Source organism: Micromonospora sp. NBC_00858 (assembly GCF_045207365.1).
Taxonomy (GTDB): domain Bacteria; phylum Actinomycetota; class Actinomycetes; order Mycobacteriales; family Micromonosporaceae; genus Micromonospora.
Map to the genome: position 1 here is coordinate 6521148 of NZ_CP108828.1, position 115343 is coordinate 6636490.

Consider the following 115343-nt stretch of genomic DNA (forward strand, 5'->3'; position numbering starts at 1 on the left):
CCTGGTGCTTGGCGTGACCGCCCTCATGGTGCTCGGCGTCCTGCTGCTGCAGGTTGGCTCGGGTCTGACCGCCGAGCAGACCTCTGCGGTGGCGGTCAGCGTCGTGTTCGCGCTGGTCGTGGCCGCGCCCCGGGGCGTGGTCAAGCTTTCGCGGCTGCGCGGTCCACAGCTGCCCAAGACGGGCGAGGACATGTCGTACGACATCGAACCAGCGCTAGCCGACGAGGTGAAGGGGCAGGCCAATGATGCCGATACGTACCTCACCGTGGTCATGCTCTCCGCCGCGGTCCTAGTCCCGGTGCTCTTTTGGTTCACCATGAGGGTGCCGGGCTGGGCAGGTTGGACGCTTGTGTTCGTGCTCGCCAGTGCAATCCTGTTGCGCGCCCGTACCTTCTTCGGAATCTGGCAGCGGGTCAGCCTGACGGTCGCCGGTACTGTCGGCTACCTCATGGTGGTCATGAAGCTTTCTGACATGCTGCCATCGGCCTGGCGGTACGCCCTCCTCGGCGGCCTGTTGGCGCTGCTGGTGCCGTTGGTGCTCGCCGCGTTGCGTCCGTGGCCGCAGCGGCTGCTGCCGTTCTGGGAGTACTCGGCGACGTTCTTCGACGTGGCGACCGCGGTGGCCGTACTGCCGGTGCTGGCGCAGGTCGTCGGGCTCTACGCCTGGGCCCGTGGACTGTTCGGGTAGGCGGCGGTGCAGACCCAACGGGATCATGTCCATGCCCATCAGTTCATGATGGGTCGGCTCAGCTCCGCCCTGGTGCAGGGCGATCCGACGAGCGCCGAGATTCCCGGCCGCCGGGCCCAGACCGGCCTGATCGTCGGCATCATCCTGGCCGTTCTGGCCGCGGGCGGATTCGCGGTGTACGGCTGGATCGTCCCCGGGGGCAGCAAGGCGTTTCAGCGGGCCGGGGTCATCCTGGTGGAGAAAGAGACCGGGAACAGGTACGTCTATCTGAACGGAGTGTTGCATCCGACCCCAGATCTGACCTCAGCCATGCTGATCCAGGGCACGGCAGCCAAGGTCAAGCTGATTTCTCGCAACTCGCTGAGGGACGTCCCCCGTGGCCCGGCGCTCGGCATCGCCCATGCGCCACAGGCGGTGTCGCCCGAGTCGCTGGTGCACGGACCGTGGCTGGTCTGTCTGCCCGGCTCGGTGATCGACGAACCGGGTACCTCGCTGGGCGTCACCCTCGACCCTGGCACCACGGCTACGCCGCTGCCGGCCGATCGGTTCAGCGTGGTGTCGACCAGCATGGGAACGCCGTACCTGCTGGCCCACGGCAGGAAGTACCGGATCGACGACGACGTGGTCCTGGTGGCGCTGGGCGCGGCCAACGTCCGTCTGGTACCGGCACCCCAGACGTGGCTCGACTGGCTGCCGGACGGCGAGGTCCTCGCGCCCGCGAAGATCGACGGTGCGGGTGACCCCGGCCCGCCGATCGGCGGCGCGGCGCACCCGGTCGGCACGCTCTTCCGCCAGCGCCCAGGCAGCGGCGACGAGCAGTTGTTCGTGCTGCGCAAGGACGGGCTGGCACCGTTGGACCGGACGGAGTTCCTCCTCGCTGACGCCAGGGACAAGGGGGTGCCGGTCGAGTTGGAAGCGGCGGGCGTGGTCGAGGCCCCGAAGTCCGCCGACCGGTCCCTGACCTCCCGGCTGCCAGATCTGACCGGCCTGCGTCATCTGGACGTGGGTGACGCCGTGTTGTGCCTACGCCAGCAGCCGGTCTCGGCCAACGCGTTCGCCAGCGCGGTGGCGTTCGTGCCCCGTGCACAGTCGGGAGTGGACAGCGTGGGCCGGACATCCGTGCTCACCAAGCCGGGTGCCGGCATGGCCGTCGTCGCGCTGCCGCAGGAGTCGCAGACCGTGCCGCAGGTCTCGTTCATCTCCGACCGGGGCACCGCGTTCACGCTGGCGGACACGCAGACGGTCGCCGCCCTCAAGCTCGACAAGGTCCGTCCCACGCCGTTCCCGAAGAGTCTGCTGGCGGCGCTGCCACAGGGACCCGCGCTGAGCAGAGCGGCCGTCACGGGCCTGGCAGGAGGGTAGGCAGGTCATGTCATACGGCATCAGGGGCATGCTGCGCGGTGGCAGAGGTGGGTCCGACGGGGTCGCCCAGCACACCGTGGGTAACGCGCTCGTACTACACATCGAGGACGAGATCAGCGCGGAGGCGCAGTCGCTGGCGCTCTCCGTCATCGAGGACACCAAGAACGACGTGGTCGTACTCGACCTCGGTACGGGCCTGCGGATTGGTTCGTGGGAGTCGATGGTGGGGGTGTTGCCCCGTCGCCGTCGCGGGATTCGCCTGGTCGCCTGCGGTCAGCACCGCAATGCCGCCGCGATGGCTGGGCAGTGGTTGTCGGAACGGCTGAAGAGGACCGTCATCGCGCCCGACGGCGATCTCGTTCGCGGCTCTGCGGGCACCCTGTTCGTGCACTCGACCACGGGCAGCGGTTGGGTGCGCTTCCGTCCCGGCAAGCCGCCGACCTGGGACGCCAAGCGCTATCCTGCGCCGCGGTGGGACAAAGCCGCCACCGAACGACGGGCGTCCAGCTCGACCGGTGAGGTCGAGCCGCTGCCGAGCGGCGTCTGGATCCACGACGTCCGCGATCCGGAGACGATCGGCGCGCACCGCAGGCGGCTGGTCGCCGAGGTGCCCTGCCAGCCGGAGACGATGACCGTCCTGCTCGGCTGCCCGGGCACCGAGCCGCTGTCGCTGGACGATGTGGTCCGGTTCTGGCGTGACCTGGACCCGGACAGTCGCGCCCGTACTCGCTTCGTCCAGTACGGCGACATCCGGATGCCCGAGGACGAGCCGTTCGGCCAAGCCCTCGCCGACCTGCTCGAAACCGGCATCGTCTGCTACACCGGCGTGCCGGTGGGCAGCCCGCACAGGTACGAGATCCGCACCGTACGCCAGGACGGTGCGCTGGGGTGGGCCCCGTTCGCCCTGGAACTCGGCTATCTACCGCGGGCGCACCCGAACTCGAAGGCCCGCCGCCCGGTGGTGCTGAGCCACCGGGCGCCGCTGGGCTGGACGGAGGAGATCGCCCCGCGGGTGTACTGGTACGCACCGGACGCGGTCATTGAGGTCGTTCAGGCGGGCCTCTGGGTGCGTTCGGCCGAGGAACCGGTGAACGCCGAGCGGGTCCGAGCCGCCGTGCTCGATCCCGAGAGCAACACGCTCATCTTCGATGACACGGTGGACACGCGGGCCGACCGAATGCGGGAGCTGGCCCGGGACCTGAATGCGCGGCTCGACCAGCGCGCCGGCATCGGTGGTCTGTTCCAGGCCTCCGCCTTCCTCCCCGGGACGGCCCGTCCGGGCCGGGCACAGGCCTCGGTGGACATCGAGCCGGCCGCCGTCCCGTCCGGTCCGCCGAATGTCTCGGCCCACGAACCGCCGGTGGCGCGGATGATGGAGTCGATGGTGATCGGCGAGATCGCCGCTCTGTACCCGGTCCCGGCGGGCCGGCCCGAGGAACGGGCTCGGGACGTGGCCAGCCAGGCGTTCCCGCAGACCCGCCCGGCCGAGGCGACGCCGGATGTCGCGCGGTTCCAGGGCCGGGCCAGGGTGCCGGAACCGGTCGAGCCGCCAGTGGAGTCGGCCACGGCGCCGTTCACGGTCGTGAAGGAGTCGGCCACGGCGGCGTTCACGGTCGCCGACGCGCCCGCGCCCCCGGAGCCGGCGCGGGTTCAGGTCGATATCCCGGAACCGGTCCGGATTTCGGTGGCCGAGCCGACGCAGGCACATTCGTTGCCCGACATGTCCGTTCTCAGCCCAGGGGTGGAGGCACCGGCCAGACCAGTTGACCGCCAGGCTGTCACCGAGGCCCCACTGCCGCCACCGGCCAGCGTGCCGCCACCGGCCGCCCGGTCCCAGACCGCCGACGGGGCCAGGGGCGAGAAGTCGGTACGGATCCAGCCCGTGCCCACGTCCGGGGCGAGCGCCCTGCTACCCAAGCGTGCGTTGGACGAGGAACGGGGTTGGCTACGCCGAACCCTGAGCCGGGAGTTCGACGCCATGGCCAGCTCCGTGATGCGGATCATGTCCGAACACCCTGGATTGCAGGGTGGGTCGCTGGCTGCGGACGACGTGCTCGCCGACTCGGTGGCCGTCCGGCTCTATCTCTCCCGCCGTGGCGAGGGCGTCGACGCGGGGCTGCGGTCGGGCAAGAACGGCCCGCACGTGCCGCTTGCCCGGTGCGCGGTCTCCGGCCTGTCCCGGCTGCCGTCGATCCGGGGCACGACCGTCTACCGGATGTCGCCCGGCGAGCCGGAATGGGAGCTCTACGCCAACCGCCGGTTGGTGACCGCCTGGAGCTTCGTCAACGCACTGAGCGGGCCGTGTTCCGACCAGGAGGGCGACACCGACGTGCTGATCTGGTCGATGACCGGTCGGCGTACGGGGCTGCTGGAGCCGGAGAACGAGGAGAGAGTTACCGACCGGGTGGTCTTCCTGCCCGGTACCAGCTTCAAGATCCTGGAGACCCGCCGCCCGTCCGGCACCGAACGCGGGGCGATCCTGCTGCGGGAGATCGGCACCAACGAGATCGACGACAGTGGCCGGGTCGATTCGAATCGGGTGTCCCTGGACGAGCTGGCGGTGACGTCGCTGGGGCGCAGCGTCGAGCGCTGGGCCGGGGCCGAGGAACGACGGCGGATCGGACCGGCCTCGGGCGCGCGCTTCACCGTCCTGCCCGGCCTGGAGCGAAAGGGATGACCCGGCGATGAGTCAGGTTCTCGTGGTGGGCGGTGGTCGGCCCGGTGCCTTCTCTACGATCGGCGCGGCCCTCGCCCGGGCCCAGGCCGGCGCGACCATCGCCGTCCATCCGGGGCGCTACGCCGAAAAGCTGTTGGTCGGTGGTCGCGTCACGATCAGCGCTGTGGCCGGCGGGCCGGTGGAGGTGCACGTCGAGGAGGGCAGCGTCCTCGTGGTGCACGGTGAGGGTGCCCAGTTGCGCGGCATCACGCTGTCCAGCGCGGACCCCAAGCTGGCTGCGGTCGACGTGTACGCCGGCGAACTCGCTCTCGACGACTGCCGGATCACCGGTGCGTCATGGGTGACCGTCCTGGCCCGGTTGCAGGGGTCGACGGCGTTGCGCGGTTGCGACGTGCGTAGCCCTGCTGGGGCGGGCCTCGTGGTCATGTCCACCGGTTCGAGCACGGTCGAGGACACGATCGTCCGAGATGCTGGCACGTCCGGCATCGTGGTCGGCGACAAGAGTTCACTGATCCTGCGTCGGAGCACCATTCGTGACACCGTCGCCAACAGCATCTGTGTCAGCGGCGACGCCCGCTTCACCATGGAGAATTGCGAGATCAGTGGTGCGGGCAAGCCGGCCCTGGTGCTGGAGGAGCGCGCCTGGGCCCGGATAAGCGGGTCGATCGTACGGGACAGCGCGAACGTGGACGTCTTCGTCCGTGGCGAGGTCGACGTCGTGGTGACGGACTCCGAGTTCTCCGGCGCGGCTCTGCAGGCGGTGCACATCGCCGACGGTGCCCGACCCGAGTTCAAGGGCTGTACCTTCACCTCGGTCGGGCACACCGCCGCGCAGGTCACGGCCAAGGCCCGACCGACGTTCACCGACTGCACCTTCGCTGACTCGCCCGTGGGGATCAACGTCGACGGCGAGTCGGCACCATGGTTCGTCGGGGTGACCGTGCGCGGCACGAAGGACAATGTCGCGGTGTTCGGCGGATCTGCCACCGCCGTCGTGCAGCGACTGCGCACCACGATCGAGCACGGTGCCGGTCTCCTGGTCAGGGAGGGCGCGATGCTCGACGCCGCCGAACTGTCCGTCGACGCCGGGAATGCCGTCGCGCTGCAGTTGACCGGGGGTGCCCGCGGCCGGATCCGCGACGCTCGGCTCAGCGGCACGGCGAACTCGCTGCTCACCATCGACGATGGTTCGGCCCTGGAACTGCGCTCGGTCATGTTGCGTGGCGCCGGGCTGTGGGTTGGGAGTTCCTGTGACCTGAAAATGCGTGACGGCGAGATCGTCGAGGCGTCCGGTGACGGCGTCACGGTCACCGCTGGTGGTGTGTTCGCCGCCGCGCAGACTCGGATCCGGGCCACCCACGGCAACGGTGTACGGCTCGACCCGGGCAGCCGTGCCGAGCTCACCGACTGTGAGGTGCTGGACAGCGGTGCCGTCGGCGTCGACGTCGCCACGATCGAGCCGGTCTCGTTGTTGCGGTGTGTGGTGCAGGACAGCGGCGGTGAGGATCTGCACCGGGGCAACGGCGCGCAGTTGACGGTCGAGGCGTTGACCACGGGCCGTCGCCAGCAGGCCCCGTCGGGGGTGCCGTCGTATGCCGCTGAGCAGCCGACCGCCGAGCAGCCGGCTGATCCGGACGAGGCGGCCACGACCAAGGCGGGGGATGAGCTCAGTGGCCCGCTGCGCGAGCTGAACGGCCTGGTCGGTCTGCGGGGCGTCAAACACGAGGTGACCGGCCTCATCAACCTGATCAAGATGTCGCAGGTACGTCAGCGGATGGGCCTGCCGATGCCGCCGATGAGCCGGCACCTGGTCTTCGCCGGGCCGCCCGGTACGGGTAAGACGACGGTCGCGCGGCTCTACGGTGCCGTCCTGGCCGAGTTGGGCATCCTCGACAAGGGACACATGATCGAGGCGGCCCGGGCGGACCTCGTCGGCCAGTACATCGGTTCGACGGCGATCAAGACGACCGAGCTGGTGCAGAAGGCGATCGGTGGGGTGCTCTTCATCGACGAGGCGTACACGCTGTCGGCGGGTTCGGGAGGGTCCGGGCCGGACTTCGGCCAGGAGGCCATCGACGCCCTTATGAAGATCATGGAGGATCAGCGGGACGAACTGGTCGTCATCGTTGCCGGGTACTCGGAGCTGATGGAGAAGTTCCTCGAGTCGAACCCCGGTCTGGCGTCCCGCTTCACCCGCACCATCGAGTTCCCGAACTATTCGGTGGCCGAGCTGGTCACCATCACCCTGAATCTGTGCCGCAAGCATTACTACGAGCTGACCGACGATGCGATCGACGCGCTGACGACCTACTACGAGCGCATTCCCAAGAACGCTACGTTCGGCAATGGTCGTGTTGCCCGCAAGTTGTTCGAAGCCATGATCAATAATCAGGCGTCGCGCCTGGCGATGGCACCGCCCAGCAAGGACACCGAACTCAACCGGCTGACCGCAGCAGACCTCGCGCCAGAATTCGTCCTGCTCGAGGAGCTGCCCGTCGAGCAGACCGCGCGGCCCGACGCGGTCACCGACCCCACTGGAGCGATCAACGAAACCCGCAGCTGGAGCCGCATCGGCGAGCTGGTGGGTGCCACGCCGGTCCGCGAGGCGATCGGCGCGACCCTGCTGCAGATGTGCGAGCTGCGCAACCGGCGACGGGCATACGGCAAGCACGGCAACGTGCTGCTTGCCGGTTCGCCCGGCAGCGGGCGCAGCGAGTTCGCCCGGCTGTACGCCGCCGGACTGTCCGAGCTGGACCTCGTGCGGGTCGGGCAGGTTGTGCGAGCCGACACCGATCAGGAGCTGGCTCCGCAATGGCCAGGGCAGGCACACAGTCTGGTTCGCGGTGCGCTGAGGGACGCCGTCGGCGGCGTGCTCGTCATCGGCTACACCGACGACGGCACCGGCAGCGGGCCCGAGATCGTCGAGTCACTGATCGCGCAGACCCGGACTGGCCTGGGCGATCCGATCCTGGTCCTGATCGGTGAGGAGAACGAACTGGTGAAGCTGCGTCGCGCCGTGCCGGCGGTCTCTGACGTCTTCGGCCAGCAATGGACGGTACCCGAGTACGGTGCCCAGGAACTGGCCGAGATCGTCGTACGGCACCTGCTGCGCCATGGCCACGAGCTTCCGCCCGAGGTCCGTACGGCGATCGGCGACCTGGCAGGAGATCTGCCGGCACGCACCGTCCGGGCCGCGCACCTGCTCGCCATGGCCCTGGCCCGCACCGCCGCCTCGCCGACCCTGGCCCTCGCCGACCTGCACGGCTTCCTCACCCATACCGCGGCCGGTCCTGCTCCGGCTCGGAACTCCGGCGGACTCGCCGCAGTCGGTTGACCCCGCTCACGTTCAGGAGGACCTCATGCAATCCGCCGTTCCCGCACAGCCCGACTTCCAGGAGTTCCTGCAGAACGCGCAAGCCTTCCAGGACCGGATGCGCAACGCCCAGACCGAGCTGGAACGCGCCATCGTGACCGGCCGCTCCGACGACGGCACCGTGACCGTGCTCGTCAGCGGCCTGGGCAAGCTCCAGGCCGTACAGGTCGATCCGCAGGTCTTCGACGAGCGGGACGTCCAGCGGCTACAGAACGCGATCGCGGAGGCGGTGCGGTCGGCGGGTGCCACGGCCTCGCGGCTGGCCGCGCAGAAGATGGGCCCGGTCGAGATCAACCTCTATTGACCGCGATCGGCGGCGTAGGGACCGGGTCGACCCCGAATTCGGCGAGCCGGCGTCGCGTACGGCGTAGATCCCAGCGTGCCCCCAGGGCCGTGTAGATCTCGGCTGCCTCGGCACCGTGCCGGGCCGCCTCGTGGGGCCGGCGCCCCGCCGCCAGTAGCACGGCCGCATCCTCCAGCGCGGCGGCCAGCTCGGGTACCCGGCCGGCCAGGCGGTAGTGCGCCGCCGCCTCAAGTGCCGGCTCGGGGACACCGGAGGTCAACGCCCGGCAGCGGGCAGCCGCCGCCCACGCTCGGGCTGGCCGGACCTCCTTCGCCGCCTCGTCGAGGATGATCGCCGAAGCACGCCGGGCCACGTCGTCACGACCCACCTCCAGCGCGAGCCGCAGCACGTCGGGCAGCCACTGGTGGCGCAGCATCATCGGCGCGTACTCGGGGGTGAGCAGCGGCGCGAGCTGTTCGAGCGCGTCGCCCTCGCCTCCGCGCATCTCGCTGACGAGGGCTCGGGCGACGAGGAGGAAGTCGGAGTTCTCGCGTTCTGCGCCGGTCGCCGGCAGTGTGTTCGCCGCGTCCAAGTGGGCGGCGGCGAGGTCCCGGTCGTCGCGCCGCGCAGCAATCAGCGCCGCCACGCCCCGCAGCAGCATCGCCATGGCGGACGGTTCGCGCATGCCGAGGTAGGTGATGACGGGCTCGTCGTCGGTGACCGCGCTGACCTCGGCGACCGCGTCGTCCCATCGGCCCAGCCAGTAGCGCTGCACAGCGGAGGCGACCTGCAGGCTGGCGGGCAGGCGGTGCCGGATGGCGAAGAGAGCGGCCTTACGTAGGGTGCGCTCCGCCTCTTCCATCCGGTCCAGGTTCTGCAGGGCGAACATGCGGTTGTCGAGCAGGTCGAGGTACATGCCGGCGAACGACAGCCGGTCCGGCATGGCGTCGATCGCGCGGTCGACGTAGTCGAGCGCCCGCTCATGATCGCGCCGGATCGAGTTGGTCAGCCAACGGGTCTGCAGGGTGAAAGCGGCGTCGTACGGTCGACCCACCGCGATCGCCTCGTCGTACATCTTCTGCGCCGTGTGGTCGGCCCGGTCCAGGTCGTCGAGGCCGCCGCGCCGGAACCTGGACAGCAGCACCCAGTGCCGGGTACGCCACAGATCCGGCACCCGCGGGTCGTAAACCGCATCCGTCAGCAGGTCGATCGCGCCGGCCGCGTCACCGCGCCGGTGCCGCATGACGGCGAGTAGTTGGCGCATCTCGGCGCGGTCGGCGGGGTCGGTGGTGATGGCCAGCGCCTCCCGGGCCTTCTCCTCCGGGTGGCGCTCGTACCGGAAGTCGAGCTTGACCAGCGCGACCAGCAGCGTCTCCCGCTGGGATCGGGACGGCAGATCGGTGGCGAGCACCTGCCGCAGGAGTTCGCTGGCGATGCCCGGGACCTGCTTGACGGCCTCCGCATGCCGGGTGACCAGCCAGTCGACCACCCAGGCATCGATCACCAGCCGTTCTGCGGCGAGCTGCTTGGCGACTCGGGGGACCGGGCTGCCCCCATGATCCAGCACCTCGGCGGTGTGCCGGTGCAGGCTGGCCCGGACCGACGCCGGGACGCTCTCGTACAGGACCTTCCGCAGGAACGGATGGCGGAACGCCAGGCCGGTGCCGGTATCGACGATGATGTTGGCCTTTAGCACCTCCTCGATGTTCGCCGCGAGATCGAGCGGCGAGCGTCCGGTGACGGCGACGATGTCGTCGATCGCGAACTCGGTACCGAGCATCGCGGCGAGGCGCAGCATCTCCTGGGTGCCCTCGGACAGCACGTCGACCGTGGACCGGATGATTCCGAGCAGGAATTTCTGCGCCTCGAAGCGGACGAAGGCGTCGATGTCGGCGCGACCGTCGGAGATCCGTACGACGCTGCGGCGTAGCAGATCCGAGGTCAGCTCGCGGGCGTAGAGCGGATTGCCGGCGGCGAGCGGCACGATGCGGGCCAGGTTCGGCCCGATGGGTGCGCCGACGAGCGTGCTGATGAGCTCCTCGATCGCCGTCGGGGCGAGCCCTTGCAGCGTCAGGACATGTCCCTGCCGCGCCTGCACGGCACGCCGTAGCCCGGTCAGCTCCCGGCAGTCGGTCTCGGCTCGGGCGGCGAAGACGAGCAGGAGCGGCAGTCGCCGGGTCGCGGCCACCAGACGTTTCCAGAGGTGCACGCTCACCTCGCTGGTCGACTGCAGATTGTCGACCAGCAGGACGAGGGGAGCGACGGCGCAGACGGATCGGACGTACGCGAGCAGCCGGTAGGCCGCGACGTCCGCTTCGTCCGCATCGGTGGGCAACTCCGCCGTGAACGCGGCGTGTCGCGGAACGTCGGATGTCGGCTCCACCCCGAGGGTGCGCCAGATCCGCAGTAGCGCGGGGCTCTCCCACCGGTCGGCGGTCCCCCAGGCGAGCTGGCAGCCCTGGGTGGCGGCGGCGGCGCCCACCGCGGTGAGCAGCTCGCTCTTGCCAATGCCGGGTTCGCCCTCGATCCAGACCGTGGAGCCCGCCCCGGCGGAGACGGCGTGCACGAGCCGTTGCAGCCGGGCCAGTTCGGCGGAGCGGCCGAGAAGTCGGCGGGCGACCGGTTCGTCCCGGACGGCCTGGGTGTCGATGGCCGGTGCGATCGACACGGTGGGCTGCGGGAGTAGCCCAGGCGGAGGCTCGACCGAGTCTTCGACTATCCGGCGATGTAGGTCGAGCAGGGTCGGACCGGGTGTGATGTCGAGCTCGGCGTCGAGGACGCGTTGCGCCTCCCGGAAGACCTCCAGCGCTTCCCGCCGGCGTCCGGCGCGGTGCAGGGCCAGCATCAGCAACTCGTGCAGGGGCTCGTGCAGCGGATGGTCGCGGACGAGGCCGCTGAGCTCGGCCACGAGGTCGTCGTAGCCGAGTTCCATCATGATCCGGGCACGCTGCTCGATGGCGGCGAGGCGACGTTCCGTCAGATAAGCACGCTCCAGGTCGAAGTGGTGGCCGTGCAGTCCCGCGTACGCGTCGCCGCACCACAGCCGCAGCGCCTTGTCCAGAGCGGCTGCCGCGCTGGTCAGGTCACCAGCGGCCTGCAGGTCCGTGGCCCCGGTGCACAACTGCCGGAAGCGGTCGCTGTCCAGTTCGCCGGGTGCCAGGCGCAGGGTGTAGCCGGAGCGGCCGGAGATGAGCATCTTCTCCGCATCGCCGCTGCGGTCCGGGTCGAGGCACCGTCGCAGCCCGGAGACATAGGTGTAGACGCTGCCGGCGGCGGTGGCCGGCGGCGTCGTCCCCCATACCGCGGCGATCAGGTCGGCGTGGCTGACCAGGCGGTTGGCGCTGATGGCCAGCGCCGCGAACACGGCGCGCTGCCGGGCTGGTCCCAGGTTGAGCTCGTGCTCGTCGATCCAGGCACGTACTGGGCCGAGAACTGATACCCGGAGCCGCTTCACGAGATTTGCCACGTGTCCTCCGAGGTGTGGGTTCAAGCGATCCCGGCTGTGGAGTCGCCGCGACCGTCCGGCAGCTTCGGCCGAATCTCGTCGAGCAACCCCCGGAACCGGGTCAGCCAGCGATCGGGGGCGCGGTGCCCACTCAGCACCGTGCGGACCACCTCGGCCGCCGCCGCGGACTGCTCAAGGCGGACACGGGTCACGGCGACGATCCAGCCCATCTCGGCCGCCAGCACCACGTCATCGGTTCGATTGGCGACCCAGCCTGCCTCCGCGATCGCGTTGCGGTTGCTCCGGAACAACAGCCGAGCGAGCCATGCGGTAAGGGTGATGCGCCTGCCGTGATCGAGGTTGTACTCCGCCCGGGCGCGCTGCAGCACCGCGACGGCCAGGCCCGGGGCCCGCACTCCCAGTTCCTCGACGTGCTGGTCGAGCCAGTGGCCCGGCCATCCGTCCAGGGGCGCCGGACCGGCGAGCAGTTGCGCCACCACCCGCTCCGGCGCGCTCCCGGCGGTAGCGATCTTCTCGGCGAACGAGCGGTGCAGCATGACCCGTAGAGTGGCCGGCGTTCCCTCGCGTAGCACCCGACCGACGATCGGATGCCGAAGGGTCAGCCGCTGCCCGGTGTCCGCCAGCAGGCCGGCATCCCGGGCCGATGCCAGGGTATGCAGGAGGTCCTCGACCGGACGGCCGGTGACCGCCGCGACCTCGTGGATCGTGCACCCGGCGCGTCCGTCGCCTGTGGTGGGACCGGCGTCGAGAAAGGCAACGGCACGTAGCACCTGGCGGGTTTCCTCGGCGAACGGGTCGAGCCGCTCACCCACTGCGGCCACGATCTCCGCCGGCGGGCCGCCCGTGGCCTCCGGCCCCGGCCAGGGCGTCGCGGCGAGCCGGCGAAGATAGTAGGGACTGCCCCCGGCAGCGGTGATCAACCGATGCAGCGTCCGCGGATCGGGGGGCTCGGGGGCCACCATCCGGACCAGCGTTGCTGCCTCGGCCGGGGACAGCCCGTACAGCTGGACCTCGTGGGGGTGCATGCCGCGCAGCGCGTCCAGCCGGTGATCACCCGCAGCCGGCCGGCTGGCGCCGATGAGTAACAGCGGCAGGTCGCCGGTGAGCCGGTGCAGCGCAGCCCAGATCCGCAGCGTGTCGTCGTCGGCGGACTCCAGGTCGTCGAGGACGAGGATCAGCGGCCCATCGGCGGCGGCCCGGCGGACAATGGAGACGACCCGGTGCTCGGTGTCGCTGTTCGCACCGGCCCGCGCCGCACCAACCACCGCGAGGAGCTGCTCGACCAGGTCCTGGTCCTGGTCGGCGAACGCGGACTCCAGGCATTCGAGCAACACCCCGAGTGAAATATGTCGGGCCAACTCGTCGCCTACGCCCCAGCCGAGCCGGTAGCCGGTCGGCGCGGCATTGCGCAGGGCGGTGGTGAGCAGCGTGGACTTGCCCATGCCCGGCGTGCCCTTGAGCCAGATGCCCTCGCCGCGGCCGGCCCGCACGTCGGCGACAGCCTTGCGGAGCAGGCGTAGTTCGGCATCGCGACCGACGAACGCCGGCGAGATCCGACGGGGGCTGGGCGGCGGCGAGACCTGCCTGCCGGTCGAGACGATGCGGCTGTGCAGCGCCCGGAGAGCGGCACCAGGCTCCGTGCCGGTCCGCTCCCGCAGTAGGGTGCTGATCCGCTCGTACACGGTCAGTGCCTCGGACCGGCGGCCGGCGGCCTGCAACGCGGTCATCAGCAAGGCGTGCGAGTTTTCTCGCGCCGGGTACGTCTCCACGAGCGTGCGAAGTTCGGCGATGGCCTCGTCGTGGCGACTCAGCTCGATGAGCGTCCCGGCGCGCCGCTCCTCGGTGGCGATGCGCAGCTCGGTGAGGCGTAGGCGCTGTGCCTCCGCGTACGGCCCCGGCACTCCCTGGAGTGCCTCACCCCGCCACATCCCGAGGGCTTGGGTGAGCACGAAAAGCTCCGCCTGGCGATCACCATCGGCGCGATGCCGCCGGCTCTTGTCGCGTAGCGCGTCGAAGCGGTACACGTCCACCGTGCACTCGGGGAGGTACAGGCCGTAGTTGCCGCTGTGGGAGGTCAGGCGTTGCCCGGCCGCCCACCGCCCACGGGCGGGCTCGAGCATCTGTCGCAGCTCGGAGACGTAGGTGTAGACATTGCCCCTTGCGCTGTGGGGCGGCTTTTCGCCCCAGACGGCGGCGATGAGTCGTTCCCGGGAGACGGCGTGGTTCGCTTGCAGAGCGAGGACGCTGAAGACAGCGCCACGGCGTGCCGAGCCCACCGCCAGCTCAACTCCGTTGTGCCGGACGCTGACGGGGCCGAGGAAACGGATGTCCAGGTCGTCGGGTTCTGCCACCATGGCGTCCTCCACCTCGTACTCCAGCGCCTCCACTCGGGCGGTGATACGCCAGCGCACGCAAGCGGCGCGGTGCACGCTTGCGTGCAGCCAGCCGAACGGCGAGGCCGGCACCCACCTCAGCCGGCGTCCCTATGCCGGTCAGGCCAGTTGAGCGTCGACAAGGATGGGCACCGCGAGAGCCTTGGAGATCGGGCAGCCCAGTTTCGTGGTTTGGACGTGCTCGGTGAACTTGCTCGCTTCAAGGCCGGGCGCATCCACGGTCACGGTCAGCGTGATGCCGGTGACTGCAGGTCCGTCGCCGAGCGTCACGGCAGCCGAGGTGAGCACGGACAGCACCGGCGTCCCGGCCTCGGAGATCACATTGGCCAGGAACATCGCGAAACAGGATGCGTGGGCGGCACCCAGGAGCTCCTCAGGGTGACAACCCTTGCTGTCCTGGAAGCGGGATGCGAATGTGTACGGAGCGTGTAGGAAGCCTGAGCCCACCTCCACCTCTCCAATGCCATCGGAAAGGCTGTCGCACCAAACGGCGTTCGCTACGCAAGTTGTCATACGCGGATCTTGTCGCAAACGGATGCTCACCCAGCACTCCAGTCTTTACCATGTCCTATCCACATCTAGTCAGTTGTCGTTGACGTTGTGAATGAATGTGGTTACTGTTCGCTGATTTGAGGCCGGCGATGCACGGGCTTGGCGTGTGACTTTCTCACCGCAGGGGACGTATCAATAGCAAGAGTTGTTGTGAATGCCAAGTGCCCACGGTCGGCATCCGTTTGGTGCCGTCCGGGAGGCCGCGTCCGGGCGTGACCTTTTTCTCACCCGGCACCGTGGCGTAACCGTTCGGCCACGGTCCGCTTCGAATCTGTCAGTCTTCACGGCGCGGTTCGGTGAATGAAGGTGGCATGAAGATTTTCTGAAGGGCCCTTCCGGAGACTGTCGCGGCCGATTCCAGAACCCGGAGGATGTCGTGAATCAGGTTCGAGTCGCTCTACAGGCGACGGACCCGCTCAGCCAGGCCGGTCTCGCCAGCTATCTCCGGTCGCGTTCCGAGGTCGTAATGCTGCGCTCCGACGATCGTGCCGAGGCGGAGGTGCTCGTTGTCGCCGTCGAGCGCCTGGCTGCCGACGTCATCACGATGTTGCGCCGCTGGGCGGCCGAGATCGCGGTGCCGGTCGTGCTCGTCACTACTGAGATCAATGAGAGTGAGCTGCTCGCTGCGGTCGAGTGCCGCGTCGTGGCGGTTCTGCCCCGGCTGACCGTGACCGCCGACCGGCTCGTGTACAGCGTGCTTGCGGCCGCCGCCGGCGGCGGGGTAATGCCGCCCCACCTCGTCGGCGAACTGCTCAAGCACATTGAGCAACTTCAGCGTGAGGTGTTGAGCCCGAACGGTCTGAGCGCCTCCGGGCTTACTCCGCGCGAAATCGACGTGCTGCGCCTGATGGCGGACGGCCACGACACCAACGAGATCGCTGGCAAACTGTGCTACTCCGAACGCACGGTGAAGAACGTGATCTACGGTGTCACCCACCGGCTGAAGCTGCGCAACCGCCCGCACGCCGTGGCGTACGCGCTCCGCTCTGGAATGATCTGAGGAAGTGTCTGGATGCTGTCCTATCGGTGGCGGCCTGACCATGTCGCGCCGTGCCTGGGTGTCGCACTCCTCGGCTGGATTCTCCCAGGGGAACGCCGACCTGGTTACCGATCGATCGTCTCGGCAGGCTGAACTCATGCCGAATTGCTCGGCGTGAGTCACCTTCCGTCATATCGGACGATCATCGGAAAGCGAAGGAACACCATGTCCAAGGAAAACCCGCGAAGCCCCGAGCTCCTCGAGTCCGTGTTGAAGGCGACCGGTTCCGCTCCTCAGCCGTTGCTGCTCTCCGGCGGGACGGTCTTCACCCGGAACCCTCTTATGGGTGACTGGGAGACGGCAGACGTCCTGCTCGGCGGTTCGGTCATCGTCGGCGTCGGCCCCGGCCTGCTCACCGCCGCCGCCGATGACGACATGCTCGTCATCGACTGCACGGGGTGTGTGGTCATGCCCTCACGACCGGATTTCGCCGCACCCGCGAGTACCGGTAACGGCACCCTCACCTGCGGGAACGTCGCCGACATCGTAGTGATGCGGATGGCTGACGGGCAGGACACGTCCAGCGGGCCGGTCATCAACCGCCCTAACCACCTGGACATCCTCCTCTCCGAGGGCCAGGTGCAGGTGTGGGACGGGCGCCCGGTCGACGCCGAGTCAGTCGAGCGGACCGAGGCGACGGTCGAGTCCGACAGTGCACACCCGTATGCCGGCATGTGGATCGACGACACCGGCTTCCTGCACCAGGAGTTGCTGCCGGAAGGCCGCTACGACGAGACCCGGGATGGGCGTCCACACGCCTTCGAGGGCCGCTACTGGATCAACGGCGACCGCATCGAGTACCTCGACGACCTGGGCTTCTGGGCGTTCGGGGAGTTCCGGAACGGCATCCTCTACCACGCCCAATACCGGCTGACTCGAGGCTGACCCTTGTCCGCCGCCCGGTGGCTCACGACGCCACCGGGCGGCGCTGCCACGCGAGCACGAGGGCGGGCGGCGGCCGATGAGGCCGGTGCGCGCCAGCACAGGCGGCATGTCCCGGCCGTGTCCGCGACCAGCAGCGCGCCGTCGGAGGGCGGAAGAAAGGTCGTCAGCAGCGGCGTCCTTCGTCACATCCCCTATAGGGAACTCAACCGATGCGGGCCCCGACCAGGACGCCCGAAGATCTTTCCGACACATCCATACGGAAGGAATCCCCATGAACATCAACGGCCAGCGTGACCCCCTCGGCCCGTCAGCTCTGGTTGTGGCGCTGTACGGCAGATTGACCGACGGTGACGTGGCGGGTCTGCTGGAGGGCCTCGACCGCGACATCGAGTGGGTCGTGCCGGACGGGCTGCACTACGGGGGCGTCTATCGCGGCCGGGAGTCGGTGCTGGCGAATGTGTTCGCCCGCTTCGAAACCGAGTGGGTCGGCTTCGCGGTGCAGCCCGACGAGATCTTCGAGGCCGGCGACGTCGTGATCGCCCTAGGGCACTACCGGGCCTCCAACCGGGCCACCGGCCGGCCGATGACGTCGCGGTTCGCCCACGTCTGGCGGTTGCGCGACGGGGTGCCGGTGCGCTTCGAGACCATCCTGGACACCCACGCCATGGTACGGACCATGGCCGCCGAACATTCATGAGGCATCTTCGCGTCATGTCGGGCGTTCCTTCCTCGCTGCAGGCTCGGTTGGCGGATCGCCTCCGCGCGTCCCGTGCTCGAGGTTTTGTCGGTCGCGAAACGTACCGGGCCGAATTCCAGGCCGCCCTGGCTGGCGAGCCCGGCGCATACGCGGTGTGTTTCCTGTACGGGCCCGGTGGCATCGGCAAGTCGTCGCTGCTACAGCGGTTCAAGGACACAGCCGAGGAAGCCACTCGCACTGTTATCGACATCGACGGCCGGGCAGTGGAGCCGTCGCCTACTCAATCGTTCGCGGTGGCGGAGGCGGCGTACGTCGATGACCGGGCAGTGGTGTTGATTGACGCGTTCGACGAGTGCAAGGGTCTGGAAGAGTGGTTGCGGGACCGCTTCCTTCCACAGGTCAGGACCGGCGTCGTGGTGGTCGCCGTCGGCCGGAAGCCTCCGGCGGCGAGCTGGACCTCCGATATGGCGTGGACGGGCACACTGCGAGTGGTGCGGCTCGATGGTCTCAGCCTCGAGGAGTCTGCCGCGTTACTCGATACCCGCGGGGTGAAGCCGGAAGTTCGGCACAGTGCCGCCGCCTTCGCCAGCGGGAACCCGTTGGCCCTGAGCCTCGTGGCGGACGCCGCCGCCCGTACCGGCGCCTCCGGCGCGGACTGGAGACCCCCGCCGGACGTCATCGCGCCGTTGGTCAGTCAGCTGGTGGGAGATGTGCCGACGGAAAGCCATCGGGTTGCCTTGACCGTGCTGGCCCAGTCGCGGGTGACTACCGAAGGGCTGCTGCAGACGGTGCTGGGCACGCCGGACGCGGCCGAGATGTTCGACTGGCTGACAAGGCAGCCGTATGTCGAACTGAGTCGGCGCGGGATATTTCCGCACGACACCGTCCGCAGAGTGTTGGAAGCCGACCTGCAATGGCGAAATCGTCAGCGCTACGCCGAAATCTACGATCGGATCTGGCCGTACCTGCTCGAAGCAGGCCGGGTCGCCGGCGATCCTGACGTGCTGCCCGCGATGCAGGATCTCGCCCATCTCTTGTTGAGCGAGATGGAGGACCGCTACTTCCGCGAGGCCCGCCATGAGATGCGGGTGTACGAGGCGCCCATGGACCCGGCGGACCGCGATGAGATTCTTGCCATGGCCGCTCGGACCGAGGGGGCGGAGTCCGCCGCCATTCTCGAATTCTGGCTGCGGCGACAGCCCGGATGCGTCCGCCTCTATCGTTCCGCGGAATGCGGTGATCTTGTCGGGTTCATGGCGTGGGTCGAGCTTCGCGCCGGTGACCGGGAGGCGCTCGAACTTGACCCGGTCGCAGCTGCTGCCTGGGCCCATGCTGCCGAGGCCGGCGGGCTGCGTGCCGACGAACACATCGGCATCCAGCGGTATCTCGTTCACCCCGCTGCGTACCACCTCGTATCGACGCCGATGCACCTCATGCAACTACGTACCATGGCGCACTGGGTACGAGCGGAGGGCATGGCGTGGTCGTACATCGTGGTGTCCAACCCCGATTACTGGCGTCCACTCATGGACCACCTACAACACCGGCCGGTCCCGCAGCGGCCTCGGCTCGGCGGCGTGGAGTATGCGTTGTTCGGCCGCAACTGGGAGCATGTCCCCCTGGAATGCTGGTTCGCAGGTCGCCACAGCACGTCACCCACCCCCTCGCCTGTCGATGCGGCAATCAAACTGTCGCGGGCCGAATTCGACACCGCTGTGCGGCAGGCGCTCGGCAGTTGGCGAAGTGCCTCGGAACTGGCTGCCAACCCGCTCGTCCGGACCAGACTGATCCGATACGTACTCGATCACCGGGGCGGCGAGGCGGAAGTCGCCGTGGCATTGCGCGGTGTGCTCGATGAGGCCGTCAAGACACTGCGCCAAGACCCGCGCACGGTCAAGATGTATCGGGCCGTTGCCGCCACCTACCTCGATGGGTTGCCGACCCAGCAGGCTGCCGCCCGCCGGTTGAACCTGCCGTTCTCGACCTATCGCCGGCACCTGACCCGTGGTCTCGCCCTTACCTGCGAGATCCTGTGGCAGCAGGAGTTGAAGCCACGCCGACTGTCGGGGCCGGAAGGGCGGGACGTCCCGGCTTTTCCGGACAGGTGAACCGGGGATGGCGGTGACGGACCGTGGCGCGACGGCAACGGATGCGCGCACCGGCACCGACGGCGACCCGATGGAGTGAGAACCGCATCGGATACCGCAGAGCATCAAGTGGCATGGCAGATGAGCAGGGGCCGGTCTGACTATTGACTGTCCGACCGTTCATCACGAATTTGGAGCTACTGCCCATGCCTGTTCGCAATTCATCGGCTCAGTGGAAGGGCGACCTGGCCCACGGAACCGGCACCATGACGTTGGCGTCGAAGGCCTACTCCGGCCCGTACTCGTTCACCTCCCGCTTCGAGGAGGGCACCGGAACGAACCCCGAGGAACTCATCGCCGCCGCGCACGCGGGATGCTTCTCCATGGCGTTCTCGCACATGCTGGCCGAAGCCGGCTACACGCCGACGTCAGTGGAAACCACGGCGTCGGTGCACATCGACCCGGCCGACGGGGGTTTTGCCATCAGCCGGATCACGCTGTCGGCCAAGGCCACCGTCCCGGGCATCGACAACGCGCAGTTCGAGAAGATCGCGGAGACGGCGAAGGTCAACTGCCCGGTGTCGCAGGCGCTCGCCGCCGTCGACATCACTCTCTCCGCGAAGCTGGTCTAGGCGGATGGCCGGAGACCGCGGCGGTCGTCCCGCCGTGGTCTCCCGGCCTGGCGGCCTTGCCGGGTGGCGCCGGGGTGCGGTGCACCCAGGTTCGGCGCGGCCTTGTTGCGGCCGGTTCAAGCGCTGAGGCTGGCTGGCCTCTGACAACCCGCATCTCGGAGGTACCGTGCCGCCCATGCAAACAATCCGGGTCGCGGAGGTGCTGGCGACAGTTTCGCTCACCACGGACGTCGCGGCCGGCATGTCGTTCGAGAAAGGGCTGCAGACCTGTACCGTCGCGACCCGCCTCGCCCGGTTGGCGGGCGGCGACGACCGGCACGTCCGGGTGGTGTTCGAGACCGCGTTACTGCGGTCGATCGGGTGTACGTCGTACGCGCCCGAGTTGGCCGCCCTCTTCGGTGACGATGTCGCCTTGCAAGCCGTGCTCAAACGCGTCGACGTCGCCGATGAAGCCGTGCTGGACGGGCTGACCAGAGATTTCGGGAACTGGGCCGGGCCTGACGCGGCGCGGCTGGCCCGCACCTTCCTCGAGGTGTTTCCCAATGTGGGCGTGCAGGCGATGCGGCACGGTTGTGAGACCAGCCGGGACCTTGGACCACGGCTCGGTGTGCTGCCCGAATCGGTCGCGGCGTTGGACGACGTGTACGAACGCTGGGACGGCCGGGGAATCCCTGAGGGCCGGAGCGGTGCGGACCTGTCGCCGGCTGCCCGTACCGTGCATGTGGCCGAGCAGGCGGTCCTCGCCTATGCCGTCGGAGGAGTCGGCGGCGCGGTCGCCGAGGTGCGCCGTCGCTCCGGCGGCCACCTGGATCCTGCATTGGCCGATGTCTTCCTGGCCGAGCCGGAGGCGGCGCTTGCGCCATCGGACGCGACGGACGCTGTCGTCGCGGTGTTGGAAGCCGAACCGCTGCCGCACGCCACCGTGCCGTTCGGGTCGGTGCCACAGCTGTCGGCGGTGCTGGCGCGCATCGTCGACATGAAGAGCCCGTGGCTGCTGGGACACAGCGAACATGTCGCCGACCTGGCAGAGGGCGCCGGGCGGGTCGCCGGGCTCGACGAGGAGGCCCTGACAGAGTTGCGCAGCGCGGCGCTGCTGCATGACCTCGGCCGCGTAGTCGTTCCGGCCGGCATCTGGGACCAGCCGAAGAGCCTCACCGCTGCCGAGACCGAACGCGTGCGCATGCACACGTACTGGACCCATCGGATCCTGCAGCGGGTGCCGGCGCTGGCCACGCTCGCACCGATCGCCTCCGCTCACCATGAACGTGCTGACGGCGGCGGCTACCATCGCGGTGACCCGGTCCGCGAACTGCCCCTGACCGCCCGCATCGTGGCGGCTGCCGACATGCTCGCCGCGCTCACCGAGCCGCGTGCGCACCGGCCCGCGTACTCGCTTCCGGAAGCCGCGAAGATGCTTGTCCGCGACGCCGATGAAGGCGGCACCGACAAGGACGCGTGTGCTCTGGTCCTCGCCGCGGCGGGCGTACCCGCGCCGCGACGGCCGCTGCCGGACGGACTGACGGACCGGGAAGTGCAGGTGCTTCGGCTCGCGGCGCGCGGACTGACGAGCCGGCAGGCTGGCGCGGAACTATCGATCTCCCCGCGCACCGTGGACCACCATCTGACGCACATCTACGACAAGACGGGGCGGCGGACCCGCGCGGGCATCGCGCTGTACGCGATGGAACACTCGCTACTGCCCTGAACGGACTCCGGTAACGGCTGGCGGGTTCGCGCTGCCGTTGGATGCCTTGTACCCGGGGCTATAGAACCCAATGCTCGCCGAACTTCCCAGCCCTTGGTGGACTCCACGCCTCGACAACAAGTTGCATGTGGAAAGCCTAGTAGCGGCTCTGTTCACCCGTAAGGCCAACCGCTATCTGCACATACCCATCAATGCTAGGTCTCAGCTATCTCCGCTTCGATAAAGCGGTGATTGCCCGCCTCCGGTCGGGGCAGGGGCGACGATATCTGGCTAGGGTTGGGCACGGTGGAAGACGTAGCCGCCGTGGTACAGGATGTCTTTGTCGAACCTCCCGTCCGCGGTGAACCCAGTGTCGTCGACGTACTCGATCCGCGTGTCGAATACCTGGTAGGAGCCTGTATAGGCGCTCTGCCGCTCGCCGCGTGCCTCGTCATAGCGGCCGTTAGCGAGCAGTTCCTGACGGATGTAGCCGTCAGCCGTCACCCACATCCCGACGTACGGGTGCGGCGACTCAATCCTCGCCTCGGCCGGCGGCGTCGCCAGCACTGCTGGGGGCGTTGACGCCAGGGGTGACCTCACCTCCTGATCGGCGTCGACTGGAGCAGCAGGTCTGTCACTGTCCGGCTGCACGGAGCACGCTGCGAGAAGCACGGCAACGTACGCGCCGCTAAGCACAGCCGAAAGGGGGAATTTCATAGGGTCTCCAGTGGTGTTCACGGACGATCAGCCAGCCAGCCGATGTACGGCCCGCAGATCACGCTGCACCCCTTCAGACAGATTGGGGTGCGCTGGCGGCCAGCGAGCCCAGGAGCGCCAGGGCGTGGGCACTGGTCGAGCCCGGCGCTGCGTGATAGACGACGAGCTCTTGCCCGGGACTCGACCGGACGTCGAAGGTCTGCATCGTCAACGTCATCGGTCCAACATCACGGTGGTGGAAGCACTTGCTTTGCAGAGCCTTGCCGTGTGCGTCGTGGCGGGTCCACAGCTCGGCGAATTCAGGGCTGCTGCTGAGCAGTTCGGTGAGAACCTGTTGTATCCGCGGATCGTCGGGCGCCTTGCCGTAGCCGAGTCGGAGGCCGGCCGCGGAGTTGCGCGCGACGTCACGCCAGTCCTGATAGAAGGTGCGCGCGCCCGGGTCGGTGAACACGATGTGCATCAAGTTGCGCGAATGCGTCCAACTGTGGAACAGCGCGTCAGCGATCGGGTTGGACGCCAGGACGTCGAAGGCCCGGTTGTAGACGATGGTCGGATTGTTGGGCCAGGCGGTCATCAACTCGAGCAAGCTCAGATCGACGCGGTCGCTGACCGCCGCCGCCCGGGCCCGTGGGCTGAGCCCGGCCAGCCGGAACAGATGTTGACGGTCGTCCTCGCCGAGCCGGAGGGCGACCGCCAATGCACCGACCACCTGCGGAGAGGGGGTACGTTCCCGCCCCTGTTCGAGGCGGACGTAGTAGTCGACGCTCACCCCGGCCAGCATGGCCACTTCCTCGCGCCGCAGGCCTGGCACCCGGCGGCGCCCGACGCTGGGCAGGTTTGCGTCGCCCGGACTGACCAGCGCGCGACGGGTACTGAGATATGCCCCTAGTTCGGATTGAGCCATACCCGCATCGTAGGTTCGAATTCCGGGCTCTAGCTGGGTGCAGTGCTCCCAGGTAAACGCCACCCTCGCGGATCGTTTCCACCGTCAACTGGACCGCGCCCCGCGTCCAGCGTTGACGCGAGTGCTCTCGTCACCAAGACAGCCCCTGGTATTGATCCTCTTCCCTCGTCAAGAAGATGATCGACCAGGGGCTGTCGGTATGGATCAGCCGGGGTACCCATGAACCCGACACAGGTTAAAGATCAAGTCAGAGAACCGCGACGGTCCTCCAGGGGGCGATGAACCGCAGGGTCAGTTGGCCTGGGCGGCGGCTTCGGCCTCGGAGTCGGCGATGCCGAGGTTGGCGTAGGCGACCGGGTTGGCGTACTCCCAGACCTTGACGATGCGCTCGTCGGCCACGTCGATGCGGAAGATGTAGACGTTGTTGTAGACGAGCTTCTCCGCGCTGGACACGATGTCACCGTTGGCCTGGAGAAACACCGAGTGAGCGTCCTCGCTAACGGTCCAGACCTTGTCCAGGAAGGCGACGTGGTCGAACTTCGCGGCGACCGACCCGACGTAGGCGAGGACGGCGGCCGGGCTGTCGAAGACGTACCAGGGCTCCGGAGTGCCCGCGATCGACAGCGGGATGACGAAGGTCGCGTCGTCCGCGAGCAGCGACGCGACGGTGCTGGGGTCGCGGTTCTCGAACGCGGTGATGAACGCCTGAGCGGTCTGCAGGGACTTCTGGTGCACGCTGTTCATGATCACTCTTTCGTGGTGGTGCGGAACGGCCGCAGTTCGCGGCCGCCGGGGAGAGGAAGTCGGAGGGGTTACCAGGGCACGGGGCCGGTGGCGCCGACGAAGGCCGGGCTCGGCGCGCCGGGGCCGGCATTGGCGGCAGCGACGATCGCCGCGGCGCCTTCCTCGACGCTCTGCGTGCCCTGGTAGCCGTTGAGGTCGGTCGCGGTGAACCCAGGGTCGACCGAAACCACGCTGATCTGCGGGAACGACTGCGCGTAGACGGCCGTCAGCATGTTCAGCGCGGCCTTGGATGAGTTGTAGGCCAGCAGCGGCGCCCACGCGGGGAGCAGTTCGGCGTGGGCGGCCGGGTCGGCGTTGATCGTCAGCGAGCCCAGCGCGCTGGAGACGTTCACGATCGTCGGCCGGTTGGCGCTCTGGAGCAGGGGTAGGAACGCGCGGATGCTCCGCACGGCGCCGAAGACGTTGGTGTCGAAGACCTGTTGCAGGTCAGCGGCGGTCAGCTCGCCAGCCGGGAGAGCCGGGCCGGCGACGCCTGCGTTGTTGACCAGGACGTCGACCCGGCCCGCCTCGGCGCGCACCTGGTCGGCGGCCCTGGCGACGGACGCGTCGTCGGTGATGTCGATCAGCAGCGACCGGGCACCGAGGGCCTTGGTGGCCTGCGCGCCGCGGACGGCGTCGCGGGCTCCGGCGTAGACGGTGTGGCCCGCCTCGATGAGGCGACGGGCCGTTTCGAATCCGAGGCCCTTGTTGGCCCCGGTGATCACGGTGACTGTTGTCATGCCACTCAACGTATGCACCGCCGGAGGAGACAGGGAGAGCCCTCCTCAGCGGGGGGTCGGCCAGTACCAGGCTGTTCATGCAGGTCCGGCGGACAATGGAAGGGTGAACGACGATCCCGCAGCCCTCGGCCAAGCCCTGCGCCACTGGCGCGACCGCACCAGCCCCACGAACCTCGGCCTCCCTCATGGCGGCGTCCGACGGGCACCAGGGCTGCGCCGCGAAGAGCTCGCCCAGCTCGCCGGATTGTCCGTGGACTATGTCGTCCGTCTGGAACGGGGCCGGGCCACCTCGCCCTCCCCGCAGGTCCTCGCTTCCCTCGCCCGCGCCCTGCGCCTGACCGAGGCCGAACGCGACCACCTCTACCTCCTGGCCGGTCAGGCCCCGCCCACCACCGGCCAGGTGTCCCCGCACATCCCGCCCAGCGTCCAGCGCCTCCTCGACCAGCTCAACAGCAGCCCGCTCAGCGTCCACGACGCCGCCTGGAACCTCATCTCATGGAACCTCCTGTGGGCCGCCCTCATGGGCGACCCCTCACCCTGGCGTGGCAAGGACCGCAACATCGCCTGGCGGCACTTCACCCACCAGCCCACCCGCGTCACCCACACCCCCGACCAACAGGACCGCTTCGAGACCGCCCTCGTCTCCGACCTGCGCTCCTCCGCTGCCCGCTACCCCAAGGACACCCAGCTCACGGCACTGATCAGCAGTTTGCGCGACGCCAGCGACCGCTTCGACGACCTCTGGGGCTCCCACACGGTCGGCTTCCACACCACCGACAGCAAAACCATCCACCACCCCGACATCGGCCCCGTCACCGTCGACTGCGACACCCTCACCATCCCCGGCAACGACCTGCGCATCGCCATCTGCTCTCCACCAGCAGGGACCGCCACAGCCGACCAGTTCGCTTTGCTGAACACCATCGGGACTCAGGTTCTTAGCTGACACGCTCTGCGCTGAGAAGTGGGCGGGCCGTCGGCGTCAACCGCCGAAAGGGCTGCAGCGGCAGCATCGACAACTGACCAGCACAGGGCAGGTGAAACTCCATGCCGCCCAAGTTGATCATCCCACCGGTCACTCCGACCCAGTTGGCTCGGTCGTAGACGGCTCCGGCGACCGCCGTGCCCAGGAGCGCACCGATCAGGCTGGCCGACTCGTAGATGCCCATGCTGCGGCCGATGTTGGCGCCGGAGGCTTCGGCGATGGCGGCCTGCTGGATTGGCATGACGGCCGCCCACGCCAGACCGGTCAGTATCCACAGAGCGGCGATGGCGTGGGCGTTCGGCGCCCAGGCAAGTCCGACCGCGAAGGCGGTGCTGGACAGCGAGGCGAAGGCGAGGACGTGGGTGCAGCCGTACCGTACGAGCCGCGTGAGTCGCCGCCGACAAGACCTGAACCAGGCTTATCGCCCGGAAACGTGAAACAGTTACGTATAGCAGCCGAAGGCATGTTTGCCTCAGAAACCTGGAAAGCGCTCCGACCGGACATGAATCCTTCTTATGTTCGTCATGGCTCGTCCGCCTGGGACGACCAGAAGGAGTGAGAGACATGTCGAAGAAGTTTCTGATCAAGCTCGCCGGCGGGGTGGCGCTGGGCAGTGCGGCCCTGTTGCTCGGTACGCCTGTCGCCGCGCTCGCCGCGCCCTACGGACAGGCCTACGGACAGGCCTCGGAGCGCAACGAGGTTGTCTGCGCGAACAGCGAGCAGAGCAACGAGGTGGACATCGCCCAGATCATCAGCGACAACACCATCAAGGACAGCGACGTCGACGTCAACGTCGAGCAGTCCGCCTCGGTCGAAGCGACAAACGAAAACGAAACTCAGCACAACATCGTCGTCTGCATCGGGGACATCGACGTGGACGTGGACGTGGAGGAGTAGGACTTGCCCCGAGTCGCTCCAGCGTGCCGGTATCGGCGGGGCCGGCTCGCCCAGTAGGCCAGCATTCCGGCAACGACCCCGCGATTGGCGACGTATACGCGGGTCCGGACGGAGCCTGGGTTCCCGAGGAGGGGCGACGTCGCGGTGGGTAACGGTGGCGCGCTCTCCGACACCAACACCGATGCTCTGACGGCGACCGGTGCCGACATGATCGGTGTGGGCGTGCCCGGTGGCATCGCACCGCTGCGTCGTCGGCGGTACGCCAACGGCACCGTCACCTGAGGCGGTCAGAAGCGCCAGCGGCCGGCACGGTTTCCCGTGGCGTGCCGCTGGCCTCGTCCTGGTCATACTTCTCATGCTCACCGTGCAGGATCGACCCGGCTAGCGGTGAACGACGCAGTCGTTGCTACCCGATTGCGGCAACAGCGTCCCTGCCCGCGGACGGCAGCCTGCAGCGGAAGCTAGTCGGACTGTTGTCCCTGCCTGCAGCGCTCGACGCGACGCGACGCGACGCACGGTCGGTCGCTCCCGGTCACCGGTCTGCCCCGGGCCAACGAGTCCGGCCGCGTCGGGGCGCGTCGCTTCGACGAGGCGCCGCTGCGAGATCCCATCCTCAGCCCTCTCGCCGGCTGAGAAGGTCAGCAGGGACGCCCCGTCCAGCGAACACCGTCGGCCACTTGCTGACCCACGATGACCAGGTCTGAGCAGCTCCGTCTCGCCCTCGTCCGCGATGACGCAGCACGGGTGGCCTCGTCGGTAAATGCCGGGGGCAGTGGCGCGAGCGATCGATCGGGCTCGGCTGACCCAGGCGCGTCATCTTGCAGGCAAGACAAGAAGGAAATCGCGGAGGCCGTCGGTGTCACGCCGGCCACTGTCGGGCAGTACGAGGCCGGCTCCCGGTCTCGACCCGAGCTGGCTCCGCTCGTCGCCGAGCTCCTCGGCGGGCGACCCCGGCGCGGCAGCCCGCGCTCTGCGATCCCATTGGGGCTTGGAACCGGCCCCATCCGCACCTGGTGCGCACCATGGAGGCACACGGCATCGTCGTCGCGCACGCCCCACCAGCCGACGGCGAGGTTGCCAACGTCGACGCCTGCCCGTGACTGGGCACAAGAACGCGAACCGGAAAGGTTCGCCGCTGAGCTCCTGACCCCCCGCGCTGCCGCACCTGCCGCACCGGCTCAACTTCAAAATCCTGACGGGCTTGCAGGACGCCTGGGGGACATCGGCCGACAGCCTGCTCTACCGTTGCCGCGAGGTTGCCCTCGTCGCCGACTCGACCGCCACCGGGGCGTGTCAACAGCTGCATGCCCTACGACGCGACTGCGTGCTCACCCCGCAGCCCATCGCAGGATTCCCGGTGAACAGCCGATCCTGCTACAGCAGGCATTCGACCTTGCCAGCCGCCACGGCTTGACCCTTCCAGCACGCGCCGAGCAACTCGCCTGGCCGCTGCCACGCGTGCGCGAGCTGCTGGGCTTCCACGACCACCGCCCCACGGTACGACTGCTGTAGCCACCAAAGTGATGCCGACCCGGGCAGCGCCCAGGGCGCGGAAGCGTTCCTCGGCCGCCGTGATCAGCAGGCCGGCGGCTCCCCCGCCGGCGGTGCACAGGTGCCACCGCGAGCCGGTACGGGTGGCGGCGCCACCCGGCAGCACCTGGCCGCTACCAAAGCTCGGCGGACAGAACGGTCCTTACGCCCCAGCGAACATGAATTAACTACTTATGGCCTCTCACGTACTACATGTTACGAAACCCGGAAACTCCTCTCGTTTCACGTTTATCGGCCTAACGTTCGTCATGGCTCGTCGTCCCGAGCCAACCAGAAGGGATTGAGGAGTATGTCGATGAAATTTTTGACCAAGCTCGCCGGCGGGGTGGTGCTGGGTAGCGCCGCGCTGCTGCTCGCGGCACCCGCCACCGCGCTCGCCGCGACCGACGGAGAACCCAAGGAGCCCGCGGCCTCGAAGCAGGGGGAGGAGTCGAAGAAGAAGTCAGACGACAAGCCCAAGACGTTCAACCTGCGCGACAAGAACGGTAACGGGGTTACCTGCGCGACCAACAAGCAGATCAACGAGCAGAACATCTCCCAGATCATCAAGGACAACACCATCACGGACAGCGTCGTCACCTTCAACGTGTCCCTGGAAGCAGCGCAGGCGGCGTCGAACGACAACAAGACTCAGCACACCCTCGTCGTCTGCATCCGCGACATCGACGTGGAGGTGGACGTGGAGACCGATCTGCTCGGCGACCTCCTCAGGATGGTCGAGGCCGGTCTTGGCGAGCCTGGTTCGCCGGTGGGCCAGCCTGCCGCCCCGGCTGGCGGCGCGTACGCGGGTCCGGACGGAGCCTGGGTGTTGCCGAGGACGGCCGCCGTCGCGGCCGGTGACGGCGGCGCGCTTTCCGACACCAACACCGGTGTTCTGACGGCGACCGGTGCCGGCATGATGGGCGTGGGCGTGCTCGGTGGCATCGCGCTGCTGCGTCGACGGTCCGCCAATGGCACTGTCGCCTAATGCGGCCAGGAGCGCCAGCGGCCGCCACGGTCTCCCGTGGCGCGCCGCTGGCCTCGTCCTGGTCACCCTTGTCACGCTTAGCGGAGCAGGAGTGATCGCGTTCGCGGCCACGGCTCCTGATCCGGTCGGACCGCCGCAGCCCGACCCCGCTGCCGCACCGCAGTCTCTGCCGTCACCGTTGACGGACGAACCCACCACACCACAGCCGACGCCGAGCGGAGCCAACGCGTCGCCGGCCGCCGGGGCGACCCACGGCGAGGCGCGCAGTGCTCCGGCCCGCATCGAAGGCGCTCTCGGGTCGACCGCGACCCGACCGTCTCCCTCACCGACGTTGGCCGGGATGCCGCGATCGCAGCCGACCCGTATCAAGATCCCGCGGATCGGCGTTGACGCGCCGACGATTCCGCTCGGGCTGGACCGGAACCAGCAGATCGCGGTCCCACCGCTGAATCAGCCCAATGCGGCCGGGTGGTACCAGCTGGGACCAAGTCCCGGCGAGGTGGGGACCGCGGTGGTGGTGGGCCACGTCGACTCACGCGCCACGGGTCGGGCTGTCTTCTTCCGCCTGGGCGCGCTGAAACCGGGGGACACCATCGAGGTGCTCCGCAAAGATGGCAAGAAGGCCAGCTTTACCGTCGACGGGGTGGCCCGCTATCCGAAGAAAAAGCTCCCGCTGAACCAGGTCTACGGTCACACCGGCAAGGCGCAGCTCCGCGTGATTACCTGTGGCGGCGACTACGACAAAGCAGCGAAATCGTACAAGGACAACATCGTGGTGTTCGCGACGCATCGTGGATCATGAAAGAAGAGCCAGCGGGACCAGCTCACCCAGGGGCACGGTAGGTCGCGACCAGCACGTCAATGACCTGCCTGTACTGGTCGACCGCCCGGTACACGTACCGCCACACCCGGTTGACCTTGACGTACGTCTCACCGACGAACCACCTGGCACCCGCGGATACCAGCGCACCGCCACCACGATCACCTCTGGCGGAACAGTGGACCGGAAGAAGGCCCGCCGAGGCGGGCCTTCTTCGTGACCAAGGGTGCCTGGGGTGGTCGGTTCGTGAAGGGAGGAAACCCTCCCCCTTTCGTCACCTGCCGATCTGTGCCGCCGGCTGGTGTGATTCGGGGGGACGCCGGCCGATCGGTGGATCACGCGGCCGGCCGGCTGTGGCGTTCGTTGGCGCCCACCCGAACCCGTTTCGGGTGGGCGCCACGCGCGTGGCACAAGGGGGGTGTGCCCTCCGGGCCGCACGGGACGCGGCCCGGAGGGCACACGTGTATCAGCCGCTGGTCATGCCCCGGCGGACCGCCTCGCCGGCCAGCCGGGAGCGCCGGCGGTCGTCGTTGGTCACCAACGCGAACTTGTCGTACAGGTTGGCCAGGTGTTTCTTGACCGCGCTCTCGCTGACGCCCAGCGCGACGGCGAGGGCCCGTACTGTCGGCGGCTCCGGGAAGGCGCTGCCACCCTCGACGTACGGGCGGCAGAGCACCTCGATCAACTCTCGCTCCCGCCGGGTCAGCGTCGGGGGTGCCGGCGCTGGCTCGACCCCCACCGTCCGGGTGCCGGAGAGCTGCGCTGGCGCGTGGAACACCAGGCGGGCCGGCCCGATCTCGACCCGGTCGCCGTCGCGCAGCAGCCGCGCCGCCCGGACCGGGCCGCCGTTGACCGTGGTGCCGTTGGTGCTGCCCAGGTCGCGGATCGTCCAGCCCGACGGGAAGCGCTCCACCAGGGCGTGCAGGCGGGAGACCAGTTTGCTGTCGATGGGCAGCTCGTTGCCGGGGGATCGGCCGATGGTCAGCGCGTCGGCGCTGAGCGGTACCAGCCGGACGTTCCCCGCCGCGTGGACCTCGAAGTAGCCGTCCATCCCGTCACCGGTCGCAGAACGTCGCGGTGGTCGCGGTGGTCGCGGCGCCGGAACGGTCGGCGATGACGGTCGCCGTCGCGGCGGTGCACCGGCCCGCCGAGCGGTGTGGGTCGGTCCACAGCTCCGGCGGCTGCCCGCCGGCCCGCTGCGGGGCCACGGGGCCGCCGTCCCGCACCGACAGGTCCACCGTCCAGGTGCCGCCGGTGGCCGCGTTGTCCCGGTACTGCTTCCACACCCAGACGTACGCCATGGTTGCCCGGCAGCTCGGCGACCAGTACTGCCTGACGGAGATGGCCCGCAGGCCGCCCGCGTGCCCGTAGGCGGTCGAACCGACCTGGTAGGCGTCGGCGTAGCAGGGGCCTGGTGGCGCGTCGTCCCGGCTGGCCCGCCGCGACTGGGCGGTGCCGGTGATCGCGGTCCGCATCGGATCGTGCCGGCCGTCCACCGTCACCTCCAGCGCCGCCCGGAACGACCCGGCGGTCAGCGGTACGACGACGAGGCGTACCTCGCACCGACCGTCCACGGCGAGCGGTCGCGTGGTGCAGTCCTCCCCGAGGATCCGCAGGTCCGCACGGGCCGGGCCGCTCAGCGCCAGCCCGGTCAGCCGGACCGGCCGGTCGTCGCGGTTGCGGACGGTCACCACCTGTTCGGTCGACTCCGCGTTGAGTTCCTGCTCGCCAAAGGCCAACTCGGCCGGCATCGCCACGGGGGCGGGTGTCGGCAGCGCCTCCGAACGGGCGGTGGCGAGCACCGACACCAGCGCGATGAGCAGCCCGACCGTGCGGACCAGCGGGTGTCCGCGTACCCATGACGGCTGGTGCGCGACGGTGGCCGACAGCGCCAGGGCGGCGCGGCGGCGGTCGACCAGCGACCGGCCGGGTGCGGACCTTCCGGCCGGTCGGCCCTCGACCCACGGACCGGGGGCATCGTCCGTGCCGAGGACGAACGGGGTGACCGGTAGCCCGGCAGCCGCCTGTTCCCGCCGCAGCTCCTCGGCGAACGCGGCGGCCGTCGCCGGCCGCCGCGTCGGATCCTTCGCCAGCGCGCGTTCCAACACCGCGCACACCCCGTCCGGTACGCCGCTCGGGCGCAGGTCCGGCACCGGGTCGACGGCGATCCGCCGGAGCAGCGAATCCAGCGACCCACCGTCGGTGGGGGAGAAGGGCGGTGCGCCCCGGATCCAGTGCAGCACGGTCGAGGCCAGCGCGTAGACGTCGGCGGCCACCGAGGCCGGCTCGCCGCGCAGCACCTCCGGCGCGGTGTGCAGGACGCTCGCGGTCACCGTCCCACGTGCGCCGTTCGAGGTCGCGGAGCGGGGTCGGGCCTGGCCGAAGTCGGCCAGCTTCGGCTCGCCGTACCCGGAGATCAGGATGTTCTCGGGCTTCACGTCGCGGTGCAGCACGCCGGCCCGGTGCGCGGTCTCCAGGGCGCCGGCTACCGCGATCCCACCGGCCACCGCCGCCCGCCAGTCGTCCGCCGTGTCCCCGGCGAGCCGGTCGGCCAACGAGCCGCCCTCCTCGTACGCCATCAACAGGTACGGGTTGCCGGCGGCGGTACGGCCTGCCTGGTGCAGGGTGACGATGTGCGGGTGGTCGGAGAGCCGGCCGAGAACACGCAGTTCCCGTTCGAAGCGGGCGCGGGACGGGCCATGCCAGTCGGCGGCGAGCACCTTGACCGCGACCCAGCGCGAGAAGGCCGGCTGCCAGGCCCGGTAGACGAGGCCGAAACCGCCCCGACCGACCTCGACGGCGTCGGTGCAACCGTCGACCCCGAGTGCGGACTCCGGGTACGTCACCGGCTGCTTACTGTGGACCATCGTCGTTGAATGGTACCGAGGCCGGCAACGCGGTCGTCGGGCCGTCGGACTCCCGAGACCGTGCGGTCCCCGCCGCCGGCGGCCCATGCCCTGATCTGGGCATGGACCGCACGGCGATGGTCGGGCGAGGCCCAGCCGGGGCTGCCCCTCATTCTTCTGCGGGCGTCAGCTCCCTGGACGGCGCGCTCGCCGCCTGCCGGAGCTGGCGGGCTGGGACGTCAGCAGACAGTGCTGGTCGAGCCGCCCGTGGAGTTGAGGTAGCCGGTGACGTGCGTGCAGTGCGCGGCCGTGTTGGCCGGCGCGCCCCACAACTCCGCGCGGGTGGTGTTGTTGAGCTGGCCCACCCCGTAGTCCGAGCCGCTGTTCGAGTGGTCGATCACGTGGACGTAGAGGTCCCAGTTGGTGTGGGTGTTGCGGTACTGCTCCCACACGTAGATGTAGGCGTAGTTGTAGCCGCAGCCGTAGTACTGCTTGACCGAGGCCGCCTCCATGCCGCCGACCGTCAGCACCCGCGTCGTACCGATCTGGCGGACGCTGGAGCAGCTGGCCGGGGTGCTGGCCAGGGCGGGCGAGGCGTTGACCAGCGAGGCGGTGGCAGCGGCGACGGCCGCGGCGGCGATGGCTGTGGTTCGGCGGAGGATCGACATGGGGACTCGCATTCTCTCGCGGACGTGACTAGCTGTCCGCCAGAGAACCAGGCTCCCGATTCGGCCGACAGGTGACGAAGAGGTCACCTTTCCCTCCCCGAGCCCGCTCGTCTCTACCTGGATTCGAGACGGCCCAGGGTGCTCTCGACCGGTGCCGGCCAGGTGGAGTCCTTGAGGCCGAGGGCGTCCCGAAGGTAGGCCCACGTGAGCCGTTGGATCAGAGCAACCCTTTCGGGGCTCTCGTCCGTCGTCTCTCTGGCTTCGTAGTCGGAGACGCCGCCGAGCGAGTGCTCCGCTCCGAACAGGGTGAGCAGGCTCTTGCTGCCCGGGCTCAGGTGATACGCGTCGGTGAACCAGTCCGGCCCGCGGACCGACAACGGGGAGTCGTCCCGGTCGCCCGCGACGACGAGGGCCGGGGTGGTCATGTCGACGAAGCTCGGGCTCATGAAGGGAAAGTGCTCGGCCGCGAACGGGGAAAGATCGGCTCCGCCCCGGCCCGTCACGGCCAGCAGGACGCCTGCCTTGATCCGTGGGTCGGACATGTCCGCTCCGGGGTTGCCGTCGGCGTCGAGGACCCGCGCCCCCAGCAGGGTGCTCGCCGTCTGGGCGCCCCAGGAGTGGCCGGCCACGGCGATGCGGGCGCGGTCGAGGCGTCCGACAAGGCCGGGGACGGACGACTCCAGCAGGTCGAGTTGGTCGAGGGTGCGCTTCAGGTCGTCCACCCGGAGTCGCCAGATCAGCGGCGTGCGGGGGTCGTCGGGCGGAAGGTTCAGTCTCCGTGAGTCGAGGTGGGTGGACTGGATGACGACGAAGCCGTGGGAGGCCCAGAAGTCGACCAGCGGACCGTAGTTGGCGGCCGAACCGCCGAAGCCGTGCGAGAAGACGATGACGGGTAGTTCGTGGCCGGTCGTGGGTGCGGAGACCCGTACATGCTGATCGTCGCCGCGATCCGGGGCCGGCAGCGTGATGGGGTGGACCGAGACGACCGGCGTGGGCTCTGGCGTTGCGGGCATGGGCGTTCCTTCTGACTTGGCATTGGCCTGCCGTTCTGGCATGCTGCCAATGCGGAACCATGTTCCGCTAAAACATACGGAACATGGTTCCGCTTAACAAGGGATGTGACGGGGGTAACGGTGGCCGGTACGGGCAGCGGATCGGGTGGCGCGCGGAAGCAGCGGGCTGATTCGCGGCGCAACGAGGCGGCGCTACTGGAGGCGGCCGCCGCGGCGTTCGTCAGCTCCGGAGTCGACGCGCCCGTGCGCGACATCGCCGCCCGGGCCGGCGTCGGGGTCGGCACGATCTACCGCCACTTCCCGACGCGGGCCGATCTCATCGTCGCGGTGTACCGGCACCAGGTCGAGGCGTGCGCCGAGGCCGGCCCGGTGCTGCTGGCGGAGAGCGCCACCCCGCACGCCGCCCTGGCGAGCTGGATCCACCTCTTCGTCGACTTCCTGGTCACCAAGCACGGCCTGGCTGAGGCGATGCGGTCCGACGATGCCGCCTTCCAGACGCTGCACGCCTACTTCCTCGACCGTCTCGTCCCCGTCTGCGCCGAGCTGCTCGACGCCGCTGCCACGGCGGGCGAGATCATCCCCGACCTGGACGCCCTCGTCCTGATGCACGGCATCGGCAATCTCTGCATCGGCGCCGACAGCCCTGACTACGACGCGCGCCTCATGGTCGGACTCGTCATCGCGGGCTTGCGGCTGCGCTAGGAGCTCGAAGTGCGGCCCGGTCGCGGCAGCGACTCGGCACCGCTGGTGATGGTCAACTCCAGATCACCGACATCGGGGCATCTCCGCGCTGGGACACCGCGACATCGCCGACATCGGACGACACTCGGGTGAACGTCAACCGGTGATGATCATGGCGTCGGTCGGCGCGTGTCTGGCCACTGCGTGTCCGGGGGCACTATCGACCGGCGAGGGGGTCGCTGGCCCCTGGCGACCGCCGCCGTGGAGGCCGAGGTGGCCGTGGCGGGGGCGTATCCGTCTCGGCTGGCGGTCACCGTGACGGTGAGCCGCTTTCCGTACAGCGCCACGGGGATCTTGATCGTTGCGCCGGTCGCGCCGGTGATCGCGATGCCGTTCGCCGACCACTGGTACACGTAGGCGGTCGCCGTGGGGGTCCATTGGCCCGGGTTCGCGGTGACGGTGCCCCCGACCTCCAGGGTTCCGGTGATCGTCGGAGGGTTGACCGCGCGCATCGCCAGGGGCGGGTTGATCGTGAAGGCGTTGGCCAGGACCACCGGCTGGCCCGCTCCATACGGGCGCAGGGTCAGGCTGGCATTGCCGGCCGGCGCGGAGGCGAGGTTCACCTCGGCGGTCATCGTCGTGCCGTCCGCCGAGACCGTCTTGACCGTCGCGGTCAGCGGTTGTCCCGTGGCGGGGGTCACCTGGACCTCGTCACGCGGATGCAGCCCGGTGCCGTGGAGGGTGATCGTCCGGAGGCCCCCGGGGGGCACGGTGGTTGGAGCCACCGAGCTGACCGTGGCCACGCCGGGCTCGACGGTGAAGCTGTACTGCGTGTTCATGGAGCGGGTGCCGCCGGCCGTGAGGCTGCGAACGGTCAGGTAGTACGTGCCAGCCTCCGGTGGCGTCCAGGTCAGCGTCGCGGTGCCGTCGGGCTTGGCGGGCACGGTGACGTACTGCCCGAAATTGATCGAGTACTCGTACGTGGTCGTGCCGGGAAGGCGCGGCGTGAAGGTGAAGGTGCCCGTCGCGAGCCGGCCGCTGCCGGTTGCCGGAAAGTCGGTCGAGGTGACCCGCGGCGCGTCCGACACCGTCCAGTACGTGCCGCCCTCCTCGGTCTGCACGCCAGCGGCGTTGCGAGCGACGACGACAACGTAGTTGTAGCCGCTCTTCGTCGGCGTGTACCCGAAGGTGACGCTGCCGTCGGCGGCCGGCCTGACGACCTGCTTCGTGGCGTCGTCGCGGTTCAGCGTCGCCACGTACTCGACGACGTTCTCCATGCGGGTGCGGGCCGTGAAGGTGGCCGGCGTCCCCAGGTCGGTGCCGCCGGTCCGCGTCACCGTCGGCGACGCGCCGTCGACCGAGACATAGTTCCAGCGCGGCTCGGACAGGGTGCCGTCCGCGCTTCGGCTCTGGATGTGCAGGCCGGTGACGCGGGTCTCGGTGGCCGTCCAGGTGAGGTCGGCGGTGCCGTCGGCGCGAGCCGGCACGGTGATCTTCTCGATCGGCCGCTCCTCCAGGCCGGAGTACTCCGGCCAGTAGAGGTACGCCTCGACCTGCGGTACCCGGGGCGCGAGATGGAACGTGAGCGAGGAACCGATCGTCACACCCCGGTTCGTGTCGCCGGTGACCCTCGGGCCGTTGTCGACGAGGAATTCGTAGGCGCGGGGGGCGTGCGCGGTGCCATCGCCGGTGACACTGTGCACGTAGAGGGTCTGCCGGCCGGCGCGTGTCGGGGCGATCATCGCCGTCGCTCTCCCGGCGGCATCCGCCGGAACCGTACCCGAGGGCCCGTTCTCGTCGATCCGCCAGACGAACGTCGCCGCGTCCGGGACCGTCGCGCTCAGCTCGAACGCGCCGGACACGCCGACGTTGTAGTCCAGGTTGGTGCCCCAGTCCGGGTACGCGGCCGAGAAGATCGACGGGCGCGTCTCCTTGACGTGGAACTCCTGGTAGAGGGCCTCGGAACTGTTTCCGGCCCGGTCGACGGCGTAGGCGGTGACCGAGTGGTGGCCGGCTGCCCGGGGCGTCCACCGGATGGTCGCCGGACCGCCGAGCCCTTCGGCGTCGACCGTGGACTCGGGGGAATCGTCGCTCAACTCGGCGGAGTAGAACCGGTAGCGGTAGCTGACGGTGTCGTCGCTGGCCGAGGTCAACGTGAAGTCACCGGGGACCCCGATCGCGCCGTGGGCCTCGTCCCAACTGCCGGGGGGATATTCGGTGGAGGTGACGGTCGGTGCCGGGCCACCGCGGCGGTCGACGGTGAAGTGGCAGGTGCTGCTCCACGGCGAGGCGTCCGCACCGTCGAGCACGCGCACCCGCCAGGCGTACGTCACGCCGTCGAGCTGCTTCGACTCGTCTTCGAGCTGGACGTAGACCTCGTCGCTCTGCTCGGCGATGCCACTGAGCCACTGCTGCGGGTGCTCCGGGTCGGCGACGTCCCATACCTGGAAGTCGGCCTGCAACTCGGTGCTGTCGCCCGTCCGGCTGAAAGTGCCCTTCAGCACCACGGCATTGGCGTCGTTGAGCCTGATCGGGCTCAGATATGGCCCCGGCACGGCAGTGGCACAGGGCTGGTTGGCAGTCTTGAGATCGGTCGGCGCGGTCACCGCTGCGGCGGCCGGAGTGGCCGGCAGACCCACCGTCAATCCGCTGCCGAGCGCCGTTGCCACGACCATCGCCGCGACCCGGCGATAAGCCCGCGAAGGTGTACGCATGTGGTCCCCCCACTGTGGAACAGGCGCCGTGATTACCCGCGAGAAGGAGTTTCCCACGTCGATGCGACAGAGGAGGCCCGCCTTTCTGCCGGATCCAGCCGGCGGTCGGGGGAGGGCTCAGGCGAAGCCGAACACGGGTGGGAAGGCGAGGACGACTGCCCAGGCCCACGCTGCGTACACGATCACGTAACGGGTCTGCCAGCGTTCCAGGTGGGCGAAGGGCATCCGGCCGCGCAAGAAGCCGAGGTACAGCCATGCCGACCAGGCCAGGTTGGTGAGCAGGATGAGGTTTTCGCCCAGCGCGGCGGTCTTGTTCGGGCTGAAGCCCCATTCGCTGATCCGGCCCGTGATCGCCACGAGCACCAGGAAGTCAATGACCAGCGCGCTGACGATGAGCGCGAGCTGCAGGCGATCGAAGAGGCCGGGTCGGGCCGTGAGGTCACGGGCGGAGATGGCGTACAACAGCATGCCCAGCACGATGACCAGCAGCAGGTCGAAGAGGATGAGCGCGTCGCGCTCGACGTCGATGCCGTTGTTGGTCCAGATGATGGCGACCAGGAAGGCCAGCAGGATGGCCGCGAAGAGCGGCGTGAAGACCCGGGTCAGCACCGGCGCCATGTTCTCGATGACGCTCTGCTTGGCCTCCACCAGCCACGCCGACACGATCACGGCGGCCATGGCGCCGCACGGCAGCAGCCACGACTGGATGAATCCCTCAGCGTCCAGGCCGATGGCATGGAAGGTGCCCACCGTGAAGGCGGTGAGCACGCCGCCCCCCAGTCCAATGAGGACGAAGTAGATCAGCCACTCCCCGGTGAACCGGATGAAGTCCATCCGCCGCCGGTCGGAGCGCCAGTCGCCGCCCACGTAGGCGACGCCGACCACCAGCCACAGGGCTATCGGCAGGTGGATCGCCGTGAGCACCATGGTCTGCGAGTCATCGGCCAGTGGATACGCGTTCGCGGCGACCGCGCCGAGAACGAACAGCAACGCCAGCGCCCCGATGACGCGAAGACCGACCCGGCGTTGCCAGGCGAAGTACGCCGCGAGCGCCGGCAGCGCGAAGAGGCTGATGTTTCGCGCGTAGAAGCTGCCATCGTCCCCGGACAGGTCAAGCCCGAACAACGACGGCACCTTGATCGCGAGCGCCGCGACGGCCGCACAGAGCACCATGACGGGCAGCTCGCGACGGGTACGGGCGGCGGTGGGCGTATCCGGCTCCCCGGGCAGTACGAGCTGTTTCCATAGCCGCTCGGAGTGCTCGCGAGCGAACTCCCGCGACAGTTCATCGAGGCTGCCCATGCGTTTGACAGCGATGAGGAACGACTCGTCGGGTCGCAGGCCCGCCTCGGTCAGCTCGGTGATCCGACTGCGGAGGTGGTCCTCCAGCTCCTCGGCGTCGGTGTGGTGCAGCTCCCGGCGGCGGTCGATGTAGGCCCGCCACTCGGCGATCTGGCCCTCCAGATCGTTGTCGATGGTCATAGTCCCGACCCCCATGCCGGCGCCGTGATCGGCTTGATGGACTGTGTCGTGCTCCAGACGCCCCGCAGGGCGTCGACGACCGCGGCCCACTGGCGGTGCTGCTCGGCCAGCTCGGCCCGGCCCTGGTCGGTGATGCGGTAGTACTTGCGGCGTCGTCCCCCCGGCGGGGACTCCCAGGCCGACTCGACGTGGCCGAGCCGCTCCAGGCGGTGCAGCAGCGGGTAGAGCAGGCCGTCGGTCCACTCCAGTTGCCCGCCCGACAGGTCGTTGACCTGCTTGAGGATCGCGTAGCCGTAGCTCTCGCCCTCGGCGAGAATCCCCAGCACGAGCGGCGTAGCCGACGCCGCGACGAGGTCTTTGGTGATACGCATATGGACCGCCTATACCTAGATCTGCAATGCATAGTAGTTCTAGGCATGGTGCTCCCGCAATCGGAACCGCCGGCAGTGCCCGTGCCGCACCTGCCGACCGAACTCGTCACCCGCGCTTCGCCAGGGCGCCATGCGGCCGATCTTGACTGATTCCAGAAAAGAGGCCAGACTGCCGAGCGTGGCCACGGCCTTGGACTTCAAACAGATGCTGCGCGAGGCAGCGCTGCGCGTGACCCGCCCTCGGGTGGCGGTGCTGAACGCGGTGTACGCCCATTCACACGCCGACACCGACTCGATCATCGGTGTCGTGCGCCGCGATCTCCCTGAGGTGTCCCACCAGGCCGTGTACGACGTACTGCGTGTGCTGACGGCCTCGGGGCTGGTGCGACGCATCCAGCCGGCCGGTTTCGTGGCGCGATACGAGTCGCGGGTCGGGGACAACCACCACCACGTGGTGTGCCGCTCGTGCGGCGTCATCGCCGACGTCGACTGCGCCGTCGGTCAGGCGCCGTGCCTGACCGCGTCCGACGACCAGGGCTTCTTGATCGACGAGGCCGAGGTCGTCTACCGGGGCCTGTGCCCCGGCTGTTCCACCGCACACAGTTCCTGAACCCCTGAACCCCAATCCCGGAAGGAATCACGTGGCTGAGCACCACCATGATGCAGTCGTAGGAGACATGAACTCGGAGGAGAGCGAGGGTGGCTGTCCAGTCTCGGCGGCCGCACGTGCCCCGCATCCGACCCAGGGCGGGGGAAACCGGGAGTGGTGGCCGAACCGGCTGAACCTGCGGATCCTCGCCAAGAACCCGGCCGTGGCGAACCCTCTCGGTGAGCAGTTCAACTACGCCGCGGCGTTCAAGACCCTCGACCTGGCCGCCGTGAAGCAGGACATCGCGGAGGTCCTGACGACCTCGCAGGACTGGTGGCCGGCCGACTACGGCCACTACGGCCCGTTCATCATCCGGATGGCGTGGCACAGCGCGGGCACGTACCGGATCAGCGACGGCCGCGGCGGCGCCGGCGCCGGCATGCAGCGCTTCGCGCCGCTCAACAGCTGGCCGGACAACGCGAACCTGGACAAGGCCCGCCGCCTGCTGTGGCCGGTCAAGAAGAAGTACGGCCAGAACCTCTCGTGGGCCGACCTCATGGTCCTCGCCGGAAACGTCGCCCTGGAGACGATGGGCTTCCAGACCTTCGGCTACGCCGGCGGTCGGGAGGACGTCTGGGAGCCGGACGAGGACGTCTACTGGGGTCCCGAGTCCACCTGGCTCGGGGACGAGCGCCACACCGGTGAGCGGGACCTTGAGAACCCGCTGGCCGCGGTCCAGATGGGCCTCATCTACGTGAACCCGGAAGGCCCGCACGGCAGCGGTGACCCGCTCGCCTCCGCGAGGGACATCCGCGAGACGTTCCACCGCATGGCGATGAACGACGAGGAGACCGTCGCGCTGATCGCCGGTGGGCACACGTTCGGCAAGACCCACGGCGCGGCCGACCCGAACAAGTACGTCGGTGCCGAGCCCGAGGGTGCCTCGCTGGAGGAGCAGGGGCTGGGCTGGAAGAACACCTTCGGCACCGGCCGGGGCGGCGACACGATCACCAGCGGTCTCGAGGGTGCGTGGACCAACACCCCCGTGACGTGGGACAACAGCTTCTTCGAGATTCTGTTCGGCTACGAGTGGGAGCAGACGACCAGCCCCGCCGGAGCGATCCAGTGGAAGCCGAAGGGTGGTGCCGGCGCGGGTACCGTCCCCGACGCCCACGACCCGTCGCGCAGCCACGCCCCGACGATGCTGACGACGGACCTCGCGCTCCGGGTGGACCCGATCTACGAGCCGATCTCGCGGCGCTTCCTGGAGCACCCGGAGGAGTTCGCGGACGCCTTCGCGCGGGCATGGTTCAAGCTGACGCACCGCGACATGGGGCCGATCGAGCGCTACCTCGGCCCGGAGGTCCCGACCGAGACGCTGCTGTGGCAGGACCCGATCCCCGCCGTGACGCACGAGCTCGTCGACGCCGAGGATGTCGCGACCCTCAAGGCTCAGATCCTCGCCTCTGGGCTGTCGGTGCCCCAACTGGTCTCCGCCGCATGGGCATCGGCGTCCACGTTCCGCGGCGGCGACAAGCGTGGCGGCGCGAACGGGGCCCGTATCCGGCTCGAGCCGCAGAACGGCTGGGAGGCCAACAACCCCGAGGAGCTGGCGACGGTGCTGCGCACCCTGGAGGGAATCCAGGAGGCGTTCAACGCCGCTCAGACCGGAGGGAAGCTGGTCTCGCTCGCCGATCTGATCGTGCTCGGCGGGTCCGCAGCCGTCGAACTGGCCGCCAGCAACGCCGGCCACACCGTCGAGGTCCCCTTCACGCCGGGACGTACGGACGCGTCGCAGGAGCAGACCGACGTCGAATCCTTCGCCGCGCTCGAGCCGACCGCGGACGGGTTCCGCAACTACCTGGGCAAGGGCAACCGGCTGCCGGCCGAGTTCCTCCTGATCGACCGGGCGAACCTGCTGACCCTGAGCGCGCCCGAGATGACGGTCCTCGTCGGCGGTCTCCGCGTCCTGGGCGCCACCGTCAAGCAGTCACCGCTCGGCGTCCTGACGGAGAACACCGGGTCGCTGACCAACGACTTCTTCGTCAACCTGCTCGACCTGGGCACGACGTGGAAGGCGACGTCCGAGGACGCGAACCTCTTCGAGGGCCGTGACCTTGGCACGGGCGAGGTCAAGTGGACCGGCACTCGTGCCGACCTCGTCTTCGGCTCGAACTCCGAGCTGCGCGCGCTCGCCGAGGTCTACGCGAGCGACGACGCGCGGGAGAAGTTCGTTCGCGACTTCGCCGCGGCGTGGGTGAAGGTGATGAACCTCGACCGGTACGACCTCGTCTGAGCCTGACGTCCAGGTCGGCCCTGTGGGGGGCCGACCTGGACGTCCTCGTTCGGGTGCTCGACCTCGGCCGTGACCAGCTAAAGAGCTGGTCACGGCCGGTCTTCATCTCGCGGGGCCCGTCGGTGGGGTAGGAGGCGGCCGCGCCCCGAAGTGGGACGCGGCCGCCGTGCACCTGAGCGACCGTCAGGGGGCCGCGATGAAATATCCCGACTGGTCGACGATGACATGGGTGGAGCCGCTGCTGTTGTTGTACGCGGCCATCCGCCCCTCGGCACCGAGTTTGACCACGGCCAGGTTGGACGCCGTCTCCCTCGCCAGGAAGTTGACGCTGGACGTCGAGGGTGTGCCTCCCGGCGGGTAGACAGCCAGAACGCCGGCGGTGGTCGGATCGGTGACGGTCACGTTCACCACCGCCGCCCTCGGTGTCGGGCAGTCGTCCTCGCAGTACGCCCCGTAGTGACGGACGCTGACCGTCGCCTTCTCCCCTGCGTGGAAGGGCTCGTTGTAGAAGGAACGGTCCCAGCCGCTGAAGCCGCGGCTGTCCGCGATCCGGTCTGGCCCGTACGGGACGTACGTCTGGTCGGCGACGCCGTACGACGGCGCGGCAAAGTAGCCTGCGAGGTCAGCCACCACGTGGGTGGTGCCGGAGCTGGCATTGCGGATCATCGCCTTGCCGGCCACCAGCGGCACGATGACCAGGTTCGGGATGGTCTGCCCGGCCACGAAGTTCAAGTTGGATGCGATCGGCGTCGGCCAGGTGTCCGGGTAGAGCGTCAGCACGCCGCTGGCCGTCGGCGCGGTCACCGTCACATTGACGATCGCCGCCTTTGCCTCCGCCGGCACCTTGCCGGTGAGGTCCAGGCGCAGGTATCCGTTGGCTGCCATCGGCGTACCGACCCCGGCGCGGGTGTCCAGGGCCCGGGTCGGTGTGAGCGGCTGCATGGCGGCGCCATAGGAGCCGTAGAAGCCCTGGAGGTCGGCGATCACGTGAACCGTGCCGCCGCTGCTGTTGCGAAACCAGAGCTTTCCGTTGGTCATCGGCACGGTGGCCAGGTTCGGGACCGTCTCGTTCGGCACGAAGTTGAGGTTCGACGAGCTGGACAGCGGGGCGCCGTCCGGGTAGACCGTGAGGAAGCCGGCGGTGCGGGGTTGGGTGACTGTCACGTTGAGCACCACCGCACTGATGTCCGCGGCCGCTACCCCGTTGATGCTGGGAATGTCGAGCACCACCTCGGACTTCGCCGGGACCGGGGTGGTGGTGGGCGTGCCCACCGCCTCGCGGGTGTCGAGTAGCCGAGTCGGGTGCACCGTCTCGTAGAGCGCGCCGACCTGAGTGCAGCGGTAGGAAGAGAACTCGGGTGCGAGTCGAAAGCCGGTGAAGCTGATCCGGATGTGGGCGCAGGCCTGACCCGCCCGGCGGAAGGTGTGGTCGAACGTACGAGCGGAGGTCACCCGCCAGAGCTGCTCACCCTCGAACTGGTACGCGATCGAGCCGCCCTCGCCGCCGACGGGCCACGCATACTGCGGAGTCGCGGAAGCAGTGACCGCGAAGGGATTTCCGCCCGGCTTGCGCCGGATCGTGGACCGGCCTTCCGAACCGCCCTGCGCCTCGACCGCGCCCCGATCGTGGTAGCCGCCCCCGGTGCCGGTGTTGGCGATCGCCGGGTTGTCGGTGCGCGGGTTGCCCAACATGTCGGTGCCCGTGACGCCACGAGCGGAGGCGTCCCCGGAGTCCACCGCAGGCGAGGACGGGTCGATTGTGTGCCAGGGCCGGAGTGACCCTTTGTAGGAACCGATCATCGGGTCCACCGCGAGATCGTGTCCGCCCTGCCCGGTGGCCTGGCGGAACGCCGGCAGGTCCTGATATCTGCCGTCGCCCCAGGCGTACAGAGCGCCGCCGGTGATCGGGTCGATCAGGTTGTAATCCGCGAACGTCCCCGGCACCGAACCAGCCGAAACGGAGATCGCCGTCGCATTCGCCGGGGTGGCGCAGGCCTGCCGGAACGGGTTGGTGCGGACGATGTTGTTCCGGACCGACACACCCGTCGAGGCCGCAGTCACCTCGATCCCCACGGCGCAGTTCGTGAGCAGGGTGTTGTTGGTGACGACGGTGCCGGGCGCGTCGGTGACTCGCAGGCCCGAGAGGGAGAACTCATTGCCGGTCACCACCGCGCCGACGACTCCGGCCTCGATCGCCAGACCCGGATAGCCCGCGGGTGCGCTCGACAGGTAGCTCCGGCTGACGGTGACACCGCCCGACTGGCCCGTCACCCGGACCGCGCCGAAGGTGGCGCGGACGCCCTGGACGACGACGCCGTCGAGAGTCACCCGCTGTGATCCGTTCACCACGAGGGCCGACTGGTCGGCTGTGCTCAGCAGACGGAATCCCTCGACCCCGACGTCGTGCACGTTGTCGAGGGTGAAGACCACGCCGGTGACCGCACCCACGGTGGTGTTTCCCACCGCGACAGTCCCGCCGGGCCCGTTGACGGCCCGAAAGGTGATCGGCGCGCCGACCTCGCCCGACCGGGTGATGGTCACGGCCTCCGGGTAGTCGCCGGGCTGCACCAACACCGTTTGCCCGGGCTCTGCCAGCGCTGCCGCATCGGAGATGGTGCAGAACGGTGCGTCGACGGTGCCGTACCCACCTGGCGTGCAGTTCTTGCTGTTGACGTACAGGTCGCGGATCCCCGCGGGCGCGGGCGCGGGCGCGGCGACGGCCGCGGTCGTCGCCGGGGCCACCAGGCCCATGGCACCGATCAACGGTACGACCCCGAGACGTGCCCATGCGCGAATGTCCATGCGTCCCCCGTGGAAGTCGATCATTTGGCGCGGGGAGCGTAGCGCGACGTTGACGGAGATGAGCAGCGCCGATCGGACAAGGCGCGCCCAGCCGGTCAGCCCGACTCATCTGTCGTGCCACGGTGGAGGGATGACCCCCACCTGCTCGGCGGCCTAGCTGCCTCGACGAGATCACGCCCGATCACACGGGCTAGTCGACCCAGATCACGATCCCGGTCAGGTCGTTGAGCACGGCCGCCACCCCCGCCCGGATGGCGGCCGCGCAGCGCTCGGTCGTGAACGAGTCGGGGTCGTACGTCGAGGACATGCCGAGCCCCTCACCACGGAACGACGCGCCGGACCAGTCGACCGCCGTGACGTTGTGGGTGGGCTCGGCCAGCTCCGCGCCCACCACGAGGAACCGCTGGTCCAGGTGGTTGGGGGTGACCAGCGCCAGGGGGTCGATGAGGTCGTTCCCCGCGCTGACGATGAGATCCGGGCCCATCTCCATGGCCTTGGCGATGCTGGAAACGGAGTCGTGGGCGTCGCCGACGACGATCTTTCTGAGGTCGACGTGTTCGTCGTCGGCCCAGTCCTCAATTGCCGTCACGAGGGCCTTGGTCGGGCGGTCGTCACCGGCGGTGAGCAGCACGACCCGGTAGTCCTTCGACGGGTGGACGCCGGCCCATGAGCCGGGCTGCGGCCGGACGGTCCCCTCCGGAGCGGGCTTGGTGGAGGGGTCGATGAATCCCGGACCGAGCGAGCCGATGGCGGCGGGCCTGGGGTGCGGCTGTGACCAGTCGTCACCGGAGCTGCATCCGGTGATCAGCGCGGCGGTCGCGGCCAGCATGGCAACGGCCCGAAGCGGGGGGCGCAAAGTGATCGTCCTCCGAGTGGTGGCGGAAAGTGTTGCTTCGTATTCCTATCCCAGTTCCGGTCGCCAAGAATCCGCAGGCGGTCGTTCCGGGGCTTTGTTCTCCAGCGGTTCTTCGGCGGGCGGGCTCGTGTTCACCCGTGCCATGCAACGTGCACTGGCCAACCGAGGGAGCCGCATGTCAGGGCACGTCCGTCGTACCGTTATCGTCGCTGTTGTCGGGATCGCTGCGGCAGTCCTCTCTTTTCTGAGCGCCGGGCCGGCGTCAGCGCACGGGTTTTCGTCGACTGTGTACGCCAAAATTGCAGCGGGAGACGAGGGTCACATACGCACGACATTGGAGCTCGAATACGACCTCCTCGTCGTGTCCGCCGCTGATTCCGGCGACGATGATCCGCTCTTTCAGGCGGGAACCGCCGCGTTCGAGGCGGAGGACACCGCAGGGCAGGCCGCCGCGCTCAAGACCCATGCCGACTCGACCATCAGGTACGTCACCGACCGCTTCTCGGTGACCTCGAAGGGTGCGGCCTGTCGGCCGACGCAGGTGGGCAACGCGACGATCGGCGAGCGCGAAGGCGTGCCGTACGCCGATCTGCTGCTCGACTGGACCTGCCCCGAGCAGGCCGACGAGCACGAGGTGCGCAGCGGGCTCTTCGCCGACGGCGAGGGCTACGTCAAGGGCACCAAGACGATCGTCACGTACGAGATCGACGGCCGTTCGGGCAGCGCGGCCCTCGACGCGGCCAACCCCTCCTTCTCCACCGGTCAGGCCGCCTACGAGCGGTTCCGGGAGTTCTTCCTGCTGGGCGCCGAGCATCTGCTGTCGGGCATCGACCACATCCTGTTCCTGCTGGCGCTCATCGCCGGGTCGCGGCGCCTGCGGGAGATCGTGCTCGCGGCCACGAGTTTCACGCTGGCGCACTCGGTGACGTTCATGCTCGCCGCCCTCGGCCTGGTCGACGTGCCGGCGAGGGTCGTGGAGCCGGTCATCGCGCTGTCGATCGCCGTGGTCGCGGGCTGGCACCTGTGGGGAATCTGGCGGCGCGGCGATCACGCCACCGACCTCGATCCGGCGGGCCGCGGCCACTTCAGTCTGGACCGCTCCGGCTGGATCCGTCTGGGTGTGGTGTTCTGCTTCGGCCTCGTGCACGGCCTGGGTTTCGCGGGCGCGCTCGGGATCGACGAGGCGTGGTCGTGGACCCTGCTGTGGTCCCTGTTGGTGTTCAACGTCGGCATCGAGGTCGTCCAGTTGGCGATTATCGCCGTTGTCTTCCCGCTGCTGATCGTGTTGCGGCGCCGTACGCCGAAAATCGGCCTCTGGGCGACCGGCGCTGTTTCTGGAGCCGTGTCCATTATGGGGCTGGTCTGGTTCGTACAGCGCGTATCTGGATCATGAGTAAGGCTAAGTAGTTCGGGAAGTGCAGCCATCCGCAAGATCACGTTCATGGTTGGTTCATCACGTGGCGAAAGCTTTGGTCTGCTTCCCCACCGTCGGGCGAAGATCATCCATTTCTCTATTTGAAAAGGGAACAATGTCGATGACATTGAGCACCTCGACAGGGGCCCCCGGGCTCGTGCGGCGGCGCGTCGTCGCCGGGGTCGCCGCGGGCGTCCTCGGAATGGCCGCAGCCCTCGGTAGCGGCCTGACGGCCACCGCCAGCGCGGCCGAGTCCACCACGATCACCGGCGTCATCCTCGGCGTCGGCGCCAACGAGACGCAGCGCGTCGTGACCTGGTACTCCTCCGCCGACACCGCGCAGAAGATCCAGCTCGCCCCGACCGCCGAGATCGTGAACGGGGAGTTCCCGGCCAGTGCCGTCAGCTTTGACGCCGTCGGTGCCGCGAACACGTCCACCACCGGCTTCAACCGGCACGCCACGATCAGCAACCTGCGCGAGAACACGGCGTACTCGTACCGGGTCGGCGCCGAGGGCAGCTGGTCCGCGGCGTACGCCTTCAAGACGCAGGACTTCGAGGGCGACTACGACTTCCTGTTCTTCGGCGACCCCCAGATCGGTTCCTCCGGTGACCGGCTGAAGGACCAGGCCGGCTGGGAGGAGACCCTGAAGGTCGCCACCGCGGCCAACCCGAACGCCGAACTGCTGGTGTCGGGCGGCGACCACGTCGAGAGCGCCAACGACGAGGGTCAGTGGACCTCGTTCCTGGCGCCCGACCAGCTGCGTCAGTACCCGCTCGTCGCCACCATCGGTAACCACGACGTCGGCGGCAAGTCCTACGAGCAGCACCACTTCACCCCGAACACCGACCGCACGGCCCCGTACTACGACAACGGGAACCCGGCGGGCACCAAGTCCGGTGGTGACTACTGGTTCGTCTACAAGGACGTGCTGTTCATCGACATCAACAGCAACAGCTACAAGGTGCCCGCCGAGGGCGGCAACGTCGGCGACGCGGCGCACGTCTCGTACATCACCGACGTGATCAACAAGCACGGCTCCGAGGCCAAGTGGAAGGTGCTGGTCTACCACCACTCGATCTACTCGCCGGCCAGCCACGCCACCGACACGGACAACAAGGACCGTCGTGAGCACTTCACGACCGCCTTCTCCAACCTCGGCATCGACATGGTGCTGCAGGGTCACGACCACAGCTACTCCCGCAGCTACTCGATCAAGAACGGCCAGAAGGAGAACCCGGCCGAGCAGCCCGGCGCTGCCGACGTGTTCCCCGGCCCGGGTGGCGTCATCTACGTGACGGCGAACTCGGCCTCCGGCTCGAAGTACTACGACATCAAGAAGCCGGACAGCACCGGCACGGGCATCCGCGGTAACGGTCCCGACCCGCTGGACCCGGGCAAGTACTGGTACAACTCGGTGCAGAACCAGGAGCACGTCCGCAGCTACGTCAAGGTGCAGGTGCGCGGCGACAAGCTGGTTCTGCAGAACCTCCGCAGCGGCACGTGCGCGGCGCCGAACGCGGCGGTCGAGAACGGCAACGCCCCGTGCAACAACACCGCCGAGGGTCAGCCGGTCGGCTCGATCGTCGACAAGGTGACGGTGCACCCGTTCAACGGTGACGGCCAGGCCATCCAGGTGAACGTGCCGAACCCGGCTCCGGGTGAGTTCGGCTGGACGATCGACGGCTACAACGGCCTGGTCGACCTCGGTACCGCGCAGGAGCGCGACGGCACCTACTTCGAGGCGAACGGCAAGATCAACCCGATCCTCGTGTCGGACAGCCGCCGATCGCTCGCCCCGTGGTCGATCTCGGCCAACGTGGGTGACTTCCAGGACGCCGACAAGACGTTCTCCGGCTCCTACCTGGGCTGGACCCCGTACGTCCTCGACGCTGGCGCTGGTGCCGAGGCCGGTGCTCCGGTCCTGTCGGGCTTCGACGACCAGGGCAAGGGCCTCTCGGTTTCGAGCGGCCTCGGTGCGGCCGTGCAGGGCCACCCCCGGGGCGGCGCCAAGCTCGGCGCTGACCTGGACCTGAAGATCCCGGACAGCATCGCGAAGGGTAGCTACCGCGCCACCCTCACGATCACTGCGCTGAGCAGCTGATCGAACCTGCTCCATCGGGCGGGGTAGGCACCTTCGGGGGCCTACCCCGCCACCCGTTGCAAACCTCCCAAGATCACCTCAAGGACCCGAAATGCACGCGTCCGTAACGCGCTGGAAGACCAGGACCGCAACACTCCTTCGTACGACCGCTCTCGCCCTGCTCGCCACCTCCGCCGTCGCCGGCCTGGCCGGAGGCCCCGCCCTGGCAGCGGAAGGTGATGTCGCCTGGACGGTCCGGACGGCCTCCAACAGCTACGGCGCCGCCCGGTCCAGCTACAGCTACAACGTCAACCCCGGTGGAGTGGTTGAGGACGCGATGGTCGTCGCCAACCGCGGCCCGGTGCCACTGAACCTGTCCGTGTACGCCGCCGACGGCTTCACGACCGGCGCCGGTCAGCTCGACCTGCTCACCCGGGACAAGAAGTCCGTCGCGATCGGGGCGTGGTCGCACGCCGGCACCGGCAGCGTCGCGATCCAGCCCGGGAAGACCGCCCAGGTCCCCTTCAAGATCAGCGTTCCGGACAATGCCACGCCCGGTGACTACGTCGGCGGCATCCTCACCTCGCTGACGCAGGCCGACCAGGCTGAGGGCATCAACGTGGACCGGCGCCTCGGTATTCGGATCAAGCTGCGGGTCGGCGGTGAGCTTAAGCCGAGCCTCGCCATCGAGGACCTGCACGTGAAGTACGCCGGCACGGTCAACCCGTTCAGCAAGGGCGACGCCACCGTCACCTACAAGATCCACAACACCGGCAACGCCGCATTGTCCGGCCAGCAGGCAGTGTCGATCTCGGGCCCGTTCGGGTCGCTGCGCGTCAAGGCGGGCGGGGTCGCAGCCCCGCCGGAGTTGCTTCCCGGTGAGAGCTGGAACGTGAGCGTGCCCGTGCACGGCATGGCTCCCGCGGTCCGGCTGGCGGCGACCGCAACCCTCACGCCGCTGCTCACCGACGCGTCAGGCTCCACCACCTCGCTCAAGCCGGTCCAGGTCACGGCGCACGGCTGGGCACTGCCGTGGATGCTGGTGCTGGTGCTCGTCGTACTGATCGCCGTGCTCGTCGGGGCACTCCTGTACCGGCGTCGCAACCGCGTCCGGCGCACGGAGCGCGAGGACGCTCGGGTGCGCGACGCCGTCGAGCAGGCGCTCCGGGGTCAGGAGGCGCAGACGTCCTGACCGCATAATCGAGGTGGGGTCACGGCCTGGACGAGGGACGGTCCCGGTCCGGCGATTGCGGGACGGCGGCCACCGCCCGGCGGGTCAGGCCGACGGCGACCGCGACGACGGCGACCACCAGGGCCGCCGCCAGCGCGGGTGCCCAGGTCGGTGCCAGGCGCAGCACCACCGTGCCGAGTACGGCGCCGCCGACCAGTCCCGCCAACCGGCCGAGGCCACCCACGTCCGCGAACCGGTGTGGGTCGAGGACGCGACGCCGGACCATGTTGGTCAGCGAGCCGGTCAGATAGGTGGTCGAGGCACCCCGGATGCCGGCGCCGATGGTGATCACGCTTTGCATGCCACTCGCCACGGACGCCACCCCGAGCAGCACGAGCCCGGCGGCGTACCCGGGACGCGCCGCGCAGCCCAGCCAGCCCGCCGTGAATCCGAGCAGCAGCACCGCCTCGGCCGCCGCGACCACTGCGGTACGGCGGTTCCACCCCGGTCCGCCGTGGCGTAACGGCAGCGTGGCACCGGCCACGCCGAGCGCGTAACCGCCCACCGCCGCCACGGCACCGGCGAGCGAGCGGGCATTCGCCGTGGCGATCGCATGGCCGAACTGCACCAGATTGCCGGTGATCACGCTGGCGAAGTACCCGTTGAGCCGGGTCAGGCAGATCACGTCGAGGCAGCCGGAGGCCGCGGCCAGCACCACCAGGAGCCCGGCCGTGGTCTGCCTCGACGGAGCGTGCACGAGGCAGCCATTCCCGCGTTGGCTCCGACTACGCCACCGCCTCGGGGCGCACCGGTGCCCCGAGGCGATCGAGCACGGGCGGTCGCCCTTGTGGGTGAACGGTGCACAGCCCCGGACCGGGCCCGTCCCGGAGCCGGCATGCTGCGACGGTGACGCTGGCGCGGAGAGGGAATCCACATGGTTGACGGGGATGTGCCGGAGCGGATGCAGGCCGCGGCCTTCGACGAGTTCGGCGGGCCGGAGGTGATCACCCTCCGGATCCTGCCGGTGCCGGAGATCGCCGATGACGAGGTGCTGATCAAGGTGTGGAGCGCCGGCGTGGGGGTGTGGGACGCCTACGAGCGCCAGGGCACGCTGGTGCCCGAGGGCGCCGCGTTCCCGATCGTGCCCGGTCCGGACGGTGCCGGAACGGTGGCCGCCGCCGGCAGCCAGGTGACCAACGTCGCGGTGGGTGACCTGGTCTACGTGTCCGCCAACACCAGGCCGAAGGGCGGCTTCTACGCCGAGTACGCGGTGGCGGAGGCGCAGTACGTCGCGAAGCTGCCCGAAGGTGTGTCGGTGGAGCACGCCGGCGCCATGCCCACCGACGCGTTGACCGCGCTGGCGGGGCTGGACGCCCTGAGTCTGTCGGCCGGCGCCTGGCTGCTGATCTTCGGCGCGAGCGGCGGGCAGGGCCACCTGGCCGTGCAGCTGGCCAAGCGGCAGGGGCTCAACGTCATCGCGGTGGCCTCCGGGCCGGACGGGGTGGCGTTGGTGACCCGGCTCGGCGCCGACGTGTCTCTCGACGGCCATGGCGACCTGACCCAGGTGCTGGCGCGGATCCGGGAAGCGGCCCCGGGTGGAGTGGACGGCATCCTGGCGATGGCTGGCGGCAAGACACTGGACCGGCTCACCGAGGCGCTGTCCGACGGCGGTGTGGTCGCGTACCCCCATGGTGTGCAGCCCGAACCGAGCGAACGGCCCGGCGTGCCGGTCCGGGCGTACGACGGTGCGGCCAACCTCCGGCAGTTGCAACGCCTCAACGAGCTCATCGAGGCGGCACCGTTCGAGGTGCACGTCGCCGAGACGTTCCCGCTGGGCAAGGTGGTGGAGGCACACCGCCGGCTGCAGACCTCCTACCAGGGCAAGCTGCTGCTGAAGGTCAGCTAGGCCCAGCGGCCGGGGCGATCACGGTCCGGTCGCCGCCAGGTAGCCGGCAAGGTGGCCGGCGGCCACCAGCATCGCGTGGCCGCGGGTGGCCAGCCGCTGCCGCCAGGTGTGCAGGGAGGCCGCCAGTGGGCCGGGACCGTCGGCGGCGCGTACCTGCCGCATCACGGTCGCGATGTGCTCCAGCAGGTAACCGCCCCGACGCAGAAGGTGGGTCAGTTCGGCGTCGCGGACGTCGTCGGGACCGTACAGCCGCTGCCCGGCGGCGCGGTCGCGCGCCGGGCACAGGATGCCGGCCCTCTCCCACTTCCGCAGGGTCGCGGGTGTCACGCCGAGCCGGTGGGCGAGGTCGCCGACGGTCAGCGGCCGGCCGGGCGGGCTGGGGGTCGGTGCCGCGGTGAGCACCCCGATCGTCGCCTCGACGGCGTCGAGCGTCTCGCGGTCCCGTAGCAGTTGCGCGTGACTGCTGTCGACGGCGCGCAGGGCGGCGTCCAGGTCACCGCGGACCGCCGCCCGCATGATCTCGCCGGCGGTCGCGTACCCGTGCCCCGCGACGAGCGCCAGGTAGGCGCGCAACGCCGCGGCGTGCACCTCGGTGTACGCGCGGTAGCCGCTCGGCGTGCGCCGGGCGGCAGGGATGACGCCGTCGCGCTCGTAGTTGCGGACCGCCTGGCTGGAGATGCCGTGCTCCCGGGCCAGGTCCACCGGCCGGTAGGCGTGTCCTGCGGTTTGAGGGTTCAGGGCCGTCTCCAGGAGGTCGTCGATGGAGAAAGTCTCAACGGGCGGTTCAACGATACGGTGAAGGTCATGGCTTCTTCATCAATGCCCGCCGCCTGGTCGTTCGACCTCGGTGCCGACGACATCGCCGACCTCATCCTCGCCCTGCCCGAGGTGACCGTCGTACGGGCCGACGAGGCGTCCGGTGCCCCGCAGTCCAGTTGGGGCGACCGGTTCTTCTTCGTCGGCCCGGACCACCGCCGCCCGTTCGCCACCCTGGTCGGACAGGACACCACCGGCTTCGACGAGGACTCGAAGCTCGACCGGCCGGGCGTCTTCCGGCTCAACCTGGACCTCGGCCGCGAGGAGTTCGAGCGCCGGTTCGGCTACCCACCGGCGCAGGTCGCCGAGCACCGTTCCGCGGTCGACTTCACCGCCCTCGACCAGGTCGTTCCCCATCCCGCCTACGGCACCCACGGGTGGGCGTGCGTGCTCAACCCGGGCCCGCGCAGCCTGAGCGAGGTCGACCGGTTGCTCGCGCACGCGCATCACCGGGCGCTGCGGCGGCACCAACGCTCGCTGGACCGGCAGCACCGCCCGGACTGAGCGGATCGGCGCCACCGGTCGTGGCGTCGACCACCTGGTCGGGCCTCAGCGATCGCGGGGTTGCGGCACGCGTACCGACGCCATGCCGGCCGCGGTGGCGGCCTGAATGCCCAGGTCGGTGTCCTCGAAGACCAGGCAGGACCCCGGGGGTACGCCGAGGTGTGACGCCGCGAGCAGGAAGGCTTCCGGGTCCGGCTTGGCCCGCGTGTAGTCGTCGGCGCACACCAGCACGTCAAACCGGTCGAGCAGGCCGAGCGCGTCGAGGGATGCGGTGACCGAGGCCCGGGTGCTGCCGGAGACGACGGCGAACGGGACCCGCTGGTGCGCGTCGTGGATGTGCGCCAGCACCTCGGGCACGGCGGCGAGCTGCGGCAGCAGCTCCTGGTAGTAGCTCTCCCGGCGCTCGGTGACGGTCGCCACCGGCATGGCCAGACCGTGCCGCTCGTTCAGGGTGGCGATGATGTCGGCCACCGGCCGGCCACCCCAGGCATAGAACAGCTCCTCCGGGAACTCGCAGCCCCACTCGTCCAGTGCCCGCTGCCAGGCCAGATAGTGCAGTGGCATCGAGTCGACGATGGTGCCGTCGCAGTCGAACAGGTACGCCTCGAACTCGCCGGGTGGCACGGTCAGACTCACCGGTGCAGGTTACAGCGGGTGCGCCGACCGGCCCGGTGCGCGGCGGCCGGGGCATCCGGTCAGTCGGCCGGCTCGTCGGCGGTGACGGATTCGAGCCGGCGGAGCAGGTGCTCCCGTTCCGGCTCGGTGCCGACCAGCGTCAGCGCGCTCCGGTACGCCGCCGCGGCCTCGTCGTACCGGTTTAGCCGGCGCAGCAGGTCGGCCCGGGTCGCCGAATAGAGGTGGTAGCCGCGCAGCCGGGGATCGTCGGCCAACTCGTCCAGCAGGGCGAGCCCGGCCTCCGGCCCGTCCCGCATGGCCACCGCGGCGGCCCGGTTGAGTGCGACGACCGGCGAGGGGACCAGGCCGAGCAGCACGTCGTACAGCGCCACCACCTGGGGCCAGTCGGTGCTGGCCACATCGGCGGCCTCGTCGTGCAGCGCGGCGATGGCGGCCTGCACCCCGTACGGCCCGGGTGGTCGGCCGGTCAGCGCGACCACCACCAGGCCGCGCCCCTCGTCGATCATGCGGTGGTCCCAGCGCCCACGGTCCTGGTCGTCGAGCAGGACCACCCGGCCGTCCGGCCCGGTCCGCGCGGCACGCCGGGCGTGGACCAGCAGCATCAATCCGAGCAGCCCGGCGACCTCCCGCTCGGCCGGCAGCAACCGACGCAGGATTCGGGCCAGCCGGATGGCCTCCTCGGCGAGGTCGGTCCGCTGGAGATCCGGGCCGGAGCTGGCGGCGTAGCCCTCGGTGAAGATCGAGTAGACCGCCTGAAGCACCGTGGGCAGGCGTTCGGGCAGCTCGTCGGCCCCGGGCACCCGGAACGGGATGCGTGCGTCGCGGATCTTCCGCTTGGCCCGGACGAGTCGCTGAGCCATGGTCGCGGGCGGCACCAGGAAGGCCCGCGCGACCTCGACCGTGGTGAGCCCGGCGAGGAAGCGCAGGGTGAGCGCTCCGCGGTCCTGGGCGGGCAGGGCCGGGTGCGCGCAGGTGAAGAAGAGCGCCAGCCGATCGTCGGGCAGGTCGCGGTCCGCGTCGGCGGGTGGGGCGGCGTCGGCCCGCTCGGCCTCCGCCTGGAGCACGGCGAGTCGGGTGGCCAGCACCCGGTCGCGGCGCAGCCGGTCCACCGCGCGGCGGCGGGCCGTGGTGAGCAGCCAGGCGCCCGGCCGACTCGGGACGCCGTCGGTGGGCCAATGCACCAGCGCCGCCTCGATGGCCTCGGAGGCGACCTCCTCGGCCAGGTCTAGGTCTCCGAAGCGGTGCACGAGCGAGGCGAGCAGCCGGCCGCGTTCCTCCCGGAACACCGCCTCCACGGACGACCCGACCGGCTCCGCCCCCGCTGCCCCCTCGCCCGGCATCGTCAGACCCCGACCTCGATCTCGGCGACCGGGCGCACCTGGACCGACCCACCGCCGAGGGCGCCAGGGCTGCGGGCCGCCCATTCCAGCGCGACATCGAGATTCGGCACGTCGATGATGTCGTACCCGCCGAGCACCTCACGGGTCTCCGCGAACGGCCCGTCGGTGATCGTGCGTTCGCCTTCCGGGCCGACCTGCACCGTCGTGCACGTGGTCAGGTCCTGCAACGGGTGCCCGGAGACCCAGATCCCCGCGTCCTTCATCTCCCGGTCGTAGCGGATCCAGTCCTCGAAGCTGCACCCGTCGATGGGCTCGCCCCCGTCGGTCGCGGGGCTCATGAACAGCAGCATGTACTTCACGCTTCGGCTCCTCTCGGTGCGGCGGGTCGCCGTACAGCATGACGACGAACGGGGACCGGGGATATCGACACGGCGTCCAGAATTCTTCTTTCCGCAGCTCAGCCGGTCCACCGTTCGGCGCCGCCGAGGCTTCAGGCCGGGGCGTCCGTCCGCCTCCGGCTCCGCTCCGCTCGCCGGCGCACCTGCTGGTACGCGCCGGTCAGTCCCATCGCCCGGCGGACCTCAACCAGCGTCTGCCGTACCTCCTGGCGGGTCCGTTCGGTGCCCTCGACGATCAGCCGGTCGACCAACCCCCGGTCCGCTTCGATCCGGGCCCGCCGCTCCCTGATCGGTGCCAGGAACCGCTCCAGCGCGACGACCAGCCGCTCCTTGACCTCCACGTCACCGACCCGTCCGGCCCGGTAGCGCGCGGCCAGTTCGGCCACCTCGTCACGGTCCGGGTTGAACACCTCGTGGTACGCGAAGACCGGATTGCCCTCCACCGTGCCCGGCACATCGGCCCGGACCCGGTTCGGGTCGGTGTACATGCCGAGCACCTTGCGACGCACCGTGGCGGGGTCGTCGGAGAGGGCGATCGTGTTGCCCCGGCTCTTGCTCATCTTGGCCGCGCCGTCGGTGCCCACAAGGCTCGGCGTATCCGCCGGGATCAGCTCGGGCACCGGGAAGACCGGGCCGTACAGGTGGTTGAACCGGCGGGCGATCTCCCGGGTCACCTCGACGTGCGCGGCGTTGTCCCGGCCGACCGGGACGACCTGCCCCTTCACGCAGAGGATGTCCGCGGCCTGGAGCACCGGGTAGCCCAGCAGCCCGTACGGCATCTCCTCCTTGCCCGCGTCCCGGGCCATGTCCTTCAGCGACGGCACCCGTTCCAGCCGGGGCACGCTCACCAGGTTCTGCAGGAGTGTGTTGAGGTCGCCGACCTCCGGGATTGCTGACTGGAGGTAGAAGGTCGCCCGCGCCGGGTCGATGCCGGCGGCCAGGATGTCGGTCACCATCTCGCGGGCGTTGCCGGAGACCTGGTCGATGTCCTCGCGGCGGTTCCTGGTGGTCAGCATGTGCAGGTCGGCGATGATGAAGAAGCTCTCGTAGCGCTGGTGCAGCCGCACCCGATTGGCGATGCTGCCGACGTAGTGGCCAAGGTGCAGGCGACCGGTGGGCCGGTCGCCGGTGAGCATTCGTGCGACGGACATGGTGGTGTGCCTTTCGTGCGGGAAGGTGGGTAACGCGTGGGCGCGCGCCGAGCGGGGCGAAATTCGCCCCGTCGGTCAGCGGGTTCGACTCAGCGAGCCGTCCGCCATCGCGCGCCGGCGCGGTACCGCAGACCACCAGCACGGAGTACGTCCAGGAGTTGCTCACAGCCATCGCCGGAGCTGATCGGGAACCCGGGCACCGCGCAGAGGGGGAGGCAGTCGACCATCTCGACCGCCTCCGACGCGCAACTGCTCGTCCGGACCACGGAATCACGGTACCCGTGAAGCCCCGCCCGTACCGCCCGCTCCGGAGTGGCCCGGTATCTCCGGCACGGGTCCGCCGCTCAGCGCTGTGGCTCGGGGCTCCCGGCCTGGCGCGGCCGATAGCTCTCCGCGTAGTAGTTGCCGACGCGTTCCCGGTACTCCGGGTCGGACGACTCCGGATCGAAGGGCGGTGCGTCCTTGATCTCCTGTCGGGTCCGGTCGACGTGCACGCTGCGGTCCCGGTGGTCCACCCGGGCGACCGTGCCGGCCGGCAGCAGCACCTTGTGGCCGAGGATCCATGGCCCGGTGTCCACCACCAGGTACCGCGCGTCCGCGTCGTGGCTCGCCTCGTCGATGGTGCCGATCCGCCCGTCGGTCGCCTGCACCCGGTAGCCGACCAGGTCGATCGGCGTGCCGGGGCCGGGTGCGTCCGGCCCGTCGTGCGCGCCGTCCGGGCCTTCCGGAGGGGAGGCCGAGGGGGTGGTCTGCGCGTACCCGCCGGCGAGGGCCGACGGGTCGCGCCAGTCCCAGGGATTGAAGATCGAGGGTTGCACGGGACACCTCCGGTGACGGTCTTCGGCTGTCCCGTTCCGCTGTGCCCACCCCGCTCCCGCCGGAAACAATTCGGCAGTTCTGAGTTCATCGAAATGCGCGCTGCGAAATACGTCATAGCTGTCGAACGTCGATGACGAGCAGGGCCACCGCCCAGCTCAGCGCGGTCCGGGCCGCTCATCCGCACATCCGCCGTCGGGGCGCTGTGTCCCTCCCGCACATTCGAGGGCAGGTCCGGCGCCACCATTCTGGTCCCGCATCCAAGCATTGCCAAAGAAGGGGGACGCAGATGTACAGCACAATTCGGCGGTTCGGCGCGGTGCTGGCGCTCGCGCTGGGCCTCGTCGCCGCGAGCGGGAGCGCGGCGCAGGCGCGAACGCTCAATCCGTACTCCCCGCGGGCGCTCTGCGGGCTCGGCTACGCCCCGGTCGACCAGGACCCGATCCGGGACGCGCGGACCGGCAACCGACTCGGCACCGTCCACCTGTTGTACGACCCGATCACCGGATTCGGCTGCACGGTCACCATCAAGGCCGCTCACCTCGGCATGCTCACCCGCACACAGACCTACCTCGCCGCCCAGGACCTGCCGACCCAGGTCGACGATGCCGCCAGGCTCTACGCCGCCGGCCCCGCCCGGGCGTACGTCCGGGGCGGCTGCGCGATCTGGGGTGGGCTGATGGCCGACCCGAGCGGCGTCATCAGCCACCACGATCGGGCCAACCCGGCGATCGGCGGCATCGGGACCTGCTACTGAGTCAGATCCAGCCGCGAGGGCGATCCTCGTGCCGATCCAATCCCGGCGTCCGGGCCGGTGACCAGCTCCGCTGGCATACTCGGCTGCCATGGTGCTGTCGCGTGCGTGGGCTGTCTTCCTGGTCGGAGTCGGGGTCTGGACCTGGGTGATCTGGCCGAGGTTCGCCGTCGCCATCTGGCAGGACCCGCGCTCCTGGGCGTCCGGCACGGTGGGGGACGGCGCGGCCACCAGCTTCCTGTGGGTGCACGCCCTGCTGATCGGGGCGTCGCTGGCCATCGGCAGCACCGTCGGCGTCCTCGGCATCCGCGCCTGGTTCGCTGCCCGTCGGCGCCTGAACCGCCCTGCCGCCTGACGGCCCAAGGCCCCAGATCCGACTCGGCTGGTCACTCTCGGTCGGCTGAGAGCCCGTCTTCGGCTGTGTCCCCGCGCCTTTGCGAAACCGCCAAACGCCCTGAACTGGCGATACGGCCCCCGGCAGCGAGTGTGACGTGGGACGCTACCCCCGGATTTGACGATCAAACCCACGGACGCGTAACTTTCTCTCTGCCAGCGCGGAACGGGGCAAACGGGACGAAAGTCCTGGAGCACCGAATCGGGCAGGCAGCCGGGTCAGGCAGGGGTTCGCTCCTGCGGGACACGGTCCGGGCGGGGCTCGCCGAATTGGCCGGGAGGCGGATTTGGTGCAGCGCAACCGACCGGGTAAGGTTCACGACCGGCAGGGAACCGGGCAAGTCTGCGGGAAACCGCAGCGGCCGGCCTGCCAAATCCGACGACCTGACGCAGCGGTCCGCTGCTGCGTGAGTGCGCCGGGACCAACCCGTACGAAGCACGACAGACCGGGACACACGGTTTGACACGGCGAAGACGGTGAGGTAACGTAGTAAAAGTGCCCGGCGCCAGCGAGCGGCGGGGACGAGAACGGAAAGCCCCGAGAGGGTGCTCCACTGAGTGGGGCTTCTGTTCGGTGTGTGGTTGTTCTTTGAGAACTCAACAGGGTGCTTGAAAAGCCAGTGCCAATTATGATTTATACCCCGGACTGGTGATCCTTTTGGATTGCTGGTTGGGATTCCTTTGGCAACATTGTTTGTTGTCAGGATGCTGTTCGACAAGTTTTTGTTGGAGAGTTTGATCCTGGCTCAGGACGAACGCTGGCGGCGTGCTTAACACATGCAAGTCGAGCGGAAAGGCCCTTCGGGGTACTCGAGCGGCGAACGGGTGAGTAACACGTGAGCAACCTGCCCCAGGCTTTGGGATAACCCTCGGAAACGGGGGCTAATACCGAATATGACTTGGCCTCGCATGAGGTTGGGTGGAAAGTTTTTCGGCTTGGGATGGGCTCGCGGCCTATCAGCTTGTTGGTGGGGTAATGGCCTACCAAGGCGACGACGGGTAGCCGGCCTGAGAGGGCGACCGGCCACACTGGGACTGAGACACGGCCCAGACTCCTACGGGAGGCAGCAGTGGGGAATATTGCACAATGGGCGGAAGCCTGATGCAGCGACGCCGCGTGAGGGATGACGGCCTTCGGGTTGTAAACCTCTTTCAGCAGGGACGAAGCGAGAGTGACGGTACCTGCAGAAGAAGCACCGGCCAACTACGTGCCAGCAGCCGCGGTAAGACGTAGGGTGCGAGCGTTGTCCGGATTTATTGGGCGTAAAGAGCTCGTAGGCGGCTTGTCGCGTCGACCGTGAAAACTTGGGGCTCAACCCCAAGCCTGCGGTCGATACGGGCAGGCTAGAGTTCGGTAGGGGAGACTGGAATTCCTGGTGTAGCGGTGAAATGCGCAGATATCAGGAGGAACACCGGTGGCGAAGGCGGGTCTCTGGGCCGATACTGACGCTGAGGAGCGAAAGCGTGGGGAGCGAACAGGATTAGATACCCTGGTAGTCCACGCTGTAAACGTTGGGCGCTAGGTGTGGGGGGCCTCTCCGGTTCCCTGTGCCGCAGCTAACGCATTAAGCGCCCCGCCTGGGGAGTACGGCCGCAAGGCTAAAACTCAAAGGAATTGACGGGGGCCCGCACAAGCGGCGGAGCATGCGGATTAATTCGATGCAACGCGAAGAACCTTACCTGGGTTTGACATGGCCGCAAAACTCGCAGAGATGTGAGGTCCTTCGGGGGCGGTCACAGGTGGTGCATGGCTGTCGTCAGCTCGTGTCGTGAGATGTTGGGTTAAGTCCCGCAACGAGCGCAACCCTCGTTCGATGTTGCCAGCGCGTTATGGCGGGGACTCATCGAAGACTGCCGGGGTCAACTCGGAGGAAGGTGGGGATGACGTCAAGTCATCATGCCCCTTATGTCCAGGGCTTCACGCATGCTACAATGGCCGGTACAATGGGCTGCGATACCGTGAGGTGGAGCGAATCCCAAAAAGCCGGTCTCAGTTCGGATCGGGGTCTGCAACTCGACCCCGTGAAGTCGGAGTCGCTAGTAATCGCAGATCAGCAACGCTGCGGTGAATACGTTCCCGGGCCTTGTACACACCGCCCGTCACGTCACGAAAGTCGGCAACACCCGAAGCCGGTGGCCCAACCCCTTGTGGGAGGGAGCTGTCGAAGGTGGGGCTGGCGATTGGGACGAAGTCGTAACAAGGTAGCCGTACCGGAAGGTGCGGCTGGATCACCTCCTTTCTAAGGAGCACCTTCACCTGAAAGGGTGCAAGGAGCCCGCGGCCCGCGTATGTCGGGTCGGGGTGCTCAGATGGCGGAGACACTGGCGAGTTTTCCTCTGGCAACGGCCGGAACAACCTAGTACAGCCACCTTTTCGGGGGTGGTGGGAACGGATTGTGCTGGTGCGGCTGGAGAAGAATGCAGAGCACCCTGTTGGGTCCTGAAAGAACAACCATTGGTTGTTTCTTTCGGAGCCTTGTGTGGAGCGTGAGCGCTTCATGGGCTGCCAGGCATGGCCTGGTCTCACATACCGATCACTGTGGTGGTGCTGGTGTGGGGCTAATGGGTTGTGGGTTGGTCGTTTGTTGAGAATTGCACAGTGGACGCGAGCATCTTTGTGGTCAAGTTGTCAAGGGCGAACGGTGAATGCCTTGGCACCAGGAGCCGATGAAGGACGTGGGAGGCCGCGATAGGCCTGGGGGAGCTGTCAACCAAGCTGTGATCCCAGGGTGTCCGAATGGGGAAACCTGGCTGGAGTCATGTCCAGTCACCCACACCTGAACACATAGGGTGTGTGGAGGGAACGCGGGGAAGTGAAACATCTCAGTACCCGTAGGAAGAGAAAACAATTTAGTGATTCCGTGAGTAGTGGCGAGCGAAAGCGGATCGAGGCTAAACCGGCTGCGTGTGATACCTGTCAGGGGTTGCGTGGTTGGGGTTGTGGGACCCTGCTGAACAAGCTGACACTTGTTCGAGAAGTTACAAAGTCAGTGGCTAGTCGAACAGTCTGGAATGGCTGACCGTAGACGGTGAAAGTCCGGTAGGTGAAAGTTGCTGACCTTCTGTGGGTGTTCCCGAGTAGCGGCGGACCCCTGAAATCTGCCGTGAATCTGCCAGGACCACCTGGTAAGCCTAAATACTTCCTGGTGACCGATAGCGGACAAGTACCGTGAGGGAATGGTGAAAAGTACCCCGGGAGGGGAGTGAAATAGTACCTGAAACCGTTCGCCTACAATCCGTCGGAGCCTTGCGGGGTGACGGCGTGCCTTTTGAAGAATGAGCCTGCGAGTTAGTGGCATGTGGCGAGGTTAACCCGTGAGGGGGAGCCGTAGCGAAAGCGAGTCTGAATAGGGCGATTCAGTCGCGTGTCCTAGACCCGAAGCGGAGTGATCTAGCCATGGGCAGGCTGAAGCGCGGGTAAGACCGCGTGGAGGGCCGAACCCACCAACGTTGAAAAGTTGGGGGATGACCTGTGGTTAGGGGTGAAAGGCCAATCAAACTCCGTGATAGCTGGTTCTCCCCGAAATGCATTTAGGTGCAGCGTCGCGTGTTTCTTGCCGGAGGTAGAGCACTGGATGGTCTAGGGGGCCCACAAGCTTACCGAAATCAGCCAAACTCCGAATGCCGGTAAGTGAGAGCGCGGCAGTGAGACTGCGGGGGATAAGCTTCGTAGTCGAGAGGGAAACAGCCCAGATCACCAGCTAAGGCCCCTAAGCGTGTGCTAAGTGGAAAAGGATGTGGGGTCGCATAGACAACCAGGAGGTTGGCTTAGAAGCAGCCACCCTTTAAAGAGTGCGTAATAGCTCACTGGTCAAGTGGTTCCGCGCCGACAATGTAGCGGGGCTCAAGCACACCGCCGAAGCTGTGGCATTCACATTTTAACCTCGCTTGGACTTGATTCCTTGTGCAGGTGTGTGGATGGGTAGGGGAGCGTCGTGCCGCGAGTGAAGCAGCGGGGTGACCCAGTTGTGGACGCGGCACGAGTGAGAATGCAGGCATGAGTAGCGAAAGAAGGGTGAGAAACCCTTCCGCCGGATGACCAAGGGTTCCAGGGCCAGGCTAATCCGCCCTGGGTGAGTCGGGACCTAAGGCGAGGCCGAGAGGCGTAGTCGATGGACAACGGGTTGATATTCCCGTACCCGCGAAAGAGCGTCCCTGACGAACCTCGTTGTGCTAACCACCCAAACCAGCTGATGCCTTCGGGCTGATGTTGGGGAGCGTGGGAACCTGACGGGTAGTAGTCAAGCGATGGGGTGACGCAGGAAGGTAGCTGAGCCCGGCCGGTGGTTGTGCCGGGGTAAGCGTGTAGGCCGTGTTGTAGGCAAATCCGCAACACATGAAGGCTGAGACGTGATGCCGAGCCGATTCAGGTGAAGTCAGTGATCCTATGCTGCCGAGAAAAGCCTCTAGCGAGTTCTTAGCGGCCCGTACCCCAAACCGACACAGGTGGTCAGGTAGAGAATACCGAGGCGATCGGGCGAACTGTGGTTAAGGAACTCGGCAAATTGCCCCCGTAACTTAGGGAGAAGGGGGGCCGGAGACGTGAAGCCCCACGCGGGTGGAGCGTTGTATGGCCGCAGAGAGCAGGGGGAAGCGACTGTTTACTAAAAACACAGGTCCATGCGAAGAAGTAATTCGATGTATATGGACTGACGCCTGCCCGGTGCTGGAACGTTAAGGGGACCTGTTAGCTCTTCGGGGCGAAGCGGAGAACTTAAGCGCCAGTAAACGGCGGTGGTAACTATAACCATCCTAAGGTAGCGAAATTCCTTGTCGGGTAAGTTCCGACCTGCACGAATGGCGTAACGACTTCCCCACTGTCTCAACCACAGGCCCGGCGAAATTGCAGTACGAGTAAAGATGCTCGTTACGCGCGGCAGGACGGAAAGACCCCGGGACCTTTACTATAGCTTGACATTGGTACTCGAATTAGCTTGTGTAGGATAGGTGGGAGCCGGTGAAACCTATACGCCAGTATGGGTGGAGGCAATCTTGAAATACCACTCTGGTTGATTTGGGTATCTAACTTCGGACCGTTATCCGGTTCAGGGACAGTGTCTGGTGGGTAGTTTAACTGGGGCGGTTGCCTCCTAAAAGGTAACGGAGGCGCCCAAAGGTTCCCTCATCCTGGTTGGCAATCAGGTGTTGAGTGCAAGTACACAAGGGAGCTTGACTGTGAGACTGACAGGTCGAGCAGGGACGAAAGTCGGGACTAGTGATCCGGCACTTGCGAGTGGAAGCGGTGTCGCTCAACGGATAAAAGGTACCCCGGGGATAACAGGCTGATCTTCCCCAAGAGTCCATATCGACGGGATGGTTTGGCACCTCGATGTCGGCTCGTCGCATCCTGGGGCTGTAGCAGGTCCCAAGGGTTGGGCTGTTCGCCCATTAAAGCGGTACGCGAGCTGGGTTTAGAACGTCGTGAGACAGTTCGGTCCCTATCCGCCGTGCGCGTAGGATACTTGAGAAGGGCTGTCCCTAGTACGAGAGGACCGGGACGGACGAACCTCTGGTGTGCCAGTTGTCCTGCCAAGGGCACGGCTGGTTAGCTACGTTCGGAAGGGATAACCGCTGAAAGCATCTAAGCGGGAAGCCTGCTTCAAGATGAGGTATCCCACCCCACTTTGTGGGGGTAAGGCCCCCAGCTAGACGACTGGGTTGATAGGCCGGAAATGTAAGCCCGGTAACGGGTTCAGTTGACCGGTACTAATAGGCCGAGGACTTGACTACTAAGCTGCTACGCGTCCACTGTGCAACTCTCGATAAACGAACAACAGACCACATGTGTGGTGTTGTTTGACATGTCGATAGAGTTACGGCGGTCATGGCGGAGGGGAAACGCCCGGTCACATTCCGAACCCGGAAGCTAAGCCCTCCAGCGCCGATGGTACTGCACTCGTGAGGGTGTGGGAGAGTAGGACACCGCCGGACAATCATTCCAGGAAGGGTCACCCATACAGGGTGACCCTTCCTGCGTTTCACCGATCAGGGCCACCCCCATTGGGGGTGGCCCTGACGCATATCCGTACCCGGAAACGCTGGTCCGCGGAGCGCGAACGTCGCGGGGCCCCGATGGCGTCGCGGGCCGTCCATACTCGCTGGTGACCTTCGGGAAGGACCGGCGCCTGTGGAACGGACGACCAGCGATCAACAACCCCGGAAGGCGCCGTCAACGGCAACGGTGCGGCGATCCGTCGCGGCAAGGCTGGTGGTGGCCGCGATGATCCTGTGGGCCGTCCTCGACGTGCTCCGCACGATCCTCGCGGTGGGGCACTACGAGAACCGGATCGAGGTGGTGACCCACGGCAACGTCGACGTGCTGCCCGCCGGGCTGGCGTACGTGATCGTCAGTGAGTTGATGCCGCGCGACGCCGTGACCGTGGCGGCCGACCGGTTGTGGATACTCGGTGCGCTCGTCGCGGCCGCGGCCTTCGTCGCCTGGCTGCACCAGGCGCGGCGCACCGCCGGACGACTGGGTGGCGCACTGACGTGGGCGCCCGGGTGGGTGGTCGGCGGGTGGTTCGTTCCGGTGGCGAACCTGGTGATCCCGTACCTGGTCGTGCGGGACGTGCGGCGCGCCAGCGGCCTCGCCGCAGGGCTGGCTCCGGTGGGCAGGTGGTGGGTGAGCGTTCTCGGGACGGTGTTCCTCTACCTACTCAGCCGCCTGTACGCCGTGGTCACCTCACACGGCGGCAGGCTTCACGAGACGGCTCTGGACACCCGTACGGCGGCCTACCCGCTGTGGACCGTCGGCACGGTGATGGTCGTGGTCACGGCGGTCCTCAGCATCCGGGTAGCGCGGCGGATCAGCGAGGCTCAGGACGGCTTCGGGCCGCAGACGTAGCGGGGCTCCGCGTCGTAGCGCCAGCTGAACTTCTCCCGCTTGACGACCACTCCGTCCTTCTTGATGACCCGGAAGGCGTCCTGGGTGAAGCCGTTGATGCCATTGGCCGGGATGCACGTCGGGCCGGGTTCGAGGTGGATCAGCTTCGGGGTGGTGATGTTGCGACGCGGCCCGTACTCCGTCTTGACGCTGTCGTAGATCTTCGTGCTCCAGATCGACACCGTGATCGTGCTCGACGTGTAGGAGGTGTCGATGAGCAGGCCGTACTGGGTGTTGTTGCGGAACTTGAAGTCCAGGTCCGGCCAGAAGATGGTCGACTCGATGACCGCCGGGTACCGGTCGAACCAGTACGAGTGCGGCTTGTGCTCGACGTCCTCAAGGCCCGCGTAGTAGGTGGCGTTGAAGAGCGTGGTGGTGAACTGCGAGGTCCCGCCGCCGACGCCCGGCACCAGCTTGCCGTCCAGGATCACCGGTGCGTCCCGGTAGCCCTGCGCGTAGCCACGCTCACCCGTGTGGCCGTTCAGCGAGAACGTCTTTCCCGGGAGCACGACGGTGCCGTCGACGTCCCTGGCGATCGTGGCGATGTTCTGGCTGCGCGACGAGGCCATGCCCCCGGTGAACCGGGTGGTGAAGGTCGACACCCGTTCCTTGATGCCCAGCCCGGCCAGCTTCTCCGCGGTCAGCTCGGGCGGCGTCGGCTTCAGCTCGCCGGACACCTCGCGGCCGTCCGACTTCGGCAGCACAGCCAGCAGGTCACGGCCGAGGGTGGCGGTGTCCAGCTGCTGCCCGGGCTGCCCGTCGGTGACCTTGGGACGGCCACCGGCAATGGTCATCGTCGCGTCCTTCGGCGGCACCTCGATGGCGGCCAGGTCGTCACCGAGCGCCGTGCGCAGCCGCTTGACGTCCACCGTCGGGGTCAGCAGGCCGGCCTTGTCGGCGGTGAACCGCAGGCTCTTCGCGATGGCTGCGGGCGGGACCGTCACCGAGCCCTTGTTGGTGCGCAGGGTGACCGGTGCGGCGACCGCCGGTTTCGCCAGCTCGGCGACCAGTCGGTCCAACTCCTCGGCGGTGGTCGCCGGGTGGCTCTCCACCAGCGGCACGGTGACCGGGTTGCCGGCCAGCCAGCCGGCGCGGACCGCGTCGGCGGAGCGCTGCGGGTCGAGCGCCAACCCCGGCTTGGGCTGGACCACCTTGGGCGTGGTGCCCTGATAGGTGATCGCCGGCATGGTCATCCCGCGGGCCTCGTCGCCGAGCGCCTTACGGAGAGCGGCGTCCAGCCGGTCCACGTCGACGGTGACCACCGGGTCGACGATGCGGGAGCCGACCAGTCGGCTGACCGGGTGCGCGTCGGCCTCGGCTGCTGCCGCGACGGTGGCCGGAACGTCGACGCCCAGCCCCACGTCGGCAGGGTTGATCTCGGCGGTGCGCTGCCCGACGGTGACCCGCAGTGGCGCGGCGAGTGCCGCCGCCCGCCGGTCCAGCTCCGCCCGCAGCTCCCGGTGGGCGTCGGTGCGGCTCCGGCCGCCCAGCTCGGCGCCCAGCACGCTCGTGCCCCGGGGTACGTCTCCCGCGTACGCCCAGGCGCCGGCACCCGCCACGGCAGCGAGCACGGTGCCGGTGACGCCGGCGGCGAGCAGCATCCGAACCCGGCGCGGGCGGCGTCGGCCGCCCTCCGGCTCGCCGGTGGGCACCGTGACCGACCCCGGTCCGTCGTCCGGCCAGGTGACCGCGGTGACCTGCACGGTGGGCCGGTCGTCGGCGGGTGGACTTTTTTCGCCGTACAGCGTCACTGCAACCTCTATCGCCAGGTGCTGCGGGAGGTCCACCCTCCCGGAGGACACCTACGGTAACGAATGCCGGGCCGCCCTCGTCGCCTGCGCCCACTCGCGCAGCTACCGCGTGTCGTGTCGGCGTGTCGTGCGGGCTCGGGGGCGGTGGCAGCGCGGGGTCGCCGACGTGGCACGGTGGCCCGGTGGACACTGCGGAGCGGGTGTTGGCGTACGGCGGCGGTTGGCTGGACCGGGCAGGGGCGCTGCGGACCGATCCGACCCGGCTGAACGCACTGCTCACTGATCCGACCAGCGTGGTGCTGCCTCTCTGGCGGGACCGCTGTCTCGTCGACGGGGACGGCCCGGTCCGGCTGACCGCGGAACGGGCATCTCTCGTCCGGTCCGCCGCCGGTGAGACCGTCTTCCTGGGGCTCGACGAGGACTCCACCGCCGTGTTCGCCGTGGACCTCTCCGCGCTCACCGAGCAGTCCGCCGTCGAGATGGCCGGTGCGACGCGGGCCGTCGACGTACGGGCCCTGGTCGGGCAGCTCGCCCCGGACGCCGCCGCGATCCAGGCGTACGCGCGGGGGTTGCTGCACTGGCACCGGCAGCAGCGGTACTGCGGCACGTGCGGTGCGCCGGCCGTCTCCGGCGGCGGCGGGCATGTCCGGACCTGCACCGGCGGGGAGTGTGGGCGACCCCTGTTCCCCCGGATCGAACCGGCGATCATCGTGCTGGTGGTGGCGCCCGACCAACCAGGTGTACCGGAGCGCTGCCTGCTGGCGCGGCACGAGGGCGCGCGCGAGGACGCGTACTCGACGCTCGCCGGCTTCGTCGAGGTGGGCGAGAGCCTGGAGGATGCGGTCCGGCGGGAGATGGCCGAGGAGGCCGGCATCACCGTGACCGACCTGGCGTATCAGGGGTCGCAGGCGTGGCCGTTCCCGGCCGGGCTGATGGTGGGCTTCCGGGCCACCGCCGGGTCCGAGGAGGTACGCGTCGACGGTGTGGAGCTGTTGGAGGCGCGCTGGTTCACCCGGGCGGAGCTGCGGGAGCGGGTCGCGGCCGGTCGTCCGCTCGGTCGGGTGGACTCGATCGATCATCAACTGCTCGGCGAGTGGCTCGCGGCAGGCTGAGGACCATCACCAGCGCGGTCGCCGCAGCGGTGGCGAGAGCGCACCACATGATCCCCTGGAAGGTGCGCGGCGCGACGAACATCGTCAGGACGGCCAGGACACCCGCGGCCACCCAGAGCGGCGCGGAGGGCCACCGCGCGCCCGCCGCGATCTTCGCGTTGACGACCGCGAAGACCAGCGCGTACAGCGCGCCTGTGGCGGCGAAGAACGGGGCGTACTCGCCCAGCGACGCGTAGTCCTCGCCACCCACCAGCCGGAACGCGAAGCCGCCGGCCAGGGCCGAGGCGGCGACGAGCGCAGCACCGCAGGCGCCGACGATCGCGAGCAGGACGGTGCGGACCCGGCTTTCCCCGATGGCCAGGCGGGGCAGGGCCAGCACCACGATCACCTGGGGCGCCCAGAGCGCACCCTTGGTGAGCACGGTCCCGACGGCGTACGCCCCAGAGTCCGCAGGCGACAACAGCTGTCGGGCGAAGATCAGGTCGGCGTACGACACCGCGAGCATCGCCAGCGCGGCCGTGCCGGCGCTCGTCACCTGTCGGAGTCGCACGGCGGCACTCTCCCCGCCGGTGGCCCCCCGTCGGGCGGGGCGAGCGATCCAGGCCAACCCGGGCAGCACGAGGTACGACGTCACCATGCCGGCCACGAGGGTGTCGACGACATCGGCCCCGAGGACGAGCGCGACGATCATGCCGGCGTAACGCCCGAGGGCGACCACCCCCATCGCCCACGCGAGGCGGAGAAAGCGTTGCTCGCCTTGTAACTCGCCGAGCCAGCGGCCGGCCAGGACGACCGCGACGGTCGTGGCGGCGACCAGAGCCACGACCGACAGAGGCAGTCGGAGGGCGGTCATCATCAGCGGCGCGGCCACGACGACCGCGCCCCCGGCGAAGGCCGTGGTGATGAGGGCGACCCGGTTGGTCGGTGCGCCGGGATGGCGGGCGCGGTGCACGGCGACCGCCATCTGCAGGCCCACGCCCGCAACGCCAGCGATCGCGACGAGAGCCAGCACCGTGGCCAGCACGCTCAGCTCCTCGACCGCCAGATGCCGGGCACCGAGCATCGGGAGCAGGTAGGCCAGTCCGTTCGTCACCATCGCGGCGCCCGCCACCGCGGCGCCTGCCGCTCCCAGGCGGCCCGTGCCGGGTCCGGCCGTCGTCTCTGTCATCGCGCCTCATGTCGGTTCCGCCAGGGCACAGCTGCCGCCCCGAGCCTTGCGCCGTCGCCGCGGGTCGCTCATCGGCGTCGTCAGGCAAGCTACCGCCCGCCCTCTCCCTGTGCCTAGAGTGCTGTCCGGAGCCCCGGGCGCGACGTCGGGCCCGCTTCACGTCCAGGTTTGTGGGGGTCCGTGTGCGCCGACCGTTACCGGAGCTCGGTCCGGTGCTGCTGCGGGCTGCCGTCGTACTCCGTCGCTGGTGGCCGGAGGTGGTGCTCGGCCTCGGCGTGGTCCTCGCGATCCTGGGGCCGGTTCTCCGTCGTGGCTACGTCCTCCGTTACGACCTGGTGTTCGTGCCGGACCCGCCGTTCGGCGCGATGGTCTGGGGCAGCGGCCCCGAGTTGCCCCGTGCGGTGCCCAGCGAACTGCTCGCGGTCGGCCTGTCCCAGCTGATCCCCGCCGACATCGCGGAGAAGGCACTCCTGGCCGGCTGCCTCGCGCTGGCTGCGGTGGGTGCCGCCCGGCTGGCTCCGGTCAGCCACCCGGTGGCGCGGATCGCGGCCGGCCTCGCGTACGTCTGGAACCCCTGGGTGTACGGGCGGCTGCACCTCGGGCAGTGGGCGGTCATCGCCGGGTACGCCGCGTTGCCCTGGGCGTACGCCTGGGTGCTCGGGGTGCTGCGGCGCCCGACCGACGGCATCGGCCCGGGTCGGCGCTCCGCCGTCGCCGGTGCGCTCTCGGTGGTGCTGGGTGGCCCGGCGATGGTGTTGGCGGCGGTGCTCGCCTGCGGTCCGGCATTGGCCCTGGCCCGGCAGTGGCGGGCGATGGTCGCGGGCGTCGCGACGCTGGCCGGCCTCACCGCTCCCTGGCTGTTGGCGCTGGCGAACCGGGGTGGCGCGGTCGACCTCGACGAGCGGGGTGTCGCCGCCTTCGCCGTCCGTGCGGACACACCGCTCGGCGTGCTCGGTAGTGTCGCCACGCTCGGTGGCATCTGGAGCCGGAATGCTGTTCCGGTGGGACGTGACCAGTGGCCGGTCGCCCTGCTCGCACTGGTGCTCGCCGCGGCGGCGGTCTGGGGGTTCGTGCTGACCCGTCGCCGCTGGCCGCCGGCCGCCTGGTGGGGTCTGCTCGCCGGCGCCGTCCTCGGCACCGTGATCGCCGTGCTCCCGGCCTGGCCGGTGGGCGCACAGTCGATGGTCGCCCTGGTCGAGCACATTCCCCTGGCGGGGGCCGTCCGGGACGGCACCCGGCTGCTCGCGCCGTTGGCGTTGGTGCAGGCGGTGGGTCTCGGAATGCTGGTGGAGTCGCTGGCGGCAACGAGCGCCCGCGCGCTGGCCCCGCTGGTGATGGTCGCTCCGGTCCTGCTCCTGCCCGGCCTGGCCTGGGGCCTCGCCGGTCAGCTCGACACGGTGCGGTACCCCGCCGAGTGGTCGGCGGTGCGTGCGGTGGTGAACGGGGATCCGGGCGGCGGCAGCCTGGTCTCCCTGCCCTGGTCGTCGTTCCGTGCCTACCCGTGGGCGGGCAACGTGCCCATGCTCGATCCGGCGCCACGGGCGTTCCGTCGACCCGTGGTCGGCGACCAGGACGTGCTGGTCGGCCGGGACCGGATTCGTGGAGAGAGCCGCGAGGCCGACCGGGTGGCGGCGGCGCTGGCGGTGCCCGGTGATCCGGGACCGGCCCTGCGTCGGCTCGGCGTGCGGTACGTGCTCATTCAGACCGATCAACCCGACGGTGCCGAGGTCCAGGGCCGCTTCGCGGACGCCGAGCTGGTCCGGCGGGACGGGGCGTTCACACTGTTGCGCCTGTCTGGTAACGGTTCTTCCGTCTCGGCCGGAAGTATCGGCATTGTTCCCGTCCTGGGTTATTCGGTACTCGGGGCCACCCTGTTGATCACCCTTTTGCCCCCCGCGGCACGGCAGCGATGCATGTTACTGTGCGGTCACTTTTGTCGAAGGGATCGTCAATGAAGGCATCCTTCAATCCCCTCCTGACCGCGGTCGTCGCCGCGGCGGTGGGTGCCGTGCTGGGAATCCTGGCCGTCTCGATCGGGACGTCCACCATCGTCAACAGCAACACCAAGCCTGCCAACGTGGAGCAGCCCATCATCGTGTACGGCGAGCGTTGACGGCCTTTCATGGAGGTCCTTCCTCCTGACGTGTCGTCAGATGCGGTCGTACTCGATGTCGTGGTGCCCGCCTTCAACGAGGCGCTCCGGCTGCCCGACACCCTGATCCTGCTCCGGGCGGCGCTGGCCGACCTTGGTGTGCCCTGTCGGGTCACCGTGGTGGACAACGCCAGCACCGACGGGACCGGCGAGGTGGTGTCGGGTGCGCCGTCCGGCCCGGTCCCCGTCCGGCTGCTCTGGTGCGGCGAACCCGGCAAGGGTTTCGCGGTGCGTACCGGTGTGCTGGCGAGCGACTCGCGCTACGTCGGTTTCTGCGACGCGGACCTGGCCACCGCGCCGGACAACCTCCGACAGGTGCTCAGTCTCCTGGTCGAGGGTGCCGACGCGGTGGTCGGTTCGCGGGCACATCCCGATTCGGTGGTCGAGGAGCGGCACAGCCTGCTCCGGCGGTGGGGTGCGGTGGCGTTCCGGGGTGCGGTTCGGCAGGTGGTGCGCAGCGTGGGTGAGACGCAGTGCGGGTTCAAGTTCTTCCGCGGCGACGTCGCACGGCGGGCGTTCGCGCCTCTGCGCTGCGGTGGGTTCGCATTCGACGTGGAGGTGCTGGGGCGCGCCGAGCGGGCCGGAGCCCGGTTGGTGGAGATCCCGGTCAACTGGGTGGACGTGCCCGGTTCACGCTTCTCTCCGGTCCGTCACGGCTGGCAGAGCTTCGTGGACGTCGCGAAGATCCGGTGGCGGCTCCGTAGCGCTGATGTCGCCCCCGTGGTGCCGCTGCCGGCCGTCGCTCTTCCGGTCACCCCGGACGTGACCGGTGGCGCAGCCACCGTTGGATTGCGGCCGTGAGTGTCGGATCCGCCCGGACCGCTGCGGCACCCGCCACGGACACCGCAGTCGCGGGCCGCCGGGTCGCGGTGCTCAACTGGAAGGACCCCTGGCATCCGGACGCCGGGGGTGCCGAGGTCTACGCCTGGCAGGTCGCCCGCGACCTGGTGACCGCCGGAGCGGAGGTCACCTTCGTGACCGCGCGTCCGGACGGTCAGCGTGCCGACGAGGTCCGCGACGGCATCCAGATCATCCGGGTCGGTGGCCGGTGGAGCATCTACCCCCGGGTGCTGGGCTGGTTGGCGCGCCGCCGGCGTCAGTTCGACGCGGTCGTGGACTGTCAGAACGGCATCCCGTTCTTCAGCCCGGCGGTCCTCCCGGCGGACGTGCCGGTGGTCTGCGTGATCCACCATGTGCACGACCGCCAGTTCCGGCTGTACTTCGGCCCGATCATCGGTCGCTTCGGGGCGTGGCTGGAGGGTCCCGTCGCCCGCCGGGTCTACCGCCGTGGGGTCACGCTCGCGGTCTCGCCCTCCACGGCCGTGGCCGTGCGGGACCGGCTCCGCTGGGCCGGCCCGGTGGTCGTGGTGCCCAACGGGGCCGACGCGTCGTCCCCGCCAGCCGGAGGTGGGGCTCGCGACGCGCAACCTCGTCTCGTCTGCGTCGGCCGCGTGACCCGGCACAAGCGGGTGGATCTGGTGCTCGACGCCGTCGATCAGTTGCGGGCGCAGCGGCCCGACCTGCGCCTGGACGTCGTCGGTGGTGGGCCGGACGTGGCGACGATCCGCCGGCAGGTCGACGAGCGAGGGCTGACCGACGTGGTCACGGTCCACGGCCACCTGCCCTCCGCCGAGCGGGACGCGCTGCTCGGCACCGCGTGGTTGCACGTCGCCGGCTCGTGGGGAGAGGGCTGGGGTCTCGTGGTGGTGGAGGCCGCCGCCGCCGGGCTGCCCACGGTCGCCTTCGACGTGGACGGGCTTCGCGACGCCGTGCGACCGGGCCGGACCGGGTGGCTGGTGAGCGAGGGCGAGGACCCGGCGAGCAATCTGGCCGTGGGCCTCGACCGGGCGCTGAACTGCCTCGCGGTGCCGGCGGAGGCCGACCGGATGGCGGCCGAGTGCCGACAGTGGAGTGGCGCGTTCCGCTGGGCCGACACCGGCCAGCGTGTCCGCGCAGTCCTCGGGGATCTGCTGACGCCGCGTGCGGTGCCGTGGACGGCGGGGAACGCCTGTCTCGTGGTCCGGACGGATCAGCCGGAGAGGCTCCTCGCCCGGGTGGCCCCCCTCCTGCCGCAGACGCGACACGTCGCGATCGACCAGCGCGGTCTCTGGATCCTGGTGCCGGGAGCAGACCCGGCGGCGGTGCGGCGGGTGCTGGTCGGGGCGGGCATCGGAGATGACGACATCAGCGAGCGGGACGCCGGCCAGGACGAACTGCTCACCGGAGTTCCGGTACGGCAGTGCTGACCGCCTGGTCGACCGCTCGTCGCGCCCCCGGCATACCGTCCGCCACGGTGTCCCTGGCGGTGTGGCGCCTGCGTGAGCTGTTGGTCTGCCTTGCGCTGATCGGTCTCTGCGTCACCCAGGAGCCCGGGCTCATCGTGCCCGACACGAAGCTGGACATGGCCCTGGACCCGGGCGGGTTCCTGGCCCGGGCAACCCATCTCTGGACCGCGGACTGGCAGTTCGGCACGCTCCAGAACCAGGCGGCCGGCTACTTCTTCCCCATGGGGCCGTTCTTCCTCCTCGGCGAAGCGATCGGCCTCCCGGCGTGGCTCGTCCAGCGGCTCTGGATGGCGGCCCTGCTCTGCGTGGCCCTCACCGGTGTGGTGCGCCTGGCTCGCGCCCTCGACCTGGGTGGTCCGGCGTCCCGCCTGGTGGCGGGCGCGGTTTTTGCCCTCTCGCCCCGGGCGCTGTCCCTGGTTGGCACGGTCTCGCTGGAGCTGCTGCCGTACTGCGTCGCGCCATGGGTGCTGCTGCCACTGGTCAAGGGAGCCGCGGGCGGCTCGCTGCGGCGAGCGGCCGCGCTCAGCGGACTGGCGGTCGTCTGCATGGGCGGAGCGAACGGGGCCGCCGCCGCGTGCGCCGTACTGCCGGCTTTTCTCTTCGTGGTGACACGTGCCCCGGGCTGGCGGCGGATCCGCCTGCTGGCCTGGTGGTCGGTCGCACTGGCCGCGGCCACCTTCTGGTGGCTGGTGCCGTTGGTGCTCCTGCAGCGGTACGGGTTCCCGTTCCTGCCGTACACCGAGAGCGCGGCGGTGACGACGAGCGTGACCTCACTCCCGTCGGCCATCCGCGGCTCCACCCACTGGGTGGGGTACCTGGCCGTCGACGGAGTGCCCTGGTGGCGCTCGGGATGGGCGCTGGTCACGGTGCCCTGGATGGTCCTGCTCACCGGTCTGATCGCCTGCATCGGCCTGGCCGGCCTGGCCCGTCGGGATCTGCCGGAGCGGCGGTTCCTGCTCATCGGGTCCCTGGTCGGGCTGTTGACCCTGACCGCCGGAAACCTGTCGGACGGGGGAGCGGCCTTCGCGTCGACGGTGCGGGAGGCCCTCGACGGCCCGCTCGCCGCGCTCCGCAACCTGCACAAGTTCGATGTGGTGCTCCGTCTGCCACTGGCCCTGGCCACCGCGCACATGCTGGACACCGTCGGCCGGATCGCCGTCATCCGCCGGTTCACGCGGCCCACCAACATGGCACCGCGGCGGGTGGCGCTGGGTGTCACCGCCGTCGCGCTCCTTGCGGTCACCACCGGCGCGGGGAGTGCGGGGCTCGCGGCGGGCGGTGGTTTCTGGGCGGTGCCCGAGCACTGGCGGCAGGCAACCGGATGGCTCGACCAGCACGCCGAGCCGGGCACGACGCTGCTGGTGCCCGGGTCCAACTTCGCCGAGTACGGCTGGGGGCGCTCGTTGGACGAGCCGGCCCAGCCCTTGCTGGATTCGCCCTGGGCGGTGCGTTCACTGGTGCCCGCCGGATCGGCGGGAAACGCCCGGCTGCTCTCCGCGATCGACGAGCGGCTCGCCTCCGGCACCGCATCTCCGGGGTTGGCGGATGTGCTCGGTCGGCTCGGCGTGCGGCACCTGCTCGTTCGTAACGATCTTCGTCAGCCCGTCGGCGGCATCGCCTGGCCAGTTCTCGTGCACCGAACGCTGAACAGCGCCCCCGGGTTGTTCAGGGTCGCCGCGTTCGGCCCGAGCAGCGGGGTGAAGCCGGATCTCGGTGGGGCGTGGGACTACGGGCTGCACGAGCCGTACCCGGCGGTGGAGATCTACCAGGTGGACCGGCCGACACCCCGGGCCACGCTGGCTGACGCGGCACAGCCGCTCGACCTGGTCGGCGCGCCGGAGACGCTGCTGGACCTCAGCGACGCCGGTGTCCTCGGCAATCGGCCGGTGATCCTCGACGGCGACGCCCCCGCCGGGACCGGCGCGGGCACGGTGCTCGCCGACAGCCTCCGCAACCGGGAGGTCGACTTCGGACTCGTCCGTGGCAACACCTCGCGGACGTTGACCCCCGAGGAGCAGCCTCGGCTGACGCGCGCGGTCCACGACATTGTTGACCCGGCGTGGAGTTCGTCGGTCACCTCGTCGGGCTACGCCGGTGTGACCGACGTACTGGCCTCCTCCAGCGCGGCCGACATCGCGGGGCCAGCCGGGTTGCGCGATCCCTCCGCCGCGCCGTTCGCGGCCGTAGACGGCAACAGCGGTACGTCGTGGTTGACCGATGGTGCGCGCAAACCCGTGGGCCAGTGGGTGGAGGTCCGGTTCAAGGACAAGATCCAAGCCGGGTCGGTGGAACTGCAGGTGGTCGACGACGAGATCGTCGGTGCGCCGGTGACGCGGGTCGAGGTCAGCACCGCCGGCGGGTCGTACGTGCACCTGGTGATCGGCGCCGGCCGGGCGCCGCTGCGATTGGCGCTGCCCTCGGGCCGCACCACCTGGCTCCGCGTGACGATCGACGGTGTGGCGGGCCCGGACGTTCCGGGGCGTCGAGCGGGTATTCGGGAGCTGCGCGTCCCCGGGGTGAGCCCTGAGCGTCACCTACGGCTGCCGGCACTGTCCGATGCCGCCGCCGCGCCGGAGGTCATCGCGCTCGCCCGTAAGGCCGGGGACCGGTCGGCCTGCACCGCCGCAGGTGACCACTACCTCTGCGCCACCGACCTGATTCGCCAGGGCGAGGAGACCGGGCTGGTGGCCCGCCGCTTCGACCTGCCAGCCGCCTCCACGCCTCGCCTCACCGGCCTGGCTCGCGCCACGCCGGCCACCGCGCTGGCCGTGTACGACGAACTGGTGGGCGGACAGACCTTCACCACGTCGAGTTCGTGGTTCGCCGACCCGGTCGCCTCGTCGAGGTCACTCGGAGATGGGGACGACGGCACGGCATGGTGGGCGGATCCGGACGACCCGCAGCCGTCGGTGGAACTGCACTGGGACAAGGCCCGGAAGGTGAGCTGGGTGCGGCTGCGGTTCGCGGCGAGCCTCGTCGCGGCACCCCCGAAGACGGTCCGGATCACCGGCGACGACGGAATTCGGGAGGTGACGGTCGACCTGGACGGCGTCGCCCGTTTCCCGGCTCTGCGTACCCGCAGCCTCTTCGTGGCCGTGACCTCGACGGTCTCGCGGGTCAGCCGGTCGACGGCGCTGTTCGAGCCGCAGCCACTCCCCGTCGGCCTCAGTGGTGTGGATGTGGAGGGCGCGCCCGAGATCAACCAGCCCCGCGACCTCGCCCGTACGGTGACGCTGCCCTGCGGTGCGGGGCCGACGATCCTGATCAACGGAACGTCGGTGGCGACGACGGTGTCGGGCACCCTGCGGGATCTGCGGGATCTGCGGCCACTGCGGTACCGCGCGTGCACCCTCGACCCGAAGCCAGGGGCCAAGGCCAAGCCGAAGACGGACGACGACCGGGTCCCGCTGCGAGCCGGCCCGAACGAGCTTTCCGCCCCGCCGGACCGGTTCGTCGTCGACAGCGTGATCATGACCGGCGAGCCACCGGACCGACCCGCCGTCGCCGGAGCGGACGCCGAGCCGTCCCGCCGCAGCTTGACGGTGCTCGACTGGGATGACCAACGCCGGTCGGTCGAGGTCGGAGCGGGAGGGGGCAGCTATCTGGTTGTCCCAGAGAACGCCAACCCCGGCTGGCGGGCCACCCTCGACGGTGTCCGGCTCGTGCCGACCCGCGTCGACGGGTGGAAACAGGCCTGGTTCGTGCCGGCCGGGGCCGCCGGCCGCGTCGAGCTCGTCTTCACGCCCGGAGAGCAGTACGGCCTCATCCTGCGCATCGCCGGAGGTCTACTGCTGCTGTTGGTCATCGCCGCCCTGCTCCCCGCGCGCCGGCATCGACCGTCGTACCCGGTGGTTCCGGCTTCGATGCCGACCGCGCCGGTACTCGCGATCGGTGTTCCGGCGCTGCTCGGTGGCCTGGTCGGTCTCGGTTGCGCCGTCGTGGTCGTGGCACTGCACCGGCGCCGGATGCCCAGGCCCGAGTGGATCTGGGTGCCCGCCGCCCTTGGTCTCGCGGCCTACGGGACGCAGCGGTGGTGGCTGCCGCGGGTCAGCTCGGAACGGGTCGCCGAGCTACTCGTCGCGATCCCGACCGGCCTGCTTCTCGTCGCGATCGCCGCTCTGCTGCTGCGTTTCCGGCGGGTCCGTGGGAAGTACGAGTCGCCTCGGGAGGGCCGGGTGTTCGGCCGGGCCCACCGTCGCGGACTGCAGCACTGGCACCTGCGCCGGCGACCCGACCCGGGACCCGGGCACGACCCTGGGCCCACGTTCGGTGCCCCGTCTCTCCATGAACCGCCGCACTCGTTGCGTCGGCCGCTCGATGAGGAAGTAGCTGGCCGTCGCGACCGGGATGGTGAGGGCCAGGGTGAGCACGAGGAGCACCCAGAACGAACTGTGCATCCGGGTGAATCCGAGCAGGCGGAAGCAGACCTCGAGCGCGAGGAGATGCCACAGGAAGATGCCGTAGGAGATCCGGCCGAGGAATCTGATCACCGGACGGCCGAGGAGCGCGCGCGGTACCCCGCCCGACCCCGGGCCGACGAGGGGGGCGATCACGAACCAGGCGACGAGCAGGAACACCAGATGTTCGGTGACCGACTCGATCGGCTTGGCGGGCTCGACCCCGCGAGGGCCGGCGATCGGGGTACTGGCGATCCAGAGCAGCGCGCCGGCGATGAGCCACGACGTCCCGGGGGCGAACGTGAAGACGCGCAGCCCGCGCGGCGTGGCAGACCACAGGTCCTCGTCGCCCCGCCCGGGCCGGCTTCCGCCCAGGCCCGGGAGGAACGGGGACGAAATCGTGCTGGAGGGCCACGAGGCGAGCACGGCCAGCATGATGCCGATGCCGAACCAGTCCAGAAAGGCGGGCAGCCAGAGCACCGCGAGTCCCGGTAGTGGCGAGTCGGGACCGTGCGCGTACGCATTCCAGGTGAGGCCGACAAAGACGAGTACAGCACCGAGTGCCAGGTGGCGTCGGGCTCGTCCGAGCGGGGTACGACCGCCCATCCGGCGGCCGAGCACCGCTATCACCGGCAGCGCCAGGTAGAAAGTCGCCTCCGTAGCCAGGCTCCAGGTCTGCTCCATCCCGACCGGCAGTCGCAATGGCTGATAAATCTGTACCAACAGGAGGGGGATTGCCCAGTCCCAGAGTGACTTGAGGTAATCGATGTTGAGCCAGACCAGTGCGACAACCGCCATTGCCCAGTACCCGGGCAAAATGCGCAACGCACGATGCCAGAGGTATCTCCGAACTGGCGGGTGTGACTGCGAATGAATGGCGGCGAGTGCGAATGGTCGATAGAGGAGGAAGCCGGACAGCGCGAAGAAGAGTGCCACCCCCACATCCAGCCTGGCCAGCAGACCTCCGAGGCGGGCGAACGAGTTGGTCAGCCCACTGAGAAAGGAGACGTGGTGGACAACCACCGCGAGCACCGCCACGGCTCGGAGCCCTTCCAATGCGGGCAACCAACCATCCGAACGGCGGATATTAGGCGCGGACAGGCCCGCCTGTCCGCTGATCGGGTCCGGTCTGACAGCTCGGCTCACAGTTCCTCAACATCCCATTTGATGTAGCAGCCGGACGGCTGCGTCTCACCGGGGTCAGCGCGCCTCGGGAGGCCGCATCGGACCATATCCGAAATCGGCCTCGTCATGTACTGTCAGCCGACTAGTCGAGTCTTTACAAGGGGAGGAGTTACATGCGACCTACGTCGGGTGCCATCTTGGTGGCGGCAGGCGCGTTCCTGATCGTCGGGGCCGTGGCGACGCCGCTGATCGTCGCGCCCGCTCTCGTCAAGGTGCCCCTTGACCAGAGTTCGGTAACGGTTTCGGAGGCTCGGAACGCGACTGTCCTTGACTTCAGCACCCTGTCGGAGCGGAGCGGCGCCAACCTGACCGCCCACCGCGCCGTACGAGGCGATGTCGAGGACGGCAACGCGGACCGGGCGGTCTTCAACGTCGGCGTCCGAGTGATCGACGACGCCGGCAAGGAGATCACGGTCAGTACGGACCGGGTTGCCCTCGACCGGCGGACCGCGGAGGCGGTCGCCTGCTGTGCCGAGGACATCAACGGCGCGCCCTTCAAGCACGAGGGCCTGACCTACACCTTCCCGTTCGGCACCGAGAAGAAGACCTACCAGTACTTCGACAACACCGCTCGGAAGGCGTACCCCGCCAAGTACGTGAGCACCGAGAAGCTGCAGGGGTTGACCGTCTACAAGTTCGAGATGACGGTCGAGCCGGTCCAGATCAGCGAGATCCAGGTCCCGGGCAACCTGCTCGGATCGACGGAGCCCACGGTGAGCGCGGGCCGCTTCTACGCCAATACCCGCACGCTGTGGGTGGAACCCGACAGTGGCGTGATCGTCAAGGGCCAGGAGAAGCAGCTGCAGACCCTCCGCGACGGGGCTGGCGCGGACAAGATCAAGATCATCGACGCTGACCTCGCCTTCACCGAGGACACCCAGAAGCAGCAGGCCAAGGCTGCCAAGGACGCGCGTGATCAGATCAACCTGCTGACCACGGTGGTGCCGATCCTGCTTGGTCTCCTCGGCCTCGCCCTGGTGCTGCTCGGTCTGTTCATCGTCATCCGCGCGACTCGCCGCGGGCCCGACGAGGCACCGGCGGCGACCGACGACCGACCGACGACCGACCTGCCGTCGCAGGCGTCCTCGGAGCCGGTCGAGGAGCACACGGTGCCGGCTGGCGGGCGCCACGCTGTGGAGCGCAGCGAGCCGTAACACCACCGCACCGACCTGACCGGGCCGGCCGACCCTAGGGGTCGGCCGGCCCGGTCATTTGCCAGGTCGCCGGAGGTGGTCCGGCGGGTCGGCTAGGCGCGCCGCACCGCGTAACGGGTGCACACCCAGTCCTCGGTGTACGGCAGATCGGGCCGCTGCCCGACGATGTCCCCGCCGTTTGCGGCCACCAGCCGGACCATGTCGGCGTGCGGCACGGCCGTCATGCTCATCGGCGCCGGATAGTTGAGCAGCCGGCGCTGTGCCCAGCTGATCAGGCGGAACGGCACGACCTGCCAGATGAGGCCCTTGGCCGTACGCGCCGGCTCGGTCGGCAACCCCACGACCGCGATGCCGCCGGGCCGCAGGACCCGCAGGAACTCGGCCAGGTAGCGGTCGATCACCGGGCGGGGCAGGTGCTGCAACACCAGGGCGCTGTAGACCAGGTCGAAGTGACCGTCGGGAAACTGGCTCAGGTCCGGCGCGTCGTTGAGGACGAACCGGATGTTTCCGGCGCTCCGGTCCAGTCGGCGGGCGGTTTCCAGCATGGACGGAGCGATGTCGACGCCGACCACCTCGTCGGCGTGCGGGGCGAGCCCTTGCGACAGCCGCCCGGCGCCGCAGCCGAAGTCCAGCACCCGCTCCCAGCGGGTCGGCAGGCCGAGTTCGCCCAGCCAGCCAGCCGTCTCCTCGACGTCGGCGCGGCCGGTGGCCAGGAACTCCTCGACGTCCCACCGTCCGCCGCGTTTGCCGGGCTGAACGAGGACGGCCCAGAGCGGATCCTCGGTGCCCAGCTTGGTCCAGTCGCGCCGCACGTCGTTCAGATTCACGCCGAAACCCTAGGGCATCCGGGCGTCCACCGGGATCGACCGGTTCCCGGCTCGCCCGGATGTTCGGGCGGAGCGGGGTGAGCCGAACGGCTCTCCACGACCTGCGTACTTTACATCCGTTACCTAATTGTAATTCGTCGATGCACTGCCACGCTCTGCTGTTGCGGCGCAGCCATATGCCGGCTTTGTCGTCACCCGGGGCTTCTGTCCGTACGGCAAGTTCCACGTTTCGTGACGCCACACTGATCGTGGGTCGCCCTCGTGTTACCGCCGGGTAATCGAGGGGTTGTGAGCCACGCCGCAACGGGTGCACGATCAGGCTCGATCGTTACCCGCCGGTAACAGATGACGGGCCCGGTGCTGGGGCCGCCAGTTCGGGACCGGCCACCTGAGGAGGAACCCGTGCAGGATCGGTTTGACAATCAGGGTCGTACCCGGTGGCGTCGGTTCGCCGCCATGGCGGTGCCCGCCACCGCCGCCGTCGGCGCCATCCTGTTCGGCATGTCGACCGGAGCCATCGCGTCCGACGTCACCGTGTCCGGGCAGACGTTCAAGATCGGCGCGGAACGCCTCGAGGGCGACGGCTTCAAGCAGTACGGCGGCATCGTCCGGGAGAAGGGCGAGGACGGCAAGGTCCACCCGATGGCCCTCGCCGAGATCAGCAGCGCCGAGCTGTACAGCCTCTGCCAGTCCGTCCGCTCCGACCTGCCCGGCCTGCCGGTGGTGCTCACCATCAACGCCGGTGAGGGCAAGGAGCCCGCCCGGGCCAAGGACCTGCTGATCGCGATGGACTCGCTCGACGGCAACGCGACGTTCACCAACATCAAGATTGGCCGGGACGCGACCGACCTGAACGCGACGGCGCAGAAGGGTTCGTTCGGCCAGAACTCCGACCACGTCACCATCACCAACCTCCAGCAGGTGTCCCGGTACACCACGGCGGCCACCTTCAACCTGGTCGGCCTCCGGTTGAAGGTCAACGTGGGCGACGACGCCAAGGGCAAGGAGTGCTTCTGAGGTGAGTCGTGGCCCGCGGTGGCAGACCACCGCGGGCCACGACCCTGTCCCCGACCCCGCTCCGCCAGGAGGAGTACGTGACAACCGCCAACCCGTCCCACGCCCGGCCCGGCGGTACGGCCCAGGTGTGGCGGACCTTCCGCCGCTGGCAGCGGAGCCGACCGTTCTGGGGTGGCCTCCTCACCGCCCTGGCCGGGGTGGAGATGTTCGCCTCCACTCGGATGACGCTCAACGGCCTGAGCTTCTCCAGTGGAGCTACCGGCCTGCTCTCGCTGCTGATCCCGGCAATCCTGGTGACCTGCGGCCTGCTGCTCTGGCTCAGCCCGGCACAGCGGCTGTTCTACTCGATCGTCGCGGCGGTCACCGCGGTCTACTCGCTGATCGGGCTCAACCTCGGCGGCTTCTTCGTCGGCCTGCTGCTCGGCATCGTGGGCAGCGCGCTCGCCTTCGCCTGGACGCCGATCCGACCCGCGCCGACCGCCGCTGAAGTGTCCGGCGCAGAGCAGGCTGGCGCGGAGCAGGCCGATGAGGATCAGCCCCACGCGGAGCAGGACGGAGCCGAGCAGGCCGGAGCCGAGCAGGCCGGAACCGACCAGGCCGGCGTCGAGCGGGTCGACACGGAGCGGGTCGACACGGAGCGAATCGAATCGGAGCCGGCCGGCGCGGTCGACGAACGGGTGGGTCACCCGGCGGGCGGCGCGACCGACGCGGGCGCACCGCCCGAGTGGCCGGGACGTTCCGCTGATCCGCGGGCGTTCGGAGTCGCCCTGGTGGTGCTCGGCCTCGCCGCGGCCGGACTGGCCACCCAGCCCCGGGCGGTGCAGGCCGCCCCGAACCGGCCCACCGTGACCGCCTGTCCGACCCCGCCCCGGGTCGTCACTCCGACTCCCAGTCCCAGTGCGCCCACCTCGACGCCGACGGCGAGCCCGAGCCCGACGCGGAGCGGCAACGTGATCACCGACATTCTGGACGGGATCGGTGACCTGCTCACCGGTGGCCGTCGCAAGGAGACCGCGACGCCGTCGGCGAGCCCGACCGCCACGCCCTCGGCGCAGCCGACCAGCACTCCGACGCCCCGCCCCGGATCCGCCGCCTGCCCGTCCCCGACGCAGCCGGGCAGTCCGGGCACGGCGGCACCGGGCAAGGCGGAGCCGGGCAAGCCGCTGCCGCGCATCGCCGCCGACCCGACCCTGCCGAAGGTGGCCCAGACGCCGTCCAAGCTCACCGGCTCCAAGGTCACCATGACCGGGCTGCGGTTCGACGGGACCACCGAGCTGCAGACCGAGAAGGGCAACCTCAAGGTGCTGAAGTTCAGCATGCGGGAGGCGGTGACCGACGACTTCCTGCTCCGCGCGGACGGCCCCGACGGGCGCAACCAGCTGTACAAGACCGACCGGCTGACCGTCCGGGGTGACGTGGCCTTCTACTCCACCCGGTTCGTCGGGAAGCTGCTCGGCATCAAGATCACTCTGACCCCGGATCTGCCGTTGCCGGACGGCATCCCGGTCACCCTGCCGATCTCGATCACGTTCACCGAGCCGGTCATGGACCTGGCGTACGTCACCAGCGACACGCTGACCGCCCGGCCGTCGTTGGCACTGACCCTCGGCTGAGCGGCGCACCCGTCACCACGGCTCCGGGTGCCAGCGGACTTGTCGTACCGCAGGCACCCGGAGCCGTCACCGGCTCAGAGCCGGGCCAGCGCCTGGCGCAGCGGGTCGAGGCCCAGCGCACCCAGATCCAACGCCTGCCGGTGGAACTCCCGCAGGTCGAAGTCGGCGCCCTTGCGGGCCTTGGCGTCCTCGCGGGCCTGGAGCCAGATCCGCTCACCGACCTTGTACGACGGGGCCTGCCCCGGCCAACCCAGGTAGCGGTTCAGCTCGAACCGCAGGTTCTCGTCCGGCACCCGGCAGTGCGCCCGCATGAACTCCCAGCCCAGCTCGGGCGTCCACCGCTCGCCGGGGTGGAAGCCGAACGGGTTGTCCTTCGGGATCTCCAACTCCAGGTGCATGCCGATGTCGACGATCACCCGCGCCGCGCGCATCGCCTGGCCGTCGAGCATGCCCAGCTTGTCGCCCGGGTCCTCCAGGTAGCCCAGCTCGTCCATCAGCCGCTCCGAGTAGAGCGCCCAGCCCTCGCCGTGCCCGGAGACCCAGCAGAGCAGCCGCTGCCAGCGGTTGAGCAGGTCGGCCCGGACCGCGGTCTGCGCCACCTGAAGGTGGTGACCCGGCACGCCCTCGTGGTAGACCGTGGTCACCTCCCGCCAGGTGGAGAAGTCGGTGATGCCCTGGGGCACCGCCCACCACATCCGGCCCGGGCGGGAGAAGTCCTCGCTCGGCCCGGTGTAGTAGATGGCGCCGTCGCTGGTCGGGGCGAGGCAGCACTCGATCCGGCGGACCTGCTCCGGGATGTCGAAGTGGGTGCCGTGCAGCTCGCTGATCGCCTTGTCGGCGAGCGCCTGCATCCAGTCCCGGAATGCCTCCTTGCCCTGGATGGTCCGCGCCGGGTCGGCGTCCAGGGCGCGTACGGCGTCGTCGACGCTGGCACCGGAACCCGCGATGCGCCCGGCGACGACGCGCATCTCCGCCTCCAGGCGGGCCAGCTCCGCGAAGCCCCAGGCGTACGTCTCGTCCAGGTCGATCTTCGCGCCGAGGAAGTACTGCGAGGCGAGTTCGTAGCGCTCCCGGCCGGCGGCCTGCTTGTCCCGCCCGTGCGGGGCCAACTCGCTACGGAGGAACTGGCCGAACTCCGCGGTCGCCGCGGTGGCCGCCGCCGCGCCCCGGCGTAGCTCCGCGCCGAGCGTGCCGTCCACGCCCAGCCGCTCGATCAGCCCGTGGAAGAAGTTGTCCCCGGTTGGGTCGACCCAGATGTCGCACTGCTTCGCCACCTCGATCAGCTGCACCTTCGAGCTGACCTGGCCGGCGCCGACCGCCTCGCGCAGCGTGGTCTTGTAGCCCTCCAACGCGCTGGGGAAGCCGTTGAGTCGGGCCGCGATGTTGGCCTGCTCGTCGGCCGTCGCGGTCGGCATCAGGTCGAACACCATGCGGATGTCGTGCAGCCCGCTGGCGATCACGTTGACCTCGCTGGTCGCCTCGCCGGCGTCGTACCGGGCCAGGTCCAGGCCGAGCCGTTCCTGCATGGCCTCCTTGGCGGTGCGCTCCGCCTCGGTGGCCGGCTCGGTCACGTCGAGCTCGGTGAGCGTCCGGCGGGTCAGGTCCGCGTGCGCCTGGTAGCCCTCGGGTGACAGGTCGTCGAGTTGGTCGTCGTGGCCGGCGATGCCGACATAGGTCGCGCCGGTTGGGCTCAACGGCGCCCACTCGGCCACGTAACGGTTGGCGAGTTCATCAATTCGTCCCACGCTGCGACCCTACGTGACCAACCCGCCCCGGTGTCGATGACGTTTGTCGTGTTCAGCCAGCAGGCGCGGCAGCACAGTGGTGGTCGCCACGGTGTCCGAAAGTCGCGGGACTTTGTCGTACGACTCCGGCAGAGTGTCAGGGGTGACCGCCGATATCACTCCTGACAAGGCGCCGCTGCGCACCTGGCTGCCGGGATTCGTCGCCCTCGCCGCGATCTGGGGTTCCAGCTTCCTGTTCATCAAGGTCGGCGTGGCGGAGTTGCACCCCGTCCAGCTCACCCTCTACCGGGTCGTCGCCGGCGCGCTGACCCTGCTGGTGGTCCTCGCCGTGTTGCGCGACCGGCTGCCCCGCGAGCCCCGGGTCTGGGCACACCTGAGCGTCGTCGCCGCGTTCGGCGTGGCCGTGCCGTTCACCCTCTTCGGCTATGGCGAGCAGCGCGTCGAGTCGATGCTGGCCGGCATCTGGAACGCCACCACGCCGCTGATCGTGCTGCCGCTGGCGGTGCTGGTCTTCCGCACCGAGCGGCTGACCGTGCGCCGCGCGGTCGGGCTCGGGCTGGGTTTCCTCGGCGTGCTCGTGGTGCTCGGGGTCTGGGAGGGGATCGGCGGGGCGCACTTCATCGGGCAGCTGATGTGCTTCGGCGCGGCCGCCTGCTACGGCGTCGCCATCCCGTACCAGAAGCGGTTCGTCGCGGCCAGCGCGCACTCCGGCCTGTCGCTCTCCGCGGCACAGTTGCTGATCGCCGCCTTGCAACTGGCCATCGTCACCCCGTTCGTGGCGGGCGCGCCGCCCCTGCCCACCGACCTTTCGCCGAAGGTGGTGGCCAGCGTGCTGACTCTCGGTGCGCTCGGCACCGGGCTCGCCTTCGTCATCAACATGCGCAACATCCGGGTGGCCGGTGCGAGCACCGCCTCCACCGTCACCTACCTGATCCCGATCTTCGCGGTGCTGATCGGGGCCGTGGCGCTCGACGAGCGGCTCAACTGGCACCAGCCGGTCGGCGCCCTCATCGTGCTGTTGGGGGTCGCGGTCTCGCAGGGCGTGTTCGGTCGGCGTCGACCCCGGCCGGTGATCGGCGTCGGTGCTCCCGCCGCGCCCGCTGCGGAGCCGGCCAGCCGCTGAGGTTCCGCCGGGTGTGGCTCAGGACCGCTCGCCGGTCCAGGCCACGAGTTGTTCCGCCGACCAGGTGTTGACCACCCGGTCGGCGGGGACGCCGCAGCGGGCGGCCCGCTCGCAGCCGAACCGCTGCCAGTCGAGCTGGCCCGGCGCGTGCGCGTCCGTGTTGATCGCGAACCGGCAGCCGGCCTCCAGGGCACGGCGGATCAGCCGCTTCGGTGGGTCCTGCCGCTCCGGTCGGGAGTTGATCTCGACGGCGGTGTCGTGCTCCGCGCAGGCGGCGAAGACCGCGTCCGCGTCGAAGTCGCTCTCCGCCCTGGTCCGAACCCGGTGCGCCCGGTCGCCGGGACCGGTCACCCCGGCGGGGCGGGACGACACCATCCGGCCGGTGCAGTGCCCGAGGATGTCCAGGTGCGGGTTGGCGACCGCGGTCAGCATCCGCCGGGTCATCTTCGCCCGCTCGTCGTTCAGGCCGCTGTGCACCGAGCCGACCACCACGTCCAGCCGGGCCAGCAGCTCCTCGTCCTGGTCCAGCGAGCCGTCGGCGAGGATGTCCACCTCGATCCCGGTCAGGATCCGAAAACCCTCCGGCAGCGCCGCGTTGACCTTCGCCACATGGTCGAGCTGGCTGCGCAGCCGGTCGGCAGTCAGCCCGCGGGCCACCTTCAGCCGGGGCGAGTGATCGGTCAGCACCAGGTACTCGTGGCCCATCTCCACCGCGGCCAGCGCCATCTCCTCGATCGGCGAGCCGCCGTCGGACCAGTCCGAGTGGGTGTGACAGTCGCCGCGCAGGGCGGTGCGCAGCGCCGTCGCCTCGGCGTCCAGGTCACTGCCCTCGGTCGCCACCAGCCGGCGTAGGTAGACCGGCTCCTCGCCAGCCAGCGACTCCGCCACGCAGCGGGCCGTGACGTCACCGACCCCGGCCAGTTCGGTGAGCGTGCCGTTGCTGGCCCGCTCGGCCACCTCGGCCGCCGGCAGGCCGGCGAGCGCCTTCGCCGCCGACCGGAAGGCCCGCACCCGGTAGGTGGCCTCGTTCGCCCGCTCCAGCAGGAAAGCGATCCGGCGCAGGTCGGCGATGGGGTCCCGGGCCTTCATCCCACCGAACCTAGTCGGTACGGGGTCCGTCAGGGAGCCTTCGGACAGCCGTGTTTGCGCTGCCACGCGGTCACCTCGGCGGCCGGCTCGCGATTGCCACCGCGCCGCCAGGAGTCCAGGTAGCGCGCCGGCCACAGGACCCCACGCCGGATCCACCAGCCGTCCTTGCCGGTACACGGCGGCGAGATGCCGAAGTGCACGTGGCAGACGTTGTTCGCGTTGCCGGTGCGGCCCACCTTGCCGAGCTGCTGCCCGGCACGGACCCGGACCCCGGCGTCGATGCCGGTGGCCACGACGCTCAGGTGCGAGCCGTAGTAGCGCACCCCGTCATCGCCGAGCAGGGCGACCGACAGACCCCCGTTGTCCGGACCCTGCGGCCCGCGCTTGTCGTACCGGTCGGTGCGACTCGCCTCCAGCACCGTCCCGTCGGTCACCGCCACGAAGGGCTCACCACAGTCGGCGAAGAGGTCCGTCGCCGGGTACGCCCCGTGCGTCGGGTGATAGGCGACGTCGTCGGCGCGTACCGGGAAAACGTGCCGCAGCCCGACGCGGGGTGCCGTCGCCGATGGCCCGGCCGAGGACGGCGCCGGGGCGGCCGGGCCGGTCGCCGTTGGCGTCGCCCCCGGCTGGTCGCCGGTGGCCCAGACCGCTGGCGTCGTCGGCGCGCCGCCGTCCGGTGGCACCCCCGGCCGGGTGGTCGCGCAGCCGGCAGCCAGCACCGGGGCGAGCAGCAGCAGGATCGGGTACGCCGGACGCGCGCGGCGGATCGTCGGCGAGGGCATCCGGTCATCCTGGCAGACCGGTACCGTGGGCACGAATGACGCACATGAGGGGAGGGCAGCGACGGTGACCATCGCCCGGCCCGACCCCGACCCGGGTCCCGGCTTCGCCGCACGCCCGGTGTCGCGTACCCCCTCGGGGCTCTTTCCGTCCGGGCCGCCGACCCGCCCCACCTACCGCGAACCGCACCCGGTCACCGGCGGCGGTGTCGCCGCTGGCGGCGGCGCGGCGGCCGGCTGGCTGCTGCTGTTCGGCCTGCTCGGCACCGACGTGGCCAGCTATGCGTGGTGGACGGTGGTGGCCGGCCTGCTGGCCTGGCTGACGGCCCTGGTGCTGGTCCGCTTCGGCGACCGCGGGGTGGCCACCGGGGTGGCCATCGTCACCGCCGGTGGCTGGAGCATCGCTGCCGCCGTGGTGGCGGTCCGCTGGGCGACCGGGGGCGACTGGCCGCTCTGGTGAACCGGTCCGGGCCTGCCCCACATCGGGTGCCGGTGACTGCGGCGTGTGCCCGGTTGGCTGCGTAGCGAACGCCGTCTTGACGTGGCCGCCGAGACTCGGCACGCTCGGCACTATGGCCTGGACCACCTCGCGGCAGGACCCCGATCGAAGCCGCCGCCGCCTGCAGCTGCTCGCCGAGTTGGCGGGGGCCCGGGCGGTACGCCAGCGCACCCGGCCAAATCGGCTGCGTACCGAGCGTCTGCGCCAACTCATCGCCACCCGCCGTCGGGTAGCCGGCTGATCCGACTTTGTCAGGAATGACCGGCCCTTCGGGGCGTTGACCGGTCGCCTGCCGACCTGACCGGCTAACGTGCACGCGTAACGAGTCGGCGCTGTGCCGAGGGCTATTGGGGGGACCGTGTCGTACTTCGCTGCGGCCGTTGTGCGCGACGACAGTGGCTGGACCGCCGCCGAGGTCAGCCTGCGTGGCGCCACCGACATCGACGAGGTCGCCGACCGGCTGCGCGATGTCGACCAGGAGGCCGACGTGTCGCTGCTCTTTGTCGAGGCGGATGACGCGTACCTGGTGATCCTGCGCCTCGACGAGGGCGAGGACCTGCGGGTGTTCGGGTCGGATTCCGCGTACGCCGAGGAGTCTCAGCTGGGTGCGCTGCTGGTCGGCGACCTGAAGACCTCGGTCACCGGGCTCGACGACGTCGACGAGCCACGCCCGGCGGCCAGTGGCGACGAGGAGAGTGAGCAGCCCGTCGTCGACCCGGAGGCCGACCCGGTGGGCGACGCCGACCTGCTGGCCAACCTGGGCATCTCCGCGCAGAGGCTGCTGACGCTGTGCTCGCACGAGGGGATGATGCCGGCCGACGTCACCGCCGAGATCTGCCTGGTGCTCGGCTGTGTCGACCAGGTCGAGGAGTTGCGTGAGGTCTGATCCCGCCGGATCCGGGTCGGGCGGGACGGTGCCGGTGGGCGGCGCGGAGCCGGCCGACGCCACCGATCCTCTGCTCGAGACGATCCGTCCCGGGCAGCCGACCCCCGGGGCGGTAGGTCGCGCCGGACCGGGCGCCCACGAGGGTTTGGCCGACCCGGGCGAGGTCGGCCGGCGCCAGCGGCACGAGCTGTGGATGCGCCGTGCCCTGGAGGTCGCTGTCACCGGTCCGGCCGTCGACGACGCGGGTGCCGTCGACGTGGACGATGTGCCGGTGGGCGCGGTGCTCTACGGCCCGGACGGGACCGAGTTGGCGATCGGGCGCAACGAGCGGGAGCTGACCGGCGACCCCACCGCGCATGCCGAGGTGCTGGCGCTGCGCCGGGGTGCCGAGCGGGCCGGCCGGTGGCGGCTGGACGACTGCACCCTGGTGGTCACCCTGGAGCCGTGCACCATGTGTGCGGGGGCGCTGGTGCTGGCCCGGGTCTCCACCGTCGTCTTCGGCGCCTGGGAGCCGAAGACCGGCGCGGCCGGTTCGCTCTGGGACGTGCTGCGCGACCGTCGCCTCAACCACCGCCCGGAGGTCTACGGCGGTGTGCTGGAGGCCGAGACCGCGGCCGTCCTGCGCGCCTTCTTCCGCTGACCCGCCGGGCAGACTCAGGCCGGGGTGCTGCTCGGCATCCTGGTCACCGCTGGCTACGCCCTCTGGCGGCAGTGGCCGACCGTGGTGCCGGTCTGGGCGATGGCCGGCGGCGTCGGGGCGACCCTGCTAATCGGCGGTCTGGCCGGCCTGTACCCGGCCGTCCGTGCCGCCCGGCTCGCCCCCACCGAGGCGCTGGGCTGAGTCTCGCCGGCCCGGGCCGGCGGTTCCTTCGGGTGCGTCTGTTGTTGCCACGACGACAGACGCGCCCGAAGGCGTTGCCGGAGCGCGTCAGGCGGTGGGGCGGAGCAGGGTGGTGGCCACCGCCCGGGCAGCCTCGGTCCACGGCGTGGGCCGCAGCGTCGCCGGGTCGAGGCGGACGATCGCCCGCCGTCCCTCGGCGTGCACCGTGTCGCCGTCGACAGAGCGGAACTGGTAGGCGTACTCGGCGCTGCTGGTGCCGAAGTGTTCGAGCCAGAAGTGAACCGCCACCGGGCCGGTGGCGGCGATCGGCGTCCGATAGGTGATGGTGAACTCGCGGACCGCGTGGAACAAGTCAGGCGGGGTGGCGCTGCCCCGGTAGGCCAGCCCTCGCTCGGTCCAGTACGGAGTCAGGGCCCGTTCCAGCAGCACCGCGTACCGCGCGTTGTGCAGGATGCCCATCGCGTCGAGGTCGTCGAAGTGCACCGTGACGTGCTCGACGTGCCCGAACTGGACGGTGGGCTGGTCGGCGACGGCGTTGGTCATGAGGGGCCTTCCGTTAACAGGGTCGGTCGGGGGCAGAGCGCCCGCAGGCGGTCCAGCAGGCCGGCGCGGGCGTGCCGGTAGGTGGCGTCCGGGTCGAGCAGCCGGGATTTCATCGCGGCTGCCATCCCGAGCGCGTCGATTTCGTACGCCAGCTGCGGGACGTCCAAGTCGGCGGGGAGTTCGCCGGCGTCGACCGCCTGCTGGACGAGGCGTTCGAGGTATGCGGTCCACTGGCTGTGCGTCTCGGCGAGCCGGTCTCGGACCGGGCCGGGGCGGGCGTTGAACTCGAACTGGGTGTTGGCGAAGAAGCAGCCACCGGGCAGCACCCGGGTGGCGTAGAAGTCGAGCCGCGCGTCGTGCAGGGCGCGGAGCCGCCGTACGCCCCGCGGGGCGAGGTGCGCCGGCGCGACGACCCGCTCCTGCCAGAGCGTCACGGCGCGGTCGATCGCCGCGAGCTGTAGCGCCTCCTTCGACCGCCAGTGCGCGAAGAGGCCCGACTTGCTCACCCCGAGCGTGTCGGCGAGCTGGGCGAGGCTGAGCCCGTCCAGGCCGGCCTGGGTGGCGAGCGCCACGGCCGCGTCCAGCGCGGCGTTCCGGGTGCGTTCGCCCCGGGCGAGGCGTCCGTCGACGGTCATGCGGATACCGTAACGAACCAGCACGACCGGTCGTATTGTTTTTTTGGGTGACCATCGTCACCCCGCCCCAACACCACGCCGCCCCGCCGTCTGGATGGACGGCGGGGCGGCGGCGTACGACGAAGGGTCAGGCGATGATGGTGTCGAGGGCGATCTCGACCATCTGGCTGAAGGTCTGCTCACGCTCCTCGGAGGTGGTCTTCTCGCCGGTCTTGATGTGGTCGCTGACGGTCAGCACGGTCAGCGCGCGGGCCTTGAACCGGGCAGCGATCGTGTAGAGCGCCGCAGACTCCATCTCCACCGCCAGCACGCCGTAGTCGGCGAGGGTGTCGTAGAGGTCCGGCCGGTCGGTGTAGAAGGCGTCCGCGGCCAGGATCGGCCCGACGTGCATGGTGATGCCGCGCCGCTCGGCCACCTCGACCGAGGTACGCAGCAGCCCGAAGTCGGCCACCGGCGCGTAGTCGATCAACCCGTCGAAGCGCATCCGGTTCATGTTCGAGTCGGTGGACGACCCGATCGCGGCGACCACGTCGCGCAGCTGGAGGTCGGTGCTGAGGGCACCGCAGGAGCCGACCCGGATCAGCGTCTTCACGCCGTACTCGTTGATCAGTTCGTGGGCGTAGATGGAGGCCGACGGCATGCCCATGCCGGAGCCCTGGACGGAGACCTCGACGCCGTTCCAGCGGCCGGTGAAGCCCAACATGCCCCGGACCGTCGAGTAGCAGGTCGCGCCCTCGAGGTAGGTCTCCGCGATCCATTTGGCCCGCAGCGGGTCACCCGGCATCAGGACCCGCTCGGCGATCTCGCCCGGCTTCGCGCCGATGTGCGTACTCATGGCAAAGATCCTGCCAGGCCGACTCGGGCGATACCGGTTCGGCGTCGGAACCTACGGTCCTGTACCCTCGTCGGCGGTGGCGTGTCCGAGCGGCCTAAGGAGCACGCCTCGAAAGCGTGTGAGGGTTAACGCCCTCCGAGGGTTCAAATCCCTCCGCCACCGCTCCTAAGTGCGAAAACGCCCGGTCGATCCGCGAGGATCAACCGGGCGTTCCGCATTTGACGGCCGTCCCCAAAGCAGCCCGCTGAAGTGGTGAGGGCGATCGGGATGGGCAGGTCGGCACAGCCTGAATGACGGGCGTTCTGCGTCAGAGCTGCTGCTGGCCGCCGTCGACGAACATCTCGCCGCCGGTCATGTAGCTGCTCTGGTCGGAGGCGAGGAAGAGCGCGGCGTTGGCGATCTCGTCCGGTTGGGCCATCCGGCGCATGGGCACGCCCGAGGCGATGGCCTGCAGCAACCCGGGGGCCTCCTCCGGGCTGGGCGCGAGGCCGGCGACGCCCGGGGTCTCGGTCGGGCCGGGGATCAGGGTGTTGACCCGGATGTTCCGGCCGACCAGCTCGGCGGCCCAGGTGCGGCCGAACGAGCGGATCGCGGCCTTGGACGCGGCGTAGACGCTGAACGCCGGGGTGCCGTTGACCGCGGCCGTCGAGCCGGACAGCACGACCGAGGCGCCCTCGTTGAGCAGGGGCAGTGCCTTCTGCACGGTGAACAGGGTGCCGCGGACGTTGCTGTCGAAGGTGCTTGCGAAGTGCTCGACCGTGATCGAGCCCAGCGGGAGGAACTCCCCGCCGCCGGCGTTCGCGAACACCACGTCCAGCCCCGCGCCCCGGGCCTGGATCGCCTGCATCACCCGGTCCAGGTCGTCGAGGTTGCTCACGTCGCTGGCGACACCGGCGGCGTTGGCGCCGATGCTCGCCACGGCCTCGTCCAGCAGGCCCTGGCGCCGTCCGGTGACGAAGACGTACGCGCCTTCGGCGGCGAAGCGGCGGGCGGCGGCCAGGCCGATGCCGGTGGTGCCCCCGGTGACGAGGGCGGTCTTGCCGTCAAGCTGTCCCACGATTGGTCTCCTACTGTTTGCGGTGCGGTTGTCCTGCCGGCTGTTGTGCCGGCGGGTGGTCAGTGGGTTGCGGGGGTGGAGGCGAAGGTCGGCAGGAGCGTGGCCAGGTCGCGCCACTGCGGCAGGGGCAGCGCCGGCCGATCCGGAACGTCGGGCCGCAGCACGTGGAGGGCGACGTGGTCCGCGCCCGCGTCCAGGTGCTCCCGGATGCGCGTGGCCACCGCGTCCAGGTCGCCCCAGGCGACGAGGGCGTCGATCAGGCGGTCACTGCCGCCGGGGACGAGGTCGTCGTCGGTGAACCCCAGGCGTGCCAGGTTGGCCCGGTACGCCGGAAAGCCGATGAACATCCCGATCCCCGCCCGAGCGGCGGCACGGGCCCGGTCCGGGTCCTCGTCGAGGACGACAGCGAGGTGCGGCGCGACCAGCGGCTGCGCCCCGACGCGTTCGCGCTGCGCCGCGGTGTAGCTCGGGGTCCAACCGGCCGTTCGGGCGGCTGCCAGGTCCGCCATCCTCGGCCCGAGCGCGCCGAGGATGCGCCGGTCGGCGGGAACCGGCCGGGGCGCGGCGTCGAGGGCGTCCAGCCAGCGGCCCATCGACTCCAGCGGCCGGCCGTAGTCCTGCCCCGCCCGGGCGGCGGAGTGGGCGTTGCTCACCCCGAAGCCGAGAACCGTCCGAGGCCCGTGCCCGGCGTCCAGCGCGGCCAACCGGTCACCCAGAACCACCGGGTCCTGGCCCCAGATCGCCAGCACACCCAGCGCGACCGTGGTGTGCGGCGCGGCCCCCAGCAGGTGCTCGACGTCGTCGACGGCCCCGCCGCCGTCGAGGCCGGGCACCCACAGGGCCCGGAAGCCCCGCTCGTCGAGCTCGGTCGCCGCGTCCCGGACGGCCGGATCTGCGGCGCCGCGCAGCTCCATGCTCCAGAGCCCGACCGCAGGCAGCGGGGTGTTGAGTCGAGTCGCCACACCATCCTCCAATAATTCTGTACCGATCGGTACGCATCTGACGGTAGCAACCGCCGACCCGGTCCGCAAATTTCTGTACCGATCGGTTGGGCCACGGGTAACATGGATGCGGAGGTGGTGGGTGTGCCGCAGCGAGGACGACCACGGGGTTTCGACCCCGATGAGGCGCTGGAGCGCGCGACGGAGGTGTTCTGGCGACAGGGGTACGAGGGCGCGTCGGTGAGCGACCTCACCGCCGCCATGGGCATCAACAAGCCCAGCCTCTACGCCGCCTACGGCAGTAAGGAGGAGTTGTTCCGCAAGGCCGTGGCCCGCTACGCCGAACAGGACATGGAGTACGCGCGCAACGCCCTCGCCCAACCCAGCGCGTACCAGGTCGTCGCCGCCCTGCTGCGCGACAACGTGCTCGCCGTGACCCGCCCCGACCGTCCGGCCGGTTGCCTGTCGATCCAGGGCGGCACCGCCTGCTCCACCGAGAACACACCGGTCGCCGGGTTCCTCGCCGCCAGCCGCCTGGCCGGTGAACGCGCGCTCGCCGACCGGTTCACCCGGGCCGTCGCCGACGGCGACCTACCCGCCCACGCCGACCCGGCCGCACTCGCCCGCTTCGTCATGATCGTCACCGAAGGTCAGTCGGTCCACGCCGCCGCCGGGGTCACCCGAGGCGACCTGCAACAGGCGGCGCAGATCGCGCTCGCCGGTTTTGCCGCCGCGTCCGGGGCGCGGCTGCCTGAGCACGCCACCGAAGTGGCGTGAGCTGGGCCGCAGGACATCCGTCGCGCGCTACCGTCGCCGTACTCGCGAACTGAGTGCACGGACCGTGCCAGCTACCCCTAAGCTTGCCCGACACATGGATCTTGGTCATCGGGTTGGGGGAGGTGGAAACGTGCGCGTCAAGCAGATCGCACGTCTCATGGTCGCGGCGATCGGCGCCACATTCGTCGTCGTACCGTCGCTGAGTCCCGGCGTGGCGCACGCGGACAGCGCGGTCGGGCTCGGCATCGAGACGTACGCGCAGATGGTCGTCGACTCGGCGCGCAGCCAGCTGTTCTTCAGCCCCGGGCGCGGGGGGTCGGGCGTGCGGGTGACGAACCTGTCGGGCGGGTCGCAGGCGACAATCCCGGACCTGCCGGACGCCAGCGGCATGGCGCTGAGCCCGGACGGTTCGACGCTGCACGTAGCCCTCATCGAGGCGGGTGCCATCGCCGCGATCGACACCACGACGCGGACCGAGATCCGTCGCTACAACATCGGAGCCAGCACCTGTCCCACCTGGTTGGCGCCGGCCGGGGGGAAGCTCTACTTCGGCTACGGATGCACGTTCGGAAAGGGCAAGCTGGGCTCGCTCGACGTGCGCGGCGAGACGCCGGTCCTGGCCTTGGATCTGCCGCTCGGCGACGTCTTCGCCTACCCTCCGTTGCTCCGGAGCAGCCCGGCCAAACCGAATCTCCTGCTCGCGGTGAACCAATCCGGCATCGCGAACTCCTACTCAAGCAGAGCGACCCTGTTCGACGTCTCCTCCGGAACGCCGTCGATCACGGCGGCTCTGCCGTGGGACACCTGCGGGGGCCTCGGGGACGCCGCGCTGACGGTCGACGCGAGCACGGCGATCCTGGCCTGTGGTCTCCTGGAGAACCGGTCGGTGATCGCGACGCATCACGTTGCCTTCTCGACGACGGACTTCTCGCCAGCCGGCGTGTTCCCGTCCGCGTCGTACCCCAACGCCGTGACGACGTCCCCGAATGGTGCCCTCGTCGTCGTTGGTTCCAGCAACGGATCAGATTGGGAGAGGACGTCGAGCATCCACGTCGAGCGGCCCGACGGGACCTTGCTGCAGCGGTACGACTTCCCCCAGGACACCTACCTCGTGCGGCAGGGCCTCGCGGTCAGTGCTGACAGCAGGACTCTCTACGCCGTCACCCGTGAGCCGGGCGGGCAGTACCTGACCCTGCGTCTGATGACGGACCTTCTCCTGCCGCGATCCTCGCTCACGCTCTCCGCGCCGCCGACGGTCGGACGCGGGGGGAAGGTCCTGGTCACCGGCAGTCTGGCGTTCACCGATGCCCCCGTGTCGGCGCCATGGCAGCTGCAGGTGGTGCGGCAGGACCAGAACGGCACCCACGTCCTGCCCAACGTCAGCACCACCGAGACCGGGGCGTTCTTCGTCTCCGACATACCGCGGGCGACCGGGGCGAACACCTACACCGTCACCTTCCCCGGCGACGCCGCGCACCTGGGCTCGAGCCGGTCCGTGACCGTGCAGGTCGTCGCCCGCCCGAGGTTGTGACAACGCGCGCACCTGGCCGGGCGTTCACCGGCTGAGCAGCTCCGCCACCCCGTCGAGCAGCCGTTGGAGGCCGAACTCGAACAGGCTGTCGACATTGAGGTCGACCGGTGACCGGGCGAGCCGGGCCAGGTGGGGGAACTCACCCGCCGCGAGCAGCCCGGTCAACACGTCGGCCTGGGCCACCATCCACTCGTCGTCGGTGAGGCCGGTGTCCTGCTCCGCCTCAGCCTCCCGCTCCAGGTTCACCGCGGTGCCGCGGACGTGGTTGGCCAGGGCGGCCGCCAGGTGGAGCTGGGTGTGTTGGTCCAGGCCGTGCCCGGCGAGGGCGCGCAGGGCCCATTCGGTGTGCGCGACGGCGTGCGGCGCCATCAGCGGGCGGGTCAGCGAGACGACCTGGGCCAGCCAGGGATGCCGCCGGTACATCGACCACTGGAGCCGGCACAGCAGCTCCAACTGGTCCCGCCAGCCCGGAGGGAACGTGCGGGGCAGCCGGTGGGTGGCGAAGGCCGCGTCGGCCATCAGCAGCAGAAGCTGCTCCTTGCCGCGGACCTGCCGGTACAGCGACATGGTCGGCACGTCCAACTCGGTCGCGATGCGCCGCATGCTCAGCGCCGGCAACCCCTCGGCGTCGGCGATCTCGGTGGCGGTCCGCACCACCTGGTCGCGGGTCACCCCTCGGGCGGTACCCCGCCGGGTGTCGGCGCGGGCGCCCCGAACGGCCGGCGGCGGCTCCGGGCCGGTCACCACCATGCCCACGCCGGGCAGCGCCCGAACCAGGTTCTCCTGTCGGAGCGCGGTGAGGGCCCGGCTGGCGGTCGCCATGGCGACCCCCCACTCGCGGACGATCTGTCGGGTGGACGGCAGCCGGTCGCCGGGGCCGAGCTCGCCCGCCGCGATGCGCCGCCGCAGCTCCCCGACGATGCGCAGATACGGGGGTGTCGACTCGTCGATCTCCGTCACGGTCACCCTCCCGCCGGTCGAGGTGTGACCGTAGCGCACTAGAGCGCCGGTCGCCGCCCCCGATGGTCGCCACGTCTTCACGTCGGTGGTCGTCCATCGCGGTGGCTTGGCGTACTAGAGCCCTCTGGCCGACTGGTTGCCGGGTCGGCATGCTCGCCGCATCACGGTGCGTACGCCGTACCGGCTTCGACGAATGGGGGAACCATGACCAGCATCCCGTACCCCGGATCGGGTTCTGTGCGGCGGCGGCCCACCCGCCGGGTCCGGTCCCGGGTGGCCCGGTGGGTCGCCGCGCTGGGTGCCGTGCCGCTGCTCGCTCCGACGGTGGCCGCCGCCCCGGGCGCCTCGGCGGCCACTGGCCGGAGTGCGGCCGTCGTGCGGACCGACCAGGGCGCGGTCCGCGGGACCGTCGCGGCGGACCACCGCTCTTTCCAGGGCATCCCGTACGCCCGCCCGCCGCTGGGCGCGCTGCGCTGGGCCCCGCCGCAACCGGGTCCGGTGTGGACCGGCGTCCGGGACGCGAGCCGCCCGGGTGACGCCTGCGCCCAACTCAAAGGGCTGCCGATGGACGAGCCCTCGGAGTCCGAGGACTGCCTCTACCTCAACGTCACCACGCCCCGCACGTCCGCTCGGACGCCCCGACCGGTACTGGTGTGGCTGCACGGCGGTGACTTCCGGTTCGGCAGGGGGGACGTGTACGGCGGGCAACGCCTGGCGACCGGCGGTGACGTCATCGTCGTCACGGTGAACTACCGGCTCGGTGCGCTCGGCTTCCTGGCGCATCCGGCGTTGGCGGACGCGGGCCGGTCCGTCGGCAACTACGGCCTCCAGGACCAGCAGGCGGCGCTGCGGTGGGTGCGGCGCAACGCGGCGGCCTTCGGCGGCGACCCCGGCAACGTCACCCTGTTCGGCCAGTCCGCCGGCGCGACCAGCGTCTGCGCACAGCTTGCGTCGCCGGCCACCGCCGGCCTGTTCCACCGGGCGATCATGCAGAGCAACTCGTGCGCCAACCCGGTGCGGACCCGGGCCGAGGCCGCCGAGGCGGCCGAGGAGTTCGCGCGCGGGGTCGGCTGCGCCGATCCGGGTACGGTCGCCGCCTGCCTGCGCGGGCGTGACCCCGCCCGGCTGATCGAGGCGGCCGGTTATCCGGGCGCGGGTGTCGACCTCGGCCCGGTCGTCGACGGCCGCACGCTGCCGGTGGACCCGGCCGACGCGCTGGCCACCGGGCGACTGCACCCGGTGCCGGTGTTGACCGGGATGAACCGCAACGAGTCCACGCTCCTGGTGTGGGGGATGGAACGCAGTGGGATGAACTGCCCGGCGCCGCCTGAGCCGGGGCAGCAGCCCGAGTCGTGCCCGCTGACCGACGAGCAGTACCGCGAGCAGGTGGGGGCGGCCTTCGGTGACCGGGCGGGAGACGTGCTGGCCCGCTATCCCCGCGACGACGCGCACGTCGCCAGCGAGACGTTGGCTGCCGTGCTCACCGATCACGACTACGCCGAGCCGGTCTACTCCGCCGCGCTGCAGTTCGCCCGTCGAGTGCCGACGTACGCCTACGAGTTCGCCGACGAGGATGCGCCGTTCTTCACCGACGGGCCCGAGTCGACCTTCCCCACCGGGGCGTACCACTGCGCGGAGCTGCCGTACCTGTTCGCCGTCGACTACGCCGAGGCGCTCACGCCCACCCAGCGGCGGCTCTCCGACGAGATGGTCCGGGCCTGGAGTGACTTCGCCCGGGTGGGCCGGGTGGACTGGCCCCGACTGCGCAGCGGATCGCCGTACGTGCGGGTGCTGGCCGGGGGCGGTGGCTCCGGTACGACGGAATTCGCGGCGGCCCACTCGTACGACTTCTGGCGGTCGTTGCGCGGCTGACGCCGTCGCTGGCCTGGCGGGTTGAGCGGACCGGTCCCATCCGGACCGGTCCGCTCATCCGATGCGTGCGTCGTTCCCACCGTCGACAGGGGACATACGCAAGCCCGCACCCCCGGATCCGGTTCAGCACGGGCCCGCTCCCTCGTCGAAGAGGCGGCGGGCCCAGTCGGCGTACCCGGCGATGGTTTTCCGGACGGTGCGCCCGTCGTGCAGGAAGAGGTACGCGCGGTCCCCGCTGCGGGCGAGCAGCCCGTCGAACCGGTGCGTCCCCTGTGGAGCGTGCAGCCGGGTGACCGACGGATAGCGGGACCACACCTGGTCGACCGGTGAGCCCACGGTGATGCCCTCTGGTGTCCGCATCGGGTCGCCGACCCAGAGCAGCACCAGTTTGTCCTCGGCGAAGACCGGGCTGACCGTGTCGTGGCCGGCGAGCACCGGCCCGCAGGCTTCCATGTCGGTACGCAGGATGCCCCGGCGGGTCAGCTCGTCCTCGGTGTCACCGAACTCGATGTTGCGCAGGCCGTTCAGGTCGATGATCTCCACGCTGCCGGCGGGCCGGCCGTCCGGGATCGGCCCGGTTGGCGGCACGCCGCTTCCGGCGATCGAGGCAGCCGTCAGCAGCATGGCAATAAACGCAAATTGTCGCGATTTCATGGAATCCCCCAGTCCCCAACGGGACCGAGGCGTTCAGGTTGCTGCCAGTCGACGGATTACTGGTTTTCCCACTGCTCGACCAGCTCATCCCAGTAGTCGGCGCTGAGCCGGCGGCGCCCGTGCGCCAGCCAACCGTCGGTGTTCCGCTCCAGGTGCAACCCCAACTCGGCGAACGGGTCGATCCACGTGCCCGGCTCGACGCCGAGCCGGATCAGCGCCATGTTGATCGGCCACTCCTCGCGCGGCGCGTCGAGCACGTCGTCGAACGATGGACCCCAGGACAGCGCGCCACCCTGCCACACCGCCGCCGACTGGTAGCCGGCGCCGCCACCGAACTCCGCCTCCAGGTACGCGACCGGCCCCGGCTGCGACCAGCGGGCCAGCAGCTCTGCCAGTGCCGGCGACAGGACCAGGTCGAACGGACGCTCGGCACTCCGGTCGTCCACCGCGAAATCCGGCAGCGACCCGGTCAGCTCCACCACCAACTGCGGGGTGACCGGCAGCAGCGCGAAGTCCTGGCGCAGCTCGCCGAGGACCGCGTGATCCAGCTCGGCGGTCTGCTCGCGGAGCAGTTCCGCGTCCGCGACCACCGCGCTGAGCTGGTAACCCATCGAACCCTCCGCCGTCCACAGCCTGTGGATAGAACATGTGTACGACGGATTCCGGCCGGCCCGGCGTCGATCCCCGGACCGTACCCGTTATACGGTCCTGTGCCATGGCTGATCGACTGACCGTCCCCGGTATGCCGTCTCCGCTCGCGCCCTCGTCCGCGGGGCTCTGGCGGGTCGATGAGGCGACCGGCGCCGTGACGGTGTCGGCGCAGCCCCACACGGACCTCTTCATCGACCCGAGTGGCGGCCTCGTCAACGCGGGCGAGAGCACCGCGCCGAGCCCGGAGCCAGTCCTCAACGCGGCGACGCTGCTCGGCGACCTGCCGCCGGAGGGCGACTTCCAGTTCAGCGCCCGGGTCACCGTGGCCTTCGCCTCGACCTTCGACGCCGGGGTGCTCCTGGTCTGGCGCGACGAGCGGTGCTGGGGCAAGTTGTGCTTCGAGTTCTCACCCGAGCGTGAGCCCATGATCGTGTCCGTCATCTGCCGGGGCGTCGCCGACGACGCGAACGCCTTCGTGGTGGCCGACCGGTCGGTGTGGCTGCGGGTCTCGCGAATCGGCCGGGTCTACGCGTACCACGCCTCACTCGACGGCAGGACCTGGCAGTTGATCCGCGTGTTCAGTTTCGATGGCGAGACGTCCCGCGACCGGATCGGCTTCGCGGGCCAGTCACCGACCGGCGACGGGTGCAGCGCGACCTTCGACGAGATCCACTTCCGGCCCGAACGTCTCGCCGATCTCCGCGACGGCTCCTGACACACCCGCCGCTGTCCACAGCCTGTGGATAGAACATGTGTACGACGGATTCCGAACCGGCCCGGCGATGATCCCCGGGCCGTACCCGTCCGAGCGGCGAGGGCACCCGCCGCAGCCACCGCTGGGGCAGAATCTGCCGCTGGTGGGGAGGTGCGATGAGCTGGGGTACGGCAAGGGTGCTGACCGATCGCGACGCCGGCCGCTATCTCGGCGGGGTGCTGGTGTCCGGCTTCGGCACCGCGGCGATGTTGCTGGTGGCCGGCATCTGGGTGAAGGAGCTGAGCGGGTCGAGCAGCCTCGCTGCCCTGGTGACCCTGGGGGTGTGGGCGCCGACCCTGCTCGGGCCGCTGCTCGGGCTGCTCGCCGACCGGTTCCGCCGCCGGCCGCTGCTGATCGTCCTGCACGCGGTGATGGCGGGATTGCTGCCGGTGCTGCTGCTGGTCGACTCGGCCACCCGGGTCTGGTTGATCTTCGCGGTGATGACCGCGTACGGGATCACCTTCGTGCTGACCGACGCGGCCGAGGCCGCGCTGGTACCGGCGGTGGTTCCCGGACCGCTGCTCGGCGACTTCAACGGGCTCCGGACCACGATCAACGAGGGAATGAAGCTGCTCGCCCCGCTGGCCGGGGCGGGGCTGTTCGCCGCGTACGGCGCGCACCCCGTGGTGCTGCTGGACGCGGCCACCTTCGTGCTGGCCGGGCTCGTCTTCTGGTCGCTGCGGGTCCGGGAGCAGCCGCCCGGGCGTCCCGAGCGCTGGACGAGACAGCTCTCCGACGGGTGGGGGCACCTGCGCCGGCATCGCGCGCTGCGGCACATCGTCGGCTGCGCCGCGCTCACCATGGTGCTGATGGGGCTCAACGGCGCCGTCGCGTACGCCGTGGTGGACGCCGGTCTGGGCCGGCCGCCGGAGTTCAACGGCGTGCTCGCCACCGTTCAGGGCGTCGGGTCGCTCATTGGTGGCCTGGCCGCCGGATCGCTGCTGCGCCGCTTCGGTGACCGGAGGGTGGTGGCCGGGGCGGTCGCCGTCTTCGCCATAGGGCTGGCCCTGCGCGCCACGACCTCGGTCGGGCTGGTGGTCGCCGGCGGGCTGGCGGTGGGGCTCGGTGTGCCGCTGGTGCTGGTGACCGTCTGGACGGCGGTCCAGCGGGAGACGCCGAGCGAGCTGGTCGGCCGGGTGGCGTCCACGGTCAACACGCTGACCTTCGGTCCGTCCACCGTGGCCCTGCTGGCCGGCGCGAGCCTGCTTGAACTCGTCGACCACCGCCTGATCCTGCTGACCGCCGCAGTCGCCGCCGTTCCCCTGGCCCTCTGGGCCCTCCGCACCCCGCCGGTCCTGCCGAGTCGACCGGACGAGCCGGTCTCGGTCAGGCCCGCGGAGCGAGCTGGGTGACGAACGCGCGCCAGGCAGCCGGGGTGAAGGTCAGCGCCGGCCCGGTCGGGTCCTTCGAGTCCCGCACGCCGACCACGCCGGGCAGGTTGTCGGCGACCTCGACACAGTTGCCGCCGTTGCCGCTGCTGCGGCTGCTCTTGCGCCACCGGGCGCCGTTCAGCTCCATGTCTCCGCCACTTCCGTGATGAGATCGACCGACTGCCAGTGGGACAACGCCTCGCCGCGCACGTTCTCCCACGCCGCCATCATGGCCGCGATGTCCTCCGGGTCGCTAGCGAGATGTCCCTGGAGTTGGTTGTCCAGATAACCAGCGACCCGGTGATCGTGGCTGTGGGCGATCACGAACGGTCCATTGAGGCCGGCATAGGCGCCGACGGTGGCGGGCACGACGTGCACCCGGACGTGCGGCTCGGCGCAGGCCGCGACCACGGCCAGCAGTTGCTCGCGCATGGTCGACCGACCACCCACCGGCCGGTGGAGGATGGCCTCATCGATCACCGCCGTGAACTGTGGCGGATCGTCCCGCTTGAGCAGGCCCTGCCGGCCCAGCCGGGCCGTGAGATGCCGCTCGATGTCGCCCCGGGGGATCAGGCCCGCGCCACTGAGCACCGCGCGGGCGTACGCCTCGGTCTGGAGCAGCCCCGGCAGCACCACTGACTCGTAGGACCGCAATGACACCGCCTCGCGCTCGATTTCCTGCCAGGGACGGAACCAAATCGGGTCCCGACGTCTTGAAGTGTCCGGCCAGATGTCCGACACGTCCTTATGGAGGGCTTCCGCTGCCGCGAACCGGTGCCGAGGATGCGGGATGCGGCCCTCGCTCAGCCAGCGCGCCACGGTCTTCGGGTCGACGCCGACGGTCTCGGCGAGGGATTCGGTGGTGTGCCCGGTGTCGCTGAGCGCCACCCGAAGCGCGTCGTTCACGGCCCCTCCATCGGATGTCTCGAATATCTGCTGACCATATCGCTACGCGGTGTATCTGTCTGGTGACGCGCGCGAGGGTGATCCGCAGAAGACGGCGCGGCCGGTGGAGGCGAAAGAGTCCGGCGGTCGGCGTCAGTCAGGGGGCCGCCCGGGCGCGGAGGCCGGGTGGCCCCCTTCCACCGCGAAGGAGGCCCGGCCAATGCCCCGCGGCCATCGGGATCATCTACCGACCCGTCCCACCTGGCGTTGCCAGTCGTGTGGCATCGCGTGGCCCTGCTCGGCCGCCAAGTTGCGGCTGCTCGCCGAGTACCGGCGCGACCGGGTGGCGTTGCTGGTCTACCTGGCGACGCTTCAGGCGGAGGCCGGCGAACAGCTCGCCGGCCTGGACCCGGCCCGGCTGACCGACCGCTTCATCTCCTGGGCTCGCGCCCGCGGGTGACGGATGTCAGGGACGCCAGATCACGACGTCGATGCCTCGTCTGCGCTCGGAAAAGCGACCATCTCGCGCCGCTTCGGACAGGAGGCGACGCAGGTCCGCCTCGAAGGCGGGGAGTCGATCGGCGAACAGGTGTGGTGCCGAGCTGGACAGCGAGAACACTGCGGAGGCGATCTCGTCGACACCGCGTTCCACGACCATTCCCTGGTCGACCGTGATGCGGGTGGGACCGGTGAAGCCGGCCTGCCGCATGATCTCCTCCTCCCCGCCGGGGGTGCCGGAGGGCAGCCACCCCTGTCCGGCCCGGCGGACCGGTCCCAGGTAGCTGGCGACCAGGTCGTCGATCTGCTGCCACGGAGGCCGGGGGTACGGCAGCAGGTCGTCCCCGGTCACGCCCTGGTGCGTGTTGGCGCCGACGTGGACCCAGGCCCCGCCCGGCGCGAGCATGTCGCGGACGCGACGGGTCACGAGGGGCCGATCCATCCAGTGGAACGACTGGGCGAACGTGGCCACCCGGAACGTGCCCAGGTCGGCCGGCAGAGCCTCGGCGCGTAGGTGCCGCCACTCGACGTTGGTGACCCCGACCTCGTTGGCCCTGCGCCGCGCCTCGTTGATCATGCCCTGGTCGGCGTCGACTCCCACTGCTGCCTCGACCAGGGGCGCGAACAGGAGCGTCACCGATCCGGGTCCGCAGCCGACATCCAGGAGTCGGCCGGTGCCGTCGAGTCCGAGTTCCTTGCCGACGGCCTCGGCGAGGCTGGGCGGGTAGGGCATGCGCCCGACGCTGTAGTGGCTGGCGCTGCCCGCGTACAACGTCTCGTCCCACTCCCACGCCGAGTCAGCCACGACGTCGATGAGACCACAAGATCAACGCCCGGCGGACCGATTATGGTCTGCCGGGCGTTTCTGCTGATCAGCTGGCGGAGGATACGAGATTCGAACTCGTGAGGGTGTAAACCCAACACGCTTTCCAAGTCTGCTCGTCCCCGTACGCGCTTGACCGGGTCGGTTCGCTACCAAGGCGAACTCGACCAGTCGTTCGTCTACGCCCCCGCACGGTCACGAACGAGACGACAAGCGAGACGAAGGCACGAGGGTGGCGTCGCTGCTTGGCCTCGACGCTCATGGGATGTCAGTTACCGCTGCCGTCGATCCGCGAGAGGTGCGAGCAGGTGCGATCCCCGTCGGGAGACCGGCTGGACCTGTCCGCCGGCTGCGCTCACAACTTTGCGACTGCGTCCTCGAACTTCTTCGCCTGCGACGGTTTCACCTTCCCGGTCAGCCGCACCAGGATCCGCCTGTCCGCCGGTCGATAGTGGTACTCGGTGCCGAGGATCTGAGCGCCCTTCAGGGCGTCCTGGATGTACGTCGATCGGGCGTCGGCGTCCCCTGCCGTCGCGAACACCTCGACCACCAGGCCGCGGTCGATGCCGTACTTCTCGGCGTCCTTGTCACCTCCCGGCACGTCCGCTGAGGCACGGGAGGTGTACTGCCCAGGGCGACCGAGCTTGTCATTGGGATCAGTGTTCTCGTCCTGTTCGGCGGTATTCGACAGCGGAAGCCCAGCAGCGGTGAGAGCCCCGACCACGTCCTTGGCGCCCATCGCCGGCTTCTCGCTGGGGCTCACGGGGGCGGCCGGCGTCGTGGCACTCGCAACCGTCGCCGGCCCTGCAGCGGCTGGAGGCTGGCTGTTGCCACAGCCTGCCAGAGCGAGGGCCAGAGCAGCGACGGCGCTGGTTGTGGCGAGCTGGGAACGATACAACAGGACTCCTTACGTGACTTGCCACGCAGAGGCCGCGCGGCCTCGCCATGGTCCACAATTCGCGTTGGTCACGCCATCGTCCGCGCGGTCGATCATCTTTCGGCTAGTCGACCGACAATCGGTCCGGCTGGTACCACATGTCCCAAGGCGGGAAGCTGCTCCTGGTCGTAGTCCTGGATCTATGGATTACCGGCGAGACGGTTGCTGACAGCCCGGTTCGCAGGTCACGAGCCTCGGTCGGTCGATCTAGGGCTGGGACGTTGCAGTGGGTTGCTGTACTTCGGCGCTGTACGGCAACCAGGCCCAGCTCTAGCTCGACCCCGCACTGAGGAAGCTGGTCGGCGTGGTCGGCGGGGTCGGCCGGTGTCGGCTGCTGTCGTTTCCTCGGGGTGGGCGGCGTTGCCTGCGCGGTAATCCCTGTGCCACAACCCGATGGCGGACCGTAAGGACGAGTACGCTCGGCCGCATCGGCCAGTGGGAGCACTTGCCTTGGCCCGGCACACTCTGCCCGTGAAGAACCCGAAGCGTCGACTCCCGCCTCGGCTCATCCCTGCCCAGGTGGCGGCACGAGCCCGGCTAAACAAGAAGACCCTCGGCGGGTACGCCGGCCTTTTCGCCTTGCTGTTCACGATTATTGGGATCGGCTCCGCCCTCGAGGACGACATGCCGACGGCGAGCGCCAACGCGATCATCGGGGCGACCGCCCCCGCCTCCCCAACGCCCGCCTCGGCCAGCCCGAAGCCGACACCGTCGAAGACCACGACGAGCCCGCGGCCGAAGCCGACGCCGTCGAAGACCACGACGAACCCGCGGCCGAAGCCGACGGCGACGCGCACCACCAGCGCGCCCCATACCACCGCCCCGTCGATCCGCACCGGCGTGACCCCCGGCGCATTCTGCAAGCCGGCCGGCGCGCGCGGGCGTACCAGCACCGGCAAGCTGATGGTGTGTAAGACCTCGGCCACTGACAGCAGGCTGAGGTGGCGCGCGGCCTGAGCCGCCCTGAGGACGACGAGCCCCGGCCGAACCGGCCGAGGCCCCGTGCTGTTCCATCCAGCGAATGACATGCCGGTCCCCGGCCGGCTTACGCTTCGACCCGAAAGGAACAATCGTGGGCGCGGGACTGCCTAGCTGGCTACCGCCACCTGCGACGGCAGTCCATCGGCGTACTCGGAGTTCGTGGTTGTCGGGCCGGTTATCACTCGCTTCGTCACCCAGCCGGCACTGCCGACCTGCGCATTACGAGTCCGTCGCCTGACGCTGGCCTACCGCCTCACCCTCATGCCAGAGGTGATGTCCGGGTTCGTGGTCGTCCGCTCAAGCTCGCCGGTTTGGCTGCTCACTTGGCTGCTCGGCCGGGGCGCTCGGGCGGGGGCCGCTGCGGGATGGGTTGTCACTCGACCGACTCCACGACCATCCGCACCCGGTAGTTCTCCGGCTCGTCAGCTTCGCCAGGTGGCACCCTCGTGGTCTGTATCGATGTCGGGCGCAACGTCATGCCGTGGGGATCCACACCTGCCAAGCTAGCTGGACGTCTACTAAGGAGTTGGGAGTCACGGCGGGATCAGGGCGGCATCTCCGACTGAGCGACCCGCCGCGAGGAAGCATCGAACGTGCCGCCTGTGGCCGACACGTCACGACAGCAGGCGGCGTGGTGGCCGAGCTGAGCGGCACGGCATGACAACCGACCGCAGCAGACACTGCGCCGCACCGGCGTTCGGGACGAAGCGCTCTAGCTCGCCGCGTAAGGCGTCCGCGCTTACTTTTACTGCTAGACGGCCCGCCTGAGTACCGCTTGGATGACGTAGCGTCTTGCTGACACGAGGGCGAAGGGTATCGGTGTCCTCGATGGATGGTGCTGACCAGCCGACGTCAACTACTTCCATTCGTTCTTTACGTCGGTCCACTCAGCAGGCCCAGTGAACGTCTGGATGTACACCTTCTTCTCCTTCAGCGGGGAAGCCGGCGGCACGTAGAGGGATTCAGTTCGCTGGAGATTTCCGGATCCATCTCGCCACCAGAAGATTCCGGCCGAATCTCGGAAAGCCATAGCAATCCTTCCCCTTTCCGCCGCATCTGGCCCGACCATCATCAGCAGCTTTATATGGGCACTGAACTTGACTGTCGCAGCCGCACCGACAACAGGCTCCGAGAACTGCCATACTCCTTCATCCTTTCCGTTCTCATTCCGGATGCAGTAGTAGGCCCTCATGTCATAGATCGGCACATCGGAAGCGTTTCTAATCACAACGTCGAACCGTGGAACGTTTTTGTGGCTGCCGAAATTGGCCGTGGTAGTCCTTTCTAGCCAACATACCGTTTTTGCCGCCTGCTGCGCCAACGACTCCTCGTGGCGCTGCTTACGCTCCAACTCGCTGATCCGGTCACGCTCCGATTCAATCTTGTATACGTCCTGAGCTGCCCGGGCTGCCTTAGCCGCGAAGATGAGCGCCAGGACTGAGATCGTCATTCCCAACACACTGACTCCGGCGCCCACCCAAGCTGGAACATCTCCCCAATCGGGTTTGGCAGAGACTAGTGCCGCAGTCTCGGTCAGTCTTTGATGAGCTGGAACAGACGACGCCAGCGAACCGGTGATCATTCGTTGATCCTCCACGATGGCCGCAAGGCCATCCACTGATGCCTGCCCTCCCGTCCTGGAGCGGGCCAGGGGCAGCGCCCGGGGTGACAAGGCGGAGCGCCCTACTGGACGTACGGCCTTTCGCCCTGGCCTTGGTCTGCTCGGCTTGCCTAGGTCAATGGCTGACGGGATGGCACCTGGCCTCCACCGCCCATGGAGCGGATCGGTTCGGCAACGCCATCCCGGAGTCGTGTGACCCCGCCCGCGCCAGAGCTTGCCCACCGACGGTCTCTTCGTCCCGAACGCCGTTGCGGCACATCGTCTGCTGCTCTCGGCTGTCATCCGGTGCCGGCTAGCTCGGCAACAACCCCGCCTGTTGTCGTCAGATGTCGCCCAGACGCGGAGCGTTCGATGCCTCTTCGCTGCTTCGTGGGTGGTCGACCGGGTAGACGTCCCGACTCAGCCCGGACGCGGTCGTTCCCCCGCCGGCCGGGTTCACCGTCCGGCCACGAGCAGCCAGACGGGCCGGAACGTGGCAAGTGAGACGACAACTGAGACGAGAGCGACCGTAGAGACGACTCAGGGCCGGTCCCCGTGGGGCCGGCCCTGTCGTTTTTCCTGCTCAAGCGAGCGGAGGATACGAGATTCGAACTCGTGAGGGTGTAAACCCAACACGCTTTCCAAGCGTGCGCCCTAGGCCTCTAGGCGAATCCTCCGCGAGCCAGGATACAGGCCCCCATGGGCAGGGTCACCCCACCACCCCCTGAAGATCGACCGGCGGTCGGGTAGGCTTGGCGTCACCTCCCGTGCGGCGGTATCTCGTGAACCTCCCCAGGGCCGGAAGGCAGCAAGGATAAGCGAGCTCTGCCGGGTGCACGGGAGGCCTTTTTGTCTCCGGGGCGCCCTCGATCCACTCCAGGTCGCCGATGTGGGGCTGTCCCGGGTCGCGGACACCGCCATATCGCCGATATGGAGTCGATCAAGCGCGGCAACGTCGATCAAGCGCGGCAACCCAGGCGCGGCAAACTCAGGCGCCCGGCGGGGTGGGTGGTCACCCGCGCCCGACCGGCGCAGAATGGCTCGGTCGAGAGGAGGCGGGACGAGTGACGCTGGCGCTCTACCGCAAGTACCGGCCGCGTACCTTCGCTGAGGTCATCGGTCAGGAGCACGTGACCGAGCCGCTGTCGCGGGCGCTGCGCAGCGGGCGGCTCAACCACGCCTACCTCTTCTCCGGCCCCCGTGGCTGCGGCAAGACCACCAGCGCCCGGATCATGGCCCGCTCGCTCAACTGTGAGCAGGGCCCCACCCCCGAGCCGTGCGGCAAGTGTCAGTCCTGCCGCTCGCTGGCCACCGACGGTGCCGGCTCGATCGACGTGATCGAGATCGACGCGGCCAGCCACGGCGGTGTCGACGACGCCCGCGAGCTGCGCGAGCGTGCCTTCTTCGCGCCGGCCAGCAGCCGCTTCAAGATCTACATCATCGACGAGGCGCACATGGTCTCGACCCAGGGCTTCAACGCCCTGCTCAAGCTGGTCGAGGAGCCTCCGGAGTTCGTCAAGTTCATCTTCGCCACCACCGAGCCGGAGAAGGTCCTCGGCACGATCCGGTCGCGGACCCACCACTACCCGTTCCGGCTGTTTCCGCCGAAGGTGGTCCGCCCGTACCTGGAGCAGCTCACCCAGGCCGAGGGCGTCGCCGTCGAGCCGGCGGTCTTTCCGCTGGTGGTGCGCGCCGGTGGCGGCAGCATGCGGGACAGCCTCTCCGTGCTCGACCAGCTCATCGCCGGTGCCGGCCCGGAGGGGGTCAGCTACGCGCGGGCCGTCGCGCTGCTCGGGGTCACCGACTCCGCGCTGATCGACGAGATGTGCGACGCGCTGGCCGCCGGTGACGGCGCCGCCGCGTACGCCACCGTCGACCGGGTCGCCGAGGCCGGGCACGACATGCGCCGGTTCGCCTCCGATCTGCTGGAGCGGCTGCGCGACCTGATCGTGATCCAGCAGGTGCCGGACGCCGCCGCGAAGGGCCTGATCGACGGCCCCGCCGACCAGATCGAGCGGATGGCCGCCCAGGCCTCGCAGCTCGGCCCGGGCACGCTCTCCCGCTGCGCCGACATCGTGCACGACGGCTTGGTGGAGATGCGCGGCACCACGGCGCCCCGGCTGCTGCTGGAGCTGATCTGCGCCCGGATGCTGCTGCCCGGCGCGGACGACTCCACCGGTGGCCTGCTCCAGCGCCTGGAACGGATGGAACGCCGGCTCACCCTGAGCGGCGCCGACGCGCCGTCGACCGCCGCCGGCTCGGCACCGGCCACCAACCCGGGGGTACGCCCACAGCCGGCCTCTCCGGTCCCGGCTGCCGCCACCCCGGCACCCGCCAACGCCCCGACCTCAGCGCCCCCGTGGACGGTCGACCCGGCGGCGTCCCCGACCCCGAGCACGGCCGCCCCGAACACCCCGGCCTCGACTGCTCCGGTCCCTGGCGCTTCGGCCGCTGACTCGCCGATCCCGGGCTCACCCGGTGCGTCGGCAACCGCCACCGCACCCGCACCCGCCGACGGGGCCGCATCCGTCGCGGCCGGCCCCGGCTCACCGGCCCCACGTCGCGCGGTTCCGCCGTCGGCGGTGCTGCCCGACCCGGCGACGCCGGAGCCGCCCCGACCTGGTGCGCCGGCTGCGGCGCTGGACGCGGTCGCGGTCCGCCGGGCGTGGCCCGATGTGATTGGCAAGGTCAACCGGACCAACAAGCGGATCGCCGCCCTGATGCGTGACGCGGTGGTGCGCGAACTCGACGGCGACATGCTGGTGCTGACGGTCAAGTCCACCGTGCTGGCCAAGATGATGGCCGATCACGCGGCGGTGCTCACCGACGCGCTCTACGAGGAGTTGGGCGGGCGCTGGCAGATCCGCTGCGAGGTGGCCGGCGAGCGGGGTGGCGTGTCGCTGTCCGGTCCGCCGCGCTCGCAGCCCGCCGCGGCGGCCCGATCCGTCCCCGTGGACGCTCCGCCCGCCCCGACGAACGCGACCGCCGCTGCCGGCCCATCCGGCGGCTCGGGTGCCCGCGAGGACCTGTCCGGCGGCCCGTCCGGTGCACGGGGCGGTCCCGGTGCCTCCTCCGGCACAGGCGCGTCCAGCGGTCGCGGTACGAGTCGGCAGCCCGGCGAGCAGCCGTCCGCGCCGGCCGATGCCGAGGACGACTGGCCGGAGGCGGCCCGCCCCGGTGGCAGTGCCCCCGCCGTCGAGGCGACGGATGACGAGGACTGGCCGGAGGCCGCCCGGCCGGGCGGCGCCACCGCCGTGGACGACGCCGCGTCCGGCAGTTCCGGATCGGCACCCGCCCCGGCCAGCGCGAACGGCACGGACCGTGGTCGCACCGACGTGAACAGCACTGACCCGGGCCGCACCGACGGAACGGGCACCGGTGCGAACAACACTGACCAGGGCCGTACCGGTGGAAGCGGCACCGGCGCGAACGGCGGCGGCCCAGGCACGGCGACCGGCGGCGGCAAGCCGGGCGGACGGGCCAACCCGACGCCGGCGGCTCGCCAGCCGGCCACCGGCGGTGCCCCGGTGAGCAGCGCCATCGCCGCCGCCCGCGCGGCGGCGGCGGGGCGCGGTCCGCGTACCGGAGCAGCGGCCCGGCCCACCGCGGACGCCGAGTGGGCCGGCGAACCGCCCTACGACCCGGACTTCGACGGTCCGTTGCGCGCCAAGCCGGGTGGCGCGGCACCGGCGGCCACCCCGACCTACGAGGGGTTCGACCCGGGCGACGAGCCGCTGGACGAGGTCATCGACGAGAAGACCGCCCGGGAGTCCAGCGAGGAGCAAGCGGTACGGCTGCTCCGCGAGACGTTCGGGGCCGAGAAGATCGACGAGGTCGACGCGCGCTAGCTGCGCTTCCCGGTGATCACCACCGGGGCGCGGCAGCGGTTGCGGACGGCACGGTCGACCGGCTCTGCAGCACCCGACCACCGGCTGTCTCGGCGAGCAGGACGCCGAGGCAGCAGGCCCAGAGCGGGAAGGGCAGCACGGCGACCCGTTCCATGCCGCCCACCCCGATCCCGATGCCCTGCTGGGCGAAGAACAGCACCGTCCCGGCCAGGGCGATCAACCCGGCGGTGAGGGTGAGGCGTCGCCACTGGCCGAGCACGGTGCCGCGCGGCGCGCGCCCGGCGAGGAGCAGGCCGACATTGCCTCCCATGATCAGAAAGGCGCCCAGGACGTGTCGGTTCTCGTCGACATCCGCCGGATAGACGGCCGCCATGGCGTACCCGCCGGTGGCCAGCAGCAGCAGCGTCTGGGCCGACCGGACCACGGCACCGCGACCGAGGAGCCGCCAGGTCAGCAGTAGCCCGGCGGCGAGCAGCACGGCGGTGGCCAGCAGTGCGGCGTTCATCAGCGGGTGCCAGGGCGAGCAGACGGAGCGGGGCCTGCTGGTGTCCCAGCTCCCGCAGTGGACGTTGCCGAGGTCGCTGATGTTGTTGGTGGCCCAGCTGTAGGTGGGCTGGCGCCAGCGCAGGCCGGTGACCAGGCTGGCGGTGAGGAAGATCGGTACGGCCGTCATCCAGCACAGGGCGCCGATCCGGCCGGTGCGGTTGAGGTGCATACCGTCGAGCAGACCAGTTCGGCAGGTCCCGCCACACTACCCGTAGCCGGCCGGTTCCGGGTAGTGCTAGCCGTACCCGGACGCCGTC

91 protein-coding genes, 2 tRNA genes, 3 rRNA genes, 1 other RNA gene and 6 pseudogenes (1 of these 103 only partly in view) are annotated in these 115343 nt (G+C 69.6%); 56 read left to right on the forward strand and 47 right to left on the reverse strand.

Going from position 1 to position 115343, the window contains the following annotated elements; all coding sequences use genetic code 11:
* The 5 genes in view from eccD to OG990_RS30465 are tightly spaced (at most 25 nt apart) and all read left to right on the forward strand, a layout consistent with a single transcriptional unit that may run on beyond the window.
* A protein-coding gene (eccD, locus tag OG990_RS30445) for a type VII secretion integral membrane protein EccD (RefSeq protein ID WP_406077942.1) crosses the window boundary here: on the forward strand, positions 1-688 show its 3' portion. Its footprint begins 722 nt before the window's first position; 688 of the gene's 1410 nt are visible here — the last part of the coding sequence; its start codon lies off the left edge, out of view; its stop codon occupies positions 686-688.
* A gap of 6 nt (positions 689-694) precedes the next feature.
* On the forward strand, positions 695-2050 hold the full coding sequence (gene eccB / locus OG990_RS30450; protein ID WP_406077943.1) for a type VII secretion protein EccB: 1356 nt from the start codon (positions 695-697) through the stop codon (positions 2048-2050).
* A gap of 7 nt (positions 2051-2057) precedes the next feature.
* On the forward strand, positions 2058-4727 hold the full coding sequence (locus tag OG990_RS30455; protein ID WP_406077944.1) for a hypothetical protein: 2670 nt from the start codon (positions 2058-2060) through the stop codon (positions 4725-4727).
* 7 nt (positions 4728-4734) lie between these two features.
* Positions 4735-8061 (forward strand): right-handed parallel beta-helix repeat-containing protein, encoded by a 3327-nt coding sequence (locus OG990_RS30460; protein ID WP_406077945.1) that lies wholly within the window; start codon positions 4735-4737, stop codon positions 8059-8061.
* A 25-nt stretch (positions 8062-8086) separates the two neighbouring features.
* Positions 8087-8404 (forward strand): YbaB/EbfC family nucleoid-associated protein, encoded by a 318-nt coding sequence (locus OG990_RS30465; RefSeq protein ID WP_406077946.1) that lies wholly within the window; start codon positions 8087-8089, stop codon positions 8402-8404.
* Here OG990_RS30465 and OG990_RS30470 read toward each other — a convergent pair.
* The 3 genes from OG990_RS30470 to OG990_RS30480 all read right to left on the reverse strand — a co-directional run bounded on the left by OG990_RS30470 (position 8391) and on the right by OG990_RS30480 (position 14755).
* Positions 8391-11849 (reverse strand): BTAD domain-containing putative transcriptional regulator, encoded by a 3459-nt coding sequence (locus OG990_RS30470; RefSeq protein ID WP_406077947.1) that lies wholly within the window; start codon positions 11847-11849, stop codon positions 8391-8393. The genes OG990_RS30465 and OG990_RS30470 overlap by 14 nt on opposite strands.
* A 20-nt stretch (positions 11850-11869) precedes the next feature.
* Positions 11870-14236, reverse strand: a complete 2367-nt coding sequence (locus tag OG990_RS30475; RefSeq protein ID WP_406077948.1) for a BTAD domain-containing putative transcriptional regulator — start codon at positions 14234-14236, stop codon at positions 11870-11872.
* Between the two features lie 105 nt (positions 14237-14341).
* Positions 14342-14755 (reverse strand): OsmC family peroxiredoxin, encoded by a 414-nt coding sequence (locus OG990_RS30480; RefSeq protein ID WP_406081947.1) that lies wholly within the window; start codon positions 14753-14755, stop codon positions 14342-14344.
* A gap of 415 nt (positions 14756-15170) precedes the next feature.
* Between OG990_RS30480 and OG990_RS30485 the strand changes: the two genes are divergently transcribed.
* From OG990_RS30485 to OG990_RS30510, 6 genes are all read left to right on the forward strand, one after another.
* Complete coding sequence (locus OG990_RS30485) at positions 15171-15794, forward strand: response regulator transcription factor (protein WP_406077949.1); 624 nt, start codon at positions 15171-15173, stop codon at positions 15792-15794.
* 204 nt (positions 15795-15998) lie between these two features.
* Positions 15999-16718, forward strand: a complete 720-nt coding sequence (locus OG990_RS30490; RefSeq protein WP_406077950.1) for an Atu4866 domain-containing protein — start codon at positions 15999-16001, stop codon at positions 16716-16718.
* 271 nt (positions 16719-16989) lie between these two features.
* Complete coding sequence (locus tag OG990_RS30495) at positions 16990-17415, forward strand: nuclear transport factor 2 family protein (protein ID WP_386986514.1); 426 nt, start codon at positions 16990-16992, stop codon at positions 17413-17415.
* A gap of 14 nt (positions 17416-17429) precedes the next feature.
* Positions 17430-19523 carry a hypothetical protein gene (locus OG990_RS30500; protein ID WP_406077952.1) on the forward strand — a complete coding sequence of 698 codons (2094 nt, stop codon included), beginning with the start codon at positions 17430-17432 and terminating at the stop codon, positions 19521-19523.
* A 185-nt stretch (positions 19524-19708) separates the two neighbouring features.
* Positions 19709-20134 carry an OsmC family protein gene (locus OG990_RS30505; protein ID WP_386986520.1) on the forward strand — a complete coding sequence of 142 codons (426 nt, stop codon included), beginning with the start codon at positions 19709-19711 and terminating at the stop codon, positions 20132-20134.
* 175 nt (positions 20135-20309) lie between these two features.
* On the forward strand, positions 20310-21839 hold the full coding sequence (locus OG990_RS30510) for an HD domain-containing phosphohydrolase (RefSeq protein WP_406077953.1): 1530 nt from the start codon (positions 20310-20312) through the stop codon (positions 21837-21839).
* Between the two features lie 270 nt (positions 21840-22109).
* Here the strand turns inward: OG990_RS30510 and OG990_RS30515 are convergent, their stop codons facing one another.
* From OG990_RS30515 to OG990_RS30530, 4 genes are all read right to left on the reverse strand, one after another.
* The gene (locus tag OG990_RS30515; protein WP_406077954.1) at positions 22110-22385 is read right to left on the reverse strand and encodes an Atu4866 domain-containing protein; all 276 of its coding nucleotides are present in this window, start codon (positions 22383-22385) and stop codon (positions 22110-22112) included.
* Between the two features lie 223 nt (positions 22386-22608).
* Positions 22609-23439, reverse strand: a complete 831-nt coding sequence (locus tag OG990_RS30520; protein ID WP_406077955.1) for a helix-turn-helix transcriptional regulator — start codon at positions 23437-23439, stop codon at positions 22609-22611.
* A 291-nt stretch (positions 23440-23730) separates the two neighbouring features.
* A complete protein-coding gene (locus OG990_RS30525) occupies positions 23731-24183 on the reverse strand; it encodes a nuclear transport factor 2 family protein (protein WP_406077956.1) in 453 nt (150 codons plus the stop codon).
* 68 nt (positions 24184-24251) lie between these two features.
* The gene (locus OG990_RS30530) at positions 24252-24962 is read right to left on the reverse strand and encodes an SDR family NAD(P)-dependent oxidoreductase (RefSeq protein WP_406077957.1); all 711 of its coding nucleotides are present in this window, start codon (positions 24960-24962) and stop codon (positions 24252-24254) included.
* 103 nt (positions 24963-25065) lie between these two features.
* On the opposite strand from OG990_RS30530, the gene OG990_RS30535 reads away from it, so the two are divergent.
* Complete coding sequence (locus tag OG990_RS30535; RefSeq protein ID WP_406077958.1) at positions 25066-25908, forward strand: helix-turn-helix transcriptional regulator; 843 nt, start codon at positions 25066-25068, stop codon at positions 25906-25908.
* Here OG990_RS30535 and OG990_RS30540 read toward each other — a convergent pair.
* Positions 25901-26311, reverse strand: a pseudogene (locus tag OG990_RS30540) (hypothetical protein); the annotation flags it as partial. The gene OG990_RS30535 and the pseudogene OG990_RS30540 overlap by 8 nt on opposite strands.
* Before the next feature lie 200 nt (positions 26312-26511).
* Here OG990_RS30540 and OG990_RS30545 point away from each other — a divergent pair.
* The 5 genes and pseudogenes from OG990_RS30545 to OG990_RS30565 all read left to right on the forward strand — a co-directional run bounded on the left by OG990_RS30545 (position 26512) and on the right by OG990_RS30565 (position 30164).
* Positions 26512-26844: a hypothetical protein gene (locus OG990_RS30545; RefSeq protein ID WP_406077959.1), complete on the forward strand. Its 333-nt coding sequence runs from the start codon at positions 26512-26514 to the stop codon at positions 26842-26844.
* A 144-nt stretch (positions 26845-26988) separates the two neighbouring features.
* Positions 26989-27126 (forward strand): hypothetical protein, encoded by a 138-nt coding sequence (locus OG990_RS30550; RefSeq protein ID WP_406077960.1) that lies wholly within the window; start codon positions 26989-26991, stop codon positions 27124-27126.
* Between the two features lie 408 nt (positions 27127-27534).
* Positions 27535-27774: pseudogene (locus OG990_RS30555) on the forward strand (helix-turn-helix domain-containing protein); the annotation flags it as partial.
* 925 nt (positions 27775-28699) lie between these two features.
* Complete coding sequence (locus OG990_RS30560) at positions 28700-29362, forward strand: hypothetical protein (protein ID WP_406077961.1); 663 nt, start codon at positions 28700-28702, stop codon at positions 29360-29362.
* Between the two features lie 91 nt (positions 29363-29453).
* A complete protein-coding gene (locus tag OG990_RS30565; protein ID WP_406077962.1) occupies positions 29454-30164 on the forward strand; it encodes a class F sortase in 711 nt (236 codons plus the stop codon).
* Between the two features lie 34 nt (positions 30165-30198).
* Here OG990_RS30565 and OG990_RS30570 read toward each other — a convergent pair.
* The 5 genes and pseudogenes from OG990_RS30570 to OG990_RS30590 form a co-directional block, all read right to left on the reverse strand.
* A pseudogene (locus OG990_RS30570) lies at positions 30199-30309 on the reverse strand (DDE-type integrase/transposase/recombinase); the annotation flags it as partial.
* A gap of 339 nt (positions 30310-30648) precedes the next feature.
* Positions 30649-31233 carry an FHA domain-containing protein gene (locus OG990_RS30575; protein ID WP_386986553.1) on the reverse strand — a complete coding sequence of 195 codons (585 nt, stop codon included), beginning with the start codon at positions 31231-31233 and terminating at the stop codon, positions 30649-30651.
* A gap of 4 nt (positions 31234-31237) precedes the next feature.
* Positions 31238-33049, reverse strand: a complete 1812-nt coding sequence (locus OG990_RS30580; protein ID WP_406077963.1) for a protein kinase domain-containing protein — start codon at positions 33047-33049, stop codon at positions 31238-31240.
* A 218-nt stretch (positions 33050-33267) separates the two neighbouring features.
* Entirely contained in the window at positions 33268-33696 is a 429-nt protein-coding gene (locus OG990_RS30585) for a hypothetical protein (protein ID WP_406077964.1), read from the reverse strand.
* A 113-nt stretch (positions 33697-33809) separates the two neighbouring features.
* Positions 33810-34709: an alpha/beta hydrolase family protein gene (locus OG990_RS30590; protein ID WP_406077965.1), complete on the reverse strand. Its 900-nt coding sequence runs from the start codon at positions 34707-34709 to the stop codon at positions 33810-33812.
* Between the two features lie 120 nt (positions 34710-34829).
* Between OG990_RS30590 and OG990_RS30595 the strand changes: the two genes are divergently transcribed.
* Complete coding sequence (locus OG990_RS30595) at positions 34830-35411, forward strand: TetR/AcrR family transcriptional regulator (protein WP_386986826.1); 582 nt, start codon at positions 34830-34832, stop codon at positions 35409-35411.
* Between the two features lie 149 nt (positions 35412-35560).
* On the opposite strand, the gene OG990_RS30600 is transcribed toward OG990_RS30595, so the two are convergent.
* The 3 genes from OG990_RS30600 to OG990_RS30610 form a co-directional block, all read right to left on the reverse strand.
* Positions 35561-38104, reverse strand: coding sequence for a hypothetical protein (locus OG990_RS30600; protein WP_406077966.1), 2544 nt, complete (start codon positions 38102-38104; stop codon positions 35561-35563).
* Between the two features lie 117 nt (positions 38105-38221).
* Entirely contained in the window at positions 38222-39586 is a 1365-nt protein-coding gene (locus OG990_RS30605) for a permease prefix domain 1-containing protein (RefSeq protein ID WP_406077967.1), read from the reverse strand.
* Positions 39583-39957 (reverse strand): PadR family transcriptional regulator, encoded by a 375-nt coding sequence (locus tag OG990_RS30610; protein WP_328421480.1) that lies wholly within the window; start codon positions 39955-39957, stop codon positions 39583-39585. Before OG990_RS30610 ends, OG990_RS30605 begins: the two co-directional genes overlap by 4 nt.
* Positions 39958-40162: 205 nt before the next feature.
* Between OG990_RS30610 and OG990_RS30615 the strand changes: the two genes are divergently transcribed.
* A complete protein-coding gene (locus OG990_RS30615) occupies positions 40163-40567 on the forward strand; it encodes a Fur family transcriptional regulator (protein ID WP_328426152.1) in 405 nt (134 codons plus the stop codon).
* Positions 40568-40634: 67 nt separating this feature from the next.
* On the forward strand, positions 40635-42842 hold the full coding sequence (katG, locus tag OG990_RS30620; protein WP_406077968.1) for a catalase/peroxidase HPI: 2208 nt from the start codon (positions 40635-40637) through the stop codon (positions 42840-42842).
* A gap of 183 nt (positions 42843-43025) precedes the next feature.
* On the opposite strand, the gene OG990_RS30625 is transcribed toward katG, so the two are convergent.
* Together OG990_RS30625 and OG990_RS30630 are read right to left on the reverse strand one after the other, a co-directional pair.
* Positions 43026-45644 (reverse strand): right-handed parallel beta-helix repeat-containing protein, encoded by a 2619-nt coding sequence (locus OG990_RS30625; protein ID WP_406077969.1) that lies wholly within the window; start codon positions 45642-45644, stop codon positions 43026-43028.
* A gap of 190 nt (positions 45645-45834) precedes the next feature.
* Entirely contained in the window at positions 45835-46500 is a 666-nt protein-coding gene (locus tag OG990_RS30630; RefSeq protein ID WP_355612857.1) for a hypothetical protein, read from the reverse strand.
* Positions 46501-46675: 175 nt separating this feature from the next.
* Between OG990_RS30630 and OG990_RS30635 the strand changes: the two genes are divergently transcribed.
* The 3 genes from OG990_RS30635 to OG990_RS30645 all read left to right on the forward strand — a co-directional run bounded on the left by OG990_RS30635 (position 46676) and on the right by OG990_RS30645 (position 51189).
* Positions 46676-47893, forward strand: coding sequence for a HupE/UreJ family protein (locus OG990_RS30635; RefSeq protein ID WP_406077970.1), 1218 nt, complete (start codon positions 46676-46678; stop codon positions 47891-47893).
* Between the two features lie 142 nt (positions 47894-48035).
* Positions 48036-50018, forward strand: a complete 1983-nt coding sequence (locus tag OG990_RS30640; RefSeq protein WP_386986582.1) for a fibronectin type III domain-containing protein — start codon at positions 48036-48038, stop codon at positions 50016-50018.
* A gap of 91 nt (positions 50019-50109) precedes the next feature.
* A complete protein-coding gene (locus OG990_RS30645) occupies positions 50110-51189 on the forward strand; it encodes a WxL protein peptidoglycan domain-containing protein (RefSeq protein WP_406077971.1) in 1080 nt (359 codons plus the stop codon).
* Positions 51190-51208: 19 nt separating this feature from the next.
* Here OG990_RS30645 and OG990_RS30650 read toward each other — a convergent pair whose 3' ends face one another.
* A complete protein-coding gene (locus OG990_RS30650; protein ID WP_386986588.1) occupies positions 51209-51925 on the reverse strand; it encodes a YoaK family protein in 717 nt (238 codons plus the stop codon).
* Positions 51926-52102: 177 nt separating this feature from the next.
* Between OG990_RS30650 and OG990_RS30655 the strand changes: the two genes are divergently transcribed.
* The gene (locus OG990_RS30655; protein WP_386986591.1) at positions 52103-53074 is read left to right on the forward strand and encodes a zinc-binding alcohol dehydrogenase family protein; all 972 of its coding nucleotides are present in this window, start codon (positions 52103-52105) and stop codon (positions 53072-53074) included.
* Between the two features lie 18 nt (positions 53075-53092).
* On the opposite strand, the gene OG990_RS30660 is transcribed toward OG990_RS30655, so the two are convergent.
* Positions 53093-53776 (reverse strand): TioE family transcriptional regulator, encoded by a 684-nt coding sequence (locus OG990_RS30660; protein WP_406077972.1) that lies wholly within the window; start codon positions 53774-53776, stop codon positions 53093-53095.
* Positions 53777-53878: 102 nt separating this feature from the next.
* Here OG990_RS30660 and OG990_RS30665 point away from each other — a divergent pair, with 102 nt between their 5' ends.
* On the forward strand, positions 53879-54394 hold the full coding sequence (locus tag OG990_RS30665) for a DUF6194 family protein (RefSeq protein ID WP_406077973.1): 516 nt from the start codon (positions 53879-53881) through the stop codon (positions 54392-54394).
* A gap of 45 nt (positions 54395-54439) precedes the next feature.
* Here OG990_RS30665 and OG990_RS30670 read toward each other — a convergent pair whose 3' ends face one another.
* The 5 genes from OG990_RS30670 to OG990_RS30690 form a co-directional block, all read right to left on the reverse strand.
* Positions 54440-55030, reverse strand: coding sequence for an HAD family phosphatase (locus OG990_RS30670; RefSeq protein WP_328421460.1), 591 nt, complete (start codon positions 55028-55030; stop codon positions 54440-54442).
* Between the two features lie 59 nt (positions 55031-55089).
* Positions 55090-56370 (reverse strand): RNA polymerase sigma factor, encoded by a 1281-nt coding sequence (locus OG990_RS30675; RefSeq protein ID WP_406077975.1) that lies wholly within the window; start codon positions 56368-56370, stop codon positions 55090-55092.
* Between the two features lie 2 nt (positions 56371-56372).
* A complete protein-coding gene (locus tag OG990_RS30680; RefSeq protein ID WP_328426150.1) occupies positions 56373-56720 on the reverse strand; it encodes a YciI family protein in 348 nt (115 codons plus the stop codon).
* A 140-nt stretch (positions 56721-56860) separates the two neighbouring features.
* On the reverse strand, positions 56861-57919 hold the full coding sequence (trpS, locus tag OG990_RS30685) for a tryptophan--tRNA ligase (RefSeq protein ID WP_386986604.1): 1059 nt from the start codon (positions 57917-57919) through the stop codon (positions 56861-56863).
* Between the two features lie 344 nt (positions 57920-58263).
* Positions 58264-58737 (reverse strand): PRC-barrel domain-containing protein, encoded by a 474-nt coding sequence (locus tag OG990_RS30690; RefSeq protein ID WP_328421456.1) that lies wholly within the window; start codon positions 58735-58737, stop codon positions 58264-58266.
* 287 nt (positions 58738-59024) lie between these two features.
* Between OG990_RS30690 and OG990_RS30695 the strand changes: the two genes are divergently transcribed.
* The 6 genes from OG990_RS30695 (at position 59025) to OG990_RS30720 (ending at position 66726) form a co-directional block, all read left to right on the forward strand.
* Complete coding sequence (locus OG990_RS30695) at positions 59025-59492, forward strand: hypothetical protein (protein ID WP_406077976.1); 468 nt, start codon at positions 59025-59027, stop codon at positions 59490-59492.
* Between the two features lie 88 nt (positions 59493-59580).
* Complete coding sequence (locus OG990_RS30700) at positions 59581-59844, forward strand: SCO4848 family membrane protein (RefSeq protein ID WP_386986610.1); 264 nt, start codon at positions 59581-59583, stop codon at positions 59842-59844.
* Between the two features lie 761 nt (positions 59845-60605).
* Positions 60606-62122, forward strand: a 16S ribosomal RNA gene (locus OG990_RS30705).
* A 379-nt stretch (positions 62123-62501) separates the two neighbouring features.
* Positions 62502-65612 (forward strand): 23S ribosomal RNA (locus OG990_RS30710).
* 84 nt (positions 65613-65696) lie between these two features.
* A 5S ribosomal RNA gene (gene rrf, locus OG990_RS30715) occupies positions 65697-65813 on the forward strand.
* Together the 16S, 23S and 5S rRNA genes form the textbook arrangement of a ribosomal RNA operon.
* A 289-nt stretch (positions 65814-66102) precedes the next feature.
* Positions 66103-66726: a DUF4328 domain-containing protein gene (locus OG990_RS30720; RefSeq protein ID WP_406077977.1), complete on the forward strand. Its 624-nt coding sequence runs from the start codon at positions 66103-66105 to the stop codon at positions 66724-66726.
* Here the strand turns inward: OG990_RS30720 and OG990_RS30725 are convergent.
* Positions 66699-68516 carry a VanW family protein gene (locus OG990_RS30725; protein ID WP_406081949.1) on the reverse strand — a complete coding sequence of 606 codons (1818 nt, stop codon included), beginning with the start codon at positions 68514-68516 and terminating at the stop codon, positions 66699-66701. The genes OG990_RS30720 and OG990_RS30725 overlap by 28 nt on opposite strands.
* Positions 68517-68698: 182 nt before the next feature.
* Here OG990_RS30725 and nudC point away from each other — a divergent pair, with 182 nt between their 5' ends.
* Complete coding sequence (gene nudC, locus OG990_RS30730) at positions 68699-69628, forward strand: NAD(+) diphosphatase (RefSeq protein ID WP_406077978.1); 930 nt, start codon at positions 68699-68701, stop codon at positions 69626-69628.
* On the opposite strand, the gene OG990_RS30735 is transcribed toward nudC, so the two are convergent.
* The gene (locus OG990_RS30735) at positions 69525-70796 is read right to left on the reverse strand and encodes a polysaccharide biosynthesis protein (protein WP_406077979.1); all 1272 of its coding nucleotides are present in this window, start codon (positions 70794-70796) and stop codon (positions 69525-69527) included. The two genes, nudC and OG990_RS30735, sit on opposite strands and share 104 nt — an antisense overlap.
* 182 nt (positions 70797-70978) lie before the next feature.
* On the opposite strand from OG990_RS30735, the gene OG990_RS30740 reads away from it, so the two are divergent.
* The 5 genes and pseudogenes from OG990_RS30740 to OG990_RS30760 all read left to right on the forward strand — a co-directional run.
* Positions 70979-72751 (forward strand): hypothetical protein, encoded by a 1773-nt coding sequence (locus OG990_RS30740; RefSeq protein WP_406077980.1) that lies wholly within the window; start codon positions 70979-70981, stop codon positions 72749-72751.
* On the forward strand, positions 72748-72909 hold the full coding sequence (locus OG990_RS30745) for a hypothetical protein (protein ID WP_328421444.1): 162 nt from the start codon (positions 72748-72750) through the stop codon (positions 72907-72909). The genes OG990_RS30740 and OG990_RS30745 overlap by 4 nt, the downstream gene beginning before the upstream one ends.
* 30 nt (positions 72910-72939) lie before the next feature.
* Positions 72940-73749 (forward strand): glycosyltransferase, encoded by an 810-nt coding sequence (locus OG990_RS30750; RefSeq protein ID WP_406077981.1) that lies wholly within the window; start codon positions 72940-72942, stop codon positions 73747-73749.
* A complete protein-coding gene (locus OG990_RS30755) occupies positions 73746-75194 on the forward strand; it encodes a glycosyltransferase family 4 protein (RefSeq protein WP_406077982.1) in 1449 nt (482 codons plus the stop codon). Before OG990_RS30750 ends, OG990_RS30755 begins: the two co-directional genes overlap by 4 nt.
* Before the next feature lie 59 nt (positions 75195-75253).
* Positions 75254-77260: pseudogene (locus OG990_RS30760) on the forward strand (alpha-(1->3)-arabinofuranosyltransferase family protein); the annotation flags it as partial.
* Between the two features lie 2043 nt (positions 77261-79303).
* Here OG990_RS30760 and OG990_RS30765 read toward each other — a convergent pair.
* Entirely contained in the window at positions 79304-80776 is a 1473-nt protein-coding gene (locus OG990_RS30765; protein WP_406081951.1) for an acyltransferase family protein, read from the reverse strand.
* 152 nt (positions 80777-80928) lie between these two features.
* Here OG990_RS30765 and OG990_RS30770 point away from each other — a divergent pair, with 152 nt between their 5' ends.
* Positions 80929-81969 (forward strand): DUF3068 domain-containing protein, encoded by a 1041-nt coding sequence (locus OG990_RS30770; RefSeq protein WP_406077983.1) that lies wholly within the window; start codon positions 80929-80931, stop codon positions 81967-81969.
* Positions 81970-82061: 92 nt separating this feature from the next.
* On the opposite strand, the gene OG990_RS30775 is transcribed toward OG990_RS30770, so the two are convergent.
* Entirely contained in the window at positions 82062-82796 is a 735-nt protein-coding gene (locus OG990_RS30775) for a class I SAM-dependent methyltransferase (protein ID WP_406077984.1), read from the reverse strand.
* Positions 82797-83198: 402 nt separating this feature from the next.
* Here OG990_RS30775 and OG990_RS30780 point away from each other — a divergent pair, with 402 nt between their 5' ends.
* Both OG990_RS30780 and OG990_RS30785 read left to right on the forward strand, forming a co-directional pair.
* A complete protein-coding gene (locus tag OG990_RS30780; RefSeq protein WP_386992572.1) occupies positions 83199-83813 on the forward strand; it encodes a DUF6230 family protein in 615 nt (204 codons plus the stop codon).
* A 77-nt stretch (positions 83814-83890) separates the two neighbouring features.
* Entirely contained in the window at positions 83891-85426 is a 1536-nt protein-coding gene (locus tag OG990_RS30785; protein WP_406077985.1) for a DUF6114 domain-containing protein, read from the forward strand.
* A gap of 74 nt (positions 85427-85500) precedes the next feature.
* Here the strand turns inward: OG990_RS30785 and OG990_RS30790 are convergent, their stop codons facing one another.
* A complete protein-coding gene (locus OG990_RS30790) occupies positions 85501-87171 on the reverse strand; it encodes a DUF885 domain-containing protein (protein WP_406077986.1) in 1671 nt (556 codons plus the stop codon).
* A 142-nt stretch (positions 87172-87313) separates the two neighbouring features.
* Between OG990_RS30790 and OG990_RS30795 the strand changes: the two are divergent.
* Positions 87314-88430: pseudogene (locus OG990_RS30795) on the forward strand (DMT family transporter); the annotation flags it as partial.
* Here the strand turns inward: OG990_RS30795 and OG990_RS30800 are convergent.
* On the reverse strand, positions 88313-89383 hold the full coding sequence (locus tag OG990_RS30800; protein ID WP_406077987.1) for a PHP domain-containing protein: 1071 nt from the start codon (positions 89381-89383) through the stop codon (positions 88313-88315). The pseudogene OG990_RS30795 and the gene OG990_RS30800 overlap by 118 nt on opposite strands.
* 29 nt (positions 89384-89412) lie before the next feature.
* A complete protein-coding gene (locus OG990_RS30805) occupies positions 89413-90237 on the reverse strand; it encodes a peptidoglycan DD-metalloendopeptidase family protein (RefSeq protein ID WP_406077988.1) in 825 nt (274 codons plus the stop codon).
* On the opposite strand from OG990_RS30805, the gene OG990_RS30810 reads away from it, so the two are divergent.
* The 5 genes and pseudogenes from OG990_RS30810 to OG990_RS30830 form a co-directional block, all read left to right on the forward strand.
* Positions 90230-90622, forward strand: a complete 393-nt coding sequence (locus tag OG990_RS30810; RefSeq protein WP_386992580.1) for a hypothetical protein — start codon at positions 90230-90232, stop codon at positions 90620-90622. The genes OG990_RS30805 and OG990_RS30810 overlap by 8 nt on opposite strands.
* A 112-nt stretch (positions 90623-90734) precedes the next feature.
* The gene (locus OG990_RS30815) at positions 90735-90902 is read left to right on the forward strand and encodes a hypothetical protein (protein ID WP_328421424.1); all 168 of its coding nucleotides are present in this window, start codon (positions 90735-90737) and stop codon (positions 90900-90902) included.
* A 117-nt stretch (positions 90903-91019) separates the two neighbouring features.
* A complete protein-coding gene (locus OG990_RS30820) occupies positions 91020-91547 on the forward strand; it encodes a tRNA adenosine deaminase-associated protein (protein ID WP_328421422.1) in 528 nt (175 codons plus the stop codon).
* Between the two features lie 193 nt (positions 91548-91740).
* Positions 91741-92187, forward strand: a complete 447-nt coding sequence (locus OG990_RS30825; RefSeq protein WP_328426144.1) for a nucleoside deaminase — start codon at positions 91741-91743, stop codon at positions 92185-92187.
* Between the two features lie 21 nt (positions 92188-92208).
* Positions 92209-92388, forward strand: a pseudogene (locus OG990_RS30830) (ABC transporter permease); the annotation flags it as partial.
* A gap of 87 nt (positions 92389-92475) precedes the next feature.
* On the opposite strand, the gene OG990_RS30835 reads toward OG990_RS30830, so the two are convergent.
* From OG990_RS30835 to deoD, 3 genes are all read right to left on the reverse strand, one after another.
* The gene (locus tag OG990_RS30835) at positions 92476-92931 is read right to left on the reverse strand and encodes an acyl-CoA thioesterase (protein ID WP_406077989.1); all 456 of its coding nucleotides are present in this window, start codon (positions 92929-92931) and stop codon (positions 92476-92478) included.
* On the reverse strand, positions 92928-93566 hold the full coding sequence (locus OG990_RS30840) for a TetR family transcriptional regulator C-terminal domain-containing protein (RefSeq protein WP_406077990.1): 639 nt from the start codon (positions 93564-93566) through the stop codon (positions 92928-92930). Before OG990_RS30840 ends, OG990_RS30835 begins: the two co-directional genes overlap by 4 nt.
* Positions 93567-93693: 127 nt before the next feature.
* The gene (gene deoD, locus OG990_RS30845; RefSeq protein WP_074315244.1) at positions 93694-94401 is read right to left on the reverse strand and encodes a purine-nucleoside phosphorylase; all 708 of its coding nucleotides are present in this window, start codon (positions 94399-94401) and stop codon (positions 93694-93696) included.
* 75 nt (positions 94402-94476) lie between these two features.
* Here deoD and OG990_RS30850 point away from each other — a divergent pair.
* Positions 94477-94563, forward strand: a tRNA-Ser gene (locus tag OG990_RS30850).
* Between the two features lie 145 nt (positions 94564-94708).
* Here OG990_RS30850 and OG990_RS30855 read toward each other — a convergent pair.
* Together OG990_RS30855 and OG990_RS30860 are read right to left on the reverse strand one after the other, a co-directional pair.
* Entirely contained in the window at positions 94709-95458 is a 750-nt protein-coding gene (locus OG990_RS30855) for an SDR family oxidoreductase (protein WP_406077991.1), read from the reverse strand.
* 59 nt (positions 95459-95517) lie between these two features.
* Complete coding sequence (locus tag OG990_RS30860) at positions 95518-96420, reverse strand: TIGR03620 family F420-dependent LLM class oxidoreductase (protein WP_406077992.1); 903 nt, start codon at positions 96418-96420, stop codon at positions 95518-95520.
* Positions 96421-96543: 123 nt separating this feature from the next.
* Here OG990_RS30860 and OG990_RS30865 point away from each other — a divergent pair, with 123 nt between their 5' ends.
* Positions 96544-97176, forward strand: a complete 633-nt coding sequence (locus tag OG990_RS30865; RefSeq protein ID WP_328421410.1) for a TetR/AcrR family transcriptional regulator — start codon at positions 96544-96546, stop codon at positions 97174-97176.
* The gene (locus OG990_RS30870) at positions 97124-98707 is read left to right on the forward strand and encodes a YncE family protein (RefSeq protein ID WP_406077994.1); all 1584 of its coding nucleotides are present in this window, start codon (positions 97124-97126) and stop codon (positions 98705-98707) included. The genes OG990_RS30865 and OG990_RS30870 overlap by 53 nt, the downstream gene beginning before the upstream one ends.
* A gap of 24 nt (positions 98708-98731) precedes the next feature.
* Here OG990_RS30870 and OG990_RS30875 read toward each other — a convergent pair whose 3' ends face one another.
* Positions 98732-99667, reverse strand: coding sequence for a TetR/AcrR family transcriptional regulator C-terminal domain-containing protein (locus OG990_RS30875; RefSeq protein WP_406077995.1), 936 nt, complete (start codon positions 99665-99667; stop codon positions 98732-98734).
* A gap of 204 nt (positions 99668-99871) precedes the next feature.
* Here OG990_RS30875 and OG990_RS30880 point away from each other — a divergent pair, with 204 nt between their 5' ends.
* Complete coding sequence (locus tag OG990_RS30880; RefSeq protein WP_406077996.1) at positions 99872-101539, forward strand: carboxylesterase/lipase family protein; 1668 nt, start codon at positions 99872-99874, stop codon at positions 101537-101539.
* A gap of 123 nt (positions 101540-101662) precedes the next feature.
* On the opposite strand, the gene OG990_RS30885 is transcribed toward OG990_RS30880, so the two are convergent.
* Together OG990_RS30885 and OG990_RS30890 are read right to left on the reverse strand one after the other, a co-directional pair.
* On the reverse strand, positions 101663-102157 hold the full coding sequence (locus OG990_RS30885) for a hypothetical protein (RefSeq protein ID WP_406081953.1): 495 nt from the start codon (positions 102155-102157) through the stop codon (positions 101663-101665).
* Between the two features lie 92 nt (positions 102158-102249).
* Positions 102250-102804: a hypothetical protein gene (locus OG990_RS30890; RefSeq protein WP_406077997.1), complete on the reverse strand. Its 555-nt coding sequence runs from the start codon at positions 102802-102804 to the stop codon at positions 102250-102252.
* Between the two features lie 104 nt (positions 102805-102908).
* On the opposite strand from OG990_RS30890, the gene OG990_RS30895 reads away from it, so the two are divergent.
* On the forward strand, positions 102909-103559 hold the full coding sequence (locus tag OG990_RS30895) for a DUF1349 domain-containing protein (protein ID WP_406077998.1): 651 nt from the start codon (positions 102909-102911) through the stop codon (positions 103557-103559).
* A 155-nt stretch (positions 103560-103714) separates the two neighbouring features.
* Positions 103715-104950, forward strand: a complete 1236-nt coding sequence (locus OG990_RS30900; protein ID WP_406077999.1) for an MFS transporter — start codon at positions 103715-103717, stop codon at positions 104948-104950.
* On the opposite strand, the gene OG990_RS30905 is transcribed toward OG990_RS30900, so the two are convergent.
* Complete coding sequence (locus OG990_RS30905) at positions 104925-105116, reverse strand: DUF397 domain-containing protein (RefSeq protein WP_355610817.1); 192 nt, start codon at positions 105114-105116, stop codon at positions 104925-104927. The two genes, OG990_RS30900 and OG990_RS30905, sit on opposite strands and share 26 nt — an antisense overlap.
* Entirely contained in the window at positions 105107-105874 is a 768-nt protein-coding gene (locus OG990_RS30910; protein WP_328421393.1) for a helix-turn-helix transcriptional regulator, read from the reverse strand. The genes OG990_RS30905 and OG990_RS30910 overlap by 10 nt, the downstream gene beginning before the upstream one ends.
* Positions 105875-106073: 199 nt before the next feature.
* On the opposite strand from OG990_RS30910, the gene OG990_RS30915 reads away from it, so the two are divergent.
* Positions 106074-106313 (forward strand): flavin reductase, encoded by a 240-nt coding sequence (locus tag OG990_RS30915; RefSeq protein WP_406078000.1) that lies wholly within the window; start codon positions 106074-106076, stop codon positions 106311-106313.
* Positions 106314-106319: 6 nt separating this feature from the next.
* On the opposite strand, the gene OG990_RS30920 is transcribed toward OG990_RS30915, so the two are convergent.
* Both OG990_RS30920 and OG990_RS30925 read right to left on the reverse strand, forming a co-directional pair.
* The gene (locus tag OG990_RS30920; protein ID WP_406078001.1) at positions 106320-107156 is read right to left on the reverse strand and encodes a class I SAM-dependent methyltransferase; all 837 of its coding nucleotides are present in this window, start codon (positions 107154-107156) and stop codon (positions 106320-106322) included.
* Positions 107157-107529: 373 nt separating this feature from the next.
* Complete coding sequence (locus OG990_RS30925; RefSeq protein WP_334493201.1) at positions 107530-107913, reverse strand: hypothetical protein; 384 nt, start codon at positions 107911-107913, stop codon at positions 107530-107532.
* Positions 107914-108582: 669 nt separating this feature from the next.
* On the opposite strand from OG990_RS30925, the gene OG990_RS30930 reads away from it, so the two are divergent.
* Entirely contained in the window at positions 108583-109068 is a 486-nt protein-coding gene (locus tag OG990_RS30930) for a hypothetical protein (RefSeq protein ID WP_406078002.1), read from the forward strand.
* A gap of 880 nt (positions 109069-109948) precedes the next feature.
* On the opposite strand, the gene OG990_RS30935 is transcribed toward OG990_RS30930, so the two are convergent.
* Both OG990_RS30935 and OG990_RS30940 read right to left on the reverse strand, forming a co-directional pair.
* The gene (locus tag OG990_RS30935) at positions 109949-110674 is read right to left on the reverse strand and encodes a hypothetical protein (protein WP_406078003.1); all 726 of its coding nucleotides are present in this window, start codon (positions 110672-110674) and stop codon (positions 109949-109951) included.
* 610 nt (positions 110675-111284) lie between these two features.
* Positions 111285-111369 (reverse strand) — tRNA-Ser (locus tag OG990_RS30940).
* An 82-nt stretch (positions 111370-111451) separates the two neighbouring features.
* Here OG990_RS30940 and ffs point away from each other — a divergent pair.
* An RNA gene (ffs, locus tag OG990_RS30945) (signal recognition particle sRNA small type) lies at positions 111452-111541 on the forward strand.
* 215 nt (positions 111542-111756) lie between these two features.
* Positions 111757-114540, forward strand: coding sequence for a DNA polymerase III subunit gamma and tau (locus OG990_RS30950; protein ID WP_406078004.1), 2784 nt, complete (start codon positions 111757-111759; stop codon positions 114538-114540).
* A gap of 16 nt (positions 114541-114556) precedes the next feature.
* On the opposite strand, the gene OG990_RS30955 is transcribed toward OG990_RS30950, so the two are convergent.
* On the reverse strand, positions 114557-115255 hold the full coding sequence (locus OG990_RS30955) for a DUF998 domain-containing protein (RefSeq protein ID WP_406078005.1): 699 nt from the start codon (positions 115253-115255) through the stop codon (positions 114557-114559).
* Positions 115256-115343: the final 88 nt, after the last annotated feature.

Coding starts and splice junctions, on each gene's coding strand:
- OG990_RS30580 (WP_406077963.1), bottom strand. CDS start 33,049: ATGGTCCACAGTAAGCAGCCGGTGACGTACCCGGAGTCCGCACTCGGG.
- katG (WP_406077968.1), top strand. CDS start 40,635: ATGAACTCGGAGGAGAGCGAGGGTGGCTGTCCAGTCTCGGCGGCCGCA.
- OG990_RS30825 (WP_328426144.1), top strand. CDS start 91,741: ATGCGCCGTGCCCTGGAGGTCGCTGTCACCGGTCCGGCCGTCGACGAC.
- OG990_RS30520 (WP_406077955.1), bottom strand. CDS start 23,439: ATGGCTCAATCCGAACTAGGGGCATATCTCAGTACCCGTCGCGCGCTG.
- OG990_RS30460 (WP_406077945.1), top strand. CDS start 4,735: ATGAGTCAGGTTCTCGTGGTGGGCGGTGGTCGGCCCGGTGCCTTCTCT.
- OG990_RS30635 (WP_406077970.1), top strand. CDS start 46,676: ATGTCAGGGCACGTCCGTCGTACCGTTATCGTCGCTGTTGTCGGGATC.
- OG990_RS30695 (WP_406077976.1), top strand. CDS start 59,025: ATGTACAGCACAATTCGGCGGTTCGGCGCGGTGCTGGCGCTCGCGCTG.
- OG990_RS30640 (WP_386986582.1), top strand. CDS start 48,036: ATGACATTGAGCACCTCGACAGGGGCCCCCGGGCTCGTGCGGCGGCGC.
- OG990_RS30510 (WP_406077953.1), top strand. CDS start 20,310: ATGCAAACAATCCGGGTCGCGGAGGTGCTGGCGACAGTTTCGCTCACC.
- OG990_RS30815 (WP_328421424.1), top strand. CDS start 90,735: ATGGCCTGGACCACCTCGCGGCAGGACCCCGATCGAAGCCGCCGCCGC.
- OG990_RS30525 (WP_406077956.1), bottom strand. CDS start 24,183: ATGAACAGCGTGCACCAGAAGTCCCTGCAGACCGCTCAGGCGTTCATC.
- OG990_RS30585 (WP_406077964.1), bottom strand. CDS start 33,696: ATGTCGATCCTCCGCCGAACCACAGCCATCGCCGCCGCGGCCGTCGCC.
- OG990_RS30880 (WP_406077996.1), top strand. CDS start 99,872: ATGACCAGCATCCCGTACCCCGGATCGGGTTCTGTGCGGCGGCGGCCC.
- OG990_RS30680 (WP_328426150.1), bottom strand. CDS start 56,720: ATGCTGCTGTTCATGAGCCCCGCGACCGACGGGGGCGAGCCCATCGAC.
- OG990_RS30505 (WP_386986520.1), top strand. CDS start 19,709: ATGCCTGTTCGCAATTCATCGGCTCAGTGGAAGGGCGACCTGGCCCAC.
- OG990_RS30665 (WP_406077973.1), top strand. CDS start 53,879: ATGGCTTCTTCATCAATGCCCGCCGCCTGGTCGTTCGACCTCGGTGCC.
- OG990_RS30500 (WP_406077952.1), top strand. CDS start 17,430: ATGTCGGGCGTTCCTTCCTCGCTGCAGGCTCGGTTGGCGGATCGCCTC.
- OG990_RS30625 (WP_406077969.1), bottom strand. CDS start 45,644: ATGGACATTCGCGCATGGGCACGTCTCGGGGTCGTACCGTTGATCGGT.
- OG990_RS30915 (WP_406078000.1), top strand. CDS start 106,074: ATGCCCCGCGGCCATCGGGATCATCTACCGACCCGTCCCACCTGGCGT.
- OG990_RS30490 (WP_406077950.1), top strand. CDS start 15,999: ATGTCCAAGGAAAACCCGCGAAGCCCCGAGCTCCTCGAGTCCGTGTTG.
- OG990_RS30935 (WP_406078003.1), bottom strand. CDS start 110,674: ATGATCACCGGTTCGCTGGCGTCGTCTGTTCCAGCTCATCAAAGACTG.
- OG990_RS30575 (WP_386986553.1), bottom strand. CDS start 31,233: ATGGACGGCTACTTCGAGGTCCACGCGGCGGGGAACGTCCGGCTGGTA.
- OG990_RS30645 (WP_406077971.1), top strand. CDS start 50,110: ATGCACGCGTCCGTAACGCGCTGGAAGACCAGGACCGCAACACTCCTT.
- OG990_RS30605 (WP_406077967.1), bottom strand. CDS start 39,586: ATGACCATCGACAACGATCTGGAGGGCCAGATCGCCGAGTGGCGGGCC.
- OG990_RS30530 (WP_406077957.1), bottom strand. CDS start 24,962: ATGACAACAGTCACCGTGATCACCGGGGCCAACAAGGGCCTCGGATTC.
- OG990_RS30925 (WP_334493201.1), bottom strand. CDS start 107,913: ATGGGCGCCAAGGACGTGGTCGGGGCTCTCACCGCTGCTGGGCTTCCG.
- OG990_RS30840 (WP_406077990.1), bottom strand. CDS start 93,566: ATGACCGTCGACGGACGCCTCGCCCGGGGCGAACGCACCCGGAACGCC.
- OG990_RS30900 (WP_406077999.1), top strand. CDS start 103,715: ATGAGCTGGGGTACGGCAAGGGTGCTGACCGATCGCGACGCCGGCCGC.
- OG990_RS30905 (WP_355610817.1), bottom strand. CDS start 105,116: ATGGAGCTGAACGGCGCCCGGTGGCGCAAGAGCAGCCGCAGCAGCGGC.
- OG990_RS30495 (WP_386986514.1), top strand. CDS start 16,990: ATGAACATCAACGGCCAGCGTGACCCCCTCGGCCCGTCAGCTCTGGTT.
- OG990_RS30455 (WP_406077944.1), top strand. CDS start 2,058: ATGTCATACGGCATCAGGGGCATGCTGCGCGGTGGCAGAGGTGGGTCC.
- OG990_RS30610 (WP_328421480.1), bottom strand. CDS start 39,957: ATGCGTATCACCAAAGACCTCGTCGCGGCGTCGGCTACGCCGCTCGTG.
- OG990_RS30890 (WP_406077997.1), bottom strand. CDS start 102,804: ATGGGTTACCAGCTCAGCGCGGTGGTCGCGGACGCGGAACTGCTCCGC.
- OG990_RS30955 (WP_406078005.1), bottom strand. CDS start 115,255: ATGCACCTCAACCGCACCGGCCGGATCGGCGCCCTGTGCTGGATGACG.
- OG990_RS30590 (WP_406077965.1), bottom strand. CDS start 34,709: ATGCCCGCAACGCCAGAGCCCACGCCGGTCGTCTCGGTCCACCCCATC.
- OG990_RS30675 (WP_406077975.1), bottom strand. CDS start 56,370: ATGCCGGGCGAGGGGGCAGCGGGGGCGGAGCCGGTCGGGTCGTCCGTG.
- OG990_RS30720 (WP_406077977.1), top strand. CDS start 66,103: ATGATCCTGTGGGCCGTCCTCGACGTGCTCCGCACGATCCTCGCGGTG.
- OG990_RS30770 (WP_406077983.1), top strand. CDS start 80,929: ATGCGACCTACGTCGGGTGCCATCTTGGTGGCGGCAGGCGCGTTCCTG.
- OG990_RS30480 (WP_406081947.1), bottom strand. CDS start 14,755: ATGACAACTTGCGTAGCGAACGCCGTTTGGTGCGACAGCCTTTCCGAT.
- OG990_RS30835 (WP_406077989.1), bottom strand. CDS start 92,931: ATGACCAACGCCGTCGCCGACCAGCCCACCGTCCAGTTCGGGCACGTC.
- OG990_RS30655 (WP_386986591.1), top strand. CDS start 52,103: ATGGTTGACGGGGATGTGCCGGAGCGGATGCAGGCCGCGGCCTTCGAC.
- OG990_RS30545 (WP_406077959.1), top strand. CDS start 26,512: ATGTCGAAGAAGTTTCTGATCAAGCTCGCCGGCGGGGTGGCGCTGGGC.
- OG990_RS30600 (WP_406077966.1), bottom strand. CDS start 38,104: ATGCGTACACCTTCGCGGGCTTATCGCCGGGTCGCGGCGATGGTCGTG.
- OG990_RS30700 (WP_386986610.1), top strand. CDS start 59,581: ATGGTGCTGTCGCGTGCGTGGGCTGTCTTCCTGGTCGGAGTCGGGGTC.
- OG990_RS30615 (WP_328426152.1), top strand. CDS start 40,163: ATGCTGCGCGAGGCAGCGCTGCGCGTGACCCGCCCTCGGGTGGCGGTG.
- OG990_RS30745 (WP_328421444.1), top strand. CDS start 72,748: ATGAAGGCATCCTTCAATCCCCTCCTGACCGCGGTCGTCGCCGCGGCG.
- OG990_RS30465 (WP_406077946.1), top strand. CDS start 8,087: ATGCAATCCGCCGTTCCCGCACAGCCCGACTTCCAGGAGTTCCTGCAG.
- OG990_RS30800 (WP_406077987.1), bottom strand. CDS start 89,383: ATGAAGGCCCGGGACCCCATCGCCGACCTGCGCCGGATCGCTTTCCTG.
- OG990_RS30895 (WP_406077998.1), top strand. CDS start 102,909: ATGGCTGATCGACTGACCGTCCCCGGTATGCCGTCTCCGCTCGCGCCC.
- OG990_RS30805 (WP_406077988.1), bottom strand. CDS start 90,237: ATGGTCACCGTCGCTGCCCTCCCCTCATGTGCGTCATTCGTGCCCACG.
- OG990_RS30735 (WP_406077979.1), bottom strand. CDS start 70,796: ATGACAGAGACGACGGCCGGACCCGGCACGGGCCGCCTGGGAGCGGCA.
- trpS (WP_386986604.1), bottom strand. CDS start 57,919: ATGTCCGTCGCACGAATGCTCACCGGCGACCGGCCCACCGGTCGCCTG.
- deoD (WP_074315244.1), bottom strand. CDS start 94,401: ATGAGTACGCACATCGGCGCGAAGCCGGGCGAGATCGCCGAGCGGGTC.